This window comes from Salinicola salarius (assembly GCF_002179555.1).
Taxonomy (GTDB): domain Bacteria; phylum Pseudomonadota; class Gammaproteobacteria; order Pseudomonadales; family Halomonadaceae; genus Salinicola; species Salinicola salarius_A.
On the sequence record NZ_NHOU01000009.1, the window covers coordinates 1 to 115,343 of the forward strand.

Annotated in this window: 102 protein-coding genes (1 of these 102 running past the window's edge); 74 read left to right on the top strand and 28 right to left on the bottom strand. The window is 63.4% G+C overall.

What is annotated here, in order from left to right:
- The first annotated feature begins 149 nt into the window (after nt 1-149).
- From CCD76_RS09000 to CCD76_RS09040, 9 genes are all read left to right on the top strand, one after another.
- Nucleotides 150-929, top strand: a complete 780-nt coding sequence (locus tag CCD76_RS09000; protein ID WP_087719190.1) for a FadR/GntR family transcriptional regulator — start codon at nt 150-152, stop codon at nt 927-929.
- A gap of 22 nt (nt 930-951) precedes the next feature.
- Nucleotides 952-1,971 (top strand): TRAP transporter substrate-binding protein, encoded by a 1,020-nt coding sequence (locus CCD76_RS09005; protein ID WP_087719191.1) that lies wholly within the window; start codon nt 952-954, stop codon nt 1,969-1,971.
- Between the two features lie 76 nt (nt 1,972-2,047).
- Nucleotides 2,048-2,674 (top strand): TRAP transporter small permease subunit, encoded by a 627-nt coding sequence (locus CCD76_RS09010; protein WP_087719192.1) that lies wholly within the window; start codon nt 2,048-2,050, stop codon nt 2,672-2,674.
- A complete protein-coding gene (locus tag CCD76_RS09015) occupies nt 2,674-3,978 on the top strand; it encodes a TRAP transporter large permease (protein WP_087719193.1) in 1,305 nt (434 codons plus the stop codon). Before CCD76_RS09010 ends, CCD76_RS09015 begins: the two co-directional genes overlap by 1 nt.
- Nucleotides 3,979-4,144: 166 nt before the next feature.
- Nucleotides 4,145-5,293, top strand: a complete 1,149-nt coding sequence (gene dgoD, locus CCD76_RS09020; RefSeq protein WP_087719194.1) for a galactonate dehydratase — start codon at nt 4,145-4,147, stop codon at nt 5,291-5,293.
- 66 nt (nt 5,294-5,359) lie between these two features.
- Entirely contained in the window at nt 5,360-6,046 is a 687-nt protein-coding gene (locus CCD76_RS09025) for a 2-dehydro-3-deoxy-6-phosphogalactonate aldolase (RefSeq protein ID WP_087719195.1), read from the top strand.
- The gene (locus CCD76_RS09030) at nt 6,043-7,065 is read left to right on the top strand and encodes a 2-dehydro-3-deoxygalactonokinase (RefSeq protein ID WP_087719196.1); all 1,023 of its coding nucleotides are present in this window, start codon (nt 6,043-6,045) and stop codon (nt 7,063-7,065) included. The genes CCD76_RS09025 and CCD76_RS09030 overlap by 4 nt, the downstream gene beginning before the upstream one ends.
- Before the next feature lie 204 nt (nt 7,066-7,269).
- Nucleotides 7,270-8,139 carry an HAD-IIB family hydrolase gene (locus CCD76_RS09035; RefSeq protein WP_087719197.1) on the top strand — a complete coding sequence of 290 codons (870 nt, stop codon included), beginning with the start codon at nt 7,270-7,272 and terminating at the stop codon, nt 8,137-8,139.
- Between the two features lie 63 nt (nt 8,140-8,202).
- Entirely contained in the window at nt 8,203-9,423 is a 1,221-nt protein-coding gene (locus CCD76_RS09040; protein WP_071232538.1) for a glycosyl transferase, read from the top strand.
- Nucleotides 9,424-9,534: 111 nt separating this feature from the next.
- Here CCD76_RS09040 and CCD76_RS09045 read toward each other — a convergent pair whose 3' ends face one another.
- Complete coding sequence (locus CCD76_RS09045; protein WP_087719198.1) at nt 9,535-11,400, bottom strand: sugar phosphorylase; 1,866 nt, start codon at nt 11,398-11,400, stop codon at nt 9,535-9,537.
- Nucleotides 11,401-11,643: 243 nt separating this feature from the next.
- On the opposite strand from CCD76_RS09045, the gene nrdR reads away from it, so the two are divergent.
- The 11 genes from nrdR to CCD76_RS09100 all read left to right on the top strand — a co-directional run bounded on the left by nrdR (nt 11,644) and on the right by CCD76_RS09100 (nt 22,597).
- A complete protein-coding gene (nrdR, locus tag CCD76_RS09050) occupies nt 11,644-12,132 on the top strand; it encodes a transcriptional regulator NrdR (RefSeq protein WP_087719199.1) in 489 nt (162 codons plus the stop codon).
- Between the two features lie 167 nt (nt 12,133-12,299).
- Complete coding sequence (gene ribD, locus CCD76_RS09055) at nt 12,300-13,424, top strand: bifunctional diaminohydroxyphosphoribosylaminopyrimidine deaminase/5-amino-6-(5-phosphoribosylamino)uracil reductase RibD (RefSeq protein WP_256961237.1); 1,125 nt, start codon at nt 12,300-12,302, stop codon at nt 13,422-13,424.
- Nucleotides 13,425-13,581: 157 nt separating this feature from the next.
- Nucleotides 13,582-14,715 carry a bifunctional 3,4-dihydroxy-2-butanone-4-phosphate synthase/GTP cyclohydrolase II gene (gene ribBA / locus CCD76_RS09060; protein WP_087719201.1) on the top strand — a complete coding sequence of 378 codons (1,134 nt, stop codon included), beginning with the start codon at nt 13,582-13,584 and terminating at the stop codon, nt 14,713-14,715.
- Nucleotides 14,716-14,901: 186 nt separating this feature from the next.
- Nucleotides 14,902-15,384, top strand: a complete 483-nt coding sequence (gene ribH, locus CCD76_RS09065; protein WP_087719202.1) for a 6,7-dimethyl-8-ribityllumazine synthase — start codon at nt 14,902-14,904, stop codon at nt 15,382-15,384.
- Nucleotides 15,381-15,881, top strand: coding sequence for a transcription antitermination factor NusB (gene nusB / locus CCD76_RS09070; RefSeq protein WP_071232542.1), 501 nt, complete (start codon nt 15,381-15,383; stop codon nt 15,879-15,881). The genes ribH and nusB overlap by 4 nt, the downstream gene beginning before the upstream one ends.
- A gap of 1 nt (nt 15,882) precedes the next feature.
- Nucleotides 15,883-16,854 (top strand): thiamine-phosphate kinase, encoded by a 972-nt coding sequence (thiL, locus tag CCD76_RS09075; protein WP_087719203.1) that lies wholly within the window; start codon nt 15,883-15,885, stop codon nt 16,852-16,854.
- Entirely contained in the window at nt 16,851-17,324 is a 474-nt protein-coding gene (locus CCD76_RS09080; RefSeq protein ID WP_071232544.1) for a phosphatidylglycerophosphatase A family protein, read from the top strand. Before thiL ends, CCD76_RS09080 begins: the two co-directional genes overlap by 4 nt.
- Nucleotides 17,325-17,565: 241 nt before the next feature.
- Entirely contained in the window at nt 17,566-18,891 is a 1,326-nt protein-coding gene (locus tag CCD76_RS09085; RefSeq protein WP_087719204.1) for a DUF945 family protein, read from the top strand.
- A 142-nt stretch (nt 18,892-19,033) separates the two neighbouring features.
- Complete coding sequence (gene lon, locus CCD76_RS09090) at nt 19,034-21,505, top strand: endopeptidase La (protein ID WP_087719205.1); 2,472 nt, start codon at nt 19,034-19,036, stop codon at nt 21,503-21,505.
- Nucleotides 21,506-21,660: 155 nt separating this feature from the next.
- Complete coding sequence (locus tag CCD76_RS09095) at nt 21,661-21,876, top strand: hypothetical protein (protein ID WP_087719206.1); 216 nt, start codon at nt 21,661-21,663, stop codon at nt 21,874-21,876.
- 103 nt (nt 21,877-21,979) lie between these two features.
- Nucleotides 21,980-22,597, top strand: coding sequence for a LysE family translocator (locus tag CCD76_RS09100; RefSeq protein ID WP_087719207.1), 618 nt, complete (start codon nt 21,980-21,982; stop codon nt 22,595-22,597).
- A gap of 61 nt (nt 22,598-22,658) precedes the next feature.
- On the opposite strand, the gene CCD76_RS09105 is transcribed toward CCD76_RS09100, so the two are convergent.
- Both CCD76_RS09105 and CCD76_RS09110 read right to left on the bottom strand, forming a co-directional pair.
- Nucleotides 22,659-23,582 (bottom strand): DMT family transporter, encoded by a 924-nt coding sequence (locus CCD76_RS09105; protein WP_087719208.1) that lies wholly within the window; start codon nt 23,580-23,582, stop codon nt 22,659-22,661.
- 181 nt (nt 23,583-23,763) lie between these two features.
- Nucleotides 23,764-24,531 carry an SDR family NAD(P)-dependent oxidoreductase gene (locus CCD76_RS09110; protein WP_087719209.1) on the bottom strand — a complete coding sequence of 256 codons (768 nt, stop codon included), beginning with the start codon at nt 24,529-24,531 and terminating at the stop codon, nt 23,764-23,766.
- Nucleotides 24,532-24,979: 448 nt separating this feature from the next.
- Here CCD76_RS09110 and CCD76_RS09115 point away from each other — a divergent pair, with 448 nt between their 5' ends.
- Both CCD76_RS09115 and CCD76_RS09120 read left to right on the top strand, forming a co-directional pair.
- Nucleotides 24,980-26,239 carry an acyltransferase family protein gene (locus CCD76_RS09115; RefSeq protein WP_179208889.1) on the top strand — a complete coding sequence of 420 codons (1,260 nt, stop codon included), beginning with the start codon at nt 24,980-24,982 and terminating at the stop codon, nt 26,237-26,239.
- A gap of 181 nt (nt 26,240-26,420) precedes the next feature.
- Nucleotides 26,421-27,470, top strand: coding sequence for an oxidoreductase (locus CCD76_RS09120; protein ID WP_087719211.1), 1,050 nt, complete (start codon nt 26,421-26,423; stop codon nt 27,468-27,470).
- 65 nt (nt 27,471-27,535) lie between these two features.
- Here the strand turns inward: CCD76_RS09120 and CCD76_RS09125 are convergent, their stop codons facing one another.
- A complete protein-coding gene (locus tag CCD76_RS09125) occupies nt 27,536-28,822 on the bottom strand; it encodes a UxaA family hydrolase (protein ID WP_087719212.1) in 1,287 nt (428 codons plus the stop codon).
- 214 nt (nt 28,823-29,036) lie between these two features.
- On the opposite strand from CCD76_RS09125, the gene CCD76_RS09130 reads away from it, so the two are divergent.
- On the top strand, nt 29,037-29,987 hold the full coding sequence (locus CCD76_RS09130) for a LysR family transcriptional regulator (protein ID WP_087719213.1): 951 nt from the start codon (nt 29,037-29,039) through the stop codon (nt 29,985-29,987).
- Nucleotides 29,988-30,095: 108 nt separating this feature from the next.
- Complete coding sequence (locus CCD76_RS09135) at nt 30,096-30,461, top strand: hypothetical protein (RefSeq protein WP_087719214.1); 366 nt, start codon at nt 30,096-30,098, stop codon at nt 30,459-30,461.
- A gap of 141 nt (nt 30,462-30,602) precedes the next feature.
- Here the strand turns inward: CCD76_RS09135 and nudE are convergent, their stop codons facing one another.
- A complete protein-coding gene (nudE, locus tag CCD76_RS09140) occupies nt 30,603-31,196 on the bottom strand; it encodes an ADP compounds hydrolase NudE (RefSeq protein WP_087719215.1) in 594 nt (197 codons plus the stop codon).
- Nucleotides 31,197-31,334: 138 nt separating this feature from the next.
- Between nudE and CCD76_RS09145 the strand changes: the two genes are divergently transcribed.
- The 8 genes from CCD76_RS09145 (at nt 31,335) to rsd (ending at nt 40,808) form a co-directional block, all read left to right on the top strand.
- Entirely contained in the window at nt 31,335-31,994 is a 660-nt protein-coding gene (locus CCD76_RS09145; protein ID WP_087719305.1) for an HAD-IA family hydrolase, read from the top strand.
- A 47-nt stretch (nt 31,995-32,041) separates the two neighbouring features.
- Nucleotides 32,042-32,434: an RNA-binding S4 domain-containing protein gene (locus CCD76_RS09150; protein ID WP_087719216.1), complete on the top strand. Its 393-nt coding sequence runs from the start codon at nt 32,042-32,044 to the stop codon at nt 32,432-32,434.
- Between the two features lie 100 nt (nt 32,435-32,534).
- Entirely contained in the window at nt 32,535-33,407 is an 873-nt protein-coding gene (gene hslO, locus CCD76_RS09155) for an Hsp33 family molecular chaperone HslO (RefSeq protein ID WP_087719217.1), read from the top strand.
- 186 nt (nt 33,408-33,593) lie between these two features.
- A complete protein-coding gene (locus tag CCD76_RS09160) occupies nt 33,594-35,177 on the top strand; it encodes a phosphoenolpyruvate carboxykinase (RefSeq protein WP_087719218.1) in 1,584 nt (527 codons plus the stop codon).
- 212 nt (nt 35,178-35,389) lie between these two features.
- Nucleotides 35,390-37,774, top strand: coding sequence for a Tex family protein (locus CCD76_RS09165; protein ID WP_087719306.1), 2,385 nt, complete (start codon nt 35,390-35,392; stop codon nt 37,772-37,774).
- Between the two features lie 213 nt (nt 37,775-37,987).
- On the top strand, nt 37,988-39,556 hold the full coding sequence (gene gshA, locus CCD76_RS09170; RefSeq protein ID WP_218777010.1) for a glutamate--cysteine ligase: 1,569 nt from the start codon (nt 37,988-37,990) through the stop codon (nt 39,554-39,556).
- Between the two features lie 118 nt (nt 39,557-39,674).
- Nucleotides 39,675-40,229, top strand: a complete 555-nt coding sequence (locus CCD76_RS09175) for a disulfide bond formation protein B (RefSeq protein WP_071232561.1) — start codon at nt 39,675-39,677, stop codon at nt 40,227-40,229.
- A 66-nt stretch (nt 40,230-40,295) separates the two neighbouring features.
- Nucleotides 40,296-40,808, top strand: coding sequence for a sigma D regulator (gene rsd, locus CCD76_RS09180; RefSeq protein ID WP_087719219.1), 513 nt, complete (start codon nt 40,296-40,298; stop codon nt 40,806-40,808).
- A gap of 165 nt (nt 40,809-40,973) precedes the next feature.
- Here rsd and CCD76_RS09185 read toward each other — a convergent pair whose 3' ends face one another.
- Nucleotides 40,974-41,630, bottom strand: coding sequence for an HAD family hydrolase (locus CCD76_RS09185; protein ID WP_087719220.1), 657 nt, complete (start codon nt 41,628-41,630; stop codon nt 40,974-40,976).
- A gap of 293 nt (nt 41,631-41,923) precedes the next feature.
- Here CCD76_RS09185 and CCD76_RS09190 point away from each other — a divergent pair, with 293 nt between their 5' ends.
- Together CCD76_RS09190 and ptsP are read left to right on the top strand one after the other, a co-directional pair.
- On the top strand, nt 41,924-42,424 hold the full coding sequence (locus CCD76_RS09190; protein ID WP_087719308.1) for an RNA pyrophosphohydrolase: 501 nt from the start codon (nt 41,924-41,926) through the stop codon (nt 42,422-42,424).
- Nucleotides 42,425-42,570: 146 nt separating this feature from the next.
- Nucleotides 42,571-44,832 carry a phosphoenolpyruvate--protein phosphotransferase gene (ptsP, locus tag CCD76_RS09195; protein WP_087719221.1) on the top strand — a complete coding sequence of 754 codons (2,262 nt, stop codon included), beginning with the start codon at nt 42,571-42,573 and terminating at the stop codon, nt 44,830-44,832.
- On the opposite strand, the gene CCD76_RS09200 is transcribed toward ptsP, so the two are convergent.
- On the bottom strand, nt 44,823-45,596 hold the full coding sequence (locus tag CCD76_RS09200) for an NRDE family protein (RefSeq protein WP_087719222.1): 774 nt from the start codon (nt 45,594-45,596) through the stop codon (nt 44,823-44,825). The two genes, ptsP and CCD76_RS09200, sit on opposite strands and share 10 nt — an antisense overlap.
- Nucleotides 45,597-45,860: 264 nt before the next feature.
- Between CCD76_RS09200 and CCD76_RS09205 the strand changes: the two genes are divergently transcribed.
- The 10 genes from CCD76_RS09205 (at nt 45,861) to CCD76_RS09250 (ending at nt 56,101) form a co-directional block, all read left to right on the top strand.
- Nucleotides 45,861-46,652, top strand: coding sequence for a sulfite exporter TauE/SafE family protein (locus tag CCD76_RS09205; protein ID WP_087719223.1), 792 nt, complete (start codon nt 45,861-45,863; stop codon nt 46,650-46,652).
- Between the two features lie 203 nt (nt 46,653-46,855).
- The gene (gene lgt, locus CCD76_RS09210; protein WP_087719224.1) at nt 46,856-47,662 is read left to right on the top strand and encodes a prolipoprotein diacylglyceryl transferase; all 807 of its coding nucleotides are present in this window, start codon (nt 46,856-46,858) and stop codon (nt 47,660-47,662) included.
- A gap of 113 nt (nt 47,663-47,775) precedes the next feature.
- On the top strand, nt 47,776-48,570 hold the full coding sequence (locus CCD76_RS09215) for a thymidylate synthase (protein WP_087719225.1): 795 nt from the start codon (nt 47,776-47,778) through the stop codon (nt 48,568-48,570).
- Nucleotides 48,567-49,109: a dihydrofolate reductase gene (locus tag CCD76_RS09220; protein ID WP_087719226.1), complete on the top strand. Its 543-nt coding sequence runs from the start codon at nt 48,567-48,569 to the stop codon at nt 49,107-49,109. Before CCD76_RS09215 ends, CCD76_RS09220 begins: the two co-directional genes overlap by 4 nt.
- A gap of 122 nt (nt 49,110-49,231) precedes the next feature.
- Nucleotides 49,232-50,155: a ProQ/FINO family protein gene (locus CCD76_RS09225; protein ID WP_256961231.1), complete on the top strand. Its 924-nt coding sequence runs from the start codon at nt 49,232-49,234 to the stop codon at nt 50,153-50,155.
- Between the two features lie 427 nt (nt 50,156-50,582).
- Nucleotides 50,583-51,653 (top strand): porin, encoded by a 1,071-nt coding sequence (locus tag CCD76_RS09230; protein ID WP_444875468.1) that lies wholly within the window; start codon nt 50,583-50,585, stop codon nt 51,651-51,653.
- 427 nt (nt 51,654-52,080) lie between these two features.
- Complete coding sequence (locus tag CCD76_RS09235) at nt 52,081-53,193, top strand: extracellular solute-binding protein (protein ID WP_087719228.1); 1,113 nt, start codon at nt 52,081-52,083, stop codon at nt 53,191-53,193.
- 93 nt (nt 53,194-53,286) lie between these two features.
- The gene (locus tag CCD76_RS09240) at nt 53,287-54,420 is read left to right on the top strand and encodes an ABC transporter ATP-binding protein (RefSeq protein ID WP_087719229.1); all 1,134 of its coding nucleotides are present in this window, start codon (nt 53,287-53,289) and stop codon (nt 54,418-54,420) included.
- Nucleotides 54,401-55,288 (top strand): ABC transporter permease, encoded by an 888-nt coding sequence (locus CCD76_RS09245; RefSeq protein WP_087719230.1) that lies wholly within the window; start codon nt 54,401-54,403, stop codon nt 55,286-55,288. Before CCD76_RS09240 ends, CCD76_RS09245 begins: the two co-directional genes overlap by 20 nt.
- 12 nt (nt 55,289-55,300) lie before the next feature.
- Nucleotides 55,301-56,101: an ABC transporter permease gene (locus CCD76_RS09250; RefSeq protein ID WP_087719231.1), complete on the top strand. Its 801-nt coding sequence runs from the start codon at nt 55,301-55,303 to the stop codon at nt 56,099-56,101.
- A 25-nt stretch (nt 56,102-56,126) separates the two neighbouring features.
- On the opposite strand, the gene plsB is transcribed toward CCD76_RS09250, so the two are convergent.
- Nucleotides 56,127-58,547, bottom strand: a complete 2,421-nt coding sequence (gene plsB / locus CCD76_RS09255) for a glycerol-3-phosphate 1-O-acyltransferase PlsB (RefSeq protein WP_256961232.1) — start codon at nt 58,545-58,547, stop codon at nt 56,127-56,129.
- A 176-nt stretch (nt 58,548-58,723) separates the two neighbouring features.
- Between plsB and CCD76_RS09260 the strand changes: the two genes are divergently transcribed.
- Nucleotides 58,724-59,851 (top strand): phospholipase D-like domain-containing protein, encoded by a 1,128-nt coding sequence (locus CCD76_RS09260; RefSeq protein ID WP_087719310.1) that lies wholly within the window; start codon nt 58,724-58,726, stop codon nt 59,849-59,851.
- Between the two features lie 27 nt (nt 59,852-59,878).
- Here the strand turns inward: CCD76_RS09260 and CCD76_RS09265 are convergent, their stop codons facing one another.
- Nucleotides 59,879-60,556 (bottom strand): YecA/YgfB family protein, encoded by a 678-nt coding sequence (locus tag CCD76_RS09265; RefSeq protein WP_087719233.1) that lies wholly within the window; start codon nt 60,554-60,556, stop codon nt 59,879-59,881.
- Between the two features lie 103 nt (nt 60,557-60,659).
- Here CCD76_RS09265 and CCD76_RS09270 point away from each other — a divergent pair, with 103 nt between their 5' ends.
- The 3 genes from CCD76_RS09270 (at nt 60,660) to CCD76_RS09280 (ending at nt 64,636) form a co-directional block, all read left to right on the top strand.
- Nucleotides 60,660-61,292, top strand: coding sequence for a SprT family zinc-dependent metalloprotease (locus CCD76_RS09270; RefSeq protein WP_306298800.1), 633 nt, complete (start codon nt 60,660-60,662; stop codon nt 61,290-61,292).
- A gap of 337 nt (nt 61,293-61,629) precedes the next feature.
- Nucleotides 61,630-63,582 (top strand): acetate--CoA ligase, encoded by a 1,953-nt coding sequence (gene acs, locus CCD76_RS09275; protein WP_087719234.1) that lies wholly within the window; start codon nt 61,630-61,632, stop codon nt 63,580-63,582.
- Between the two features lie 388 nt (nt 63,583-63,970).
- Complete coding sequence (locus CCD76_RS09280; protein ID WP_087719235.1) at nt 63,971-64,636, top strand: response regulator; 666 nt, start codon at nt 63,971-63,973, stop codon at nt 64,634-64,636.
- Between the two features lie 172 nt (nt 64,637-64,808).
- Here CCD76_RS09280 and CCD76_RS09285 read toward each other — a convergent pair whose 3' ends face one another.
- Both CCD76_RS09285 and CCD76_RS09290 read right to left on the bottom strand, forming a co-directional pair.
- Nucleotides 64,809-65,447 (bottom strand): hypothetical protein, encoded by a 639-nt coding sequence (locus CCD76_RS09285; protein WP_087719236.1) that lies wholly within the window; start codon nt 65,445-65,447, stop codon nt 64,809-64,811.
- A gap of 91 nt (nt 65,448-65,538) precedes the next feature.
- Nucleotides 65,539-66,003 (bottom strand): GlcG/HbpS family heme-binding protein, encoded by a 465-nt coding sequence (locus CCD76_RS09290; RefSeq protein WP_087719237.1) that lies wholly within the window; start codon nt 66,001-66,003, stop codon nt 65,539-65,541.
- Between the two features lie 101 nt (nt 66,004-66,104).
- Between CCD76_RS09290 and CCD76_RS09295 the strand changes: the two genes are divergently transcribed.
- From CCD76_RS09295 to CCD76_RS09320, 6 genes are all read left to right on the top strand, one after another.
- Nucleotides 66,105-66,788: a GntR family transcriptional regulator gene (locus CCD76_RS09295; RefSeq protein WP_087719238.1), complete on the top strand. Its 684-nt coding sequence runs from the start codon at nt 66,105-66,107 to the stop codon at nt 66,786-66,788.
- A gap of 369 nt (nt 66,789-67,157) precedes the next feature.
- Nucleotides 67,158-68,138 (top strand): TRAP transporter substrate-binding protein, encoded by a 981-nt coding sequence (locus tag CCD76_RS09300; protein WP_087719239.1) that lies wholly within the window; start codon nt 67,158-67,160, stop codon nt 68,136-68,138.
- Nucleotides 68,139-68,198: 60 nt separating this feature from the next.
- Nucleotides 68,199-68,762, top strand: coding sequence for a TRAP transporter small permease (locus CCD76_RS09305; RefSeq protein ID WP_256961233.1), 564 nt, complete (start codon nt 68,199-68,201; stop codon nt 68,760-68,762).
- A complete protein-coding gene (locus CCD76_RS09310; protein WP_179208890.1) occupies nt 68,759-70,045 on the top strand; it encodes a TRAP transporter large permease in 1,287 nt (428 codons plus the stop codon). The genes CCD76_RS09305 and CCD76_RS09310 overlap by 4 nt, the downstream gene beginning before the upstream one ends.
- 42 nt (nt 70,046-70,087) lie before the next feature.
- Nucleotides 70,088-70,876, top strand: a complete 789-nt coding sequence (locus CCD76_RS09315; protein ID WP_087719240.1) for an enoyl-CoA hydratase/isomerase family protein — start codon at nt 70,088-70,090, stop codon at nt 70,874-70,876.
- A gap of 176 nt (nt 70,877-71,052) precedes the next feature.
- Entirely contained in the window at nt 71,053-72,240 is a 1,188-nt protein-coding gene (locus CCD76_RS09320; RefSeq protein ID WP_087719241.1) for a CaiB/BaiF CoA transferase family protein, read from the top strand.
- A 39-nt stretch (nt 72,241-72,279) separates the two neighbouring features.
- On the opposite strand, the gene CCD76_RS09325 is transcribed toward CCD76_RS09320, so the two are convergent.
- On the bottom strand, nt 72,280-73,227 hold the full coding sequence (locus CCD76_RS09325; RefSeq protein ID WP_087719242.1) for a LysR substrate-binding domain-containing protein: 948 nt from the start codon (nt 73,225-73,227) through the stop codon (nt 72,280-72,282).
- 141 nt (nt 73,228-73,368) lie between these two features.
- On the opposite strand from CCD76_RS09325, the gene CCD76_RS09330 reads away from it, so the two are divergent.
- Nucleotides 73,369-74,748 (top strand): L-serine ammonia-lyase, encoded by a 1,380-nt coding sequence (locus tag CCD76_RS09330; protein ID WP_087719243.1) that lies wholly within the window; start codon nt 73,369-73,371, stop codon nt 74,746-74,748.
- A 149-nt stretch (nt 74,749-74,897) separates the two neighbouring features.
- The gene (locus tag CCD76_RS09335) at nt 74,898-75,632 is read left to right on the top strand and encodes a Crp/Fnr family transcriptional regulator (protein WP_087719244.1); all 735 of its coding nucleotides are present in this window, start codon (nt 74,898-74,900) and stop codon (nt 75,630-75,632) included.
- A gap of 46 nt (nt 75,633-75,678) precedes the next feature.
- Here the strand turns inward: CCD76_RS09335 and CCD76_RS09340 are convergent, their stop codons facing one another.
- Complete coding sequence (locus CCD76_RS09340) at nt 75,679-76,644, bottom strand: LysR family transcriptional regulator (RefSeq protein ID WP_087719245.1); 966 nt, start codon at nt 76,642-76,644, stop codon at nt 75,679-75,681.
- A gap of 179 nt (nt 76,645-76,823) precedes the next feature.
- On the opposite strand from CCD76_RS09340, the gene CCD76_RS09345 reads away from it, so the two are divergent.
- The 3 genes from CCD76_RS09345 (at nt 76,824) to CCD76_RS09355 (ending at nt 80,101) form a co-directional block, all read left to right on the top strand.
- Complete coding sequence (locus CCD76_RS09345) at nt 76,824-77,933, top strand: S-(hydroxymethyl)glutathione dehydrogenase/class III alcohol dehydrogenase (RefSeq protein WP_071232589.1); 1,110 nt, start codon at nt 76,824-76,826, stop codon at nt 77,931-77,933.
- Nucleotides 77,934-78,076: 143 nt separating this feature from the next.
- Nucleotides 78,077-78,934 carry an S-formylglutathione hydrolase gene (fghA, locus tag CCD76_RS09350; RefSeq protein WP_087719246.1) on the top strand — a complete coding sequence of 286 codons (858 nt, stop codon included), beginning with the start codon at nt 78,077-78,079 and terminating at the stop codon, nt 78,932-78,934.
- 225 nt (nt 78,935-79,159) lie between these two features.
- Entirely contained in the window at nt 79,160-80,101 is a 942-nt protein-coding gene (locus CCD76_RS09355; RefSeq protein WP_087719247.1) for an ABC transporter substrate-binding protein, read from the top strand.
- A gap of 48 nt (nt 80,102-80,149) precedes the next feature.
- Here CCD76_RS09355 and CCD76_RS09360 read toward each other — a convergent pair whose 3' ends face one another.
- Nucleotides 80,150-80,974 (bottom strand): alpha/beta hydrolase fold domain-containing protein, encoded by an 825-nt coding sequence (locus CCD76_RS09360; RefSeq protein ID WP_087719248.1) that lies wholly within the window; start codon nt 80,972-80,974, stop codon nt 80,150-80,152.
- Between the two features lie 140 nt (nt 80,975-81,114).
- Between CCD76_RS09360 and mtgA the strand changes: the two genes are divergently transcribed.
- A complete protein-coding gene (mtgA, locus tag CCD76_RS09365; protein ID WP_087719249.1) occupies nt 81,115-81,822 on the top strand; it encodes a monofunctional biosynthetic peptidoglycan transglycosylase in 708 nt (235 codons plus the stop codon).
- 10 nt (nt 81,823-81,832) lie between these two features.
- On the opposite strand, the gene CCD76_RS09370 is transcribed toward mtgA, so the two are convergent.
- Nucleotides 81,833-82,531: a GntR family transcriptional regulator gene (locus CCD76_RS09370; RefSeq protein ID WP_087719250.1), complete on the bottom strand. Its 699-nt coding sequence runs from the start codon at nt 82,529-82,531 to the stop codon at nt 81,833-81,835.
- A 221-nt stretch (nt 82,532-82,752) separates the two neighbouring features.
- On the opposite strand from CCD76_RS09370, the gene CCD76_RS09375 reads away from it, so the two are divergent.
- From CCD76_RS09375 to CCD76_RS09390, 4 genes are all read left to right on the top strand, one after another.
- On the top strand, nt 82,753-84,024 hold the full coding sequence (locus tag CCD76_RS09375) for a pyridoxal-phosphate-dependent aminotransferase family protein (protein ID WP_087719251.1): 1,272 nt from the start codon (nt 82,753-82,755) through the stop codon (nt 84,022-84,024).
- Between the two features lie 12 nt (nt 84,025-84,036).
- Nucleotides 84,037-87,066 carry an FAD-binding and (Fe-S)-binding domain-containing protein gene (locus CCD76_RS09380; RefSeq protein ID WP_087719252.1) on the top strand — a complete coding sequence of 1,010 codons (3,030 nt, stop codon included), beginning with the start codon at nt 84,037-84,039 and terminating at the stop codon, nt 87,064-87,066.
- A 265-nt stretch (nt 87,067-87,331) separates the two neighbouring features.
- The gene (locus tag CCD76_RS09385; protein ID WP_087719253.1) at nt 87,332-88,891 is read left to right on the top strand and encodes a sodium:solute symporter family transporter; all 1,560 of its coding nucleotides are present in this window, start codon (nt 87,332-87,334) and stop codon (nt 88,889-88,891) included.
- A 77-nt stretch (nt 88,892-88,968) separates the two neighbouring features.
- On the top strand, nt 88,969-89,901 hold the full coding sequence (locus tag CCD76_RS09390) for a Gfo/Idh/MocA family protein (RefSeq protein WP_087719254.1): 933 nt from the start codon (nt 88,969-88,971) through the stop codon (nt 89,899-89,901).
- A 203-nt stretch (nt 89,902-90,104) separates the two neighbouring features.
- On the opposite strand, the gene CCD76_RS09395 is transcribed toward CCD76_RS09390, so the two are convergent.
- The 4 genes from CCD76_RS09395 to CCD76_RS09410 all read right to left on the bottom strand — a co-directional run bounded on the left by CCD76_RS09395 (nt 90,105) and on the right by CCD76_RS09410 (nt 94,185).
- Complete coding sequence (locus CCD76_RS09395) at nt 90,105-91,406, bottom strand: TRAP transporter large permease (RefSeq protein ID WP_087719255.1); 1,302 nt, start codon at nt 91,404-91,406, stop codon at nt 90,105-90,107.
- Nucleotides 91,407-91,463: 57 nt separating this feature from the next.
- Nucleotides 91,464-92,045, bottom strand: a complete 582-nt coding sequence (locus CCD76_RS09400) for a TRAP transporter small permease (protein WP_087719256.1) — start codon at nt 92,043-92,045, stop codon at nt 91,464-91,466.
- An 84-nt stretch (nt 92,046-92,129) separates the two neighbouring features.
- Complete coding sequence (locus CCD76_RS09405; RefSeq protein WP_087719257.1) at nt 92,130-93,128, bottom strand: TRAP transporter substrate-binding protein; 999 nt, start codon at nt 93,126-93,128, stop codon at nt 92,130-92,132.
- Nucleotides 93,129-93,240: 112 nt separating this feature from the next.
- Nucleotides 93,241-94,185: a LysR family transcriptional regulator gene (locus CCD76_RS09410; protein WP_087719258.1), complete on the bottom strand. Its 945-nt coding sequence runs from the start codon at nt 94,183-94,185 to the stop codon at nt 93,241-93,243.
- A 308-nt stretch (nt 94,186-94,493) separates the two neighbouring features.
- Between CCD76_RS09410 and CCD76_RS09415 the strand changes: the two genes are divergently transcribed.
- The 3 genes from CCD76_RS09415 to CCD76_RS09425 are packed head-to-tail and all read left to right on the top strand — an operon-like array spanning nt 94,494 to nt 96,963.
- Nucleotides 94,494-95,246: a 5-oxoprolinase subunit PxpA gene (locus CCD76_RS09415; RefSeq protein WP_087719259.1), complete on the top strand. Its 753-nt coding sequence runs from the start codon at nt 94,494-94,496 to the stop codon at nt 95,244-95,246.
- Complete coding sequence (pxpB, locus tag CCD76_RS09420) at nt 95,243-95,956, top strand: 5-oxoprolinase subunit PxpB (protein WP_087719260.1); 714 nt, start codon at nt 95,243-95,245, stop codon at nt 95,954-95,956. Before CCD76_RS09415 ends, pxpB begins: the two co-directional genes overlap by 4 nt.
- Entirely contained in the window at nt 95,956-96,963 is a 1,008-nt protein-coding gene (locus tag CCD76_RS09425; RefSeq protein WP_087719261.1) for a 5-oxoprolinase subunit C family protein, read from the top strand. The genes pxpB and CCD76_RS09425 overlap by 1 nt, the downstream gene beginning before the upstream one ends.
- A gap of 33 nt (nt 96,964-96,996) precedes the next feature.
- On the opposite strand, the gene CCD76_RS09430 is transcribed toward CCD76_RS09425, so the two are convergent.
- The gene (locus CCD76_RS09430; protein ID WP_256961234.1) at nt 96,997-97,470 is read right to left on the bottom strand and encodes a DUF4174 domain-containing protein; all 474 of its coding nucleotides are present in this window, start codon (nt 97,468-97,470) and stop codon (nt 96,997-96,999) included.
- Nucleotides 97,471-97,688: 218 nt separating this feature from the next.
- Between CCD76_RS09430 and CCD76_RS09435 the strand changes: the two genes are divergently transcribed.
- From CCD76_RS09435 to CCD76_RS09445, 3 genes are all read left to right on the top strand, one after another.
- Nucleotides 97,689-98,606: a MurR/RpiR family transcriptional regulator gene (locus CCD76_RS09435; RefSeq protein ID WP_087719262.1), complete on the top strand. Its 918-nt coding sequence runs from the start codon at nt 97,689-97,691 to the stop codon at nt 98,604-98,606.
- Between the two features lie 59 nt (nt 98,607-98,665).
- Nucleotides 98,666-99,961, top strand: a complete 1,296-nt coding sequence (locus CCD76_RS09440) for a pyridoxal phosphate-dependent aminotransferase (RefSeq protein WP_179208891.1) — start codon at nt 98,666-98,668, stop codon at nt 99,959-99,961.
- 140 nt (nt 99,962-100,101) lie between these two features.
- Nucleotides 100,102-100,491 carry a DUF4168 domain-containing protein gene (locus CCD76_RS09445; protein WP_087719264.1) on the top strand — a complete coding sequence of 130 codons (390 nt, stop codon included), beginning with the start codon at nt 100,102-100,104 and terminating at the stop codon, nt 100,489-100,491.
- Between the two features lie 118 nt (nt 100,492-100,609).
- Here the strand turns inward: CCD76_RS09445 and CCD76_RS09450 are convergent, their stop codons facing one another.
- The 3 genes from CCD76_RS09450 to CCD76_RS09460 form a co-directional block, all read right to left on the bottom strand.
- Nucleotides 100,610-101,143, bottom strand: coding sequence for a hypothetical protein (locus tag CCD76_RS09450; protein ID WP_087719265.1), 534 nt, complete (start codon nt 101,141-101,143; stop codon nt 100,610-100,612).
- A gap of 165 nt (nt 101,144-101,308) precedes the next feature.
- Nucleotides 101,309-102,184, bottom strand: a complete 876-nt coding sequence (locus CCD76_RS09455) for an AEC family transporter (protein ID WP_087719266.1) — start codon at nt 102,182-102,184, stop codon at nt 101,309-101,311.
- 134 nt (nt 102,185-102,318) lie between these two features.
- Nucleotides 102,319-103,338 carry a zinc-dependent alcohol dehydrogenase family protein gene (locus CCD76_RS09460; protein WP_087719267.1) on the bottom strand — a complete coding sequence of 340 codons (1,020 nt, stop codon included), beginning with the start codon at nt 103,336-103,338 and terminating at the stop codon, nt 102,319-102,321.
- A 179-nt stretch (nt 103,339-103,517) separates the two neighbouring features.
- Here CCD76_RS09460 and CCD76_RS09465 point away from each other — a divergent pair, with 179 nt between their 5' ends.
- Both CCD76_RS09465 and CCD76_RS09470 read left to right on the top strand, forming a co-directional pair.
- Complete coding sequence (locus CCD76_RS09465) at nt 103,518-104,429, top strand: LysR family transcriptional regulator (RefSeq protein WP_087719268.1); 912 nt, start codon at nt 103,518-103,520, stop codon at nt 104,427-104,429.
- 248 nt (nt 104,430-104,677) lie between these two features.
- A complete protein-coding gene (locus CCD76_RS09470) occupies nt 104,678-106,354 on the top strand; it encodes a multidrug ABC transporter permease/ATP-binding protein (RefSeq protein WP_087719269.1) in 1,677 nt (558 codons plus the stop codon).
- A gap of 25 nt (nt 106,355-106,379) precedes the next feature.
- On the opposite strand, the gene CCD76_RS09475 is transcribed toward CCD76_RS09470, so the two are convergent.
- Both CCD76_RS09475 and CCD76_RS20585 read right to left on the bottom strand, forming a co-directional pair.
- On the bottom strand, nt 106,380-107,768 hold the full coding sequence (locus CCD76_RS09475) for a calcium-binding protein (protein ID WP_087719270.1): 1,389 nt from the start codon (nt 107,766-107,768) through the stop codon (nt 106,380-106,382).
- A gap of 170 nt (nt 107,769-107,938) precedes the next feature.
- Entirely contained in the window at nt 107,939-110,599 is a 2,661-nt protein-coding gene (locus CCD76_RS20585) for a cellulose binding domain-containing protein (protein ID WP_087719271.1), read from the bottom strand.
- Between the two features lie 506 nt (nt 110,600-111,105).
- Between CCD76_RS20585 and CCD76_RS09485 the strand changes: the two genes are divergently transcribed.
- Both CCD76_RS09485 and CCD76_RS09490 read left to right on the top strand, forming a co-directional pair.
- Nucleotides 111,106-112,104: a 4-hydroxyproline epimerase gene (locus CCD76_RS09485; RefSeq protein WP_087719272.1), complete on the top strand. Its 999-nt coding sequence runs from the start codon at nt 111,106-111,108 to the stop codon at nt 112,102-112,104.
- A 186-nt stretch (nt 112,105-112,290) separates the two neighbouring features.
- Complete coding sequence (locus CCD76_RS09490) at nt 112,291-113,175, top strand: glycine betaine ABC transporter substrate-binding protein (RefSeq protein ID WP_087719273.1); 885 nt, start codon at nt 112,291-112,293, stop codon at nt 113,173-113,175.
- A 91-nt stretch (nt 113,176-113,266) separates the two neighbouring features.
- Here the strand turns inward: CCD76_RS09490 and purU are convergent, their stop codons facing one another.
- From purU to CCD76_RS09505, 3 genes are all read right to left on the bottom strand, one after another.
- A complete protein-coding gene (gene purU / locus CCD76_RS09495; protein ID WP_087719274.1) occupies nt 113,267-114,127 on the bottom strand; it encodes a formyltetrahydrofolate deformylase in 861 nt (286 codons plus the stop codon).
- Between the two features lie 70 nt (nt 114,128-114,197).
- A complete protein-coding gene (locus CCD76_RS09500) occupies nt 114,198-114,833 on the bottom strand; it encodes a sarcosine oxidase subunit gamma (protein WP_087719275.1) in 636 nt (211 codons plus the stop codon).
- Nucleotides 114,826-115,343, bottom strand: the final stretch of a protein-coding gene (locus CCD76_RS09505) for a sarcosine oxidase subunit alpha family protein (protein ID WP_087719276.1). The gene runs 2,527 nt beyond the window's last position; the window shows 518 of its 3,045 coding nt (coding positions 2,528-3,045); the start codon falls outside the window, past its right edge — the gene reads right to left on this strand; the stop codon is at nt 114,826-114,828. The genes CCD76_RS09500 and CCD76_RS09505 overlap by 8 nt, the downstream gene beginning before the upstream one ends.

A 115,343-nucleotide genomic window follows, 5' to 3' on the forward strand; every position in this document is an offset into this window, starting at 1 on the left:
TGGATCAGGCAGCGTGACCTGAATAGTTACTATCCTTTTTGTTTGGCGGCTTGTTTGCCGACCAAAGTCTAAAGGCAAGTCGACGGCGTTTGGTTGATCCTATGTCGGACATAACCTGTACCTAGTCCTACAAGGAAGCGCGGGATCCCATGAGTCATGCCACGGCCGCCACGAGTCGTAGTCAGCGACCGGACATCGCCGAAGCCCTCGCCGAGGCCGTTTTCAGCGGCCATTACGCGATCGGCGAGACGATCCCGCGGGAGATCGATCTCTGCGAGCGCTTCGGTGTCAGCCGAAGCACCGTGCGCAGCGCCCTGCAGAAGCTGGTCAACGTCGGCTTGCTGGTGCGGGTTTCCGGGCAGGGCACACGGGTGCGCGAGCTTTCGGCTTGGCATCTGCTCGATCCTCAGGTCAGCGCCTGGATGGCGCGCTACGCCCAGCCCAACCCGCGGCTGCAGCGGGAAGTCTTCGCCTTTCGCGTGGCCGTCGAGCCTTTCGTGGCGGCGCTGGCGGCGACCCATGCCTCGGCTGCGGACCTGCTCGCTATCGAGACCGCCTACGAAGGCATGATCCGTGCCCTCGAACAGGCCGATCTGCGCTGGCAGGGCCAGAGCCACGACGACTACGACGTGGCCTTCCACGAAGCGATCTTCGCGGCCTCCCACAACCTCATCTGGGCACAGATCAGTCATGTGCTCAGACCCGCCATCGCCCTGATCGTCGAGCGCTCCAATCACAGTGCCGATGAACTCAACGACAGCATGGCGCGCCATTTCCGGATGATGGAGGCGATTCGCCTGCGTCAGCCGGAAGCCGCCGAGCAGGCGGCGCTCTCGGTGCTGGAACGTACCGGCCGGGATCTGGGAATGGAGGACATCTTGCAACGATCGCCTTCGATCACGCTGTCCCCAACGACATTCGAGCGATAACAAACGCTACTGGAGACTCACAATGACTTTACGCATGCCACTTCAAGGGTTGGCCATCGCTGCGCTTGGCGCGTTCGCGCTCAATGCCCAGGCTGCCGACTATGAATGGACCTTTCAGACGTCCGAGACCGCCGGCGAGCCGCAGTTCGAGATCAAGAAGGAGTGGGCCGAGAACGTCGAGAAGATGTCGAACGGGCGTATCGCCATCGAGATCCTGCCGGTCAATGCCGTGGTGCAGGCCAACCAGACTTTGCAGGCGGTGAGTTCCGGCATTCTGCAGGGGCACCTGACCGATCCCAGCTACTTCTCGGGCCAGGATCCGGCCTTCGGCATGATCGGCAACCTGGTTGGTGCCTGGAGCGATCCGTACCAGTTCCTCGACTACATGAAGTATCACGGCGGCGAGCAGATCTACAACGAACTGGTCGAGCCCTATGGCGTTCACCTGATCGGTGCCGCGGCGACCGGGCTGGAGTCCTTCCCGAGCTCGCGTCCGATCGAGAAGGTCGAAGACCTGAAGGGCCTCAAGGTGCGCGCGCCGGAAGGCATGGTCTACAACATCTTCGAGAAGGCGGGGGCGACGCCGGTCAACCTGCCGGGCTCCGAAGTGTATACCTCGCTGGAAAAAGGGGTAATCGACGCGGCGGACTACACGGTATTCGCGACCAACTACGCCCAGGGCCTGTACGAGTTCGCCAACTATCCCAACTATCCGGGCTTCCACTCGCTGCCGATGGTCGCCGTTTCGCTCAACAAGCAGATCTGGGATGGCCTGCCGGACGATCTCAAGTCGATTCTGGAAGTCTCGGTCGATCAGATGGCCTACGAAATGGTCGCCAAGCTGAAGACGCTGGATCTCGAGGCCGTGAGCGAAGCGCGCAAGGATCCCAATATCCACCTCGTCGACATGTCCAACGAAGAGCGTGCCAAGTTCCGTCACATCGCTCAGGAAGAGTGGAAGGACTGGGCCGGCCGCAACGACATCACCCAGGAATTCTACGACTCGGTCGTGGGCTACCTGCAAGACAACAACCTGATGTAACGACGCCTGTGGCCGACATCGCCGCTCCGGTCCGTCCGGGGCGGCGATGTTCGGTTGGAATTCGAGGGAACCCACGATGACACAACCGACCCGCAAGGGAGACGAGGCCGCAATGCCGGCGTCGTCGGAGGAAGCGCAGAAACAGGCGCTGGAAGAGGAAGGCAACGACGAGATCCGTACGCCGCTGGACCGCTGGGTGCGTCGGGGCGGCCGTTATGCCGCCTGGCTGGTCTTCATCGCCATGGCGATCAGCGTGTTCGAGGTGATCATGCGTTACGGCTTCGATTCGCCGACCTCCTGGGTGCATGAATCCGTAGTGATGCTGGTGGCGCTGACCTTTGCGGTCGGTGGTCCCGTCGCGATGGCGAGCAATCGCCACATTCGCGTTCGCGTGCTCTACGACATCGCCGGCCCGCGCCTGAAGCGCGCCCTGGATGTCTTCAATGATCTGGTCACGCTGGGCTTCTGCCTCGGCATGAGCTATGCCGCCTTCACCATGAGCTGGACGGCGACCCATGGCCCCATGGGGGACTGGCGTCTGGAGCGTTCGGGAACCTCGTGGAACCCGCCGTTCCCGGCACTGGTGAAGACGGTGATTCTGGCGGCGCTGGTGCTGATGACGCTGCAGGCGCTGTGGCATCTCTACCAGAGCGTGACCGGGCGACGCCCGGCGGCGAATCATGACCGCGGGGAGAACGTCTGATGGATATCGCAACGGGAACCTGGCTGCTGGTCGGGGCCATCTTTGCGCTCCTGATCACCGGTCTGCCGCTGGCGTTCGTCACCGGCCTGGTGGCGCTCGGCTTCACGTTCGGCTGGTTCGGGCCGATGGCGCTGCCGCTGGTCACCAGTCGTGTCTACAGCTTCATCACCGAGTATTCGCTGGTCGCGGTGCCCATGTTCGTGCTGATGGCGTCGCTGTTGGATCGATCCGGCATCGCCAGGGATCTGTTCAATGCCATGCGGGTCTTTGCCGGGCGTCTGCCTGGCGGCGTGGCGATCCAGACCGTGGTCGTGGCGTTCTTCCTCGCGGCGCTGTCGGGGATCATCGGCGGCGAGATCGTGCTGCTGGGGATTCTGGCGCTGCCGCAGATGCTGCGCCTGGGCTACGACAAGCATCTTTCCATCGGTGTGGTCTGTGCCGGCGGCTCGCTGGGCACGATGATGCCGCCGTCGATCGTGCTGATCATCTACGGCCTGATCGCCAGCCAGTCGATCGCGGATCTGTTCACTGCAGCCATCACCCCGGCGCTGGTGCTGATGGGCAGCTACATTCTCTACGTGCTGCTGCGGTGCCTGAAGAACCCGAAGCTGGGACCGCCGCTGACCGCGGAGGAGCGGGAGAACAACGAGATCAAGACCAAAGGGCAGGCGCTCAAGGCGATCCTGGTGCCCGGACTGATCGCGTTTCTGGTGCTGGGCACGATCTACGGCGGTGTCGCCTCGGTCACCGAAGCGGCGGCCATGGGGGTCTTCGGCGTGTTCGTGGCGATCATCCTGCGTGGCGAGTTCTCGATCAAGACGCTGCATGCCAGCCTGAACCAGACCCTGAGCACCTGCGGCATGATCATCTGGATCGGCATCGGGGCTGCTGCGCTGGTGGGGGTCTACAACCTGATGGGCGGCAATCGCTTCATCTCGCAGATGATCATGGGGCTGGATGTCGCGCCGATCGTGATCATGCTGGTGATGATGCTGATCCTGCTGGTGCTGGGGATGTTCCTCGACTGGATAGGCGTCGCGATGCTGACGCTGCCGATCTTCGTGCCGATCGTGACGCAGCTTGGCTACGACCCGATTTGGTTCGGCATTCTGTTCGCGGTGAACATGCAGGTGTCGTTCCTGACGCCACCGTTCGGGCCGGCTGCGTTCTACCTCAAGGGTGTGGCGCCACCCTCGATCAGCCTGAAGGATATCTTCGTTTCCCTGCTGCCGTTCATCGCCATTCAGCTCTGCGTGCTGGCGCTGCTGCTGGCATGGCCGGATCTGGCGCTGTGGCTGGTGTGAGACGTCGCCGAATGAGCCCGGCCAGTGGCCGGGCTACGCTCGCGACGCTGGCGGATCGGGAGTACGCTCGGGGCAACGCCGAGCGTGTCAACGTTTCGAACTCGTATGAGTCGAAGGATTCATGAGTCGGCGCATTGTCGCGCCGATTGGATAGACAGGGTGACCCATGAAAATTACGCAACTCAAGACCTGGCAGGTGCCGCCGCGCTGGCTGTTTCTCAAGATCGAGACCGACGAGGGCTGTTACGGCTGGGGCGAGCCCGTGGTCGAGGGGCGTGCCGCTACCGTTGAGGCGGCGGTGCATGAGCTGTCCGATTATCTGATCGGACAGGATCCGCGCCGCATCGAGCATCTGTGGAACATTATGTACCGCGCCGGTTTCTACCGTGGCGGCCCGATTCTGATGAGCGCCATCGCCGGCATCGACCAGGCGCTGTGGGATCTCAAGGGGCGCGATCTGGGTGTGCCGGTCCACCAGCTGCTGGGTGGCGCCTGTCGCGACAAGATGCGCATGTACGCCTGGACGGGCGGCGACAAGCCGAGCGATGTCGGCGCCGGCGCCAAGGCGCTGGTCGACAAGGGCTTCACCGCCTTCAAGATGAACGGCACCGCCGAGATGGCGATCGTCGATTCCCACGCCAAGGTGGACGAAGCCGTGGCCCGTGTCGCCGAGGCACGTGATGCGGTAGGGCCGGACGTGGGCATCGGCATCGATTTCCACGGCCGCGTGCATCGGCCCATGGCCAAGGCATTGCTGCGCGAGCTGGAGCCGTATCATCCGATGTTCGTTGAAGAGCCGGTGCTGCCGGAACACCTGCCGAGTCTCAAGCATATCGCCGGCGGCCTGGGGTATCCCATCGCCACGGGGGAGCGGCTGCACACCCGCTACCAGTTCCGCGACCTGCTCGTCGAGGGCATGGTGGACATCGTCCAGCCCGATCTTTCTCACTGCGGCGGGATCAGCGAAGGGATGAAGATCGCCACGCTGGCCTCCTGCTTCGACGTGGCGCTGGCGCCGCACTGCCCGCTGGGGCCGTTGACCCTGGCCGCCTCGCTGCACGTGGATGCGGTCAATCACAACGCCTTCATCCAGGAGCAGAGCATGGGCATCCACTACAATCGGGACAACGACGTGCTCGATTACCTGGTGGACAAGAATGCCCTGGCGATCGAGGACGGTTACTGCTCGATCCCGCAGGGGCCGGGGCTGGGCGTCGAGATCGACGAGGCCTTCGTCGAGGAGCGTTCCAAGGTCGGCCATCGCTGGAGGAATCCGGTGTGGACGCATGAGGATGGTTCGATAGCAGAGTGGTAATTTCTGGCGCTCTGCGAGCTGCGCTCGATCACGCGACTTTAGACCGGCCGAAACGAGGAGAGAGAAATGAACGAGACGCGTAAGTTTGCACTCGAAACGGCGCTGCGCGAGCGGCCGCTGGTGGCCATCCTGCGCGGGATCACGCCGGAGGAGATCGATGCGGTGTTCGATGCGCTGGTGGCGTCGGGCTTCAAGCTGATCGAGATTCCGCTCAATTCGCCGCGGGCGTGGGACAGCATCGCTGCCGTGGCCAAGCGCTGCCCGGACGACGTGGTGATCGGCGCCGGCACGGTGCTGGATCCGGTTCATGCCGAGCGGCTGGCATCGCTCGAGGCGCCGCTGCTGATCACGCCCAACACCGACCCGGAGGTGATCCGGGCCGGCGTCGAGCACGGCCTGGCGCCGATGATCGGCTGCATGACGCCGAGCGAGGCGCTGGCGGCGGCGAAGGCGGGGGCGACGGCGCTCAAGCTGTTCCCGGCGGCGGATCTGGGGACGGGCTATTTCAAGTCCATCAACGCGATCCTGCCCAAGGGCTTGCCGGTGCTGGCGGTCGGCGGTATCGACAAGAGCAACATGAGCGAGTGGCATGCCCATGGCGTGGCCGGCTTCGGCTTCGGCAGCAATCTCTACAAGCCGGGGCGCAGCGCCGACGAGGTGGGACGGATTGCGGCTGAACTGGTCGAAGAGTGGCAGCGGCTGAGCGAGGTTGCCCACTATGCCGAGCAGCAGGAACGCGAGGCCGATGCATGAGCGGCGAGATCCCTGATCGTCTGATCGTCATCGACTGGGGCACCAGCAATTTCCGGGCGTTTCTGGTCGATACGGCCAGCGGCGAGGTGCTGGACAGCCGGCGTTCGGCCTCCGGCCTGCGCGCGCTGAGCCAGAGCGAGTTTCCGCATTACTGCGCCTCGCAGACCGACGACTGGCGGCAGGGCGGCGGCGCGGCTTCGGGCGCTGAAGGTGCGGCTTCGGGCGCTGAAGGTGCGGCTTCGGGCGCTGAGGGCGCGGCTTCGGGCGCTGAGGGCGCGGCTTCGGGCGCTGAAACAGTCCCGATCTATCTGGCCGGGATGGTGGGCTCGGCGCGGGGCTGGTTCGAGGCGCCGCAACTGGAACTGCCGGCCACGGCCGCCGACCTGGCGGACAACGTGGTCGCCGCGCCCGGGCTCGATAATGTCTGGATCGTGCCGGGCGTCAAGCAGGTGACGCCAGAGCACGTCGACGTGATGCGCGGCGAAGAGGTCCAGGCGTTCGGCGCGCTGGCGCTTGCGGGTATCGACAGCGGGGACTGCTGCCTGCCGGGCACCCACAGCAAGTGGGCGCGGCTCGACGGCGGCCGGATGACCGAGTTCACCACGGTGATGACCGGCGAGCTCTACCATGCCGTGCGCTTCCATACCTTGCCGGGGGAGCCGGCCCGCGACGAGGCGCCGTTCGACGAGTCGGCGTTCCGGCTGGGCGTTTCCCGGGCGGGTTGTCCCGGCGGCGTGATGCATGCGCTGTTCGAGGCGCGCAGCCGGCATCTCTATGCCGGGCTCGAAGCGGGGCAGGTGGGCAGCTTCCTCTCCGGCGTGCTGATCGGGGAAGAGGTACACGCCATGCGACAGGCTCGCCCGGGGCTCGATACCGTGCGGCTGGTCGGCGCCGATTCGCTGCGCGAGAGCTATACCCTCGCGCTGGAAGCGGCCGGCATCCGTGTCGAGGCAGTCGACAGCGACCGGGCCACGCTGGCCGGGGTCATGGCAGTGGCTGCACGCCACGCCGGACGATAACGGCGCGCCCGTACGCGACAGCGCACCGCGATGGTGCATAGCTGCGCGTTCCGGCACCACGAAAGCGATGACGACGGCCCGGGATATTCACGAATATCCCGGGCCGTCGTGTTTGGCATGATCCGTGCTACCTTCACCTATACGTCTGCTGACAAGCAGCCGATCGCGTACGACATGACGAGGTGAAGCGATGCGGGTGATGCCATGACACAGCCGGCCCTGAACAAACCGCCCCTGCTGGTGTTTACCGATCTCGATGGGTCGCTGCTGGATCACGACACCTACGACTGGCAGCCGGCCTCGGCCTGGCTCTCGCGCCTGGAGCAGCAGGCGATTCCGGTCATTCCCACCACCAGCAAGACGCGCGCCGAACTGTTGGCGCTACGCCAGGAGCTGGGGCTCGAACATACGCCTTTCATCGCCGAGAACGGTGCCGTCATCGGGCTCCCGCCTTCCTGGCAGCACGCGCGGCTGGATCGCGATCCTGCCTCGCCGGATGGCCTGGTGGTCAAGACGCCGAGCATGGACGTCGACTATATCCGACGGCGCCTGGACGTGGTCCGTGAACGCCACGGCCTGAATTTTCGGCGCATGGGCGAGATGGATCTGGCCGAGGTGCAGGCGCTGACCGGGCTCAGCGCCGCCGGCGCCGAACAGGCGATGACGCGAGAAGGCAGCGAGCCGCTGGTGTGGGAAGACGACGACGCCAAACTGCAGGCATTGCACGAGACACTGCGTGTCGACGGCCTGCGCCTGACCCGCGGCGGGCGCTTCTGGCACGTGATGGGCGCGGTCGACAAGGGGCAGGCGTCGGACTGGCTGGTGGCGCGCTTCGAGGCGTTGCGCGGCTATCGCCCGCGGACGATCGGTCTGGGGGATGGCCCCAACGATCTGGCGCTGCTGGCAGCCACCGACATGGCGGTCGTCATCGCCGCCAGTCACGGCCAACCGATGCCGCTGGAAGGCTCGCAGATCTATCGGACCAAGGCCCAGGGGCCAACGGGCTGGTCGGAAGGTGTCTCTCATTGGCTAACCCGGGAGCTGGGGTGGGCCGACAACGATCCCGACGATTGATGGATAATCCCGATAACCGGCGTCAAGGACTGACGCCAGCCGACAACAGGATGAGGGTGTCTCATGAGTGATTTCTATCAGAACGGTATCGTTACCAATTTCCACAACCTCACCCGCCGCTCGGTGGAGGCACTGGAAACCGATCTCAAGCAGTTCTCGCGCAGCCGGCCGATGGGGTTGATCCTGCCGTCGCTGTATTCGGAGCTGGAAGGGCCGGCGCTTTCGCATATCGTCGACGAGCTGTGCAAGGTGCCTTATCTCAGCGAGATCGTCATCGGGCTGGATCGCGCCGATCGCGAGCAGTTCTTGAAGGCACGCGAGTTCTTCTCGCGCCTGCCGCAGCATCACCGCATCCTGTGGAACGATGGCCCGCGTCTCCAGGCGCTGCAGCAGGAGCTGGCCGGGGAAAACCTGGCGCCGCTGGAGCCGGGCAAGGGCTGCAATGTGTGGTATTGCTCCGGTTACGTGCGCGCTTCCGGCAAGACCGAGGCGGTGGCGCTGCATGACTGCGATATCGTCACCTATGATCGCGGCCTGCTGGCGCGGCTGATCTATCCGGTGGCGAACCCGCGATTCCACTACGAGTTCTGCAAGGGCTACTACTCACGGATCGCCTCCGGCAAGCTCAACGGTCGTGTGGCGCGGCTGATGGTCACGCCGCTGATCCGGGCGTTCAAGATGATCTACGGGCCGCTGCCTTACCTGGACTATCTCGACAGCTTCCGTTATCCGATCTCCGGTGAGTTCTCGATGCGGGCCGACGTGCTCGATGGCATTCGCATTCCCAGCGACTGGGGGCTGGAGATCGGCGTGCTTTCCGAGGTGCACCGCAACTTCTCGACCAAGCGGCTGTGTCAGGTCGATATCGCCGATGCCTACGACCACAAGCATCAGCCGGTATCGGAAGACGATCCGTCGGGTGGTCTGAACCGCATGAGCATGGATATCGCCAAGGCAATGTATCGCAAGCTGGCGACGCTTGGCGTGGAGATGAGCGTCGAGAGCTTCCGTACCGTCAAGGCGACCTACTATCGCGTGGCGCTGGATCTGATCGAAGCCTACGATCACGATGCGGCGATGAACGGGCTCAAGCTCGACCGCCACAGCGAGGAGGCGGCGGTGGAGCTGTTCGCCGACAACATCATGCAGGCCGGCGCCGCGTTCTTCGAATCACCCCGCGACAAGCCGTTCATCCCCAGCTGGAACCGGGTGCAGGCCGCCATTCCCGACCTGCAGGATCGTCTCTATGAGGCGGTGGAGCTGGATAACAGCGGCGATGTGTAGACGCCGCTCCCGCCGACCGGACGGCAGCCGATGCGGGCGGTGCAATCGTTTCGATTCATCGCCCGCGTCGGGGCCGTTGCCGTTTCCTTCACGACCGCGCCCCGATGCGCGTCAGGGCTGCACCAGCCACAGGCTACGGTAGGGGCGCAGGATGTCGCGTTCTTCCGGATGCGGGCTCCAGCGCTTGCCGTCCTTGAGCACGTCGTACCAGTCCCCTTCGTCGAGTTCGCCGATCTCCAGCGGCTGGCGGGTATCGCTGATGTTGTAGATCGCCAGCAGACGCCGACCGTTGGGCAGCGGGCCGCGCTCGATGGCGAAGATGCCGGGCGGGGTGTCGAGCACGCGCTGGGCAGCTTCGGGGTGAAAACAGGGCTCGTTGGCGCGGATGTTGAGCCGGCGCTTGAGCGAGGTGAACGCCTCGCGGGTCGGCGTGCTGCGGCTGTCGATGAGTTCGTCCAGCTCTTCCTTGGGCCAGCGGCGGCGATTGATCGAACGCAGCTTGCCGCTGCGCTCGACGCCGCCGTGGTCGTTGAGCGTCGCGGTCAGGCTGTGGAAGTAGACGCCGGGAATGCCCTGCAGCGCCAGCATCAGGTTCTGGCTGCACAGGAAGCGCTCGACCTGCCAGGCATCGGCGCCTCGGCGGGTGCCCTTCATGGCGTCGTAGTAGGTGATGTTGATCTCGTAGGGCGAGTCGCTGCCGTCCGGGTTGGTCTTCATGCTGACGTAACCGCCGAAGCGGTGCATTAGCTCGAGCATGATATCCAGCTCGTGCTGCGGCAGCAGCCCCTCGAGCGCTCTGACCCCGATGCCGTCGTGGCTGGCGGTGAAGTTGAAGTAGGTGCAGCCCGGCGGCAGCGTCGGCAGGCTCCGCGCCCAGTCGCTCAGGGTCGTGGCGTCGCCGCTGGTCAGGGTATGCACGAGCAGGGGCGGCAGCGTGAACTGGTAGATCATGTGCGCTTCGTCGGGCATCGGGCGCTTGTCTTCGAGGCGGTCGGGGCCCTGTCGTTCGAGGCCCTGTCGTTCGAGGCCCTGTCGTTCGAGACCCGGCCGTTCGGGACCCGGCCGTTCGAGACCCAGCCTTTCAAGACCAAAGTAGCTCATGTTTTCGTGGTGCGGCACGTTGGTCTCGGTGATCAGCAGCGTGCCCGGCGCCATGAAATCCAGAATCGCCCGCAGCAGCCGCACGATGGCGTGGGTCTGGGGCAGGTGGACGCAGTTGGTGCCGACCTGCTTCCACAGGTACGTGACCGCGTCGAGACGGATGATGCGCGCGCCCTGCTGGACGTAATAGAGCAGGATGCCGACGAACTCGAGCAGCACGTCCGGGTTGGCGAAGTTGAGGTCGATCTGGTCCTCGGAGAAGGTCGCCCATAGGTAGCGGGTGCCGCGTCGCGTCGAGACCGGCACCAGCAGCGGCGAGTTGCGCGGCCGCGTGACCATGGAGAGATCCGTTTCCGGGTCCATCTCGATGAAGTAGTCGCGCCCCGGCTGCGTGCCGGAGAGATAGTCGGTGAACCACAGCGAGTCGCGGGAGACATGGTTGATGACCAGATCGACCATCAGATCGACCCGAGACGCCAGCCGACGGATATCCTGCCAGTCGCCGAGGCTGGGGTTCACTTCGCGATAGTGGATCACCGAGAAGCCGTCGTCGCTGCTCCAGGGAAAGAACGGCAGGATGTGCAGGCCGCTGAACGTGCCGTTGAGGCGCGTGGCGAGAAAGTCGTCCAGCACTTCCAGCGGCGGCCGCTCGCCGTCGATGATGGTATCGCCGTAAGTGATCAGAATCTGGTCGCGCTCGCTCCATGTCGGCCTTGGCAGCGTATCCAGTGCACTGCGCTGGTGCATCAGCAACGTCATCAGGCGGCGCATGATTTCGTCGCGACGGGGGCCGTATACCTCTTCCAGGCGCGCGTTGGCACGTTCGATGAAAGCTTCTTCGGAAAGCGCGGGGTAGTTCGCGGCACGGCTGGGCATGGGGCGGGGTTCCTGATTTCAGCGGTTGGCGTACGCAACATGCGTATCAAGGTGTTGTTGTGGCGGACTGTCACGATATCCTTGCAGAAGACGGGCCAACATGAAAACCGCTGCCGTTTTTCGGCGCGTTTCCGCTATGTTGCCCAAACCGTTACACTCTCTGCTTCATTTAATCGCTTTTTCTCGTTCACTTAACAATAGCGGCGATTCCCAAATCGCCCACGCTGACAGGTAGACCCGACGATGCATTGCCCTTTTTGTGGTGCGCACGATACCAAGGTGACCGACTCCCGCCTGGTGGCCGAGGGCGATCAAGTGCGTCGTCGCCGTCAGTGTGCCGGTTGCGGGGAGCGCTTCACGACCTACGAGACCGCCGAACTGGTGATGCCGCGGGTGGTCAAGTCCGACGGCTCCCGGGAAAGCTTCGACGAGCAGAAGATGCGTGCCGGCATGGCGCTGGCACTGGAGAAGCGTCCGGTCAGCGTGGAGTCCTTCGAGGCGGCTGTCGAGCGAATTCGCCAGCGGCTGCGGGCACGCGGCGATCGAGAAGTCGAAGCGCGTGCCGTGGGGGAAGAGGTGATGGAAGCCCTACAGCGTCTCGATCATGTGGCCTACATTCGTTTTGCCTCGGTCTATCGCCGTTTTCAGGATCTCGACGAGTTTCGTGCCGAGATCGATCGGCTTTCCCAGGAGCCGACAGTGTCTTCGGAGGACAACGGCGACCCTCGCTGAGCCGGCGCCCTTGTTGTCGTTGTCAGACTCCCCGTCTTTTCGAGCGAGCCGCCATGTCCTTTTCCCATTCCGAATCTCTGTCCCATTCCGAACCTCTGTCCCGTTCCGAGCCTCTGTCCCTGTCCCCGGACGCCTCCCGCGCCGAGCCTACGACGCCGGCGGCCTGGATGGCGCGGGCGATTCAGCTTGCCTGGCACGGACAATATACCTGTGATCCCAATCCGCGAGTCGGCTGCGTGCTGGTCAAGGAGGGCCGCATCGTCGGGGAAGGGTTTCACGCGCGCGCCGGCGAGGCGCATGCCGAGGTCAACGCGCTGCGCATGGCCGGCGAGGTGGCCCGTGGCGCGACGGCGTACGTCACCCTCGAGCCCTGCTCGCATACCGGGCGCACCGGCCCTTGCAGCCAGGCGTTGATCGATGCTGGCGTGGCGAAGGTGGTCGCGGCGATGGAGGATCCCAACCCGCAGGTCTCCGGGCGAGGCTTCGCGATGCTGCGCGAAGCGGGCATCGAGGTCGAGGTCGGGCTGCTCGAGGAGGACGCGCGACGACTCAACCCCGGCTTCATTCGCCGCATGCGTGACGGGCTGCCGCGGGTCACGCTGAAGATGGCGATGAGCCTCGACGGCCGCACGGCAATGGCCAACGGCGAATCCCAGTGGATCACCGGGCCGGCCGCGCGGCAGCAGGTGCAGCGTCTGCGCGCCGCGTCCAGCGCGGTGCTGTCCGGGGTGGAGTCGATCATCTTCGACGACTCCCGGCTGACGGTGCGTGCCGGGCAACTGGGGCTGGATGATGCCGAGGCGATTGCGCGGCGCCAGCCGTTGCGGGTGATTCTCGATAGCCAGCTGCGGCTGCCGCTGGCGGCGGCCTGCCTGAGCGAGCCGGGGCGGACGCTGGTCTTCACGATCCAGCCGGAGATGACCGAGCGACGGCGCAAGCTCGAAGCGGCCGGCGCCGAGGTGGTCTTGATGCCGGCCAATGCCGAGGGGCGCGTCGAGTTCGCGGGCGTGCTGCGCTATCTGGCCACGCGGGAAGCATGCAACGAGGTGCTCGTCGAAACCGGCGCCACCCTGGCCGGAGCCTTGCTGGAGGCGGACTGCGTCGACCGGCTCGAACTGTTCATGGCGCCGACGCTGCTGGGCAGCGAGGCGCGGCCGCTCTTCGCCCTGCCGGGGCTGATGTCGATGAGCCAGCAGCGGCGGCTGGAGATCGACGACATCCGCGCGGTGGGCGAGGATTGGCATATTTCGGCACGACCTGTCAGGGCGTCCGATCAAGGCGGGGTGAGGTGAGCGGGCAGGCCGCGCACAGTGAAAGGGCAGGGACGTGTCGCCGTCATCCGACAGTAGCGTCCGTGTCTCGCGACAGGTAGGCTGTGCCGCATCGAGCCTCTCTGGCCTCGTTGGACGGTGGTTTCAGCAGATGGCGGTTTCCGTGGATGAATCAGCAATGACGACAACGCAATCGAACCAGCTGGCCAGTATCGAGGTCCTGGTCGAAGAGATTCGGCAAGGCAGGATGGTCATCCTCATGGATGACGAGGACCGCGAGAACGAAGGCGACATCATCATGGCGGCCGAGTGCGTCGAGGCCGACCATATCAATTTCATGGCGCGTCACGCTCGCGGCCTGATCTGCCAGCCGATGTCGAAGGCGCGCTGCCAGCAGCTGAAGCTGCCGCTGATGGTCAGCGACAACGGCTCCGGCTACGGCACCAAGTTCACCGTCTCGATCGAGGCGGCCACCGGCGTCACCACGGGAATCTCCGCGGCGGATCGTGCGCTCACCGTGCGTGCCGCGGCGGCGCGGGGCGCGCGGCCGGAGGATATCGTCCAGCCCGGTCATATCTTCCCGCTGATGGCGGAGCCGGGTGGCGTCCTGCGTCGCGCCGGTCACACCGAGGCGGCCTGCGACCTGGCCGCCATGGCCGGCTTCGAGGCCACCGGCGTGATCTGCGAGATCATGAACGAGGACGGCAGTATGGCGCGCCGGCCGGAGCTCGAACGCTTCGCCGCCGAGCATGACATCAAGATCGGTACCATCGCCGATTTGATCCACTATCGCATGCTCAACGAGCGTACCGTCGAGGCGGTCGAGCAGACGCCGGTGCAGACCGCGTTCGGCGACATGACCCTGCATGTCTTCCACGACACCATTCAGGATCGGCACCATCTGGCGCTGGTGAAGGGCGAGCCCGAACACGCCACGCCGACGACGGTGCGCGTGCACGGCGGCGACACGCTGCGTGACCTGCTCGCGCTGTGTCGTGCGGACAGCCACTGGACGGCTCACACCGCGCTGGCCGAGATCGGTCGGGCGGAGGCGGGCGTCTTCGTGTTGCTCGACGAGGCGCGCCCCCAGGGGGATTTCAGGCAGCAGCTCGATGTGCTGCTGGGGCATCGCCCGGCGCCGCGTTCCAGTGCCGCCGACGGATCGGGGAATTTTCTGTCGATCGGCACCGGGGCGCAGATCCTGCGCCAGCTCGGCGTCGGCAAGATGCGTCTGTTGAGTTCGCCGTGGCGTTTCTCGGCCCTCTCCGGTTTCGATCTGGAAGTGGTCGAGCTGGTCAGCGGCGACGCCTGAGCGGGATTCGAACCCCAGCTGCCGCGAGCCGGAACCGTCGCGAGCGTGGTATGGCCGCGCGGCCATGGTAAGATGGCCGGCTTCGCGCGCCGAGCGCCAGGCTCTGGCGCGGCCAATCAGACTGTTTTTTTCGCGTCCAGATTCGTATTCGTGACGACTCTGGCGCAGTGTATCCGGAACCCGATAATGCAACCGATCGCTCAACTGGAAGGTCAGTTCACCGATGTCGATGGCCGTTATGCCATCGTCGTGGGCCGTTTCAATCATCACGTCGTCGATAGCCTCGTGGAAGGCGCCATCGATAGCCTGATGCGCCACGGCGTCAGCGAGGAGAACATCGAGCTGATTCATGTCCCCGGCGCCTGGGAACTGCCGTTGGCGGTCAAGCGCGTGCTGCAGGTGTCCCGACCCGACGCGGTCGTCGCGCTGGGTGCGGTCATTCGTGGCGGTACGCCGCACTTCGAATACGTGGCGGGCAACTGCAATTCCTCGCTGAGCAGCCTGCAGCTGGAGTTCGCGACCCCCATCGCCAACGGGGTGCTGACGGTCAATTCGATCGATCAGGCCATCGAGCGCGCCGGCACCAAGGCGGGCAACAAGGGCACCGAGGCGGCCATGGCGGCCATGGAAATGGTATCTCTATTCAAGCGACTGGGAGGCGAGGCATGAGTTCACCGTCACGACAGCCGACGCCGGCTCAGGAGTCGCGTCGCGCCGCCCGCGAACTGGCGGTCCAGGGGCTCTACCAGTGGCAGATGACCGGCAAGTCGGTCACTGCCGTCGAGGCCGAGTTCCGCTCGCAGATCGCCGATGACGATCTCGAGGATCACGAAAACTGGCACAAGGTGATGGAGATCGCCGACAAGGCGCTGTTCCATGATCTGCTGCACAACACGGCCAACCATCGCGCCGAGCTGGACGCCACCATTGCGCCGCTGCTCGACCGGCGCCTGGAAGACCTGGATCGCATCGAGCTGGCGATCCTGCGTCTCGGGACCTACGAATTGTCGCGCCGGCCCGAAGTACCCTATCGTGCCGTCATCAACGAGGGGGTCGAGCTGGCCAAGATATTCGGCGCGACCGATGGTCACAAATACGTCAACGGCATCCTCGACAAGCTCGCCTCGCGGCTGCGGGGTGCCGAGGTCGCTGCTCGCCGTCGTTGACATGACTCGCGCTTCGTTGAGCGAATTCGAGCTGATCGCTCGCTATCTGTCGCGCCCGGCGGCGGCCGAGCGGAGCGATGTCGTCGTCGGCAACGGCGACGACTGTGCGGTGCTTGCGCCCACCTCGGGGCATCAGCTCGCGATCAGCGTCGATACGTCCGTCGTCGATGTCCATTTCCCCCATGACGCGCCGCCGGCGGCCATTGGCCACCGTGCGCTGGCCGTCGCCTTGAGCGATCTCGCGGCGATGGGGGCCAGGGCGCGCTGGTGCTGCATGGCGCTGACGCTGCCGGCGGCCGACCCCGAGTGGCTCGAGGCGTTCGCCGAGGGCTTCCGTGAACTGGCCGCCCGCAGCGGCTGCGAGCTGGTCGGCGGCGACGTGACCCGCGGCGCGCTGACGATCGGGGTGACGGTGCATGGCGAGCTGCCGGCCGGCCAGGCGTTACGACGCAGCGGGGCGCGGGCGGGGGATCTGGTCGCGGTAACCGGCTATCCGGGGCGGGCGATCACGGGGCTGACGCGCTGGCAGCAGGGCGAACGCGAGGCGGGGCATCCGCTGCTCGAGGCCTATCTTCGCCCCGAACCGCGCCTGGCGGCGGGAGAAGCGCTGAGAGGGCTGGCCAGTAGCGCGATCGATGTTTCCGATGGCCTGCTGGCGGATCTGCAGCACGTGCTCGTGGCCTCCGGCGTGGGGGCGCGTCTCGATCTCGAGTCGTTGCCGCTGGCGACACCGCTGCGCGCGACGCTCGAACTGGACGAGATCCGGGGGCGGGTACTCAACGGCGGTGACGACTATGAACTGCTGGTGACGCTGGCGGAGTCGGATCTTGCCGAAGCCCAGCGCCGCCTGGCTCCGCTACATCTGCCGCTGACGCCGATCGGGCGGATCATCGAGGGCGAAGGCATTCAGGGCATTCCTCCGCGTTACCTCGAGCGCAGCGGGTGGGACCACTTTCCGGAGACCACCTCATGAACCGGGCGCCCACGAGTGTATGGCGTCGGCCGACGCATTTCCTGGCATTCGGGCTGGGCAGTGGTGCCGTGCCGTTCGCGCCGGGGACCTTCGGTACCCTGGCCGCGATCCCGTTCTACTGGCTGCTGTCGGGGCTGCCGCTGACGATCTACATGGGACTGCTGGGCGTGGCGACGCTGGTCGGCATCTGGCTCTGCGAGACGACCTCCCGTGATCTCGGCGTCCACGACCATTCCGGTATCGTCTGGGATGAATTCGTCGGCTACTGGCTGACCATGGCGGCAGTGCCGTTCTCCTGGGAGGCCGCGCTGTGGGGCTTCGTGGTATTCCGCGTCTTCGACATCCTCAAGCCCTGGCCGATTCGCTGGGTCGACCGCCGGGTCGCCGGGGGCATCGGCATCATGTTCGACGATATCCTCGCCGGGGTGTACGCCTGGAGCACGATGCATCTGTGGTTCTGGCTGCATTGAGCCACGAGCCACGAGCCACGAGCCACGAGCCACGAGCCACGAGCGGCGATAACCGTGGATCCGTCAGCCTCCTACTTTTACTGTCAGGAGCCCGTTCACGATCGTGCGAGCTAGGATCAAACTAGGCGAAAACGACTGAGGACACGGAGTTTACATAGACGTAAATGAGTATTCCGAAGTCGTTTTTAACAACGTTTGGCCGACGCGCAGCAGATTGTGAACAGGCTCTCAGGAGTAACGCATGCGTAAATGGATGATCGCGGGAGCGGTCGTGATCGTGTTGGTCGGGGGCGGCTATCTGGGAGCCCAGGCTTATTCGAGCCAGCGTTTCGACGACGAGATCGCAAAGCTGGTCTCGCGACTGGATGCCGGCCCCGATTGGCGGGTCACGCGCGATGATGTCGACAGCGGCTGGTTTCATTCCAGCGGCCGCATCGAAGCGCGTTACATGGCGGTGGCCCAGAATGCCGACCCGGTCGTCGTCGAGGTGCCGTATCAGGCGGGGCACGGCCTGCTCGAGACGACGCTGAACGGTGAAGCGCAGGTGCGGGGCAGTGACGGCGAGACGCTGTTCGGCGATGTGCTCGCAAGCCCTGGCCCGATGACCTGGACCGGACGTTTCCTGACCCGCGAGCAGAAGCTGGAAGCGCACTTCACGCTGCCGGGCTTCTCGCAGACCGTCAGCGTGCCGACGCAGGACGCGGCTGGAGAGATCACCGCGGCCCGAGACATGCAGCTGGATTTCGCCGGGCTGACGCTCGATCTCGAGCAGGTCGACGGCAAGGTCACCGTTCAGGGAGACGCGCCGCGGCTGCGAATGGCCGATGACCAGACCGATATCCTGATCGAAGGGAGCACGCTGTCCGGCACGTTCGAGGGCAACGACCAGGCCTTCCACCAGGCGATGTCGCTGACCGTTCCGACGACCACGGTCACGCCCGCTGACAGCCCGAGCGTGGTCTCCAAGGATGTCCGCTACGCCGTGGAAGCCAATCTCGGCGCCGAGCAACTGGTGATGCAGCTGCAAGCGAACGTGGGCGACACCCGGGTGCAGGACCAGTCGATCTTCGACGGTGGCGTCGCGCTGACGCTGGATCATGTCGATGGGGACGCCTATCGGTCGCTGGTGGCAGCGCTGGACGAGCATCTGGCCGACATTCAGGCCGCCATCGATAGCGAGGACGACGCCAGGCTCCAGACGGCGCTGCAGCCGCTTCGATCGTCGATCCAGGCGCTGCTGGCAGGTTCGCCGCATCTTTCGCTGGATAGCCTGACCGCCAATAGTGCGGTGCTGGGCATGAAGATGCGCGGCAGTGGCGAGCTCGGCGTCGACGGCGCGGGCATCGAAGGCTGGAATCTCGATACGATGGCGGCCGATACGCTTCAGCGCGAAGTCGTTCGGCGGCTGGAAGGGCGGCTGACCCTGGAGGGTGCGCCGGCGCTATTGATGATGTTCCTGGGCCTGCCGTTGACCAGCGACCCTCTGCAGCTCGAACTGACGGATGGCGTGCTCGACATCAATGGCCAGCAGATACCGCTGGTGCCGCTGCTGGTCGATCCGGGCTGATATCCGAAGGTCCGGCCGTGCCAGGCTCTCGCGCCTGGCACGGTTTTCTGAGCCAATCTCCCCTCGTCGACTTGAACTCCCGTCCCGGCGCCCGCATCCCTAGGTCATTCGGCCAGGACTGGCCACAGACTCAGGGTGAATAATGAGCGATCATAATCGGGATTCCACGGACACTTTCGAGACTATTCAGAACTTATCCGAGACCAGTCAGAACTCATCCGAGACCAGCCAGGATTCGTCCGGCCACGATCACACGTCGTCCCACTCGGCCAGCGGCGCCGTCGTTCCCTCCGGTGATTACCTGCCGGAGCGGATTTACCTTCTCCCCATTCACAATCGTCCGTTCTTCCCGGCCCAGGTGCAGCCGCTGATCATTCAGCGCCAGCGCTGGGAAGAGACCATGAAACGGGTCGCCAACACGCCGCACCACATGGTGGGGGTGGCATTCGTCGGTGATGTCGGGGTCGAGGAACTCAACCCGGGCAGCTTCCCTGAGATCGGTACGGCGGTGAAGGTTCACCGCGCCCAGAACGAAGAGCAGCAGATCCAGTTCATCGCCCAGGGCATGCGCCGCTTCCGCATCCAGCGCTGGCTGTCGAAGACCCCGCCGTATCTGGTCGAGGTCTCCTATCCGCGCGAGCCGGTCGATGCCGAGGCCGAGGAAGCCCGTGCCTATGCGATGTCGCTGATCAATGGCATCAAGGAGCTGCTGCCGATCAACCCGCTCTACGGCGAGGAACTGAAGAGCTACCTCAACCGCTTCAGCCCCCACGAGCCAGGCCCGCTGACCGATTTCGCCGCCGCCATTACCTCGGCCAAGGGTCGCGAGCTGCAGAGCGTGCTCGAGACGCTGCCGATCATGGATCGCATGCAGAAGGTACTGCCGCTGCTGCGCAAGGAGATCGAGGTCGCGCAGCTGCAGAACCAGATCAGCGAGCAGGTCAACTCGCAGATGCAGGAGCGCCAGCGCGAGTTCTTCCTGCGCGAGCAGCTCAAGGTGATCCAGAAAGAGCTGGGCATCTCCAAGGACGATCGCGAGAGCGATGTCGATACCTTCCGTGATCGGCTCGAGAACCTGCAGGTGCCGGAGCGGGTTCAGGAGCGTATCGACGACGAGCTGGGCAAACTGTCGGTGCTGGAAACCGGCTCGCCGGAGTACGGCACCACGCGCAACTATCTCGACTGGCTCACTTCGCTGCCCTGGGGCATCACCTCGGAGGACCAGCTCGATCTCAAGCGCGCCCGCGGCGTGCTGGACCGTGACCACGACGGCCTCACCGACGTCAAGGAGCGCATCATCGAGTTCCTGGCCGAAGGGTCGTTCAAGGGCGATGTCGGCGGCTCCATCGTGCTGCTGGTCGGCCCGCCCGGCGTGGGCAAGACTTCCGTCGGACGTTCGATCGCCGATGCCCTGGGGCGCAAGTTCTACCGCTTCTCGGTGGGCGGCATGCGCGACGAGGCCGAGATCAAGGGCCACCGCCGCACCTACATCGGTGCCATGCCCGGCAAGCTGGTGCAGGCGCTCAAGGAGGTCGAGGTCGAGAACCCGGTGATCATGCTCGACGAGATCGACAAGATGGGGCAGTCGTTCCAGGGTGATCCCGCCTCGGCGCTGCTCGAGGTGCTGGACCCGGAGCAGAACGTCGACTTTCTCGATCATTATCTCGACGTGCGCCTGGATCTCTCCAAGGTGCTGTTCGTGTGTACGGCCAACCAGCTCGATACCATTCCCGGGCCGCTGCTCGACCGCATGGAGCAGATCCGGCTTTCGGGCTATATCGCCGAAGAGAAGATGGCGATCGCCAAGCATCACCTGTGGCCGAAGCTGCTGGAGCGCGACCGCATTCCCAAGAAGCGCATCAACCTGACCGACGCTGCGCTCAGGCAGGTGATCGAAGGCTATGCCCGGGAAGCCGGCGTGCGCCAGCTGGAGAAGCAGCTCCACCGGATCGTGCGCAAGGCGGCGGTCAAGATGCTCGAGCAGAATCAGGAGACGGTCAAGGTCTCGGTCAACAACCTGGAGGAGTTCCTCGGCGCGCCACTGTTCCGCAAGGAGAAGGTGCTCAAGGGCGTGGGCGTGGTCACCGGCCTGGCCTGGACGGCGATGGGCGGCGCCACCTTGCCCATCGAGGCGACCAAGGTCCACGCATTGACCCGCGGCTTCAAGCTCACCGGCAAGCTGGGCGAGGTGATGCAGGAGTCCGCCAATATTGCCTACAGCTACACGCTGGGTCATCTGGGCGAGTACGGGGCCGATGCGGACTTCTTCAACGAGGCTTTCGTCCATCTCCACGTGCCGGAGGGGGCGACGCCGAAGGACGGCCCCTCGGCGGGCGTCACCATGACCACGGCGCTGATGTCGCTTGCCCGGAACCAGAGTATCGATCGGCCGCTGGCGATGACCGGCGAGCTGACGCTGACCGGCCAGGTGCTGCCGGTGGGCGGTATTCGCGAGAAGGTGATCGCCGCGCGCCGCAGCGATATCTTCGAGCTGATCCTGCCGGAGGCCAACAAGCGCGACTACGACGAGCTGCCCGACTATCTCAAGACAGGGATGACCGTGCACTTCGCCAAGGTCTATCCGGATGTGGCCAAGGTCGTGTTCGGCCGCTGAGAGCCTGTTTACAATCTGCTGCGCGTCGGCCAAACGTTGTTGAGTTGGAGCTCGGCGGAGACAACGGCCGGAGGCTGGCTTCGTGTTACGCTGATCGACGAGGCCGGCGTGACGGTCGGCATGGCATCGACCTGCATGAAAACAAGGAGCAAGGTGTGTCCCAGAACGAGAAGAAACAGCGGTCGTGCTACAGGATCGCGGCGATCTGGGGGCTGCTGGCGATGGTGTTGCTGAGCGCTTGCAGCTATCACCCGGCGCGGATCGATCCGGAACCGCCGGTCGTCATCGGCGATGGCGATGGCGATCACGGCCATGGTCACGGCGACGGTGACTTCTGCCCGCCGGGTCAGGCCAAGAAGGGCAACTGCTGAGCCTTCCGGTTCGCGAAAACGACCCCGAGCGGCAGCGCACTTGCGCTGCCGCTTTTTCGAGGTGGACAATCGACGCTCGTCGACCTCGGACCCGTGAACCCTCATGACATTCGAAAGTGCCGTTACCTATCTTCTGGCGATCTTCCTGTTCGCCATCACGCCCGGCCCGGGCGTGTTCGCCCTGATCGCCACCGGTATGAATGCCGGCTTCCGCCGCTGCCTCTCGCTGGCGGTGGGCATGACGCTGAGTGACGTGCTCTACCTGCTGCTCGCCACCTTCGGCCTGGCGACCCTCGCCGAGCATTGGGGAGAAGTCTTCGGCGTGATCCGGGTTCTGGGCGCGCTCTATCTGTTCTATCTCGGCTGGAAGCTGTGGACGAGCCCGACGCAGGATGACGAGATGCCAGCGACCGGCGCCAGCGGCGGGTCGCTTGCCGGCATGATGCAGGGCTTTCTGATCTCCGCATCCAATCCCAAGGTGATCCTGTTCTACATCGCGTTCCTGCCGACCTTCGTCGATCTGGATCGGCTCGGTGGTTCTTCGCTGACGCTATTGGTAGCGCTGACCGTCGTTGGCCTGATGGGCGGGCTCTGCCTGGTCGCGGCCGGCGCGGCACGGGCACGGCGGATCTTTCGTTCCTCCCGCGCCCAGCGGCGCCTCAATCGGGGTGCCGGGTCGCTGATGATCGGCGCCGGGGCGCTGCTGATCGCCAAGAGTTGAATGCCAGGAGTGGATAACCGGGAGCTGATCGTCAGGCGCCGAATGGTCGCCGTCGCCGGAATCACGCTTGCCGGTTGCGGGGCTTGCGGCTGACCAGGGCGACGCCGGCGGCGGCGATGGCCATGCCAAGCCACGAGATCGGTGGCATGGGCTCGTCGATCAGCCACCAGGAGAACAGCGCGGCGCAGGGCGGCACCAGATAGAAGAGTGCCGATACCCGCGAAGCTTCGCCCCGCCGGATCATCGCCAGCAGCAGCGAGATGGCGATCAGGGAATTGCCGATGACCAGGTAGGCCAGCGACCCGACGAGCGCGCCATCCCAGTCGAGCGTGAAGTGGCCGAACAGCAGGATCAGCGGCAGTGTCGTGACCAGCCCGGTGGCGTATTGGATCAGGTTGGCGCTGACCGGGTGCAGCGGCTGGCCGTAGCGCTTCTCGTAGAGTGTCGCGCCGCTCATCCCGAGCAGGGCGGCGATGGTCAGCAGCAGGCCGCTGAGCGTGACGCCTTCCACCGTCGAACGACCGAGAATCACCACCACGGCGCCGACGAAACCCAGCCCGAAGCCGAGCCAGCGCCGCGTGCCGATGGTTTCTCCCACCATTGCCGGCGCGGCGAGGGCGACCAGGATCGGCTGTAGCGAGACGACCAGCGCCACGACGCCGGCGGAGCTGCCGAGAGCGAAGGCACTGTAGCAGCAACCGAAGTAGACGGTCTGGATCAGGAACCCGACCACGGCCTGATGGCCCCAGGCGCTCGGCCGGGTCGGCATCGGCGGGCGCAGCCACAGCCAGATCGGCAGCATGATCGCCAGCACGAGCACGAATCGCAAACCCAGAAACAGCAACGGGTCCACGTGCTGGGTGCCGATCTTCGCGACCGGGAACCCCAGCGACCACAACAGCAGAAACAGGCCGGGGGCGGCGGTCAACCACAGAGGTGGCCGCTCGCGCTCGGTCGTCGCGGCGGCGGGAGAAACGTCAGACATGTCGATCTCATTGTTGTGATTATGAAGATAGCCGTGATTGTAGAGATGGCTGTGGTTCTGGAAATGACTGTGGTTGTGGAGATGGCGCCCGGTAGCAGGCGTGACCCGTCTTCGAGAGTGCCCCGACCGGCGGGATATTGCCAGCGACGTCGGGGCTTGCCGGCTTGTCGTCGGCCGTCGGTCAGTCCCGATCTACCGAGAGCCCGGCCCACGACTGGCACACGGGCATGAGCTCGAGCCGGTTGATGTTGAGGTGCGGCGGCAGCGTCGCGGCCAGAAAGACCTGTTCGGCGACGTCTTCCGGCTGGATCGGCTCCACGCCGCCATAGAGCTTGTCGTGGGCGCTCTGGTCGCCTTTCATCCGTACCAGCGTGAACTCGGTTTCCGACATCCCGGGCGCGATGTCGGTGACGCGAACGCCGGTGCCTTTGAGGTCGCAGCGCAGGTTGTAGGAGAACTGGTTGACGAATGCCTTGGACGCGCCGTAGACGTGGCTGCCCGGATAGGGCCATAGCGCGGCGGTGGAACTGATGTTGATGATGGCCGCGCCGCGGCCGACCTCGATCAGCGTCGGCAGCAGCGTGCGCGTCACGTTGACCAGGCCGGTGATGTTGGTGTCGATGACGGTCTGCCAGTCCTCCAGATCGGCTTCCTGGGCCGGGCCGGCACCCAGGGCCAGCCCGGCGTTGTTCACCAGCACCTTGACGGCCTTGAACGCCGGCGGCAGTTCCTCGACCACTTGGGCGACGCCGTCGCGCTCGCGAACGTCCAGCGTGGCGACATGAACCGGGACCTTGTCTTCCAGCTGCTGCTTGACCGCTTCCAGGCGTTCCTGCCGGCGGCCGGTCAGCACCAGGGCCCAGCCCGCCTCGGCAAAGCGATGGGCGCAGGCACGCCCGAACCCTGAGGTGGCACCGGTAATGAAAGCGACGGGGGGATTGTGACTCATGCTGGCTCCTGATCCGGGATAGGTGAGAAGCGCCGACGCCGAGCGAAGAGAAAGAGATGATGTCTGGCCGACGGTCGGGTCGGTTCGCGTTTTCAGACAGAGCTTAGCGCATCTGTGTCGAAAGTTGTCAGGTCGAGTCGCGGGAAACCTGTCGTCGTCTGGCGACAAGGCTCAATGATTTGTGTAAAACCCCGTGATTGACGACACAGTCAGATGATTTCCGTTGCCGTTTGGTTACGCTTTGGCGACGATAGCGGGGCATTCCCCGATGACCGTGGTTCGACCGATCCCCGGTACCGCTTTTCCGCTGATTCCTCGCTATCGACTCGACTGGCTGGCTGCTCCATCGGCGCTCGCCGCGATATCAATCGTTCCAGGTTGCCTCTTGGGTCTTATTGGGCGGCTCGGGACGTCAGACGCAATCCGGCGTTGTGAAGGAGGTGGCTTCGTGTCCACGATCAAGCGGCAACGATATTACGGGCTGGAGTGGCTTCGCTTCCTGATGGCGCTGTGGATGGTCGCCTATCACTTCGGCGGTATCTACAGCGAAATGCCCGACATGGTGAGAAGTTTCGTCGGCATGGGTTTCTTCGCCACCAGCACGTTCTTCATGCTGTCCGGCTTCCTGCTCGCCCACGTGGCGCTGGACCATGCGGGAGAGATGAAGATGCACGGCCCGGCCTTCGTTGCCAAGCGGCTGTGCAATCTCTACCCGATTCATGTGCTGACGATGCTGCTGTCGATCGGGCTGCTGTTGCTGCAGTACCCCATTCGTCCGGAAGGGGTTTACGTCTACTTCAACTCGCACCCCTATTACCCGCTGAGCGATGAAGCGCGAGCCGCGTTTTCGGATCGTCTTTCCTGGCCGAGTGCGTTGGGCCATATCGCGCTGCAGCTGACGCTGCTGCAGGCCTGGGAGCCGCGCTTCCTGTGGCTGAACGGCGCGTCCTGGTCAATCTCGGCGTTACTCTTCTTCTATGCCTGCTTCCCGTGGCTGGCGCCCAGACTGATGCGGGTTCAGCGCTATGGGCTGGTGCTGCTGGGCGTCTGGGGGCTCTACGCCCTGGGGCCGCTCGTGGCGACGCTGGCCGGCTCGTTCGACTATGTGACGGTGGGCGTTCTCCACCGCAACCCGCTGTTTCGATTGCCGGAGTTTCTGGCCGGTATCCTGCTCTATCGCGCCTGGCAGTCGGAACGCGTGAGCGAGACCTTCCGACGCTTTCGCTATCCGCTGCTCACGCTCGGTTTGTGCGGAGTGCCGATCGGGGCGTGGTTGCTCAAGCTGGATGGCCTGCACCTGTATTACTTGACTCACAATGGCCTGTTGCTGCCATTTCAGGCTTTGGTGCTGCTCAGCGTTTGTGCGTTCGCTGCGCCGAGCAGCGCGATGGTACGGGTCTGGGCGCAGCGGTTGGGAGAGTCGGCACTGTGCATCTTCGCATTGCATACGCCGCTGATCGGCCCGATGGCGAGAGGAACGCGCTGGCTGCTGCAGCGATGGCACGAAAGCTGGATCGCCGATAGCAGCAATGTGGCGCTCAAGTTCGCGATTCCGCTGTGGACGATGGCGTTTCATCTGGCGCTGATCGTCGTCCTGGCGCTTCTGATGCAGCGCTTCGTGGTGGCACCGATACGCCACTGGCTGGAGGCGAGATTGCCCACGGCGTGGCAGCAGCGCCGGTCACCGCTGGTGCCGGTCAGGGCTTGAGGTTCGGCCTTGTGCCGCTGCCATGACCGTGCCGGGCGGTGTGGGTAGCGTTGAATTCTGCGTCTCGAAGGCTTTTTTCGAGGTGAATCATTGCGATCCCGCATGGGATATCCTAGACGGAAGTGCGTTTCGCCGGTTTTTCCAGCGAAGCGATCAGGAATTCATCTCTAAGGGACGCAGCATGAAGGGACTCATCCGTGTGGGGCTGGTCGGCTACGGCATGGCCAGCAAACGGTTCCACGCGCCTTTGATCACCGCGCAGGACGGGCTTTCACTGGTCGCCGTGGCGAGCCGGGACGCCGACAAGGTCCATGCCGACTGGCCGAGCGTGCCGGTGGAGTCGACGCCGCTGGCGCTGTTCGCTCGCGACGATATCGATCTGGTCGTCATTCCCACGCCGAATGCGACGCACTACTCGCTGGTCAGCGAGGCGCTGGCTGCAGGCAAACACGTCGTCGTCGACAAGCCGTTTACCGTGACGCTGGATGAAGCCCGCAAGCTGTGCGATCAGGCCGCCAAGGCCAAGCGCTTGCTGTCGGTATTTCACAACCGGCGCTGGGACTCTGACTTCCTGACCGTGCGCAATCTCATCGATAGCCAGTCGCTGGGCCGAATCGTGCATTTCGAGTCGCATTTCGATCGCTTCCGCCCGGATGTCGCGCAGCGCTGGCGCGAGGATCCCGCGCCCGGCGCCGGCGCCTGGTTCGATCTCGGCTCCCATCTGCTCGACCAGGCCTTGGTCCTGTTCGGCACGCCGGAGGCGATCTCGCTCGATCTGGCCTGTCAGCGCGAGGGGGCAAAGGTCGACGACTACTTCCATGCCGTCCTCCGTTATCGGGAATGTCGCGTGATACTGCATGGCGGCACGCTGGTGTCGGCGCCCGGGGCTCGCTTCACCGTTCATGGCACGCGGGCCAGCTACGTCAAGCATGGCCTCGACCCGCAGGAGGACATGCTCAAGCGCGGCGACCGCTTGCCATCGCCGCACTGGGGAGAGGACTGGCGCCACGGCATGATGACGATCGGCCAGGTGCGTGAGGGCATTCAGCCGGAACTGCACGAGGTGCCGACCCTGCCCGGGAACTATCTGGCCTACTACGCTGGCGTTCGCGACGCCATTCGCAGCGGTTCGCCGCTGCCGGTGACGGCGGAGGCTGCGCTGGAGGTGATGCGGGTGCTGGAGGCCGGCATCCAGAGTGCCGAGTCGGGGCAGTTCGTTAGCCTGGCCTGACGTACGTCGAACCCGTTGCGGCGTATCCGAAACGACCCGAGCCAGCAGGTGCTGGCTCGGGTCGCTTACTTTCGACGGTCGATGATCTGACTCTCAGGTAATGACGCCGATCTGCCAGGGCACGAACTCCTGTTGGCCGTAGCCGTGACGTTCGCGCCCAGCGACTTCTCGAGAATCGTGGTCAGGCCGCCGGCCTTGTTGCCCGCAGACGGGTTGTTGTCGAGCGAAGCGCCGCGAACCCGGCAGAACTCCTCCCACCAGTGGATGCGCTCGATCAGCTTGTGGGCGACGGCGGGGGTGACCGCCCGGCGCGTCAGCAGGTGTTCGGCGCCGTAGACTTCCGGCGTCTCGGCCAGTACGGCGCTCCCGCCGTGGGCGATCAAGCGGTCCACGGCGGCGCCCAGGGCAGGGTTGGCGGTGATGCCGGAGTAGCCGTCGGAGCCACCGCACTGCAGCGCGACTCGCAGATGCTCGACCGAGCAGGGTGTCCGTGCGACCTGGTTGGCTTCGTTCAGCAGTTGCTCGATATGGCGGATGCCCTCGGCGATCGCCTTGGTGGTGCCGCCGATCTGCTGGATAGTGAAGGGGTGCAGCCTGGGGCCGGGCTTCAGCCCCTGGGACTCGATCAGCGCGTCGATCTGATTGGTCTCGCAGCCGAGGCCGATGACCAGCACGGCAGCGAAGTTGACGTGGCGCGCGTAGCCGGCGAGCGTACGCCGCAGCATCTCCAGCGCTTCGCCATCCGCGGCCACCGCGCAGCCTACGCCGTGAGTCAGTGCGACCACGCCATCCACGTTGGGGTAGGGCGCCATCGCCTCGGGATGAACGTCGCGCCGGAAATGATCGGCGATGGCGTGAGCGACCGTGGCGGAACAGTTGACCGAGGTGAGAATGCCGATGTAATTGCGCGTGGCGACACGGCCATCCGCTCGTTGAATCCCCATGAAGGTGGCGGCGGGAGAGATCCGCTCGACGGGCGTGACCTCGCTGCCGATGGCATAGTCCTTCGAATAGTCCTTGGAATAGCCCTTCGAATAGCCCTTCACATCGCCCTGTTCCTGACCGGCGCCTTCCAGGTCGCCGATGCCGAGATTGTGGACGTGGACATGATCGCCGGGCGAGATGGGACGGATGGCGCGACCGATGATCTGGCCGTAGCGGCGAACCATGTCTCCGCTGTCCAGGGCTCGGATGGCGATCTTGTGGGCGGCGGGCACGGCGGTTGTCAGGACGATGCCCGGCAGGACTTCGGTACCTTCGGGCAGCGGCGTACGCGCGATGACGACATCATCGCGTTCGTGCAGGCGGATGATCGAGGCGGGGGCCTCGGTGGTGTGTTCGATCAGTGCCATGAGTTGGCTCCTCGGGCGGCTTGTGCCACTTTGGTCTATGCGGCTTCGGGTCAAAGCCTTTTTTAATCAGTTGTTTATTATGATTCTGGTGGTAGCCACACCCTATCCGGTCACGGTGTGCCCCACCACTGAGAGTTGCTGATCGAGTGATAACGGCCGTGCATTCGCCCAAAGTCTCAATTATGGATCGCGTCGCAAGCGAGAGGAGTCGTCGATGCCCCCGACGCTGGAAACCCTGATGTCGCGTCTGCGCTTGCGCCAGTTGCGCTTGCTGATGGCGCTCGACGAGTGCGGGTCGATTCACAAGGCCGCCGAGCAGGTGGCGATTTCCCAGCCCGGCGCGACACGGGCGCTGAACGAGATCGAGTCGACGCTGGGCGCGCCACTATTCCTGCGTAGCGCGCGGGGGCTGGAGGCCAACGATCTGGGGCGCTGCGTGGTGCGCTACGCGAGGCTGATCCAGACCGACGTGGCGCATCTGCGCGAGGAGATGATCGGTATCCAGCAGGGCTTCGGCGGGCATCTGGCGGTGGGGGGAACGATGGGCGCCATCGCGGCGATCGTCGAGGCCATCGTCAAGGTTCGCGCCGAGCAGCCTTCGCTGTCGTTGCAGGTGATCGAGGATACCAGCGAGGGGCTGCTGCGCCTGCTCGACGAGGGGCGGATCGATGTCGCCCTGTGTCGTTCCAACTTCGGGCGGCGCCCGGGCGATTACCATTGCCACGGGCACTTTCCCGAACCGCTCTGGGTGGTCGCCAACCCCGCGCATCCGCTGGTGAAGGTCGACGAGCCCGATTTCACCACCCTGGCCAGGCAGGCGTGGATCGTCTATCCCGTCAGCATGCCGAGGATGCTGGAGCAGGAGTTCGTCGCCGCGGGCCTCTCGCAGCCGGTACAGTCGATCGAGATCTCGTCTACCTACGCCATCCTGGCCATGCTGGAACGGGACGACGGGGTGCTGGCGCTGTTGCCGGAACGTATCGCGCGGGAGCAGGTGGCGCGGGGTCATGTGGCGCGGGTGAACTATCTTTTCAGGACGCGCAATCCTGCTTTCGAGCTGCTCTGGCGGCGTGATCGAGAGCTGTCGCCGGCAGCTCGACGCTTTATCGAATGTTACGACAGCGTAGGAAAAGCGGCCGCTGAAATTTGCCAAGTGCCGAGTTAGTGTCTAGGTTTTGTATAGATTGCTCAGGCAAGCTCTCGTGACACGGGCAGCATTGGCAACGGTTGCCGGGATCGTGTTGCGAGCCAAGATGAATTATGGAGGATTCACATGAAAAAGCTTAACGCAGCCATTTTCGCTACGCTGATCGCTCTGCCCGCCGCGGGTGCTTTTGCTCAGGAGCAGGCACCAAGCGTCAGCCCGGAGACGGGTTCGGCCAATACTCAGTCCGGTGGATCCGCTCCTACCAAGGCTCAAGGTGGGAGCATGTCGGGCGAAACCCATGGGTCGCTACCGTCCGAGAACAGTATCCCGGACCAGAACAATGCCCAGACGGGCTCTGCCAACACCCAGCCGGGCAGCCTGAAGGCCCAAGGTGGCTCTGCACAGGATGAATCCGCAGCCCGTGGCCCGATGAAGGACGATATGGAAGGTAATCATGGCGTCGACTCTGCCCAGGATGTGGATCCCGAGTGATCGTCTGTTCGCTTCGCGATAGAAGCGTTCGAAACTAGTATTACTGTTCGACCCTCGTCCCGCTCAGCGGGGCGGGGGTCGTTTTCTTGTCATGTGTCGAGAGGCGGGAGAGAGGGACCGCCCGCGGCTGCGGCGATGTCTTCACCACCAGCTATCGGACTCGCGCTCGCTGCGCAGCTTCTCTCGCGCGATGAAGAGTGCTGCGATGGCGCGTCCTTCGTGGAAATCGTCGCGAGCCAGCAAGCCGGTTATGTCGTCGATGGCGTGCGTTTCGACGATCAATGGTTCGGGCTCGTCCCCCTCCAGCCGCCTTTCGTAGAGATCGCTGGCCAGCATCACCTGCATGCGGTGATTCATGTAGTTGGGCGCCAGCGACAGCTCCACCAGCGGCTCGATGCGGTTGGCGCCGAAGCCGCACTCTTCCATGAGTTCCCGATTGGCGGCCGTGATGATGTCCTCGCCCGGGTCGACCAATCCCTTGGGCAGGGTGAGCATATATTCATCGAAGCCCGCTGCGTATTCGCGGATCAGCAGTACATGATCGGGGTCCGGCATCGCCACCACCATCACCGCACCGCGTCCCTTGCCTTTCAAACGTTCGAATGTTCGCTGCTCGCCATTGGCGAAGCGCAAATCGAGTGATTCGATCGCAAACAGTTCGCTCTGGGCCATATGGCGCCGCTCGAGAATCGTCGGCTTGGTCAAGGGTAACGAGGAAGAGTCTGTCGGCGCCATGGGGCCTCCGTGCATCGGGCGGGTTGCACTGGGTACAATAATCGATGCTTGCTCGTGGGGGAAACGCCCATGCCGCCCGTGCGGCAATGGAAGCACCGCACGGGAAGTTTCTTTTTACCGATTGCCGAGACGCCGCCGATGCTCGATTGGAACGCCATCGATACCGTTTTCCTGGATATGGACGGTACGTTGCTCGATCTTCACTTCGATAGCCATTTCTGGCTGGAGCACCTGCCGCGTCGCTACGTCGAGCTGCATCGTCTCGACGACTCGCATCGCACCGCGCTGGAGACTCGAATTCTCGAGTCCCGCGGAACGCTGGACTGGTACAGCCTGGCGCACTGGAGTCGCGAACTGTCGCTGGATATCGTCGCGCTCAAACGCGAGGTTGCGCACCTGATCGGCTGGCGCGCCGACGCGCTGGCATTCATGGAGTGGCTCAAGGCCGCGCCGGTGGACGTCGTGCTGGCGACCAACGCCGACCGCGAGAGTCTCGGGCTCAAGCTGCCGTTGACGGGCCTGGACCGCTATGTCGACCGTATCGTCTCTTCCGCGGACGTGGGGGCGCCCAAGGAGCAGCCAGCGTTCTGGGACGCGATGCAGGCCTTGCATCCGTTCGACCCCGCACGCAGCCTGTTCGTCGATGACAATACCGACGTGCTGGCGTGCGCCCGGGATTACGGCATTCGTTACCTGCTGGGCATCCATCAGCCCGACAGCCGCAAGCCCGGTAGTGCGCATCCGGCATTCACCGTCGTCGATCGCTTCGCGTCACTGCTGCCCGAAACGCCGGCTTGAAGCGATGGCCAGCGACCCCCATCTACGCAGGTCGAGGTGACAGATCCATGAGTGAAACGGTTCGTATCGATAAATGGTTGTGGGCGGCGCGATTCTTCAAGACGCGCCAGCTGGCCAAGAAAGCGATCGAGGGCGGCAAGGTCCGCTACAACGGCAATCGCGTCAAGACCAGCAGGAATGTCGAGGTCGGGGCGCTGATCGAGGTGCCGCAAGGCTGGGACAACGCGACCGTCGAGGTCCTGGCGCTGTCCGATCAGCGCCGCGGCGCGCCCGAGGCGCAGCAACTCTATGCCGAAACTCCCGACAGCATCGACCGTCGAGCCCGGGAAGCGCATCAGCGAAAGCTGGCCAATCAAGTGATGCAGCCGCCGATCAAGCGACCGGACAAGCGCCAGCGCCGCGATATCCACCGCTTCCAGCGTCAGCACACCGACGACTGAACGTCTGGCGCGCTGGCGCCGTGAACTGCCTGCCAACCCCTATCTGCCATTGCCGGGCAATCCTCTGCGATTCGTCCGGCGTCCGACGAGATCATGATTCATGAACGATGAAATCCAGCGTTTTCTATTCGACGATACCAACGTGCGTGGCGAGATCGTGCAACTGGAGTCCGCCTACCGGGAAGTGCTCGAGCGCCAGGACTACCCCGAGCCGATCCGCTACCAGCTGGGAGAGCTGTTGAGCGCCGTGGCCCTGCTGACCGAGACGGTCAAGCTCGATGGCACGGTCAGCCTGGAGATCCGGGGCAAGCAGGGCGTCGACGTGCTGATGGCCGAATCCAATCCGGGCGGCCAGCTGCGGGCCATCGCCCGCTACGACGAGAATCAGGTATTCGCCGACAACGCCACGCTGCGACAGCTGGTCGGCGACGGCCAGATCGTGATTACCCTCGATCCTGCCGAGGGCAATCGCTATCAGGGCATCGTGGCGCTGGAACACGATCACCTGGCGAGCTGCCTGGAAGCCTACTTCGCGCAGTCGGAGCAGCTGGCGACGCGCCTGTGGCTGAGCGCCGACGGCCAGCGCAGCGCCGGTCTGCTGCTGCAGCAGCTGCCGGACGATGCCTCCAACAAGGATCCTGATGCCTGGGAGCGTGTCGTTCATCTGGCCTCCACGATCACCGACGACGAAATGCTGACGTTGCCGGCCCAGGACGTGCTGTATCGGCTGTTCCATGAAGAAACCACGCGGGTCTTCGCGCCCAAGGCGCTGACGTTCGGCTGCACCTGCTCGCGGGAGCGCATCGCCAACGCCTTGCATACCTTCGGGGCCGATGAGCTGCGCAGCATTCTGGACGAGCAGAAGGCGATCGATACGCAGTGCCATTTTTGTCATACCCGGTACCATTTTAGTGCGGCAGAAATCGAGGCGATCATCGACTCGCCCCAGGCGCCATCGCCGACGTTGCACTGAGCTGGGCGCTCGACGACGTCAGGCGCCTTGATCGGAGCGGAATCGGCCCCGGGCGTCCGGCGTTTGCGCGCCGGGCGCTTTTTGCCATAATGACGATCCTTTTTCGCCCGCCAGGCGTCGCAGCGGCGGGCTTTCGACGCTGTGAAACGACACGAAAACAGAGGCCTCAGCGCCCAGGACCGGATAATGACCACCTCTCAAGCCTCGTTCCAGGCTGCCAATGATTCCCGCCCCGCGAAAGCGCACACCAATTTGACCACGGCCGAGCTGGTCGAATATGCCCTCGCAAGAGGAGAAGGCTTGCTGGCCGCCAATGGTGCATTGGTGGTGGAGACGGGGGAGCGCACTGGCCGGTCCACCCTGGACCGCTTCATCGTCGACGAGCCCTCCACCTCGGATCTGATCGACTGGGGGCAGGTCAACCGCCCGATCGGACCGGGCGTGTTCGATGCGCTGTGGGAGCGGGTCGAGGACTACCTGGCGGGTGGCGATACCTTCGTCTCCGAGCTGCATGTCGGCGCCGATCCGGAGTACTACCTGCCGATTCGTGTCATCACGCAGAAGGCCTGGCACAACCTCTACGGGCGCAACCTTTTCGTGCGCCCGGAGAACTGGAACCCCAAGGACAAGAGCGAGTGGACGGTGCTGAGCGCCCCCGACTTCGTCTGCGATCCTCAGCGTGACGGCACGCGTTCCGAAAGCACGGTGATGATCAATTTCGCGCGCCGCCGGGTGCTGCTGGCCGGCATGCGTTACGCGGGCGAGATGAAGAAGGCGATGTTCTCGGTGCAGAACTTCCTGTTGCCGGAGAAGGACGTGCTGCCGATGCACTGCAGTGCCAACGTCGGCGAGGACGGGGAAACCACGCTGTTCTTCGGGCTGTCCGGCACCGGCAAGACGACGTTATCGGCGGATCCGGAGCGCTATCTCATCGGCGACGACGAGCATGGCTGGGGTGAAGGCACCGTCTTCAACTTCGAAGGTGGCTGCTATGCCAAGACCATCGATCTGTCGCGCAAGAACGAGCCGATCATCTGGGACGCCATCCGTTTCGGCACCGTGCTGGAAAACGTGGTGCTGACAGAGGATCGGGTGCCCGACTATGCCGACGACAGCCTGACCCAGAACGGGCGTGCCGGTTATCCGCTGGAATTCGTCGAGAAACGCGTCGAGGAAAACCGCGCCGGCGAGCCGAGCGCGATCATCTTCCTGACTTGCGACATGAGCGGCGTGCTGCCGCCGGTCTCGCTGCTCTCCAAGGAAGCGGCGGCCTATCACTTCCTGTCCGGCTACACGGCCAAGGTCGGTTCGACCGAGATGGGCTCCACCAGCGGCCTCGAGGCGACGTTCTCGACCTGCTTCGGCGCACCGTTCTTCCCGCGCCCGGCGCATGAATATGCCGACCTGCTGATCAAGCGCATCGAGGCCTTCGAGTCTCGTGTCTACCTGGTCAATACCGGCTGGAGTGGCGGGGCCTACGGCCAGGGCGGCAGCCGCTTCAGCATTCCGACGACGCGCGCCATCATTCGCGCCATCCAGGAAGGCGACCTGAAGGACATCGAGACCCGGCATATCGAAGGGCTCAATCTCGACGTGCCGCTGGCGGTGGACGGGGTCGATGCCAAGCTGCTCGACCCGCGTGATGCCTGGAGCGACCAGGAGGCCTATCGCGAACAGATGAATGCGCTGGTGGCCAAGTTCATCGCCAATTTCACCAAGTTCGACGATGTCGATGCCGCGATCGTCGCGGCCGGCCCGCAGACGCTCTGACGTCTGTAGATACGATACTCTGGCGCCTGTAGACACGCCGGCGCCTGTCCGAGACGGGTTCGTCGAGCTGCCTGCCGCGAGTCGTGCGGTATCTGACGGGGATGGCCATCGGCCATCCCCGTCTGGTTTGTGCGACTTCGATACCGCCGGAGTGTGAGCCTCCCGCGCCGGTGTGCTAACGTGGCGCGATCCTACCTATCGTGATGGTTTTCATGTCCAAGACTCAAACCGCAATCATTGCGTTGATCGCCGATGAGCTCGGCGTTCGCTCCAATCAGGTCAATGCCGCCGTCGAACTGCTGGATGGCGGTGCCACTGTCCCGTTCATCTCCCGTTACCGCAAGGAGGTCACCGGCGGTCTCGACGATGGCCAGCTGCGCGCACTCGAAGAGCGCTTGCGCTATCTGCGCGAAATGGAAGAGCGTCGCGAGGCGATCCTGCAGGCGATCGACGAGCAGGGGCAGATGACCGATGCGCTGCGCGCCGAGCTCGAGGCAGCCACCACCAAGCAGCGGCTGGAAGATCTCTATCTGCCCTATCGCAAGAAGCGTCGGACCAAGGCGCAGATCGCCCGGGAGGCGGGGCTGGAACCGCTGGCGGACCGGCTGCTGGCCGATCCCGGCCTCGATCCGGACGGTGAAGCGGCGGCGTTCATCGATAGTGCCACCGGCGAGAGCCATGGCATCGAGGATGCCAGGAGCGCGCTGGACGGGGCCAAGCAGATCCTGATGGAGCGCTTCAGCGAAGAGGCCGAACTGGTCGGCCGGCTGCGCGAGCGATTGTGGGAAGAGGGGCAGCTTCGCGCCCGGGTGGTCAAGGGCAAGGAGACGGAAGGCGCCAAGTTCTCCGACTACTTCGAGCATGACGAAAACCTCGCCAGGACACCGTCGCATCGGGCGCTGGCGATGTTCCGCGGACGCAAGGAGGGCGTGCTGTCGCTCTCGCTGACGATGGCGGGAGAAGACGAGGCGCCGATTCATCCCGCCGAAGTGGCGATCGCGCGCCACGTCGGCATCGATCTCGGCGCCGAGCAGCCCGCTTCGCGCTGGTTGAAGGAGGTGGTTCGCTGGAGCTGGCGAGTCAAGCTCTACACCCACCTCGAAACCGAATTGATGGGACGGCTGCGGGAGCGGGCCGAGCAGGAGGCGATCGATGTATTCGCCGCCAACCTCAAGGACCTGCTGCTGGCGGCGCCGGCCGGACCGCGCACCACGCTGGGGCTCGATCCCGGTCAGCGCACCGGGTGCAAGGTCGCGGTGGTCGATGCCACCGGCCGCTTCCTCGAGCAGGCGGTCATCTACCCGCATGCGCCGCAGAAGCGCTGGGACGAGGCGCTGGCGACGCTGGCCGATCTGGTCGAGCGCCACGAGGTGTCGCTGGTCGCGATCGGCAACGGCACGGCCAGCCGGGAGACCGACAAGCTCGCCGCCGAGCTGGTCAAGCGCGTGGCGCCGCGCCAGGTTGCCAAGGTCATGGTCAGCGAGGCCGGCGCCTCGGTCTATTCCGCGTCGGAGCTGGCGGCACGGGAGTTCCCCGATCTCGATGTCTCGATTCGTGGCGCGGTCTCGATTGCCCGGCGCCTGCAGGATCCGCAGGCCGAGCTGGTCAAGATCGATCCCAAGTCGATCGGCGTCGGCCAGTATCAGCACGATGTTTCCCAGGTCAATCTGTCCCGCAGTCTCGAGGCGGTGATCGAAGATTGCGTCAATGCCGTGGGCGTGGATCTCAACACCGCCTCCGGCGCGCTGCTTTCGCGGGTTTCGGGGCTGAGCAAGATGCTCGCCGACAACATCGTCGCGCGGCGCGACCGGGAAGGGCCGTTTCGTACCCGCCAGGAGCTGCTGAGCGTCGACCGGCTGGGGCCCAAGACCTTCGAGCAGTGCGCCGGGTTCCTGCGCATCATGGGCGGTGACAATCCGCTCGACGCCAGTGCCGTGCACCCGGAAGCCTATCCGCTGGTGGCGCGCATCGCCGAGCGCAACGGTCGCGAGCTGGGCGGCCTGATCGGCGACAGTCGCTATCTCAAGTCGCTCAAGCCCTCGGACTATCTACAAGATGCACTAGCAGTCGATGACGCGTTCGGGGTGCCGACGGTGATCGATATCCTGGCGGAACTCGACAAGCCAGGCCGCGACCCGCGTCCCGAATTCAAGGCGGCGACGTTCCGCGAAGGGGTCGAGAAGATCAGCGATCTCGAACCCGACATGCTGCTGGAAGGGGTCGTCACCAACGTGACTCACTTCGGGGCGTTCGTCGATATCGGCGTGCATCAGGATGGATTGGTGCACATTTCCGCGCTGGCCGACAAGTTCGTCGACGATCCGCGCCAGGTGGTGAAGGCCGGCGACATCGTCAAGGTCAAGGTGATGGAGGTCGACGTGGCGCGCCAGCGCATCGGCTTGACGATGCGACTCGGTGACACGGCCAGCGAGAAGACGTCTCCGGGAGAGCGTCGCGCCGGTGGCGGCAAGTCTCGCCGTGGTGACGCAGGGCGAGGGCGGCAGTCTCGTCAGGGCGGCGGCGATCGTCAATCCGCGCAGCCCGGCGGTGCGATGGCGGAGGCGCTGCTCAAGGCGCAGCAGCGCGGCTCGCGCTGAAACGGCAGCAGACTCTGGCGATCCGGTAAAAAGTCGTTAGCCTTGAAAGCGCTATCGCCGGCTCCATAATGAGGTTTTGCTCGAGGCGGACCGAAACGGGAGCGATCTCCTTTCGGCATCGTCAACGCACGGACAAACGGGGGAGCGGCGCTCCTCCAACGAGATAAGGTGTTGAGCGTGTCTGATCAACTCGCCACGAACGTCGGCCACTTGATGGCGCCGGCCCAGAAGGGATTGCTTGGTCGTCTACGGCGGGGCATCGAAAAGGAAGGTCTGCGAGTCGACGCGGAGGGTTCCATCGTCCAGACCGCTCATCCGCACGGGCTCGGCTCCAAGCTGACCCATCCGCATATCACGACCGATTATTCTGAGGCTCTGCTCGAGTACATCACTCCGGTCTATTGCCGTCCCGCCGATGCGCTCTCGTTTCTGGGCGACCTGGTGCGTTTCACCTATCGCCAGTTCGACGGCGAGTGGATCTGGCCGGCCAGCATGCCGGCGCGACTCCAGGGTAACGACAGCATTCCGATCGCCGACTACGGCACTTCCAACGTCGGCACGATGAAGCATGTGTACCGCAAGGGGCTGGACGCGCGCTACGGCCGCATCATGCAGTCGATCGCCGGTATCCACTACAACGTGTCGCTGCCGGACGATATCTGGCCGCTGCTGCAGAAACTGGAAGGCCGCCAGGACGAGTCGCTGCAGGGCTACCGTTCGACCCGCTACTTCGATCTGATCCGCAACTTCCGGCGCAACAGCTGGCTGTTGCTCTATCTGTTCGGCGCCTCGCCGGCGCTGGACCGGAGCTTCCTGGGCGAGGGCGGCGACGATCGCAGCGACAAGCTCCAGCCGCTGGGCGAGAGAACGCTCTACGCACCCTACGCGACCAGCCTGCGCATGTCGGATCTCGGCTACCAGAACAAGGTGCAGGAGCAGTTGAAGATCTGTTTCAACTCGCTTTCCAACTACGTGGGCACGCTGCGCCACGCCATCTCCGCCGAATGGCCGGACTACCGCCGGATCGGCGTGGAGGTCGACGGTGACTGGCGCCAGCTGAACGCCAACATCCTGCAGATCGAAAACGAGTACTACAGCGACATTCGCCCCAAGCGCGTGGCACGGCACGACGAGACGCCGACCCAGGCCCTGGAAGCGCGTGGCGTCGAGTATATCGAGGTACGCTGCCTCGACCTGAACCCGTTTCTGCCGCTGGGGATCGACGAGCCGCAGATGCGCTTTCTGGATACCTTCCTGCTCTGGTGCCTGCTTTCCGAGAGCCCCTGGATTCCGGACGAGGAGTGCGACCGCCTGGACGACAATCGTCGTCTGGTGGTCGAGCGGGGGCGCGATCCGAACCTGGAACTGCAGATCGGCGATCGTCGCGTGCCGCTGCGCACCCGCGGGCACGAGATCATCGATGGCATGCGCAGGGTCGCCGAGCTGCTGGACGCCATCGAGGGAGATGATCTCCATGTCGCCGCGATCAATGCCATCGCTTTGCGTCTGGACGATCCGGAACTGACGCCCTCGGCACAGATGCTGCGCGCCATGCAGGCACACGGGGGCGAGTGGGCGGATCTGATTGCCGATCTCGCCAAGGCGCAAGCGGAGCAGTGGCGTTCGACGCCGATGGATGAATCCCGCGCCGAGCTGTTTTCCCAACTGGTCGAAACCTCGCATCAGCAGCAGCACGATATCGAGGCCGAGGATCAGGTTTCCTTCGCGCAGTTCATCGCCGATTATTTCCAGCGGGCGAGGGAACCCCGTTCGGCAGCGTGAGTCAGTGAACCCGTAAATCGCGAATTCATGACGTTCGACGAAGGTCCTCGAAACCGGCTGTCGTCGAGGTTGGAAAACCGCCGGTGCGATTGCGTTCCGGCATGCAGTGGGAAGGAACATGCAAATCAAGCGTTGGATAGCGCAGGCAAGCGTTCGTCAGTGGTGCGTGCTGGGCCTGTTGATGTGCTGCTTCATGATGGCCGTTGCCCTTTACCTGCAGTATGGCGTCGGTCTCGAACCCTGCCCGCTGTGCATCTTTCAGCGCGTCGCCGTGATATCCGCGGGTATCGTCTTCCTGATCGGTGCGATCCATAATCCCGGACGACGCGGTGGCTTCGTCTATGCCGGGCTCTCTCTGCTCGCCGTGCTTGGCGGAATTGGTGTGGCAGGGCGGCATGTCTGGCTGCAGACCCTGCCGCCGGACAGCGTGCCCAGTTGCGGGCCTGGCCTGGATTACATGATGGACATGTTGCCGCTGTGGGACGTCATGTCCCGGGTGCTGCATGGTTCCGGCGAGTGCGCGGCGGTCGAGGGGGCCCTGTGGGGCGTGACGTTGCCGCAGTGGACATTGGCCGGATTCGTCGTCCTGGGCATCATTCCGGTGATGATGATCGTATCTCGAGTGCGCTACAGTGGTAAGACGGTTCGCGAGCCGGCGGGGCAGGCGTCCTGAAGCAGGATGCCATGTCTCCTGGAAAACACGCGATGAGGGAGAGAGGCGACGAGGGAGAGGCTGATCATGCTGGAAGATTGCAAAACCGCTCAGGAGCGCTGGGGTGGCGTTCATGCCTTGATCGATCGATGGCTGGAACAGCGCTATGACATGCTCGTGACGCTGGTCGACCTGCGTGAATTCTGCGATGCCGATCTCTCGGCGGTGTCCAAGACGCGCATCGATACCTTCAGTGAAGCCTTGATGGATTACATCAGCGCCGGGCATTTCGAGATCTACCCGCAATTGCGAGAAGAGGCTAAAGCCTTCGAGGATCGCGAGGCGCTGGCGGTGGCCGACAAGCTGCTGGCGCGGGTCGATGCCTCGACGCAGCTGGTACTCGATTTCGATAATGAATACGCCACGCCGTCGCGCTGTCAGCGCTACACCGACCGTCTCCCCGGCTGGCTGGAGAAGCTCGGCGGAAGCATGACGGAGCGATTCGATCTTGAGGATCAGCTGATCAGCCGCCTGCATGCGGCGCACACGCCTGTCGACGTAGCCAAGGCGTCGGATGCCCAATCCGTACGGACGGATTGACCTCCGCCCCAAGTCGATCGTCTTGCCGCTATCGAACAGTAAGCCCCGGTCTAACAGTAAGCCCCGGCCTTGGTCGGGGCTTCTCGGTTTACGCCTTGCCTATAACTTGTCTGCATCATGTCTAGGCCTTTCCGCCGAACCACCGGCTCAGGATGGCGCCGATGGCTATCTCAGCGAAAGCACGCGCCAGTTTCGCTCGTTGGCCAGCGCTCTGAGCGCGTCGTCCGGGTCGACCGCCACGGGCGTGGCCACTTCCTCGAGCAGGTAGCGATCGTTGATCGAATCGCTGTAGAACCAGGCGTCGTCCAGCGTCAGGGCGGGTTGATCTTCCAGCCATTGCCGGATCCGCGTGACCTTGCCTTCGCGGTAGCTGGGAACCCCTTCGACGCGACCGGTATAGCGCCCGTTCTCGCGCTCTGGCTCGATGGCGATGAGATCGTCGACCCCCAGACGCTGGGCGATAGGGCCCGTGATGAAGCGGTTGGTGGCGGTGACGATCAGCAGAAAATCCCCGCGCTGACGATGCCAGGCCAGCAGCTCTTCGCCCTGGGGCAGGATGTGGGGTTCGATCTTGCAGGCCATGAACTGTTGATGCCAGGCGTTGAGTTGCTCTTCGCTATGCTCGCTCAACGGTTTCAGCGCCATCGACAGATACGCCATGATGTCCAGCTGGCCGGCTTGATAGTCCCGCAGGTATTGATCGTTGGCGCGACGATAGGCGTCGCCATCCACGGCGCCTTGCTCCACCAGAAATTCGCCCCAGGCATGGTCGCTGTCACAGCTCAGCAGGGTGTTGTCGAGATCGAAGATGGCCAGGCTCAAGGTTGGCTCCCGTTTGCGTACCGCATGTTTTGTGGATCAAGTTGTCGATCAGGAATCTTGTCGCTCGGAGGCATGAGCCCGAGCGCTCGGCAGTATCGCAAACTCCCGCGGATTTGCCCACGCCGGTCGCGCTCGGCTGTCGGCACCGGTCGATCAAGTCTTCGTCACCAACGGTGACAGGATAAGAATCCTTCTTTTCAAGGTTTTATGGCGGGTTGGCTTAAGGCGTATTGATGCCCTTTCTCGCTTTGTGGAAGAATGATGTCAACGACGATTGAGCTAAGGTGAACGCTGTGATAGACGCCGATGGCTTTCGGCCGAACGTTGGTATCATCATTGCCAACTGTGACGGCCAGCTGCTTTGGGCGCGTCGGGCGGGTCAGGAAGCGTGGCAATTTCCGCAGGGAGGTATCAAGGCTTGCGAAACACCGCATCAGGCACTCTTCCGGGAGCTCGAGGAGGAGATCGGGTTGACCTCGAGGGATGTGGATGTGGTGGCTTGTACGCGAGGATGGCTGCGTTACCGTCTCCCCCGACGCATGGTCCGAACGCACTCGAAACCAATCTGTATTGGCCAGAAACAGAAGTGGTTTTTACTGAAAATTCGCTGTCACGACAGTCGGGTTTGTGTCGATAGCACGCCCAAACCGGAATTCGATGGCTGGCGATGGGTAAGTTACTGGTATCCTCTGGGCCAGGTCGTCTCGTTCAAGCGCGAGGTTTACCGGCGCGCGCTACGGGAGCTGGCGCCTGAGTTTCATCGACTGTCACTGGAGGAAATGGCCAGGCTTTAGGGCAAGGCCGCCAACAGATCCATGGGTGCCCGGCGTGCCCCTGATACGGCTTTCGAGGCGCCTGCTTTCGAAGCTCTTATCAGGGGGCCGGCAATGCCCGTCCCGATGCCACGACGAGGAACACCTCGCCCACAAGAAAAAGGCTCATGCTCGATACCCTTCGCCGCATCGTTCAGGAAGTCAACGGCGCCCGTAGCCTGGATGCCGCGCTGGCCACCATGGTGCGCCGCATCCGCAAGGCGATGCGCACCGATGTCTGTTCCATCTATCTGTTCGACCGCGAGCGCGATCGTCTGGTGCTGATGGACACCATCGGTTTGCGAACCCAGGCCGTGGGTATCGTGACGTTGCGTCTGGGCGAAGGCCTTGTCGGCCTGGTCGGTCAGCGGGAGGAGCCGCTGAATCTCGAGGATGCGCCGGGTCATCCGCAGTTTCGTTATTTTGCCGAGACCGGGGAGGAGCGCTTTTCGAGCTTCCTCGGCGTGCCCATCATCCACCAGCGCCGAATGCTGGGGGTGCTGGTGGTTCAGCAGCAGGAAAAACGCCGCTTCGACGAAGGTGACGAGGCCTTTCTGGTCACTATGGCGGCGCAGCTGGCCGGTGTGCTGGCCCACGCGCTGGTGTCGGGCACGCTCAACCGCCCCACGGAGCCTGACGGGCAGGCGATGTTTTCCGGCGTGGCGGCATCGCCGGGGATGGCGATCGGCGAGATCGTGGTGATCGCGCCGCCGGCGGACCTGGACAGCGTTCCCGATCTGATACCCACCGATCCGGATGCCGAGGTGGTGCGCCTGCATGCGGCGCTCGCCCACGTTCGCGAGGATATTCGCAAGGCGGGCGCGCGTCTTGCCAGCCGTATCTCCACCCAGGAACTGGCGCTTTTCGATGTCTACCAGCAGATGCTGGGCGATGCCGCGCTGGGCAACGAGGTCGAAAAGCGGATTCGCGAAGGGCAGTGGGCACCGGGGGCGCTTGCCGATGTGGTGCGCCGCCATACCCAATACCTGGAGCGCGTCGACGACGGCTATCTCCGCGAGCGCGCAACGGATATTCGCGATCTGGGCCGCCGAGTGCTGGCGCACCTCCAGGAAGGCAACGAGATGACGCCTTCTACGTACCCGGACAATACCATCCTGGTGGGTGACGAGATCAGTGCGGCAACGCTGGGCGAACTGCCCAGGGGGCGTCTGGCCGCGCTGGTGTCGATCCGGGGTTCCAGCAACTCGCATGTCGCGATCCTGGCGCGGGCCATGGGTATCCCGACGGTGCTGGGCATGGTCGATCTGCCGTTGCCTCGGATCAACGGGGCCAAGGCGATTCTCGACGGCCACCGGGGGCGCTTGTTCGTGCGCCCCGAGCCTCAGCTGGCCAAGCGCTACGAGCGCTTGATCAAGGAGGAACGGGCGCTGGCGGAAGTGCTGGAGCACGAACAGCATCTGCCCAGCGAAACCTCCGATGGTCACCGGATGCCGCTGATGGTCAATACCGGGTTGGCGGTCGATATGGTGGCGCAGCTCAAGCCGCGTGTCAGCGGTGTCGGCCTCTATCGCACGGAAGTGCCGTTCATGATGAACGAGCGCTTCCCCAGCGAGCAGGAGCAGACGCGGCTCTATCACGAGCAGCTTTCCAGCTTCGCGCCCCTGCCGGTGGTGATGCGTACGCTCGACATCGGCGGTGACAAGGATCTGCCTTACTTCCCCATCAACGAAGCCAACCCGTTCCTCGGCTGGCGGGGGATTCGCGTTACCCTCGATCATCCCGAAGTGCTGATGGTCCAGATGCGGGCCATGCTGATGGCCTCCCGCGAGCTGGACAACCTGCGTATCCTGTTGCCGATGATCACCAGCGTGGACGAGGTCGATACCGCGCTGCGCCTGCTGGCGCGTGCCCGGCAGGAGCTCGCCGAGGACGGCATCGAGGTGGCATCGCCCAAGGTGGGCGTGATGATCGAGGTGCCGGCGACGCTCTACCAGCTTTCGGCGCTGGCGGAGCGCGTCGACTTCTTCTCGGTGGGAAGCAACGACCTGACCCAGTACCTGCTGGCGGTCGATCGCAACAATGCGCGTGTCGCCAGTCTCTACGACGCCTGTCATCCGGCGGTGCTCAACGCGTTGGCACGGCTCGCGGAGGAGAGCCAGCGGCTCGGGGTTCCGGCTTCGGTCTGCGGCGAGCTGGCGGGCGATCCCTCCGGCGCGCTGCTGCTGATGGGCATGGGCTTCGATGCGCTGTCGATGAACGCGCCCAGCCTGCCCCGAGTGCGGGCGGCGATTCGCCGCGTCAGTATCGGGGATGCCCGATCGCTGGTGGCGGAGACGCTCTCCCTGCCCACCACGGCGGTGGTCAGAGCGCACCTGCGCCAGCGGATGACGGACTGGCAGATAGGGCACCTGCTGCCGCCTCAGGATTGATCCGGCGCGCTCGCCGCCAAGCGTGTCATCTGGCCCATCGGCTCGCCGCCGGGGCCGAATCGCCGCTCTTCCAGTGTCGTGTCTTCGGCGGTGACCGTGACCAGGGTCGTCGCCCGCGTCCCGTACGCCTGCCCCTCGATGAACGGCGGCGACAGAAAGCGCTCCCGGTCCCGGTCGATACCGGTATCCGGCAGTTCGTCGTCCGGTGCCGGGCAAACGTCACGCATGGCCGACCACATCCCGATTCGCCAGTCCGACGCGCCCAGCGACCGCCGCAAGGCGTCGCGGGCACGGACGAGCTTGGGCCAGGGCGTATCCAGCGTGGCGTTGGAGAGCCCGTGCAGGCCGGGCACCACCCGTTGCCAGCGGGTCCCGTGACGGCTGTGATGAAACGTCCAGAGCCGATCCTCCGCCATGACCAGCAGGTTGAAACCGGCGTAAGGTTCGGCGCCGCCTTCGGCCAGGCTGCTCAGCCATTCCGTCAGGTCATCGGTCTCCAGCGCCTGGCGGACGAGCTGGCCGCGACTGGGGGCGTCGGGGAGCACCGGTGCCAGACCGTCCCGAACGTTGGTCAGTGCGGCCACGCGGGAGTGCGTCGCCGCGAGCCAGGTACCGCCGCCCAGCAAGTCGCGACCGCCGATCAGTTCGGCGTCCGGCCAACTGTGCAGCGGCTCGGCCGGTCTGGCATGGAACTCGTCGCGGTTGGCGGCAAGGCGCAGCTTGACTGCAGATTCGGGTTGCCAATCGAACACGATCAGGCACATGAGCTGCCTCCTGACAGGCAAGAGAAGAGCCGGTGAGAGGGCGCTGCCATGACACGACCCCGACGGCAGCGTAACATGAGCACGCTAGCGACTCGCGCCCAACACCGCCGGTGGCTTGACGCCGAGGCGGCGACACTCGCGCCCCAGCCAACCGATGCCTCGCTCTCTACAGGATCGCTTCATGTCAGTCTTCCTCAATCCGAACGTTGTCCCGACGCTGGGCGATGTTTCGTCGTTTTCATCCGATTTTGCAAGGGGCGTCCGATGCTGACCGCCATCGCGATCTATCTGCTGGTCGGCGCCGCTGCCGGTCTGATGGCCGGCGTGTTCGGCATCGGCGGCGGCATCGTCATCGTTCCCGCGCTGGTCTTCACCTTTCTGGCGCAAGGTTTCGATCCTGCCGTGGTCGCGCATCTGGCGGTCGGAACGTCGCTGGCGACGATCGTGGTGACCGGGGCGTCCTCGGCCTGGGGCCACTGGCGCCGCGGTAGCGTGCGCCAGGACTGGCTGCGGCTGATGATCCCGGGGCTCATCGTCGGCGGTATTGTCGGCGTACTGCTGGCGTCGGCCCTGCCCGGGCATGCGTTGACACGCCTGTTTGGCGTTTTCGCGGTGCTGATGGCACTGAAGATGCTGTTGACGCGCCCGCCGGCAACCCGGGGCCGGGTGCCGCGCCGCTGGCCGATGACGCTGGCCGGGACGGTGATCGGCGGCGTCTCGACCTTGTTCGGCGTCGGCGGCGGCGTCATGTCGGTGCCCTGGTTGTCGCGCTTCACCAGCCGCATGACGGAAGCAGTGGGAACCTCCTCGGCGATCGGCCTGCCGATCGCGCTGATCGGCACCTTGACCAACATCGTCGTGGGGTGGGGCGTGATGACGCTACCCGCGGGGGCGACGGGCTACGTGATGTGGCCGGCGTTTCTCGGCCTGATGGTGACCAGCGTGCCAATGGCCCGGGTCGGGGTCAAAGTCGCTCATGCATTGCCTGCCAGGACGCTGCGACGTATCTTTGCCCTCCTGCTGATCGTGGTAGGGATCAAGCTGATGATCGGCTAAGGAAACACTGCATAAATGTCTGCGCAGGTGAATCGGCTTCGTTGCGCGGTGCTGGAGCGCCAGCCCGGTCGGAATCCTCACATATAACCCATATGCTCCGGTTCCTGCGCTCCGTGCGCCTTGCGACGGAGTGCCGCCCACTTCATCCTGCTCGCCGATTTATTCAGCGTTCCCCCTAACTCTTTCGTAGCCAAGGAGAAAGCATGCTGGCTTACCCCGAGATCGACCCGGTGGCCATTTCGTTGGGCCCGCTCAAGGTGCACTGGTACGGACTGATGTACGTCATCGGCTTCGTGGGGGCCTGGTGGCTTGGGCGCCGACGCGCCGACCGCCTGGGGCTCAAGCCGGACGATATCGGCGACATGCTGTTCTACGGGGCGCTGGGAGTCGTGCTCGGCGGTCGTATCGGCTATGCCTTGTTCTACGGCCTGGACCGCTTGCTGGAAAACCCGCTGTGGATATTCCAGGTCTGGGACGGCGGCATGAGCTTCCACGGCGGCCTGCTGGGGGTGCTGGTGGCGGCGCTGCTGTTCGCGCGCAAGCACGGCCTGGCGTTTTTCCAGCTGACGGATTTCATCGCGCCGCTGGTGCCGATCGGACTGGGTGCCGGACGCATCGGCAATTTCATCAACCATGAACTGCCAGGCCGCGTGACCGACGTTCCCTGGGCGCTGGTCTTCCCGGGCATGGGCGGGCAGGGGCGTCATCCCTCTTCGTTGTACCAATTCTTCCTCGAAGGTGTCGTGCTGTTCGGGGTGCTCTGGATCGTCTCGCTGACGCCGCGCCGGCGCGGCTTCGTCTCGGGGCTCTTCCTGATCTGCTACGGCGCGTTTCGATTCCTGTCCGAATTCTTTCGTCGTCCGGATCCGCAACTGGGCTTCATCGCCTTCGATTGGCTGACCATGGGGCAGCTATTGTCGTTGCCGATGATTCTTGCCGGTATCGCACTGATCGTCTGGTCGCGGCACAATGGGGTCGACGACGCGCGCGAGGATCGAACTGCCCGCTGAGCGGGGCGCGCCGAGCGAGCGAATGCTCCGATCTCCAGCCGTTTCGAATTTGATAAAGTGTTTCGACAGGCTCATCTCCCGCGATGGGCCTGTCACCGTAAAGGAGCGTGCCCATGCGGCCCTATCTCGACTTGATGCAGCGCGTGCTCGACAGCGGCGTTGAAAAAGCCGATCGCACCGGTGTCGGCACGCTTAGCGTGTTCGGCCACCAGATGCGTTTCGATCTGCGCGAGGGCTTCCCGCTGGTGACCACCAAGAAGCTCCACTTGCGCTCGATCATCCATGAGCTGCTCTGGTTCCTGCGGGGCGATACCAATATCGCCTACCTGCACGAGCACAACGTCACCATCTGGGACGAGTGGGCGGATGCCGATGGCGATCTTGGGCCAGTCTACGGTTACCAGTGGCGCAGCTGGCCCGCGCCCGATGGCGAGCATATCGATCAGATCGCCAAGGTGGTCGAGCAGATACGCCGTAACCCGGACTCTCGCCGCCACATCGTCTCGGCCTGGAACCCTGCCCTGGTCGACGAGATGGCGTTGCCGCCCTGTCACGCGCTGTTCCAGTTCTATGTCGCCAACGGCGAGCTATCGTGCCAGCTCTATCAGCGCAGCGCGGACATCTTCCTGGGCGTGCCGTTCAATATCGCCAGCTATGCGCTGCTGACCCACATGGTCGCCCAGGTCTGCGGGCTGAAGCCCGGCGAATTCGTGCATACGCTGGGGGATGCCCATCTCTATCTCAATCATCTCGATCAGGCCCGGTTGCAGCTCTCCCGCGAGCCATTGCCGCTGCCGAGGTTGAAGCTCAATCCGGCGGTCGATGATCTGTTCGACTTCCGCTTCGAGGACATCGCGATCGAGGGCTACGAGTCTCACCCATCCATCAAGGCCCCGATCGCCGTATGAACGATGTGAAATCACTGAAGCTGGAAACACCGGTGGCGATGATCGCGGCGATGTCGCGCAATCGCGTCATCGGCGTGGACAACCGCCTGCCCTGGTATTTGCCCGAAGACCTGAAGCGCTTCAAGTCCCTCACGCTGGGCAAGCCGCTGGTGATGGGGCGCAAGACGTTCGAGTCGATCGGCCGTGCGCTGCCGGGACGGCTCAATATCGTGATAACGCGCGATTCTCACTACCAGCGCGAGGGCATTCGGGTGTGTCACTCGCTGGACGAGGCGCTGCAACTCGCCGATCATCAGGCGTTGATCGACGGCGCGGATGAAATCATGGTGATGGGCGGAGGCGAGATCTACCGGCAGGCGCTGGCGGTTGCCGACAGGCTCCACCTCACCGAGGTGGATGTCGAGGTGGAGGGCGATGCCTTCTTCCCGGACGTCGAGCGTGACCAGTGGGAGGAAGTGGAGCGCATCCCCATGGTGTCGGAGCCGGATCGGCCGAATTATGCTTTCGTCCAATATCGCCGCACGCCTGGGTCTGGCTGAGTCGCCAAAGAAGCCATGCGCCCAAGAGAAATCATGCGCTCGAGCGGGATGGAGTGCCTGTCGTCAGGATGAGCGACGGCGTGTCCCGATGTTGACTGAGAGGACTTGAGAGGAGTTGTGCCGTGTTGACGGATCGAACACAGGCGCTCCTGGCTGCCATCGAGCACCAGGTCGAAGCGGGTCAAGCTGCTTTGGAAGCCGAGAAAGAGCGGTGCCGGGCCCTGGAGGCCGAAAACCGGGCGCTCAAGGAGCGATTGCTTGCCCTGGCGGAACTGGATCCCATGGTGGTCAAGGGACGGGATCATAACGAAGAACCGGATGGCGGAACCCGGACGCGTGGGCTGGGGAACCTGGCATTCCGGCGACCTCGGCCGAAAGAGGGCGAGGCCGCCACCCGCCCGAATCCGGGGCAACCGGTCTCTCCGCTGCAGCGCCTGACTTCGGCGCCGCCACTTGATAGTTCACCTTCCGAGACAGCGCAGCAAGAAGGGGGGCAGGTCGCGGAAGCCGTGGAGACCACTCGCGCTGAGCCTCCGGTTGACGACGCCGCCTCGCTCTCGCCCGATACGCATTTACCCACTTCACCGGATGACCCGGCGCTGGCCGGGGCAGGTCCCGAGCAGCCGCAGGATTCGCTGGCGTTTGGTGCCGAACACGAAGCGCCTTCTCCACATGCATTGCTTGCCCAGTGGTACAAGCGTTATCCCAAGACGTTCTTCAAGGGCCATACGCGGCCGCTGAAAACCGGTATCCATCTCGATCTGTGCGAGGTGGAGCCTTGGCCCGAGAAGCTGGTTCGTCGCGCCCTGGCCTGCTACGTGCATCTGCCGCGCTATCTGAAATCGGTGCGAGAGGGGGCGCGGCGTGTCGACATGGCGGGGGAGGATTGCGAGCTCGTCACGGTCGACGAGGCCAAGCACGCCAAGCGACAGCTGGAAGCCTTGCAGAAGAAACAGAAAGCGCGTGAAACGCAGCAGCGGTCGGAAAAGCTGGATCGCAAGATCGGGGCGCTACTGGCCAAGCACGGGCAACGCCCGCAGGAGTGAACCGGGAGAAGGGTGGAGTCCGGCAAACAGACCGTGTAACGAGCCGTTGAACTTTAGTCTTGATGCGACGTTGAGTCGTACGATGTCCTCCCGTTTTTACTTGCCTGGCCGTGGGGTGTCATGGGATTGTCATCGCCCGAGGCTAGGCTTCGAGCGCCCGGTATTACCGACCGACCCCTGGCATGGGATGGAAATCGGGAGTTCACGCAGGGAACGAAAACAGTGTTTTTTTCTTGTTGCGTTCCTTTAAAGCCCGGTATATGGTTTCCGGGCGAGCATTGGACAATAACAAGGCTTCCAAGTTCCACAGCCGTCATTCGTTCGCGTGACGAAGCTGGTTGAAGGTGCCGAAGCCGACTGCATCTGCAGACACGATCGAACAGTAAGCTAGTTAAAGACGCTCTTAGCGACTGCTATTGCTGGTGCCCTGGGCGCCTCCGCTGCTGCCCAGGCAGCGACTGTCTACAACCAGGACGGCACGCAGCTCGACATCTACGGCAATATCCAGATGGCCTACTACAGCACCAAAGACGGTGACGGCCATTCTGAAGACGAGCTGACCGACAACGGCTCCACTGTCGGTTTCTCCGGCCAGCACATCATCAACCCGGGTCTGACCGGCTACTTCAAGGCCGAGTTCGAGCACAATGCCGATGAAGAGAAAATCAACGGCGGCATCAACTCCGGTGACCAGGCTTACCTGGGTCTGAAAGGCAACTTCGGTGACTTCCGTGTCGGTTCCTGGGATACGCTGATCGACGACTGGGTCCAGGATCCGATCGCCAATAACGAATCCTTCGACACATCTGATTCCACTACTGCTCTGATGGGCGGCAATGACATCAACGATGACCGCGAAGGCGACAAGCTGCAGTACATGTCTCCGGTGCTGGGCGGGTTCCAGTTCGCCGTTGGTAGCCAGTTCAAGGGTGACGCGCAGAGCACCTTCGACGGCGCGGCCTATGATTCCGAATATGAAGTCGATCGCGACAACAATGCCTCCTTCTTCGGCGGTGTGAAGTATGCCGTCGGCGCCTTCTCCGTGGCAGCTGTCTACGACAACTTGGGTACCTACGAAGGCACCATCGAGTCTGCGGATGCTGACGCGGGCGTCGGCGTGGGTGACAGCTTCGATCCGGGCGATGCGTATGGCCTGACCGCGCAGTACACCATCGACACGCTGCGCCTGGCCGCCAAGGCCGAGCGTCTGGATGGCGACGATGACGACAGCGACGTCGACTTCTACGCGCTGGGTGCACGCTGGGGCTACGGCTACGGCGATCTGTACGGCTCCTACCAGTATGTTGATGCCGAAAGCGACTCCGGTTATGCCACCACGTATGGCGATGGCGACGGCGACCAGTCCTTCAACGAAGTCGTGGCTGGTGTCACCTACAACATCTCTCCGGCCATGTACACCTTCGTCGAGGGTGTGGTTCGTGACCGTGAAGACGACCAGGGTGATGGCGTTTCCTTCGGTGCTGTCTACAGCTTCTAAGCTGAATCCGATTCGAGTGGCTGTTTGAGCCACTCTATCGAACGAAGCCGGCCTCAGGGCCGGCTTTTTCGTGGGTGAAAGATTGTCCGTTGACGTTTCGGCACTTGCCGTCGCGGCTCGGCCGCTTTTTAATCGGTTCTTGCCCCTTGCCCCTTGCCCCTTGCCCCTTGCCCCTTGCCCCTTGCCCCTTGCCCCTTGCCCCTTGCCCCTTGCCCCTTGCCCCTTGCCTCTCCGTTCTGGACCTTCGTTCAGATGTCTTTTCCATGACAGGCTGGTAATCTCTTTTTGAGCGGACGTTCAATAACCACGAAATGCCAATACGAAACGTCACGCTGTCGTAACAGGTCTGTCGTATAACAATGTTTTCCGCTAGCCGGTATTTTTGCGAACCCGGGCGGCGGTTCGACAAACAACAGGAGACCTTTCGATGACCCTCTCCCGTCGTCGTTTCTTGCAGGGGGCTGCGGCTGCCGGTGCCGCCGCTTCGGTACCTTTCTATATCAATCGCGCTTTTGCCCAGAATCAGACGCTGCGCATTTACGCCTGGGCGGGTTATTTCACCGACGAAATGCTCGCGGATTTCACCGCCAAGACCGGCATCAAGGCGACCTTCACGCCCTATGGCACCAATGACGAACTGATGAATTCGTTGCGGGCCACCGATGGTTCCGGGTTCGATGTGATCATGCCTACCGTGGACCGTGTGCCTGGCTACCTGGATTATCAGTTGATCCAGCCTCTGGATACGTCGCGTATTCGCTGGGATGGCTGCCTGGATACCGCGATGACGGGCTCGGAAGTCGGCGGCGTGGTCGATGGAAAGCGCTATTTTGCGCCGTCGGACTGGGGCACCGAGGCCATCGCCTACAACACCCGATACACGGATATCGACCGATCCCGATTGAGCTATGGCGATCTGTGGAACCCGGAAATCGGCCCCGGCGTGACCGTGCGGGCGCACTCCGCACTGGTCGGCATCGGCCTGTGGCTGGAAGGGCAGGGCAAGCTGCCACGGCCGTTGCTCGATTCGTTCAAGACCGAAGAGGCGATGCGCGCCAATTTCGATGTCATCCTGGGCGAAGCGCTCAAGCACAAGGACATGGTCATCCAGTTCTGGTCGACCGAGAACGAAGCGCAGGGTGCCTTCCGTACCAACGGCGCGCTGATCGGCCAGACGTGGGACAGCACCGCCTTCCGGCTGCAGAGCGAAGGCGAACCCATCGCGTATGGCGCGCCGAAGGAAGGCGCCATGGCGTGGATGGAAGGCTTCGTGATTCCCCAGAATGCGCAGAATGTCGACGCGGTCTACGAGTTGATCAACTGGTACTACACCCCGGAAGCGGGAGCGATGTTCGTCAAGTCGACCGGCTACAACTCCACTGCCGTCGGCGCCGAGGAGTTGCTGCCCGAGGCGACCCGCCAGTTCTTCAGGGATTCCTACACCCAGCAGGACCTGGACAACCTCTGGTGGTGGCCGGTGCAGGACCCGTGGTACGTCGCGTTGCGTAACGAGTATCAGGATCGTTATCTGTCGGCGTAAGCCTCTCTCGCCACGATTCCCCGTGTGAGACGACACGGGGAATCGTCGAGATACCATGGAATTACGGTAACGATATCATTCCAAGAGGACGTCATGGACGGTCGCGTATCCCTGCGCCAGGTCGCCATGCGATTTGGCGATTTCACGGCGATTCAGCCGACTTCGCTGGAGATCGAGTCGGGCGAGTTCTTCAGCTTTCTCGGCCCCTCCGGCTGCGGCAAGACCACGTTGCTGAACATGATCAGCGGGTTTCTCACGCCCAGCGAAGGCAGCGTCGCCATCGGCGGCACGGATATGACCCGGGTGCCGGTCAATCGCCGCCCGACGGCGATGATCTTCCAGAATCTGGCGCTCTTTCCGCTGATGAGCGTTTACCAGAACATCGAGTTCGGCCTGGAGGTGCGGGGCATCGACCGTCAGGCGCGTCGCCGGCGAGCGGATGAACTGCTCGAGCTGGTGGCGTTGGGCGGCAGCGGAGACAAGCCGGTCGCCGATCTTTCCGGTGGCCAGAAGCAGCGAATCGCGATCGCTCGGGCCCTGGCCGTCGAGCCCAGGGTGTTGCTGCTGGACGAGCCGCTGTCGGCGCTGGATCTCAAGCTGCGCCAGCATATGCGCACCGAGCTCAAGGCGATTCAGCGCAAGACCGGCATCACCTTCATCTACATCACGCACGATCAGGGCGAGGCGTTGACCATGTCCGATCGGGTCGCCGTGATGTCGGAAGGGCGCATCCAGCAGGTCGCCGACCCGATGACGCTGTATCGCCAGCCGAAGACCGACTTCGTGGCGAATTTCGTGGGTGAGAACAACCGGTTCCCGGGCCGTGTCGTGGCCCGGGAGGGCGGAATGGCGACCCTGGATGTCGGGCTGCCGGCACCGTTGACAGGCCACGCCATGGACCCGGTCGAACCGGGAGACGAGGCGACGCTCTATGTCCGTCCCGAGCAGTGGCGCGTGGGGCCCGCCGACGATCGGCGCCTGCCGCTCGGCGGGGTGATCCGGACCGAGCACTTCGAAGGGGCGTGGCTGACGCTGGAAATCGCGCTGGAGCAGGGGCCGATGATCCGGGCCCATCTGCCGCACGCAGCGGCAGGGGAACTCGAAGGCCAGTTCGCCGTCGGTAGCGCTTGCCGGCTGGACTATGCGCCGAATCAGGCGGTGGTGCTGGCGGGTGCCGAAGCGGGTCAGCCGAGCGAGGAGGCCATCGATGTGGCAGCAACTGCGTAATCGCTTCGGCGTTCCGTTGACCATGGCCATCGTGGCGCTGCTGGGGATCTGGCTGATCGTGATGGTGCTGTTGCCGCAATGGCAGATGATCGACTACTCGTTTCATCCCTCGCTGCTGCCGGCCGAACGCGGCGGCGAGAAGGATGTCTGGTCGCTGACCAACTACGCCACCTTCTTCAACAACGACATCCACCTCGCGATCTTCTTCAAGACGATCTGGTCGAGCGTTCTCGTCACCGTGCTGACGCTGATCGTCAGCTACCCGCTGGCCTATTATCTCGCCAAGGTCGCGACACCGGGGCAGGCGGCCCTGTGTCTGCTTTTGTTGATCATCCCGTTCTGGATCAACGAGATTCTTCGCACTTTCGCCTGGTACATCATCTTCGCCTTTCGCGGCCCGCTCAACGAGCTGCTGTTCGCGCTGGGCCTGATCGACCGGCCGATCCGCTTTCTGAATGGCGATATCGGCGTGCTGGTGGGCATGGTCTATGCCTACATCCTGTTCATGGTCTTTCCCCTCTATAACGCCATCGAAAGCCTGGATTCCAACCAGATTCGCGCCGCGCGGGATCTGGGCGCAGGCTGGGGCCGCACCCATCGGCGTATCGTGATTCCCCATGCCAAGCCGGGCATCGCCACGGGCTGCATCATGACGTTCATGCTGGCGGCCGGCAGTTATGCGGTACCGGCGCTGCTGGGTTCGCCGGGCAGCCGCTGGTTCACGCAGATCATCTACAACTGGTTCTTCGAAGGCGGGGACTGGAATCAGGGAGCCGCCTATGCCTTCCTGCTGCTGGTGCTGTGTATCGTCTTCGTCACCGTCATCATGCGGATTTTCAAGGTCGGGCTCGGCGACATTGCCAAATAGGGAAAGCGCTTCATGAGTTCATCGCGATTCTTCTCCTGGGCGCTCAAGGCCTATCTGCTGGTTTTCTTCGTCTACCTGTTCCTGCCGCTGGTGATCATGGCGGCGGCGACGTTCAATGAAAGCCGCTTCCCGACCGTCACGCCCTGGACCGGCACCACGCTGCAGTGGTTTTCGGCGCTGTGGGCCGATGGCGGGATGTGGAGCTCGCTGGCCAACAGCCTGCTGGTGGCCGTCGGCGTGCTGTGCCTGGCGCTGCCCATCGGCGTGGCGAGCGCGCTGTTCCTGACCACGGTCGAGGGACGCGGCAAGTCCTTCATCTACGCGCTGATCCTGTCGCCGCTGCTGACGCCGGGGGTGATCATCGGCATCTCGACGCTGATCTTCTGGCGGAACTGGGGCGTGAACGGGGGAATCGTCTTGACGATCATCGCCCAGAGCGCCTTTATCGCCGCCTACGTCATGCTGATGGTGGCGGCTCGGCTCCAGCGCTTCGATCGCACGCTGGAACGCGCGGCCCTGGATCTCGGCGCCAGCCAGTGGCAGATGTTCCGCCGGATCCTGCTGCCGTATCTCAAGCCGGCCATTCTGTCGGCGGCGGTGCTCGCGTTCCTGCAATCGCTGGAGAACTACAACACCACGCTGTTCGTCGCCGGCTACGACACGACGCTGACGATCTATATCGCCTCCAAGGTTCGCACGGGACTGACACCGGCGGTGAACGCGTTGGCGCTGCTGATGATCCTCTTCACGGTGGGGATGGCGGTGATCTACGAACTCAAGCGCCGGCGCGAGGCCGCGCGGCGCCTGGTCTGACAGGCCGTCGAAGGAGAAGCGAGGCCTACTGGCGCGTCAACCGCACCAGGCGGTGGCGCAGCTCCGGGTCGAACAGCGCCCGGCTGCGCCGCTGCAGGCGCGGCAGCGATTCTTCGTAGAACAGATGCTCGTTCTCGACGCGTAGCCAGCCTTGCTGTTCGAGCGTGTCCAGCAATCCGCTGAACAGCCGCTTGTCGAAGAACTCCGGGGCGTTGAGTCCGGCCAGCAGGGTCAGGCGCTCGGCCAGTTGGCGGCTATGTTCTTCCAGCACTTCCCGGGTCAGCTCGCCACTGGGATAGCGCAGCAGCGATGCCAGCAGCAGATAGGCGCGCTCCAGCGTGGGCTGCACCGGTTGCCCCAGCAGTCGCAGGTGTTCGCTGGATTCGAGATGCCCGGGCTGCCGGCGCCAGCCGTTGTCGGTGGCTTGCAGCAGGCCTTCTTCCGTCAATACGGCGAGGGTATCCGCCAGGCGCTGTCGTGGATCGTCCGGTGGCGCGAAATAGAGCTCCTGCGCCAGCAGCGGCCAGGCCGGCGTCAGCAGCGCATCGAGGTCGTCGAGCGAGAAGGCGGCGTTGTTGCGAAAGGCGAATGCCACCAGCCCGAGATGCATGAACAGATGGAGTACGTTGTTGCGGTACCAGGTCAGCAACGTCGCCTGCTCCGGGCGCGCGGTAATCAGTTCGCCGAGCGCCTGGGGCTGACGCGTGACGAAGCCCAGATTCACGGCGTGATCGATCCACTCCGCCGGTTCTCCCGTCGGCAGCCGGCAGCGCCGACTGCCGGGCAGATGTTTCTGGAGCCTGACCAACAGGCCGATGTGGTGTGCCAGCAGATCGGATTCGATGGTGTGATGCGGCGTCGCCAGCAGCGTCATCGCTACCAGCGAGACGGCATTCAGGCTGGCGGCGTCGTTGATTCGGCGAGCCAGCGTTTCCCCCAGCAGCGGAACGGCCCGGTTCAGCCACGCCGGGCGTGTCGAAGCGGGCTCGCCTTGCCAGTCCGGCACCGTATCGTTCAGGAAGCTGGCCAGCGATAGTGGCTCACCCACGCTGACGGTGACGCGGCCGTGAGGCTCGCGGAGATGCTTGAGCACGCGCAGCAGATCCAGCGGAGACTCCTTCTTCTTCCTGCCGCCGCGGAGCTCGTGTAGATAGCTGCCGCTCTCCAGCACGCGTTCGTAGCCGACGTAGACCGGCACGAAGGCGACATCCCGGATCGCGTCCCGCGCGAACGAGCGCAGCGTCATCGCCAGCATGCCGGGGCGGGGCGATAGCATCCGTCCGGTCCGAGAGCGCCCGCCTTCGATGAAGTATTCCACCGGGTGGCCTCTCGCGATCAGACGATGCAGGTACTCGTTGAAGACGGTGGCGTAGAGGCGGTTGTCCTTGAAGCTGCGGCGCATGAAAAACGCGCCGCCACGTCGCATCAGCGCGCCGATCACCGGCATGTCGAGATTGCGTCCCGCGGCGATGTGCGGCGGCATCAGGCCTTCCCGGTAGAGCACGTAGGAGAGCAGCAGGTAGTCGATGTGACTGCGATGGCAGGGGACGTAGATCAGCGTGCGCTCGCCGGCGATCGCCTTGACCGCGTCCAGCCCGTGTACATCGACGCCGTCATAGAGACGGTTCCACAGCCGTTTGAGCATTTCATAGAAGAAGCGCAGCACCGGGTACGACATGTTGGAGGCGATTTCGCGGGCGTAACGCTCGGCGCGCCGGCGCTCGCGTGCCGGTGTGCTGCGATTGGTTTCGGCAGCCTCGAGCACGGCCTGACGAACCGGTTGGCTATCGACCACGCCACGCACCAGCGTGCGATGATGCGAGATGTCCGGCCCCAGCACTCGAGCGCGAATGCGGCGGAAGTGAACGCGCAGCACCCGGGCAACCTTGCGCTGGGTCAAGGTGACGGCGGGATCGTCGATCAGCGGCCGCAGCCGGATCGGCTCGCCGAAGTGCGCCTCCAGATGGCGGCCGTTGACGATTACCGAGAGCAGCCGGCGCAGACGCCCGCTCCAGGCCCAGTCATCCGCGGCCAGCATCTTCCAGAAGCCGAAGTCCTTGCCCGGGGCGCGGCTCCAGAACACGCTGACCGGCACCAACTGCGCGTCCAGCTCGGGGTCGGCCTCGAGCGCGTCCAGCAGCTGCTGCAGGTGTGCCGAATGCTGGCCCCGGATCTTGCCGCGACTGCCCCGCAGGCGCGGCAGGGCGAAGCAGGCCGGCAGCCCGCCGTGACCGAAGGGATGCCATTCGCCGGCGTCGGGGAGGTCGAGATCGCGGCTCAGGCGTTCGACGGCGAGCTCGTCGGTCATCGAGGGGCGAGCGATGACATAGAATGTCGGCAGCGTGGAATCGAGCCGAAAGGGCTCCGGCTCGACGAGGCGAAAGGCCAGCCAGCGATCGAGCACGCGACCGACCAGACGGTGCCACAGTCGTTGAAGTTCAGTCACGGTCGTTGATGTCCCATAGTCGTTGAAGCCCCAGGAGCGCTGGCATCCAGGCAATTTTCCCTGCAAATTCCCGAGTATAGCGACAAGCCCAGCCGACAGCGATGACCCGGAACGGTCGCTTTCCTTGGCGCCGCAAACGTGCGTCAATCGGGAGCGACCAAGGAGGCAGGTAGTTAATGCAAGCGACATGGAAGGACGGTAACCGTTTCGAGCTGTTGCCGGAGGGCAAGCGTTTCTGGCCTGCCATGAGAGAGGCCATCGAAGGCGCCCGGCACTATTTGTGGATCGAGCTCTATCTGATGGAGTCGGGCTCGCTGGCCGAGCATTTCATCGACGCGCTGACGTCGGCGGCAGCGCGTGGGGTCGAGGTCAAGCTGATGCTCGATGGCGTCGGCAGCATGGGGCTGTCGCATGGCGATCGGCGGCGACTGCGGGACGGCGGCGTCGAGCTGCGGTTCTTCAACCCGCTGGCGGTGACGCGGCTGGGCGGCAACCTGATGCGCGATCATCGCAAGCTCGTCGTCGTCGATGGCGTCACGGCCTTTACCGGCGGCTTTGGCATCGTCGACGAGTTCGTCGATGCCTGGTACGAGGTCGCGGTGCGTATCCAGGGGCCGGTGGTCGAGGACTGGATGCAGCTGTTCGCCCACGTCTGGGATTCGCCGCTGACGCGCGGTAATGGCACACGAACGCGTCTGACGCGATCGCTTCATGGGTCATCGGTGCCGGCACCCTTTGCCGACGGCATGCGGGGTCGGGCCATCTGGGGGCGGGGACATCGCTATCAGGCTATTCGTCTCTCGCTGCAGGGGCGCATCGGCACGGCTCGCCGCAGGCTCTGGCTGTGTACGCCCTACTTCGTGCCGACGCTCAGCCTGCGCCGGGCGTTGGCTCGCGCCGCCCGCCGCGGCATCGACGTGCGCCTGTTGCTGGCCGGTGGCGGGCACCATGACCACCCCGGCGTGCGCTACGCCGGGCAGCGATTTTATCGCCGGCTGCTCAAGGCGGGGGTCAGGATCTACGAATTCCAGCCCAATTTCATTCATGCCAAGTTCAGCGTCGTCGACGACTGGGTATCGCTGGGGTCGTGCAACTTCGATCACTGGAGCCTGCAGTGGAATCTCGAAGCCAACCAGGAGGTCGATGACGCCGAATTCGCGGCCGAAGTCGCCCGGCTGTTCGAACGCAACTTCGCCGCCAGCGAGCATATCGATGCCGAAAGCTGGGCCCGGCGCTCGTGGGGGCAGCGGGCGAGAGAGTGGCTGTTCGGCACGCTCAACGCCTGGGTGACACGGCTCAAGTAGCGGCGGGATCCGGCGCTGATTCAGACCCTAGCGCTTGCGGCCACGCTTGCGCCCACCGGATGTTCTGGCGGCGCTCTTTCCTTTGCCCTTGGGCGGCTCCGGCGGCACCCGGAAATGCAGGTAGAGATCCAGCGTCAACTCCGGAAGCTGGCCCGCCAGGGCGGCAAACTGTGCGTCCTCGGTGACCATCTCCGCGATCTCCGGCTCGTCGTCGAACAGGCCGGACAGCGCCATGAATGGCAGCAGCAGGGCGGCCACATGCGATTCATCCTGGGAGAACCAGGCCGCCTCGTCGAGAAAGACGCCTTGCATGAATCCGGCGCACCAGTCCTCGATGGCGGCGGCCATCTCTCCCGCTTCATCCAGCTCGGCATCGAAGGGCAACTCGACCCAGTGGCCGCGCTCCAGGATGCTGGCGGCGTTGGCCTTGAGCGCTTCCAGCAGGCCGAGAATCTCGTCGCGCTCGGCGGTATCGTCGAAAGGAGGCTCTCCCTCGAAAAGCTCGGCGATCCACTGCTCTGGGGAGATATCCCGAGGCGAGACGGCAAGCGCCACCAGATAGCCGTGGGCGCTGATGACATCCGGCGCCTCTTCGCCGAGACGTTCGGCGTTCAGGTAGTCGTCGAGGCGCGCCAGCGCGTCGTCATTCAGCGGCGGTTGGCTCTCGACGGCATCGTCCGGTCGTTCAGACGAGAGTTCAGGCATGAGGGCGCTCCGGATCAGGCGAAGATAATGAATGTGTGGCCGATACGAACCTCTGATCGATACGAACGTGCGGCCGATACGAACGTGTGACCAACGGAAATGCATGGCAAAGGGTCAGCGGGCTGGACGCCCGTTCGTGTCGTCGGCATTCTATCATCCCATGATCGATCTGCGTTCTTCCCCCGTTTCCCCCGCCCTCGGCGAAAGTGACGCCCAGGCGCTGGAGGCGCTCGACAAGTCGTCGCTGGAAAGCCAGCTGCTGCTGCGGGCCGATGCTGCCTGGCGGCTCGCCTGTGAAGTGCACCCGGCATTACCCCGGCCCAAAATCTGGTTCGATCTGCGGGGCCGAAGCGCCGGACAGGCGCATTACCAGCGTGGCGGGCTGCGTTTCAATCGGACGCTGCTGCACGAAAACCGGCAGGCTTTCATGGACGAGATCGTACCCCACGAGATGGCGCACTGGCTGGTCTTTCATCTGGAGGAAGGGCTGAATGTCCGGCCCCACGGGCGCGAGTGGCAGACGGTGATGCGAAAGCTCTATGGTCTGAAGCCGGTCGTCACGCATCGTTTCGACATCGCCCGTGCCAGCCCTTCGCCATATCTCTATCGCTGCCGCTGCGAGACGCTGCACCGATTCACCGGGCGGCGCCATTCCCAGGCCTCGAAGGGGACTCGGTATCGCTGCCGTCACTGTCGAGCGACGCTGACCTTTGCCTATCGGGAGTCGCCGGCATAGCGCTGGCGGCGTTCCAGCGAGCTCCCTTTTCTCCATTTCTTTTTCTCTTTCCCACTCGAACCTCACCAGGGCTGTCGACGTTTCAGCGCGAGCCGCGGCCGTGCGTGAAGCGTCGACGGGCCTCGCTTTTCGGCGACCCTGTCGTCGTCGGATCGAGCCTGATTGGCACGATTGCGACAGGCGAACGACACTGGTTGATACGAAGGTCTAATAGGGGGTGCCCGGTGCCGCCGTTATATGCTGACCCACTCGAGCGTCGATGGTCTATCGCATTGAGCCAGTTGGGCTTTCGCCGTCGAACGGGTACGAACATAGTCATCAACAGGGAGACTGGAGCATGAGCGAACAGCAGCGCGTATATCCTGTCGATAAGCGCTTGGCAGCCGATGCCTGGATCGATCGCGATCGTTACGAGACGCTCTATCGCCAGTCTGTCGAAGATCCCGAAGGCTTCTGGCGCGAGCAGGCCGAAAGCCTGAGCTGGAGCAGGAAACCGGCTACCATCAAGAACACTTCGTTCGCTTCGAACAATGTCGATATCCGCTGGTTCGAGGATGGCGAACTCAACGTCGCCCACAACTGTCTGGACCGCCATCTGGAAACCCGGGGCGATCAGCCCGCCATCATCTGGGAAGGCGACGATCCCGCCGATCACAAGACCATCACCTACCGCGAGCTGCATCAGCGCGTCTCGCAGCTCGCCAACGGCCTCAAGTCCCTGGGGGTCGGCAAGGGCGACACGGTCACGCTCTACATGCCGATGGTGCCGGAAGCGGCCATGGCGATGCTGGCATGTGCGCGCATCGGTGCGGTGCATTCGGTGGTGTTCGGCGGCTTCTCGCCGGATGCCCTGGCGGGGCGTATCGTCGATTCCCGATCCCGCGTCGTCATCACGGCCGACGAGTCGGTACGTGGCGGCAAGCAGGTGCCGCTCAAGGACAACGTCGATGCGGCGCTGACCCGGGAGGGCACCGACGTGGTCGAGTCCGTGCTGGTGGTCAAGCGCACCGGTGGCGACATCGAGTGGCATGAAGGCCGGGATCGCTGGTTCGATGAGGTCGTCGACCCGCAGTCCACCGATTGCCCCGCCGAGACGATGAACGCCGAAGATCCGCTGTTCATTCTGTATACCTCCGGGTCGACGGGGACACCGAAAGGGCTGAAGCACACCTCCGGCGGCTATCTGCTCTATGCTGCGCTGACCCATCGCCTGGTCTTCGATTATCACGATGGCGAAGTCTACTGGTGTGCCGCCGATGTAGGCTGGATTACCGGGCACAGCTATATCGTCTACGGGCCGCTGGCCAACGGCGCCACCACGCTGATGTTCGAAGGCGTGCCGACCTACCCCAGCCATGGCCGCATGGGGCAGGTCGTCGACAAGCACAACGTCTCGATTCTCTATACCTCGCCGACGGCCATCCGCTCGCTGATGGCGCATGGCGAGCACATCATGGACGACAGCACGCGCAGCTCGTTGCGCGTTCTCGGCTCGGTGGGGGAGCCGATCAACCCGGAGGCGTGGGATTGGTTCTACCGCGTCGTCGGCAATTCCCGCTGCCCGATCGTGGATACCTGGTGGCAGACGGAAACCGGCGGACACATGATCACGCCGCTCCCCGGCGCCACCGATCTCAAGCCGGGCTGCGCCACCAAGCCGTTCTTCGGCGTTCAACCGGCGCTGCTGGACAACGATGGCAAGCGACTGGAAGGCGCGACCGAGGGGAATCTTGTCATCCTCGACTCCTGGCCAGGGCAGGCGCGCTCGATCTGGAACAATCACGAGCGCTTCGTTCAGACCTACTTTTCCACCTACGAAGGGGTCTACTTCACCGGAGATGGCTGTCGTCGCGATGCCGATGGGGATTACTGGATCACCGGGCGTATCGATGATGTGCTGAATGTGTCCGGACACCGGATGGGAACGGCGGAGATTGAGTCGTCCCTGGTCGCTCATCAATCCGTGGCCGAAGCGGCTGTCGTCGGCTATCCGCATGATATAAAAGGTCAGGGGATTTATGTCTATGTCACGCTCAACGATGACGTCGAACCCAGCGAGGAGTTGAAGCAGGAACTCAAGCAGTGGGTGCGCAAGGATATCGGCCCGATCGCCACGCCTGATGTGATCCAATGGGCGCCGGGACTCCCGAAAACTCGCTCCGGCAAGATCATGCGCCGTATCCTGCGCAAGATTGCTGCCAATGAATGCGATGGGCTAGGTGATACCTCGACACTCGCCGATCCTGGCGTCGTGGAGGATCTGATCGAAAATCGCCATGTGCGCTCCTGATTCGTCATTTCGAGTTTTGAAATGGGCTTTTGGGTCAATCATCATGGTGACGGCTATATAACTAGTTAATTTGAGTGACCGCTACTCATATCGACTGATGATTGTCGTTCGATCGTCTTGAAAGAGGCTTTCCTCCCGGTACTTTTCGTGCCACTCCAAAGGGAGGGAAGCACGCCAGCTTTCCGAGACGATCGAACTTTTTTTATGTATTTGCGGCGTATTTACCCTTTGGTTATCCCTGGATTTTTTTCCCAATGATTTGATACTTGGGATTCCACGAGTGCATGGGGTAACATGCCGTTAATCAATAGTTGAACCATCTTTGTCTAGGTGGCGATAGTGGACCGACTATCTCGCCACATATCTCGACAGCGCCGGAGGAGAATCAATGGCTTTTGCCCAGAAATTCATCGTTGCCGATGACCACCCACTCTTCCGGGCGGCGCTCAATCAGGCATTGCGACAGGTGTCGCCGCAAGCAGAAATCGTCGAGGCGGACACCATGGAGGCGACGACGGAAGTCGTCACTCGACACCCCGATGCCGATTTGATCCTGCTCGATCTGCACATGCCTGGCGCTCACGGTTTCTCGGGGCTTATCCAGCTTCGCGGACAGATGCCGGATATTCCGGTGACGGTGGTATCCGGTAGTGAAGAGGTGGACGTGGTCCGCCGTGCCATCGATTACGGCGCTTCGGGTTTCATTCCCAAGTCTGCTTCTCTCGACACCATCGCCGAAGCGATCGGTGAAGTGCTCAAGGGTGAAGTCTGGTTGCCGCCTTATCTGGCGGATGCCATGGGCGAGGGCAGTCCGGAGGATGCCCGTTTCGCGGAAGCGATCGCCTCATTGACGCCACAGCAATTTCGCGTACTCAACATGTTGACGGAAGGGCTTCTCAACAAGCAGATCGCCTATGAACTCAATGTGTCGGAAGCCACCATCAAAGCTCACGTGACGGCCATACTACGCAAGCTAGGGGTTCACTCGCGTACGCAGGCCGTCATCGCTGCTCAGAAGTTGGAGATCGAACCGCCCAAGGTGACCAACGACTGATCGTTTCGGATATCCGGGTGTCGGTAGCCGCCGTTTCTCATTGTAGAATCGGCGGCTTTCTCGTTTCAGCGAGACTGAACTCGACAAGGGAGCAGGAGGGCCTTGAAGATAGTCGCAGCAGCAAGGCTACTGTCTTGTGCTACGTGGCGGTCTTAAGAGACATGGTAGAAGGTTAAGTCGGGGTAGAGGGCTTTTCGTTGCGAAGTCGCCTGGCCAAAAGCAGCAGCTCCACGCTAGCGAAAAACAGCAGGCTGTAGCCGGCCAGTTCCGTGATCTCTTCCGCTGCGTCCTTGACGATTCGCAGGTAGTGTTCGCCCATCAGGGCTTGCCACAATTCACTGCGCCCGTAGAGGCGCGAGAACACGTAGGTCGTGAGAAAGCCGCCCGCGAACAGTCCGAATCCCAGGCTGTTGGCAATCAGCGAGAACTCTTCGAGAAAGCCGCGCCGTGCGCGTATCACCAGCGTCAGGGTCGGTAGTGCCAGGAGTACCGCCAGGCATTGCCAGGCGCCATCGAAGACGTAGGCATCCAGCCATTGGTCGTTCTCCCGCACGAAGGATATCGCGAAAAATGCGGCCATCAGCAGGCTGACGCTGCGCAGGACTCTGTAACGCAGACGAATGACCAGCATCAGAACCGTACAAAGCAGCAGCAGCGCAGCCTGGGTGAGTTCCGTCAGCGAAGTCTCGCTGAAATCGGGGGCGCCCGCATGTCTGGCGTCCACCGTCATCACTATCTGCATGAGCCCGGCCAGGATCAGGACGTAGATGCCGGCCCTCAAGGCGATTGCGCGAAAGGAGAGAGTAGGCATGATAGATTCCTGCACAGCAATTGATAGCTGGCTAAGATTATCAGCCTTAATGTTCTTAAGAAGCGCTGTTCCGTAAAAATTTAAGCTTTTCTTAATTTTCTGGCGCGAGACCGGCCCGCAGGCTGGCTGCCTCTATTCCTGCCATGGCAGCCCGTTCGTCATTGTCGGAACTGTCTCCGCTGACACCGACGGCACCGATGACTCGCTCCTGCTCGTCGAGAATCAGCACGCCGCCGGCCACGGGGACGAATTCGCCCTGGGACGCCGAGGCGACTGCCGACAGGAACGACGGTCGTGCCTGATTCCGTTCACCGATCGTGCCGCTGGACAGACCGTAGCCCAAGGCGGCCTTGGCTTTGCCATGCGAGACGGCCAACCGTAAAGTGGCGCAGCCATCGGCTCTGTCGCAGCTTATCGGGTGCCCACTGGTATCCATGACCGTCACGGTGATGGGGTTCATCGCCTGCGCTGCCGCATAGGCTAGAGCGGCCTCGACAATGGTGCGGGCTTGCTTCAGTGACAAAGTCTGGTGGGTGAGATAGACGTTACGAGCCATTGTGATCTCCATTCTCTATTCTGTATTCATAATTCATTTTTAGTGGCGTCATCCATGCGCCATTGGGAGAATGGAAACATCGAACCTGTTCTGAGTGCCCCATGATCAAGATTCAGCAAAACACCCTGTACGGCGAGGCAGCCGCCCGCATCCGGGACATGATCAACGATGGAACCCTGCTTCCCGGTACCCGGATTCCGGAAAAACAACTATGCGAGCAGTTCGGGGTTTCTCGAACGCCGCTTCGCGAAGCGCTCAAGGTACTGGCGTCCGAGGGGATGGTCGAACTCCTGCCCAACCGGGGAGCGCGTGTCGTGCGGTTGACGCGCCAGATGCTGGAGGAGACCTACAGCGTGATGGGCGCGCTGGAAGGGCTGTCCGGCGAGCTGGCGTGTCGCTATATTACCGAAGAGGAGGTCGCCGACATCCAGGCGCTGCACTATCAGATGATGGCGCACTACAAGCGCAAGGAGATTCGGCCTTACTTCGAACTCAACCACCGCATTCACGATGCCATCATGCTGGCAGCCCGCAACGAGGTACTGCGGGAGACCCACAGCAGCTTGAACTACCGCATTCAGCGGGTGCGCTATTCCAGCATGATCGATGAGTACTGGGACCAGGCCGTGGCCGATCATGAAGCCATGATCGAATGCCTGCTGGCCCGGGACGGAGAGCGACTCGGTAGCATACTGCGAGAGCATCTGCGCCATAAGTTGGTCGTGGCGGCCGCGAGCGGGGTGATCGATGATGACCCGGGCGTCGCCCGGAGCCGTAGTTCGTAAGACCGAGCTGGGACAGAACGACACCCTTTTAATCTGGTGGCGGAAGGGGATTGCATCCCGCTTTCCGCTTTCCGCTTTCCGCTTTCCGCTTTCCGCTTTCCGCTTTCCGCTTTCCGCTCGGAATTTCTCCTGTTTCTGCCTCCTGCTGCGCCGTTCTGAGCGTTGCGGGATTTTCCCGGTTTCAACTTTCCGTCAATAGACAAATGTCGGGTTGGGCAATAATGAATTATGAATTCATAATTCGCTGGCAAGATCTCCAAGGTGCTCGCACTGCGGGGTATCGACCGGGGGGCGTCGCGGGATCCTCGTTGACCATCTCCGATCCATCGTTCAGGCGAGCCAATATAAAAAGACAGAAGGACGCCAGTGATGAAAAGTCTCAAAGCAGGCCTGTTGGCGCTCGCGCTAATGGCCGGTGCCAGCCACGCCAATGCCCAGGAAGTTCAGGTCAAGTTCGCGCACGTCGGCGAGCCGGATTCGCTGTTCGCCGATGTGTCCCAGGAATTCGCCAAACGCGCCAACGAAAAGCTGGCGGGTGAAGCCAAGGTGGTCGTCTACGGCTCGAGCCAGTTGGGGGGCGACTCGGAGCTGCTGAAGAAGCTCAAGCTGGGCACGGTCGATCTGGCGCTACCCTCGACCGTCATGAGTAGCGTCGCGCCCCAGTTCGCGCTGTTCGAGATGCCTTACCTCATCGCGGATCGTGACCATATGGCCAAGGTGCGCGACGAAGTCGTGAGACCTCAGCTCTATCCCGTCGCCGCAAGCCGGGGCTATCACATCATCGGCGTGTGGGAGAACGGCTTCCGCCAGATCACCAACAACGTCCATCCGATCAATACGCCTGCCGATCTTTCCGGGATCAAGCTGCGGGTGCCGCAGGGCGTCTGGCGTGTCGAGATGTTCAAGAGCTACGGCGCGAACCCTTCGCCCATGGCGCTCTCCGAGGTGTTCGTTGCCCTGCAGACAGGGGCGATGGATGGCCAGGAGAACCCGCTGGTCCAGACCTACGCCTCGCGTCTGCAGGAGGTGCAGGAATATCTCTCGCTGTCGGATCACATCTACACCCCGGCCTTCGTGACGGCAGGCATGAGCTGGAACCGACTGCCCGAGCACGTGCGCGAGGTGCTCCAGCAGACGGCCATGGAGATGGAGTCCTACGCGCTGGAGCAGGGCGCGAAGCTCGACGAGGAGACGCTGGTCAAGATGCGTGACGCCGGTCTGCAGATCAACAAGGTCGATCGTCAGGCTTTCATCGATGCCTCCCAGCCGGTCTACGACAAGTTCATCAAGGACGTCGACGGTGGCCAGGAGATGCTCGACAAGGTGCGTGAACTGCAACCCGCCAGTTAACCCGCGCGTCCGGTCGTGCCGAGTCACGGCGCGACCGGGCCGTGGACGAAGGAGCCGCCTGTGAAAACTCTGAATACGCTGCGCGATGGCTTCAGCCGACTGCTCGAGATCATCGTGGTCGTCAACATGCTGGTGCTGGCGGGGATCGTGATCGTCGGCTTCCTCTCGCGCCTGGTGGGGTCGCCCTTTACCTGGTACGACGAGGCGGCCTCGATCAGCCTGGCCTGGCTGACCTACTACGGTGCTGCCCTGGCTGCCGCCAAGGGGGCACACATCGCCTGTCCCAGTATCGTCAATGCGTTTCCGCCGAGCGTGCGTCTGCCGATCGCGCTGCTGGGCGAGGCCGTGGCGATCGCTTTCTTCGTCCTGCTGACGGTGACCGGCTGGCAAGTCGTCCAGATTCTTGCCGGGTCGACCATGATCAGCCTGACCACCGTCTCGCTGCAATTCACGCAGTCGGCGCTGCCGATTGCCTCGGTGCTGTTCATCATCGCCGAGTTGCTGCGGTTGCCGGAGGTGATTCGGCAGGCGAGGGGAGACGGCTTCGTCGACCACGAGCTCGAGGAGGTAGGTCTCGGCTCGAACATGGCCAGTCAGTCCGATGCAGGGAGTGCGACACGATGATTCTGGCGCTGATGTTCGTAGGACTATTGCTGTTGATCGTGCTCAACGTACCGATCGCCATCGCGCTGGGCCTGGTCGGCGCCGTCGCCGTCTACTCCAGCTACGGCGTCTATGCGTTGCCCAATATCGGCCTGACCATGTTCGAGGGCGCGACCAACTTTCCGCTGATCGCCATCCCGTTGTTCATTCTGGCCGGGGCGATCATGAACGCCTCTAGCATTTCGCGGCGTCTGATCGACTTCGCCGCTTCGCTGGTCGGCTTCGTCAAGGGCGGCCTGGCGATGGTGACCATCGGCTCATCGATCTTCTTCGCCGAGATCTCTGGCTCTGCCGTGGCCGGCGTCTCCGCGCTGGGCAGCCTGCTGATTCCCGCGATGAAGAACCGCGGCTACTCGAAGGAGTTCGCTGCGGCGATCTCTTCGTCCGCTGCCAGCCTGGCGATCATCCTGCCGCCATCGATCCCGATGATCCTGTACGCGGTCATGTCGGGAGAGTCGGTGGTCAAGATGTTCGTCGCGGGCATCTTCCCGGGTCTGCTGGGCGCCCTGGGCCTGGCCGTGGTCTGCTACTTCCTGGCACGCAAGCACAACTTTCCTTCCGAAGGGCGTTTTCAGGCCAGCCGAGTCTGGAAGTCGTTCAAGGAGGCGATCTGGGCGCTGATGATTCCGGTGATCATTCTCGGCGGCATCTTCGGCGGCATCGTCACCGCCACCGAAGGCGCGGCGCTGGCCGTCGTGGTCGCGATCTTCATCAGCGCCGTGATCTACCGCGAGTTCTCGCTCAAGACGCTGTGGAAATCCTGCCTGGATGCCGGCATCCAGACCGCGGTGGTGATGCTGCTGGTCGCCAGCTCCGCGCTGGTGGGGCTCTATCTCACCGAGTCCCAATTGCCGCAGCAACTGGCCAATTCGATCAGCGGGCTGACCGACAACAAGTACGTCATTCTGGCGCTGCTCAATGTCATCTTCCTGATCCTGGGGGTGTTCCTGCACTCGGCGGCGGCAATCATCCTGGTGGTGCCGATCGTGCTGCCGTTGATCATCAGTGTGGGGATCGATCCTCTACATTTCGGCCTGATCGTCACGCTCAACCTGGCCATCGGCCAGCAGACGCCGCCCGTGGCGAGCGTGTTGATCGCCTCGTGCTCGATCGCCAAGGCAGACATCTGGCGTACGACGCGAACCAACCTCTGGTTCCTGGGGGTGCTGTTCGTCGTGCTGCTGTTCAACACCTACGTGCCCGACTTCGCGCTACTGCTCGTGAATCTGATCTACGGCACCTGATACCGGAAACCGGCCAGGCATCGACCCAGGAGAACCGACACCATGACCCAGGATGACGAAATTCGCTGCTACCAGCGTGGCGCTATCGGCTGGATCCGCTTCAATCGCCCCGAGGCTCGCAATGCCATGACCTGGCACATGTACGAGTCCATGATCCGGGCCTGCCAGCAATTCGACGAGGATGAAACGGTCGCGCTGATCGCCTTTCGCGGCGAGGGCGGCGAAGCGTTCGTCGCGGGCACCGATATCAAGCAGTTCGTCGATTTCCGCGAGCGCGGCGACGGCATCGACTATGAACGCCGGATCGATGCCGTGATCGGCGGGATCGAGCGATTGGAGACGCCGACGGTCGCGCTGATCGACGGCTACTGCGTCGGTGGGGGCGCTGCCATCGCGATGGCCTGCGACTTCCGATACGCCAACGCCAATTTCAAGTTCGGCATCCCCATCGCCAGGACGCTGGGTAACTGCATGTCGATCACCAATGTCGCGCGGCTGGTCGATCTGATCGGGATCGCGCGCACCAAGCGCGTGCTGATGCTGGCGAAGATGATCGGGGCGGAGGAGGCGCTGTCCGTCGGCCTGATCGACGAGATCGTCGACAGCGAAGCCCTCGACGAGACAGCGGCGAAGCTCGCCGAGAAGCTGGCCGGGCATGCGCCGCTGACGATGCGCGCGGCCAAGGCCTGCATCAACCGCATTCTGGATCGGCGCCGCCCCGGCCATGATGCTGCCGATGACCTGATCGCGCTGTGCTACACCAGCGAAGATTTCCAGGGCGCCGTCAGGCGATTCGTCGACAAGACCCCGTACACCTGGCAGGGCCGCTAGGGTCTGTTGACGTTTCAGCGCGGCCGTGCATGAAACGTCAACAGACCCTAGCCGCCAACCGGCGCCGTCTCGCTCCCACCGGTGACTGGCGTGGACTCGCTGTCGAGTCCACGACGGGAGCGCGCGTCGATCATTCGCTCTATTCGCCGTTTCGAAGACTGGCAAGGAGAATCGCCATGTTACCGCTGGAAGGCATGAAGGTACTCGATATCTCGCAGATCATGGCCGGGCCATACTGCACCATGGTGCTGGGAGACATGGGTGCAGACGTGATCAAGGTCGAGAAGACCCAGGGCGGCGACGACAGTCGTCAGATGGGGCCGTACGTCAACGACGAGTCCACCTGCTTCGCGCAGATCAACCGCAACAAGCGCAGCATCTCGCTCAATCTCAAGGAGCCCGACGGGCTGGCGCTCTTCTATGAATTGGCGCGGGAAGCGGATGTGGTGGTCGAGAACTACCGGCCCGGCGTTACCCAGTCGTTGAAGATCGACTACGAGACGCTCAAGGGCATCAATCCCGGCCTGGTCTACTGCTCGATCTCCGGCTACGGCCAGACGGGGCCGTATCGGCGCAAAGGCGGGTTCGATCTGGTCGCCCAGGGCATGACCGGCTTGATGTCGATGACCGGCGAGCCCGGCCGGCGGCCGTTGAAGACCGGCGTGGCGGTCTACGATATCGGCGCGGGAATCACCGCGATCTACTCGATACTGGCGGCCTACATTCACAAGCAGAAGACGGGGGAAGGCCAACTGGTGGATGTGGCTATCGCCGAGTGCGGTCTACCCTGGTTCACCTGGGAAGCGGCGGCCTATTTCGCCGAAGGGCGCGTCCCGCAGCCGACCGGGTGGCGGCACCGGGTCTCCGCGCCTTACCAGGCGGTCAAGGTTCGCGACGGCTACATGATGCTGGGATGCGCCAACCAGCGCACCTGGGAGCGGTTCTGCAACGACGTGCTGCAACGGCCTGATCTGACCGCCGATCCCCGATTCATCACCAATAGCGACCGGGGAAAGAACGTCGATGCGCTGGAGGCGCTGCTGGAAGAGTTGATGTGCACGGCAGACCGCCAGCACTGGCTGGCGCTGTGCGACGAAGCCGGCGTGCCGGCGGGGCCGATCAACGACTTCGCCCAGGCGATGGACGATCCGCACTACCGGGAGCGGGGCATGGTTCAGGAGCTGGATCACCCGGTGATCGGGCGCATGCAGACCATCGGCTTCGCCAGCAAGCTATCCCAGACGCCGTCTCAGATTCGCCGGCCGGCGCCGGTCTTCGCCCAGCATACCGACGAGGTGCTGGCGACGCTGGGCGTCGAGGGCGAGCGTCTGGCGGCGCTGCGCGAGCGCGGCGTCGTACGCTAGACACGTTCAGAAAGGCCTGGGTTTGGCTCGAAGCCTGACTCATTCGGTGGAATCGGCGAGCGGGGCGGTCTCCACGGATCGCCGCGCTTCCTCCTCCAACCAGTCGTGCACCGCTCGTACGCGGCGGTCGTCCAGAGCCCCCTGCTGATAGACCAGGCCGTAGCGCTTGCCGGTCGCCACCGAGCCGGCGAATGGCGCGATCAGGCGGCCGCTGGCCAGCTCGTCGCCGATCAGCGTCCGGCGAGCGATCGCCACGCCCATGCCGGCGATTGCGGCCTCCACCGTCAACTGGTTGCGGTTGAAGGTGTAGCCTCGGCGCACGTTGACCTGTTCACCGCCAATCGCCCGTAGATAGTGCTCCCACTCCGCATAATCGTGGCTGCCGCGCCAGGCCGTGACATCGTGCAGCAGCGGATAGTAGCCCAGCGCCTCGGGGGTGGTGAGCGGCGGGCGACGCCTGAGCAGCTGCGGCGAGCAGACGGCGAAGATCTTCTCGTCGATCAACGGCGTGGTCTGGAGACCCGGATAGTGACCGTCGTTGAGATCGATGGCCAGATCGTAGCCGCCGTCGAGCAGCGACAGATTGCTGTCTTCCGCCGTGACGTGCAGTTCGATATCGGGGAAGCGGGCCTGCAGCCGCGGCAGTCTCGGCATCAGCCACTTGGCCAGAAACGACGGCAGGCAGCGTAGCCTGAGCACGCCGCTCATGACCCCACCGCGCAGGCGATCGACCTCCAGCCCGACGGCATCGTAAGCCTGGGCGACGACCCGGGCCAGCCGTTCCCCTTCTTCCGTCAACGCCAGCTGGCGCGGCAGACGCCTGAACAGACGAAACCCGAGCCGCTCTTCCAGCTGCTTGATCTGCTGGCTGACCGCGCCGGTGGTGACATGAAGCTCCTCTGCTGCCCGGGTGAACGACAGGAGGCGGGCGCTGACGGCGAAGACTTTCAGCCAGGCATGGGTCTGAGCATTGAGTGACTGGATCATGGTTTAGCAAGGCTATAGGTATTGGCAGTTTTTATCGATTGTTTCCGGTTTAACCGGCGGCCAGACTGAAGTCAAACTACATCATGCGCCAGTTCCAGGAACGACGGATTCTGGCGCCCGAGCGACATCAGAGGTAGCCACATGACATTCAGCGTGTTCGATCTGTTCAAGATTGGCATCGGGCCTTCCAGTTCGCATACGGTCGGACCGATGCAGGCTGCCCATGATTTCGTCGCGGCCCTGCACGACCGCGAGCTGCTGCACGCGGTGACGCGGGTATCGGTCACGCTCTACGGCTCGCTATCGGCCACCGGCAAGGGGCACAACACCGATAGCGCGGTGATAGGGGGGCTCATGGGGGAGCGCCCGTTGACCGTCGATCCCGACGACCTGGCGCTCAAGCTGGCAGCAATGGCGCGGGACGGAGAGCTGAAGCTGGCTGGCGTGCACGCGGTGGCATTCGATGCGACGCGGGACATCGAATGGTGCGACGAGGTTCTCGATTACCACACCAACGCCTTGCGCCTGGTCGCCTCCGACGATCACGGAGTCATCTACGACAACACGTATTACTCGGTCGGCGGCGGCTTCGTCGTCGATGCCGAGCAGGCGGCGCAGAGCGATGCCGTCACCTCCACGGTGAAGGTGCCATACCCGTTCAAGAATGCCGTCGAGCTGCTCGATATTTGCCGTCGTGAGGGGCTTTCCATCAGTGACGTGATGCTGGCCAACGAGCAGGTCTGGCGCAGCGAGTCGGACATTCGCGACGGGCTCTGGCAGATCTGGCTGGCGATGAAGGCGTGTGTCGATAGCGGGCTGGATCAGCAGGGCGTGCTGCCCGGCGGACTGAACGTGAGGCGTCGCGCCCCGGCGCTGCATCGGCGGCTGATGGCGCTGGACAACGAGAAGAGCCTGATCGCCAGTACCTTCTCGGCGATGGACTGGGTCAACCTGTTCGCGCTGGCGGTCAACGAGGAGAACGCCGCCGGCCGCCGGATGGTTACCGCGCCGACTAACGGGGCCGCGGGGATCGTGCCCGCCGTACTGCACTACTACATGAAATTCCAGCCGGATGCCTGCGAGCGGGATGTCGTGCGTTTCCTTCTGACCGCCGGCGCGATCGGCATTCTGTGCAAGACCAACGCCTCGATCTCCGGTGCGGAAGTGGGCTGTCAAGGCGAGGTCGGCTCGGCCTGCGCGATGGCCGCCGCCGGACTGGCGGAGTTGATGGGAGGCGCCCCGGCCCAGGTCGAGAACGCCGCCGAAATCGGGCTCGAACACAACCTGGGGCTGACCTGCGATCCCATCGCTGGCCTGGTCCAGGTACCCTGTATCGAACGCAACGCGATTGCGGCAGTCAAGGCCATCAACGCCGCGCAGATGGCGCTCTGTGGCGACGGCGAGCATTTCGTCTCTCTCGACAAGGTCATTCGAACCATGCGCGAAACCGGGCGCGACATGCAGGACAAATACAAGGAGACCTCCCGCGGCGGACTGGCGGTGAACATCATCGAATGTTGAGTATTCAACCTTGAAAATAGCGGTAGCGTCCCGATTCTTGTGCTTAAGTCGTGAACCCTGACGCGGGATAACGACAATCCTGGCTGGCTATGCCAATATCGATTTCCGTAATCTGGCGATCGCTAAAAGCATGAACAAGGGCAAGGGTAATGAGCCAAGACAGTTGTATCGTCCGTCATTTCAGACATTACGGTGAGCTTTCCAAAAACGATGAAGCGTTGTTGGTCGAGCTCGAGCAGAGCCCGACCGAGGTCAAGGCCGACGAGATTCTGTGGCAGGAGGGAGATCCGGCGCGCGAGTTCTGTACGCTCAGCAAGGGATGGGCCTACTCCTTTCGCCACATGGAAGATGGTTCTCGGCAGATTCTCGAGATCTATCTGCCCGGCGATATCATCGGACTGCGGGAATTTGCCTTCAAGGAGCGCCTGACCGGCGTCGCCATGCTCGAGGACGGCGTCGTGTGTCATTTTCCCCATCGGCGCCTGATCAACGTCTTCCGCGAATCGCTGATGCTGTCGACCATCTTCTTTGCCATTTCGTCGCATCAGCAGGCCCTGTTGACCGAGCGTCTCGTCAACCTCGCCCGACGCAGCGCGCGTCAGCGTCTGGCACACCTGATCTACGAAATGTACGTGCGCCTGGACCGCACCAAGGCACGCCAGGGCAACAGCATTCGTCTACCGCTGTCCCAACAGCATCTCGGCGATGCGCTGGGGCTGTCGTCGGTACACGTGAGCCGGACGCTGACCGCCTTCCGCGAGGAAGGGCTATTGCTGCGCTCGCGCCAGCGCATCGAGCTGCCCGACCCCGAGGCGCTGGCACGGGAGGCCGAATTCGGCGACGCCTATCTCAACGATGGCATCGATCACTTCTTCAATCATTGATTCAACTTTGCTTGCCGCTGAACTGCTTTGCCCCTGATCTCATTCTCTAGCGCCGGGTCTCTGGTGCTGGTGTTTCGGGCGATGGCGGCTCAGCGGCCTTGACGTCCGGTATCGGCGAATCGCGGCCGTCTGCGGCAATCGCCTCGGGCAGTCTCGCCGACAGAAAATCGACCAGCAGACGAATCTTGGAAGAGAGCTGGCGGTGGCGCGGGAAGACCGCCCAGACGGCAGTATCGGTAAACTGGTAGCGATCGAGCACGGCCATCAGCCTGCCTTGCTGGATCGCCGTCTCGACATAGTAATCCGGCAACTGGGCCAGCCCGATCCCCTTGCAGGCCGCATCCAGTAGCGCCGGCCCGGAATTGCCGCGCCAATTCCCCGACACCCGGATCTCTCGGCGTTGGCCGTCGACCCGGAACAGCCAGCTATCCCGCGATCCGACCAGGCAGTTGTGATGGGCGAGCTCGGAAAGACTGTGCGGTGTCGGTCGTCGCTGGAAGTAGTCGGGCGCGCCGACGACGTACTCGCGGCGCTGGCAGAGGCGTCTGGCCAGCAGGCTCGAATCCTTGAGCACGCCCATGCGGATGGCGACATCGAAGCCTTCGTCGATCAGCTCGACCGTACGGTTGGTGAAGTGCAGGCGTACATCGAGTTGCGGATAGCAACAGTGGAAGTCGTTGACCAGCGGCGCGATGAAGCGCTCCCCGAACGTGGTGGCGCAACTGATGGCGAGCCGCCCCTGGGGCTGGGACTGAAGTTCGTTGAGTGCGGCCTCGGCTTCCTTGAAGCCGTCCAGCAGCGAGCGGCAGTGTTCGTAATACACGGCGCCGCCATCGGTCAGCCGAATCTGGCGCGTGGTCCGGTAAAGCAGCGGCGTTCCCAGCTCCTGCTCGAGTTGGCTCACCAGTCGGCTCACATGGGAGTTGGAGACCTTCAGCGACTGGGCGGCGCGCGAGAACGTGCCCAGCCGCACCACGGCAACGAATGCCTCGATACCCTCCCAGCGTGACATGCCGACTTCTCCCTCCGCGCTGCAGACCCATTATTGTTGCATGGCAACAATCATCTGCGAAATGCCTGGTTTATTGCCTGGCGGCGTGCGCCTAGACTGAGACCATGAGAGTCGCCATGGCGCCGGCCGGCTGTCGAGCGACCCATCGAAGTTCCTCAAGCTCATAGTGGAGACCTGATATGAAATCGCGTGCCGCAGTCGCCTGGGAAGCAGGCAAGCCGCTCTCGCTGGAAGAGATCGATGTGCAGGGCCCCAAGGCGGGCGAAGTCATGGTCCGCATCGTTGCCACCAGCGTCTGTCACACCGATGCCTATACGCTCTCCGGTAAGGATCCCGAGGGTCTGTTTCCGTCGGTGCTGGGCCATGAAGGCGCCGGTATCGTCGAAGAGGTGGGCGAGGGCGTCACCGGCCTGAAACCCGGCGATCACGTCATCCCGCTCTATACCGCCGAGTGCGGCAAGTGCAAGTTCTGTCTCTCGGGCAAGACCAACCTGTGCGGCGCCGTCCGCGCGACCCAGGGCAAGGGCCTGATGCCGGATGGCACCACGCGCTTCTCCAAGAATGGCACCTCGCTGCACCATTACATGGGCACGTCGACCTTCTCCGAGTACACCGTGCTGCCGGAAGTCTCGCTGGCCAAGGTGTCGAAGGAAGCGCCGCTGGACAAGATCTGTCTGCTGGGCTGCGGTGTCACCACCGGTATCGGTGCCGTTCTCAACACCGCCAAGGTCGAGCCGGGCGCGACCGTTGCCGTGTTCGGGCTGGGTGCCATCGGCCTGGCGGTAATCCAGGGCGCGCAGATGGCCAAGGCCTCGCGCATCATCGCGATCGACGTGAACCCGGACAAGTTCGAGCTGGCGCGCCAGTTCGGGGCGACCGAATTCGTCAACCCCAAGGATTACAGCGATCCGATCCAGCAGGTGATTGTCGATCTCACTGACGGTGGTGTCGACTATTCGTTCGAGTGCATCGGCAACGTCAACGTGATGCGTTCGGCACTGGAGTGCTGCCACAAGGGCTGGGGCGAATCGATCATCATCGGGGTCGCCGGTGCCGGTGAAGAGATCTCTACGCGCCCGTTCCAACTGGTGACCGGCCGCGTCTGGAAGGGTTCTGCCTTCGGTGGCGTCAAGGGCCGCACCGAGCTGCCGGGTTACGTCCAACGCTACATGGACGGCGAGATCAAGATCGACGAGTTCGTGACCCACGACATGCCGTTCGATCGGATCAACGAAGCCTTCGAGCTGCTGCATGCGGGCAAGAGCATCCGTACCGTTCTGCATTTTTGAGCCACGAGCCACGGACTACGAGCGCAGATCAAAAGCGCAAGAGCCCGGTTTTGGGGCGCATGGAGAGTAGGCGCCGGTTCCGGGGCGCATGGAGAGTAGGCGCCGGTATCGGGGTGCATGGATAGAAAGCCAAGGAGAGCATCATGTCGATGAGCGAACAATTGGAGCTCGTCTCGGCCACCAAGAGCTTCGGTGGCTGGGTCAAGCGCTACAAGCATTACTCGCGGGCGCTGGATTGCGACATGATTTTCGCGATCTATCTGCCGCCGCAGGCCGAAGAGGGCCGGGTGCCGCTGATGTGGTGGCTCTCCGGTCTGACCTGCAACGACGAGAACTTCATGCAGAAGGCCGGCGCGCAGAGGATGGCTGCCGAGCTCGGCATCGCGATCGTGTGTCCGGATACCAGCCCGCGCGGCCTGGATCTGCCCGGCGAACACGACAGCTACGATTTCGGCTCCGGCGCCGGCTTCTATCTCAACGCGAAGCGGGAACCGTGGTCGAAGCACTACCGGATGTACGATTACGTCACCGAAGAGCTGCCCTCGGTGGTGCGGCTGCACTTCCCGGTCAATGGCCGCGAATCGATCAGCGGGCATTCGATGGGCGGCCATGGCGCGCTGGTGCTGGCGCTGCGCCAGCCGGGGCGCTATGCCGCGGTCTCGGCATTCGCGCCGATCGTCAATCCGAGCCAGGTGCCGTGGGGCCAGAAGGCGTTCGAGAACTATCTGGGCGACGATGTCGGCCTGCGCACGCAGTACGATACCTGCGAGCTCGTTGCCAAGGGGTCGTCGCGTCAGCCGCTGTTCATCGATCAGGGCGAGGCGGATAACTTCCTCGCGGAGCAGCTCAAGCCCGAGCGGCTGGAGGCGGTCTGCGAGGAGCATGACCATCCGCTGACGCTGCGCCGGCATCCCGGCTATGACCACAGTTATTTCTTCATCGCCAGCTTCATCGACGACCACCTGAGTTATCACGCCGAGCGGCTTTACGCCAAGCGGTGACGGGGCGTCAATCTCAACATCGATCGAACCCTGGCCCGCCTGGCCGATGCGCAGGCGGGCTTTTTTCTCTTTGCGCTTCGAGCGCGGTGGATGCGATGACAGCGCTTACCGGCTACCGATGACGATTGGTGCGTATTTTGCGTCGCTTCCGGTCAATTCATTGTCTCCTGAATCGGCAGAGTAGTAGAGGAGTTCCATTCGATAACAACTTCAAGGAGACGCTTCATGGGTCATTCGAACGTGAAACGCCGGGTCGTGGCTGCCGCACTGCCGCTGACGCTGCTGGCAGCCGGATCGGCGCAGGCCGATCTCGATACCGTACGCTTTGGCGTGCCGCCGTGGCCGGGGGTGACGGTGAAGTCCGAAGTCGCCTCGCAGATCCTCGAGGCGATGGGTTACCAGACCCAGCAGAGCGAGCTGGCCGTCGGCGTCATTCTTAACGGTCTGGCCAACGATGACCTGGATGTCTACCTGGGCGGCTGGTATCCGATCGAGGAGGAGATGATCGAGCCGCTGGTGGCCGACGACAAGGTCGACAAGGTAGCCAAGAACATCAGCAACGCCAATTCCGGGCTGGTGGTGCCGGAGTACGTTCACGAGGCGGGCGTGAACAGCGTGGCCGATCTCGATCGCTACAAGGATCGCTTCAACGGCGAGATTCAGGGCATCGAGGCCGGTACCGGCATCAACGATGCGATCCTCGCCGCGATCGACGAAGACGCGGCCGGGCTGGGCGACTGGCAGCTACGGGAAAGTTCGACATCTGCCATGCTGGCGTACGCCGACCAGAAGATCAGCGACAAGCAGTGGGTCACGTTCGTCGGCTGGGAACCGCACTGGATGAACGTCAGCTATGACCTCTACTATCTGGAGGATTCCGACGATAGCGGCACGGCGGATATTCTCAGCACGGTGTGGACCGTAGTGCCAGCCGATCTGAAATCGAAGGATGCCAACCTCTATCGCTTCCTTTCCCAGTATCAGGTCGATATCGATGACCAGAACGACTGGGTCTACGAGTACAGTCACGAGGAGCGCCCGGCCGACAAGGTTGCCAGCGAGTGGATTCGCGATCACTACGATACCGTTGCCCAGTGGCTGGATGGCGTCACCACCAGGGATGGCGAGCCGGCCATCGACGCGATCAAGGCGCAGCTGGGTAGCTGAACGCCTCTGGCACCCTCTGTGATTGGCACCCTCTACGACTGGCACCTTCTATGAATCGGCGCTGAGTCGCTTTTCGACCGCCTGGCAGAAGTCCTGCCAGGCGGTTTGCATTTCCGGCAGATCGCCATGTCCGTGCAGGGCGGCGTGTACCATGTCCGGCGCGCAACGATAGCCGACCGAAGCGCCATTCCGGCGCCAGGATTCGATCGCCTGCTCAAGCGGTCGCGTCAGCGGATCGCGCTCCACGGCCAGTGTCTCGATGATTCTGGCCGGAGGTACGGCGGCGTCGACATCGGGCGCGTCAGGCGCCGCCATCTGCCACAGCGACAGAATGTCCGCTCGCGACAGCAGCGGCCCGTCTTCCCCCAGCGTCTCGACGGTGGGCGTACCCACAACCGGGTAGATCAATCCGAGCAACCCTTTCCATTCGCTGGTGTGGGCGACATCGATCGCCAACCTGCCGCCGGCGCTGTCGCCGATCACTGCCACCGGGCCAACGGTTTCGACGACCGCACGACAGTCGGCCAGCGCTTCGGCATAGCTCGCTTCCGGCAGTAGCCGATAGTCGACGCTGATCACCTCCCGCCGCAGGCGTTCGGCCAGGTTCGCGGTAATGCCGTGATGGCTGTCGACCGAGCCCAGGCTCCATCCGCCGCCGTGCAGGTAGACGACATTGCCTTCGACGCAGCCGGCAGGGCGGAAGCGACGCACGTCCACCCCGCCCATGACTTCATCACGGATCTGCATGCCGGCCGGATCGGCCACGCGCCGCCGCGCATGCAGCGCCTCATACGCCCGGCGTTGTGACGGCAGCGACGAATCGCTGCCGTCGTCGGCAGGCGTGAATTCGCGGATGAAGTCTTCGATGGTCATGTCGCTTCCTCCGTGGTTGTCTGCGAGCGTGTTTGTCTATGACCGTAGTCTTGCGCTTAGTAGTCTTGTGCTTGCCGGACCCATGCCGGCAAGCCCTTGTTATACTAGGCTCCTACTCTTTCGACCAAGAGCTCTCGCTCATGCCCTCAGGTTGGCCGCGCACGTTCCTTCGTTACTTGTTGATCGCTATTGCGGCTTTCGTCGGGCTGTCGGTATTGTTCGTGCTGGTGTTCCGCTTCGTGCCGGTGTTCGGCTCCATGGTGATGGCGGAGCGCAAGGTAAGCTCCTGGTTCCAGGGCGATAACCTGACCATCGAGCAGCAGTGGGAGCCCTGGTCCCGGCTTTCCGACAACGCCAAGATGGCGGTGATGGCGGGAGAGGACCAACGCTTCCCGGACCACTGGGGCTTCGATGTGGCGCAGATCAAGCGCTCGATCACCCAATGGTCGGACGGCGGCGATCTGCGGGGCGCCAGCACGCTGACCCAGCAGACCGCCCGCAACCTCTTCCTGTGGACGGGGCGAAGCTGGATTCGCAAGGGGCTCGAGGCGTGGTTCACGCTGCTGCTCGAAGCGCTGTGGCCCAAGCAGCGCATTCTGGAGGTCTATCTCAACATCGCCGAATGGGATACCGGCGTGTTCGGGCTGGAGGCAGCGGCGCAGCACTATTTCGGCACCTCCGCGGCCAACCTCAGCGTCTCCCAGGCCAGCCACCTCGCCGCGATTCTGCCCAACCCGCGCGGCTGGAGCGCTTCCCAGCCTTCCGCTTACGTTCAGCAGCGTGCCGCCTGGATCCAGCGCCAGATGCGCAACCTCGGCGGTACCGCCTTTCTACGACGGCTGGAGTGATTCGGTCGTTCTATTCCGCGTCTTTCCAGTCCGCCAGCACGGCGTCTCGCTTTTCCAGCAGGTGACGCTCCATCAGCGCTCCCAGCCTCGCTCCGTCGCGGGCCTCCAGCGCGCTCAACATGTCGCGATGTTCCTCCACCGCCTTGCGCCACTTGGCTTCCGTCCGGTTGGACGAGAGCCGCAGGGGATGCAGGCGCCGATTGAGCGAAAGATAGGTCTGACGCAGGGCATCGTTGCGCGCCGCACGGTTGATCAGGTCGTGAATGCGCTGGTTGGCATGGTAGTAAGCCGATAGATCCTGGCGCTGCCAGTGGCCCAGCATCGTCTCGTGGGCCGCGCGGATCTCGGCCAGCTCTTCTTCGGTGACCCTGAGACACGCCAGCTCCCCGGAAAAGCGCTCCAGCGCGCTCATCAGCTCGAAGGTGTCGCAGATTTCCTGGCGTGTCATGCGGGTCACGAAAGTGCCGTAGTTGGGGGAGATCGTCACCAGCTTTTCGGCGGCCAGCACGCGCAGTGCTTCCCGCAAGGGCGTGCGCGAAACCGCCAGCCGGTCCGCCAGCTCACGTTCGTTGATACGCTCGCCGGGCCCGAGGCCACCTTCGGTAATCAGGTCGTGGAGACGCTCCACGATCTTGTCGTGCAGGGCGGCGCGCTGGATTCGCAATGGCCGCGTCTGGGTATCGAGCTCGGTGTCATCGGATGTTTGCATGCATTGAACCCTGTTCGGTCTTCTCTTCTTTCTATCGCAAGCGTTCGGCGCTGGCTACTGCGCCGTAGCGGCGGCTATTGGAAAGCGACTTCAACAACGTTTGGCGCGATGAGCTGCGACTTATGTCGAGGTTTGTCAGCGGGCGATTATCCGGCATATTGCGTAATGAATGCAAAAAACCATGTGAAGCGGCCTGTCGCTTCACTCCTGGAGATGCCGCCATGCTCAAGCTCGACCAACATCCCTCCGGCCGCCATTTTCTGCAGATCCCGGGGCCGTCCCCCGTACCGGATCGCATCCTGCGGGCAATGAGTCTGCCCACCATCGATCACCGAGGCCCGGAATTTGGCGAGTTGGGGCTCGAGGTGCTGGGAAAAATCAAGAAGATCTTCAAGACCGAACACCCGGTCATCATCTACCCGGCCTCGGGGACGGGCGCATGGGAGGCGGCGCTTTCCAATACCTTGAGCCCAGGCGACTCGGTATTGATGTTCGAGACCGGGCACTTCGCCACGCTGTGGAAGCAGATGGCGCTTCGACTCGGGCTCGAGCCGGAATTCCTGTCATTGCCGGCGTCGCAGAGCTGGCGCTACGGAGTGCAGCCGCAGCTCATCGAAGAGCGATTGCGCGAGGATCGCGAGCATCGGATCAAGGCGGTGTGCGTCGTGCATAACGAGACATCCACCGGCGTCACCAGCGATATCGCCGCCGTGCGCCGGGCCATTGATGCCGCCGGTCACCCGGCACTGTTGCTGGTCGATACCATCTCGGGGTTGGCGAGCGCTGACTATCGCCACGACGAGTGGGGTGTCGACGTCACCGTTTCCGGCTCGCAGAAGGGGTTGATGCTGCCGCCCGGAATCAGTTTCAACGCGCTGTCGCCCAAAGCGATCGAGGCCAGCCAGCGCTCGACGATGCCTAAGAGCTTCTGGGCCTGGGACGAGATTCTCACCGCCAACGCCAACGGTTACTGGCCGTACACGCCGAACACCAACCTGCTCTACGGCCTCAACGAAGCGCTGGACATGCTGCTGGAAGAGGGGCTGGAGCAGGTCTTCGCTCGCCACGAACGCTGGGCCGAAGGCGTTCGTCGTGCGGTCAACGCCTGGGGGCTGGAGATCCAGTGCCAGGAACCGGCGCTCTATTCGCCGGTATTGACGGGGGTGGTCACGCCGGAAGGGATCGATGCCGACGAGGTGCGCCGCACGATCTACGAGCGCTTCGACCTGTCGCTGGGAACGGGGCTCGGCAAGGCCAAGGGGCGGATGTTCCGCATCGGCCATCTCGGCGACTGCAACGATCTGACGCTGATCGCCACCCTCGGCGGTTGCGAAGCGGGGCTCAAGCTCTGCGGGGTCGAACTGTTCGGCAGCGGCGTGCAGGCCGCGCTGGATTTCTTCGCCGACAATCCGGCGCCCGGCACGCCGGCGGCGCGCAAACTGGCGGCGGCTGAACCGAAGGGTCACTCACAGGCCGGTGCCGTCCGCGCCTGACAGGAGATCGCCATGAGCGTGATGCCGAAAAGTCCGGTCGTGAGGCGGCCCAGACAAGCCGCCATGAGTGAGTTCGAGAGCCGGCTGCGTCGTGAGATCCAGGGCGAGGTGGCGTTCGACGCCGGATCGCGGGGACGCTATGCCACCGACGCCTCGATCTATCAGATCATGCCGCTGGGCGTGGTGGTGCCGAGAGACCAACAGGACCTGAGCATGGCGCTGGATATCGCCCGAGATATCGGCGCGCCGGTGCTGCCGCGAGGCGGTGGCACCAGTCAGTGCGGACAGACGGTCAACGAAGCGCTGGTGATCGACACCAGTCGTTGGTTGACCGGCATCGGCGAGCTCGACGTTGAGGCGCGCACCGTCACGGTCGAGCCCGGCGTGGTGCTCGACCATCTCAACGCCTGGCTCAAGCCCCACGGACTCTGGTTTCCGGTAGACGTCTCCACCTCGGCGCAGTGCACGCTCGGCGGCATGGCCGGCAACAACTCCTGCGGTTCGCGCTCGATCCGCTACGGCAACATGGTCCACAACGTGCTGGGGCTCGAGGCGACGCTGGCGGACGGGCGAGAGGCGAATTTCGGCTTTCTCGACGAGATCGGACCCGGCTCGACGCTGGCGGGCCTGGCCGATTCGGTGGCGGCCATTATCCAGCGCGAGGCGGCGGCGATCCGCGAGCACTACCCGCAGGTGCTGCGCCGGGTCGGCGGCTACAACCTGGATCTGTTCGACTGCCGCAACCCGATTCCCTACGATGCCGCAGGCCGGGCCAACTTCGCCCACCTGCTGATCGGCTCGGAAGGGACGCTGGCCTTCACCCGCAAACTCAAGCTGAAACTGTCGCCGTTGCCGGTGCACAAGGTGCTCGGGGTGGTCAATTTCCCGACCTTCTACCAGGCGATGGACATGACCCAGCATATCGTCGAGCTGGGACCCGCCGCGGTAGAGCTGGTCGACCGTACCATGATCGAACTGGCGCTGGAGAACCCGGCATTCCGACCGACGGTGGAAAAGTCGCTGATCGGACGCCCGGATGCGCTGCTGCTGGTGGAGTTCGCCGGCGAGGATCGCGACTCCCAACTGCGCCAGCTGGAAGCGCTCAAGACCCTGATGGGCGACCTGGGCCTGCCGGACAGCGTCGTCGGGCTGGAAACCGGCGCCGAACAGTCGGCACTGTGGAACGTGCGCAAGGCCGGTCTCAACATCATGATGAGCATGAAAGGCGACGGCAAACCGGTGTCGTTCATCGAGGATTGCGCCGTGCCGCTGGAGCATCTGGCGGAATATACCGAGCAGCTGACCGACGTCTTCCATCGCCACGGCACCGAGGGCACCTGGTACGCGCATGCCAGCGTCGGCACGCTCCACGTGCGGCCGATTCTCGACATGCGCCGCGGCGGGGCCGCCAAGATGCGCGCCATCGCCGAGGAAGCGTCGGAACTGGTCCGCCGCTACAAAGGGGCCTACTCGGGAGAACACGGCGACGGCATCTGTCGCGGCGAGTGGGTGGCATGGCAGTTCGGTGCCGGGCTCAACGCCGCCTTCGGCGAGATCAAGCGGCTGTTCGATCCGAACAATCGCTTCAACCCCAACAAGATCGTCGATACGCCGAAGATGGACGATGCCCGGCTGTTCCGCTTTCCCGCCGATCATCAGATCATTCCGGTGTCGACCGAACTGGACTGGTCGGCCTGGAACGTGACCCGCGACCCGCTGAGTGGCGAGCTGGGTGAACCCGGCAGTGGCGGCGATCCGGCGCACGGTCTCGCCAAGGCCGTGGAGATGTGCAACAACAACGGCTACTGCCGCAAGTTCGACGCCGGCACCATGTGCCCGAGCTATCGGATCAGTCGCGACGAGCGCCACCTGACACGGGGCCGCGCCAATACCCTGCGATTGGTGCTGTCGGGAAAGATCGGCGATCGCGGCCTTGCCAGCGACGAAGTCGCCGACACGCTGGACCTGTGCGTCTCCTGCAAGGGCTGCAAGCGCGACTGCCCGACCGGCGTCGACATGGCCAAGTTCAAGATCGAGGCGCGTGCCGCACGGATCGAGGCGCGGGGACTGGGCTGGCGCGAGAAGCTGGTATCCGAGCTGCCGCGCTATGCACCCTGGATGCGTCATGTCGGCGGTGTAGCCTCTCGGCTGGAGCGCGTGACATGGCTCGGCGGGCGCGCCAAGCGCTGGTTGGGATTTGCCGAAGCGCGCTCGTTACCGGTCTTCGGCGGGGACTACCTGCGATCAGCGCGACGCGTGATGACGGACTCGTCTCGTGCCGGCCAATCTCCCGTCGGCGAGGTGGTGCTGTTCGTCGATACCTTCAATAACTATTTCGAGGCCGATAACGCCAGTGCGGCGCGGCGGGTGCTGGAAGCCGCCGGCTATCGGGTGCATTTCAACGTTCGCGAAGGGGAGCGGCCGCTCTGCTGCGGCAGGACCTACCTGGCCGCCGGGCGTGTCGACCGCGCCCGGCAGGAAGCGCGTCGCACGCTGGATGCGCTGATGCCGTTCGTGGCACGGGGCGTGAAGATCGTCGGGCTGGAGCCCTCTTGCCTGCTCACGCTGCGTGACGAATTCCTTCATTACGGTTTTGGCGAGGAAGCCACTCGGCTGGCGGAGGCCGCCATGCTGTTCGAGGAGTTCCTGGTGACAGAGAAGCTGGCCGGACGGCTGGCGCTGGATCTGGCTCCGCTCGCCGTGTCGCGGGCCAAGGTTCACGGTCACTGCCATCAGAAAGCCTTCGATGCCTTCACGCCGGTGATGACCGTTCTGAACTGGATTCCCGAGCTTGAGGTGGAGGCGATCGTTTCCTCCTGCTGCGGCATGGCGGGCAGTTTCGGCTACGAAGCGGAGCATATCGAAGCCTCGCGGCAGATGGCGGAGCTTTCGTTACTGCCGGCAGTTCGCGAGGCCGGGGAGGACGCCTGGATCGTGGCCGACGGCACCAGTTGCCGACACCAGATCCTCGATGGCGCCGGACGAGAAGCGCTGCACGTGGCAAGAGTGCTGGAGGCGTCTTTACCCAGTAATCCGCATTAGACATTGGTCGTGTTTTTCGTATGACTTACAGGGCAAGTCATCCCCGGTGATCTGGCTATGCCAAGGCGCTCGTCGACCATGCGGCGGGCGCCTTTTGCATTCTCGAGTCATGCAACCCGCTGTCCGGAAATGGAATTTCGACCGTGTGCTGACTAACCTTTACATCGTGAACGCCTGAACGGGCGTCATCGCGACGGATGGCCATTGGTGCCATCGCGCCGCCATCGCTCGCCAAAACAACCACAGATCAAAAGCGAACGCGCTCATGGAAGATCTTCAATTCTGGGATTTTGCGGTCATCGCGGCCTATTTTCTGATCGTCACCTTCATCGGTTACAAGACCGCCCGAGGGAAGACCACCCCGGAAGAGCTGTTCCTGGCCGGGCGGACCCTGGGCCCGATGGCGATCGGCTTTTCACTGTTTGCCTCCAATATCTCCTCGGATACGCTGATCGGCTTGCCCGGCGCGGCCTATCAGCACGGCATCTCGGCGGCCAACTACGAATGGATGGCAGGCGTGGTGCTGATGTTCACGGCGATCTTCGTGCTGCCGGTGCTGATGCGGGCCAGAGTCACCACCATGCCGGAGCTGATGGAGCGGCGCTTCGACTCGCGGCTGCGCAAGTACCTTTCGGTCATCACGCTGTTTTTGTCGATCATCCTCGATACCGCCGGGACTCTCTACGCTGGCGGGTTGATCGTCACCACCTTCATTCCCGGCACCAACCTCTGGGAAGTCTGTGCGCTGCTGGCGCTGTTCACCAGCATCTATACGGCCTTCGGCGGGCTGCGTGCCGTGGTCTACACCGACGTCATGCAGGCGTGCGTGCTGATCGGCGGTTCGGCGGCGATGACCTGGATAATCTTCGGCCACTTCGACTACAGCTGGGCGAACGTCAAGGAGGCGGTGAGCCCGGAGAAACTGTCGCTGATCCGCCCGCTTGACGATCCCAGCGTGCCGTGGCTGGGGCTGCTCACCGGGGTGCCGATCGTCGGCTTCTACTACTGGTCGATGAACCAGTACGTGGTTCAGCGTCTGCTAGGCGCGCGGGACATCCAGGCGGCAGGGCGCGCTTCGGTGTTCGCAGCGGCCTTGAAGCTGCTGCCGATCTTCATCATGACCATCCCCGGCGCCATGGTGGTGCCGCTGCTGCCGGGTCTGGAACATCCCGATCAGGTCTATCCGAAGATGGTTCAGGAGTTCACGCCCACCGGCCTGACGGGTCTGATCCTGGCGGGGCTGATCGCGGCGCTGATGTCGACGCTCTCCTCGACGCTCAACTCATCGGCGACGTTGTTGACGCTCGATTTCATCAAGCCGGCCAGGCCGAATCTGACCGATGCCCAGCTGGCCAAGTGGGGGCGTGTCTGTACCTTCATCCTTGCCGCCATCGCTGCGCTCTGGGGGCCGATGATCCAGTACTTTTCCGGTCTCTGGGCCTATCTGCAGCAGGTGTTCGCCTTCGTCGCCTCGCCGCTGGTGGCGACCTTCCTGATGGGGCTGTGGGTCAAGTCGCTGGGGGCGTCGGCGGCGTTGCGCGGTCTGGCCAGCGGGCACGCGCTGAGTGCGGTGCTGTTCGTGCTGGTGGAAACCGGCGTGCTGCCGATCCACTTCACCATCATCGGCGGCATCCTGTTCGCGGCGACGGTGCTGTTCACCTGGTTCTGGATGACGCGCCTGGGTCGCCATGATCGTCCCGCCGAGAAGGATGCGCGGATCGCTGTCATCGCCAAGGAGGGATTGGAGCGGGTTCCCCGCGATGTCATGATCGGCATCGCCATCGTCTCGGTGCTCACCGCTGTCATCGTCTATCTGCTGCGTTGAGCGAGCACCGCTGAGGCTGTTTTTCACTTCAGGGCTGTCTGTCATTGCCAGGCAGCTTCTGACTCCAAGGATTCGTCATGCTGGACACTCTTCGTCTCGCGATCGTGGGCTACGGCAAGATTGCCCGCGATCAGCATCATCCGGCCATCGATAACGATGCCGGCTATCAGTTGACCGCTGTTGCCAGCCGCAACGCCTCCGTTGCCGACGTGGCGAATTTCGAAAGCCTCGAAGCGCTGCTCGCCCAGGGCCCGGAGATCGACGCGGTTTCGCTCTGCACTCCTGCCGGTGTACGTACCGCCCAGGCGCGCCTGGCGATGGCTCACGGCAAGCACGTGATGCTGGAAAAGCCGCCCGCGGCGACGCTGGCCGAAATCGAGACCCTGCGCGAGGACGCGGAGCGCCATGGCGTGACGCTGTTCGCGTCCTGGCACTCCCGCCATGCCCACGGCGTGGCGGGAGCGAAGCGCTGGCTGTCAGAGCGTCAGATTCGCCGTGTCGATATCGAGTGGAAGGAAGACGTGCGTGTCTGGCACCCGGGGCAGGCGTGGATCTGGCAGCCCGGCGGCATGGGCGTGTTCGATCCCGGCATCAATGCGCTGTCGATCGCCACCGCGATCCTGCCGACGCCGTTTCACCTGGTCGACGCCCAGTTGCAGGTGCCCGGCAACTGCCAGACGCCGATTGCCGCCTCGCTGGATTTCGTCGACGGCGAAAACGTGCCGATCCACGCCGAGTTCGATTTTCGCCAGCAGGGCACCCCGCCGACCTGGGAGATCCACGTCGATACCGACGCCGGTCGATTGACGCTGGAAGCGGGCGGCAGACGATTGCTGATCGATGGAGAACTGCTGGAAGAAGGCCCGGATGCGGAGTACGCCGGGCTCTATGAACGCTTTGCCGCGCTGATTGCGGAGGGCCGCTCGGACGTCGATATCAGCCCGTTCCGGCACGTCGCCGATGCGCTGATGCTGGGGTATCGACACACCGTCGAGGATTTCGTTGAGTAGAGGAGAGCCTCGAGCGAGCGCCGGTTTCGGGGCGCTGTAGAAAGCAGCTACGGGCTACGAAAAATGCCAGCGGCTGACGTCGCTGGCATTTTTCTTCGCTACAAGCACATGCTGATTTTCGCGGCTCGCGGCTCGCGGCTCGCGGCTCGCGGCTCGCGGCTCGCGGCTCGCGGCTCGCGGCTCGCGGCTCGCGGCTCGCGGCTTCAGCCGGTCATTGCCTGCGGCAGATACAACACGATCTCCGGGAACGCCCGCATCAGCACGATGGCGAACAGCATCAGCAGGAAGAACGGTAGCGTCGCCTTGGCGATGGTGAAGATGTTCTTGCCGGTGAGCCCCTGGATCACGAACAGGTTGAAGCCGACCGGTGGCGTGATCTGGGAGATCTCGACCACGATCACCAGGTAGATGCCGAACCAGATCGGGTCGATACCGGCGGCGTTGATCAGCGGCATGATGATCGAGGTCACCAGCAGAATCAGCGAGATCCCGTCGAGGAAGCAGCCCAGCACCAGCAGGAACAGAGTCAACATGACCAGCAGCACGTTGGGCGACAGTCCCATCGCGGCAATGGTGCTGGCAAGGTGGGTCGGCAGTTGGGTGAAGCTCATGGCCGACGACAGGAACGAGGCGCCGGCGATGATGAACGCGATCATGCACGACGTCCGCAGCCCGGCGAACATCGACTCCAGAAAGATCGACTTGTCGAAATGGCCGTTCCAGCGCGCGATCAGCATCGATAGCACCACGCCCACGGCGGCGGCTTCGGTGGGAGAGGCGACGCCGCCATAGATACTGCCGAGAATGCCGCCAATCAGCACCAGCAGCGGGATCAGGCGCCAGCTGTTTCTGACCTTGTCGAGAAAGGGCATCGGGGCTTCCGCATGACCCGCGCCGCCATGCTTGCCGGCGGTCAGCGACCAGATCACCAGATAGATCATGAACAGCGCCAGCAGCAGGAGGCCGGGGCCGATACCCGCCATGAACAGACGCGAGATCGACTGCTCGGTGACCACGCCGTAGACGATCATCATGATCGAGGGCGGGATCAAGAGGCCCAGCGTGGAGGCACTGGCCAGCGTGCCGATCGCCTGCGTCTCGCTGTAGCCGCGGCGTTCGAGTTCCGGCAGCGTCATCTTGCCGACGGTGGCGCAGGTGGCCGCGGAGGAGCCGCAGACGGCAGCGAACAGGCCGCTGCCGATGATATTGGAGTGCAACAGCCGCCCGGGAAGGCGGTTGAGCCAGGGCGACAGCGCACGGAACATGTTGTCGGCAAGCCCGGAGCGGAACAGGATCTCGCCCATCCACACGAACATCGGCAGGGCGGTCAGATCCCAGCCGTAGCTGGCACCCCAGAAGTCGGAGGCGAGAATGGGGCCGACCTCGAAGCTCGAGAAGCCGGTCAGCGCGATCCAGCCGGTGCCGAGCAGGGCGAAGGCGATCCACACGCCGCCGCCGAGCAGAATCGCCAGAGTGAAAAGCGTTGCAAGACTGAGCGTGAGCACGAGTCGGTACCTCGGTTCAGGTTGTCTCGTTAAAGACGTTGTTAGCGAGCGGCGGGGTCATTCACCACCGAAGTTGTCACTGTCGCCAAAGCCGTCGTTGTCGCCGGGGGCCACATAGCGCGAGGGCGCCGTCACCGCTTGTCGAAGTGTGGTCAGCAGGGCTTCCAGCAGTGCCAGGCAGAGCAGGGCCAGGCCGATCACCAGGACGGTCTGGGGTATCCATAGCGGGATCGCCATCAGCCCTGAGGAGACGTCACCGTAATCGAGGCTCTCCTGAACCAGGCCGATCACCTCCCAACCGAGTAGCGCGCCGAGCGCCAGCGCGATCGTCAGGCATGCCACTTCGCACCAGGCTCTGGCTGCCGCCGGCAGCCGGTCGATGACCAGCGTGACGCGAATGTGGGCGTAATGGGTGAAGGTGTAGCCAAGACTCAGGAAGGTGGCGCCGACCAGAAGATAGGAGGCGATTTCCGATACACCGCTGATCTCGTAGCCGAGGCGGCTGGCGCCGACCAGTACCAGGAACGCGTCGAGACAGCGCAGCAGCACCTGAAACGTGACCATGCCGCAGATCGCCAGCATGCACGCTGCAGCGCCCCAGGCGCCCAGCCGGTAGAGCGGGTCGAGTTTGAACGTCATCACGGAAGCTCACGGGTTGCGAGTAGTCAGTAAGGCCCATCATCGATGGGCCTGATGAACCTGAAAAGGCGCAAAGAGCCGGCGTTACTGGCCCTGCTGGGCCTGGCGCTCGCGATAGCGCTCGACCAGTTGCTTGGCCTGGTCGCCGGCACGCGACTGCCAGTCCTCGAACAGCTGCTGGCCGGCAGCCTGCAACTGCTGCTTGAGCTCGGTATTGGGCTCACTCACGGTAACGCCGCGGGACTCGAGCGTCTCGGCGCTCTGCGCGCTGTCTTCCTTGCTCAACTGCCAGCCGCGCTGCTCTGCCTTGGCAGCGGCATCGAGAACGGCCTTCTGCGTGGCGTCATCGAGGCGGTCGAACGCGCGCTTGTTGACGAAGATGATGTTCTTCGGCAGCCACAGATTGGCATCGTTGTAGTGGGACACGTAATCCCACGCGGACATCGATTTGCCGGTCGAGACGGAAGTGATCATCGCATCGACACGGCCGGTGCTGAACGCGGTGGGAATGTCGGCTTCCTCGGTCTGGGTCGGGATGCCGCCCAGGTTCTCGACGAAACGCTGTGTATTGATGTTCGGCGCGCGAACTCGCAGGCCCTCGAACTGGGCGGCATCGGTCAGCTCGAAGTCGGTATAGATACCCTGTGCCGGCCACGGCACGGCGTACAGCGGCATCAATCCTTCCTTGGCGAAGAGCTCGGTGATGATCGGCTTGGAGGCCTGCCATAGGTCGTAGGCGTCGGCGTAGCTGCCGGCCAGGCCGGGAAGGGTGTCGACTTCGTAGATCGGCGACTCGTTGGAAAGCGTGGAGAGGAAAATCTCGCCTGCCTGGACGGTGCCGCGGCGCACGGAGGGCTTGATCTCGGCGTGGCTGATCAGCGATCCGCCGCTATGGACCGTAATGGTCAACTCGCCGTCGGTCGCTTCGGTGACGTCCTCGGCGAACTGCTTGGTGTTCTGGGTGTGGAAGCTGGCGTCTCCGTAAGGAGAGGCGAGATTCCACTGGGCGGCGAGAGCCGGCGTCGCAGTGGCCAGTGAACCGGCCATGGCAATCGTCAACAGAGAGAGAGTGGGTGTGCGCATCGACAGGCCTCGAGTTGTTATTGATAGAGGTTGGTATTCAAAAGGTGCAAGACATTGAACATCTGCATTCTTCAAGTTGGCCGGCGATGGCGTCAAATCGTTAATTCTTATTCTAACTATCAGGCCAGACTTTCACTTTGCCCTGGGGCTCGTCATCGGCATGGTCGCGAGCGTAGCGGGCGGCACAGTCCTGAGCGAGCTGGGTGACACCACGGCAGAAGCTCGGATAGCTGCTGGTGCGCCAGATCGCGTTGTAGACCATCGCGGGCAACGGCACGGTTAGCTCCAGTCGCAACAGTTCGCCGCGCTGGCAGGCATCCGACACGGTGGAGACGGGCAGCGAACCGATGCCGACGCCATCGATGCTCATGCGGGCGATGGTCATCAGCGTCGAGGCGCAGTGGATCTTGGGGTCGTCGATGCCCAGCTCGGCCAGGTAGGTCACGAGCTCGCTGTAAGGGCGGGCCAGCTTGCTGAACGAGACGAACGGGAGGCGGGACATGGCGCGTGTGCCGCCATGGTGCAGGCGCTCGGCGTGCTGCGGCGCCACGAACAGCCCCATTTCGTAGGTGGTCAACGGCAGTTGCGTCACCGATAGCCCTGGCGCGACGCCATCCATGGCGAAGATCATGTCGAGGTCGTTGTCCGCCAGGCGCTGGTGCAGAAACGGCGAAATATCGACGGTCAGCTCGATGGTCAGCTGTGGATGCCGCTCGGCCAGCTGGGTCAGGAACGTGCTGAACCAGCTGTGGGCGATGGTCTCGATCACGCCGAGCCGCAGCGTACCCGAAAAATCCTCCTGGTTCTGGAACAGCTGCAGTGCCTCTTCGCGGCTGTTCAGCAGGCGTTCGGCATGGGCATAGAACTCTCGGCCGCGCAGCGTCGGCTGAACCGGTCGTGCGCTGCGATCGAGCAACGATTCGCCGACCGCGGCTTCCAGGCGAGTGATGCGATCGGAGATCGAGGGCTGGGTCAGATGCAGGCGCGCTGCTACCTTGCGAAACGAGCCCAGCCTGACGACCCAGACGAAAGCTTCGAGCTCCTTGAAATCGAACATGGCAGATTCTCTCGGTAGATTCGGGCCCTGTGCCTTCCCGTGCGGCGCATTCGAGGAGGGCTGATTTTTCGGTGCGACGGCGTCGACGTCAACTCTTCAGGGGGCGCCGGCACGCGCCACACGGGCGGAATGAAAGATTGCGCCGATACTGCGCATCGCGAAAAACGATTGGACCCTTTCGCCAGCGGTTTCTTAAAGTGCCATGAGGCTGCCCGCCGGCAGCGTGCCTATATCGACGATACGCACTGAATCGACGATACGCTCTGAATCGACGATACGCTCTGACAACAACGACACGAGGTGAAGCGATGCGCGTGCCCCTGCTCAACTGCGACATGGGTGAAAGTTTCGGCAACTGGGCACTGGGTCTCGACGACCAGGCGATGCCCTTCGTCGACTGCGCCAATATCGCCTGCGGTTTTCATGCCTCCGATCCCGATGTGATGCGCAGGACCGTGGCGATGGCGGTGGCCAATGACGTGAGGATCGGCGCGCATCCGGGCTACCCCGATCTGGTGGGATTCGGCCGCCGTTCGATGGCCTGCTCGGCGCAGGAAGTCGAGAACCTGATGCTCTACCAGATCGGAGCGCTGGAAGCGTTCTGCCGCGCCGAAGGCACCCGGGTCAGTTACGTCAAGCCGCACGGCGCGCTCTACAACGACATGGCTGCGGATCTGGATCTGCTGCGCGCGGCGATGCAGGCCGTCGTCCGTTACGACCGCGAACTGCCGCTGCTGGTGATGTCGACCGCCAATCCCGAGCCAGTGCGCGCACTCGCGGCGGAAATGGGCGTGACGCTGTGGTTCGAGACTTTCGCCGACCGTGCCTACGACGCCAACGGGCATCTGGTGTCGCGACGCCTGCCGGGGGCCGTGCATCACGATCGCGGCGCCATCGTCGATCAGGCGGTGGCCTTGGCCAAAGGAGAGCCATTGATCGCCAGCGACGGCAGCGAGCTGCGTCTGGCCGCGGATACGCTCTGCGTTCATGGCGACAACGCCGAATCCGTTGCGGCGGTCAAGGCCATTCGCGAAGCCTTTCAGCAGTTGGAAGACGCATGAGCCAGTCGCTTTCCCCTCGGCTCGAAACGGTGGGCATGGATGCGCTGATCGTCAGGCTGTTCGATGCCATCGACGAGGCGCACATGCCGTGGATCCTGGCCGCCGACAATGCCTTGCGCGAAGGCCTCGGCGAGGCGCTTATCGATCTGGTGCCGTCCTATACGACGCTGCTGGTTCATTACGACATCGAGCAGCTGTCCCAGCTTGAGGCCAGAAGGCTGATCCAGCAGGCCCTGCACGGCCTGAAGCCGGCCTCGACCGCAGCCGGGCGCGAGCACCGCATCCCGGTATGGTACGACGATAGCGTCGGCCCCGAGCTTGCCAGGATCGCCGAGCGTCTGGGTGTCGATAGCGACGAGATCGTGCGACGCCATACCAGCCGCGACTACTGCGCCTTCGCGCTGGGATTCTCTCCCGGCTATGCATTCATGGGCATGATCGAGGAAGCGCTGGCCACGCCGCGGTTGAAGACGCCGCGCCAGAAAGTGGCCGCAGGCAGCGTGGGGATCGCCGAGCGCCAGACTGCCATCTACTCCATGCGTTCGCCGGGCGGGTGGAACATTCTCGGCCGTACCGCCGTCAAGCTGTTCGACCGCGATCGAGACGAGATCAGTCTCTTTCGGCCCGGTGACCGAGTGCGCTTCGAGCCGATCAGTCGCGAAGCCTTTATCGAACAGGGCGGCGATACCACGCCGCTGGAGGAGCGCTGATGGCGACGCGGACGACCACGCAACACGTTACGACAGCTACAGCACAAAGCGGGACGCAAAAACCGACTCACCCCACGCCGGGGGCACTCGTCGTCGAACGTACGGGGCCGCTGGCCCTGGTGCAGGACGCGGGGCGGTTCGGTTGTCGCCATCTTGGCGTGACCCAGGGTGGGGCGCTGGACTGGATTTCGTTGGGATGGGCCAACTGGCTGCTGGGCAACGCGCCGGACGCCGCCGGTATCGAGATCGCCATCGGTGGTCTCGCGCTCAAGGCGGAAAGAACGCTGCGGCTGGCCATTGCGGGTGCCGATCTCGGCGCGACGCGGGACGGCGAGCCGCTGGCGGCCAACGGCAGCTTCACGCTCGAACGGGGTCAGGTTCTCGCGTTCGATCAGCCGAGGGCCGGGCTACGCGCCTATCTGGCACTGCCTGGCGGGCTCGAAGCGGCGCCCTTCATGGGCAGTCTGTCGACGGTCGCTCGGGAACAGCTGGGCGGTCTCGACGGCCGGGGCGGTGCGCTCCGGGTGGGGGACCGTCTAATGGCGGCTTCGCCGGCGCCGCAGGGAGACGAGCAGGCGCGGGAGCTGCCGTCCTCCCTACCGCCCATGCCGGCGGACGATACCGTGCTTGAGCTGGTCACCGGCGCGCAGATCGCCCACTTCGACGGCGCCAGCCTGTTTGCCGCCTTCAATCGGCCTTGGCAGGTGGATAGCCGCGCCGACCGCATGGGCGTGCGGCTGACCGGCCCGGTGCTGCGCTGCCAGTCGGGCGGGATGGTGTCGGAGGGCATTCCGCTCGGCGCCGTTCAGGTTCCGCCGGACGGGCAGCCGATCATTCTGTTGAACGATCGCCAGACCATCGGCGGCTACCCACGTCTCGGTGCGTTGTCGCCCATCGCCTGCGCGCGGCTTGGGCAGTGCGCCCCCGGCACGACGATCAGGCTTTCCCCGGTCACCCCGCATCAGGCGCGCACGCGCTATCTGCGCCAACTCGCGCTCTGGCGCTAGCTGCAAACGCTCATCCATGCGCCGGGTGGCCGATCACTTTTCGGCGGCCTGGCGCATCGGCATCCGGTCGATGGTGGCGTAGATCTCCTCCAGGTCGACGTCGCCTCGAAGCTGGACCTTCTTGCCGCCATCCTTGCCGACCAGAATCGTCGTCACGCCCTGATCGGAGCTGACGCCCAGTGCCTCCAGCAGCGCTCGGGTTTCATAGGGCGTCATCGGCTGACCGTGGCGCGTGCCGCTGTCTCCTTCGACCGTATAAAGCAGCATGTCACGGTCGGCGAACGCTTCCCGTGTCTCTTCGAGCTGTTGCCGCAAGTGGCGGTAAGCCGGCTGCCCCGCGTCCGGTGTCACCACGACCAACGGTCGAAAGTTCCATTTGTCGGTGATCAGCGGGTTGGCTGGGTTCTTTCCGCCGTCCGGGCGGGCGGCGTCGTCCGCCGCGAACACGGCATTCGTCGCAAGAAAGGCGCCTGCCATCAGCGCACCGGCCATCAACCATCGTTTCATGAGCGTCTCCAGGCGTGTCGTTTACGCGTACTCTATAACCTGTGACCCGTGTAAGGCAGAGGGGTTCAAGGCAGCGGGTTGAGTCATCGCGTTGCATCGGAATCGTTATAGCGTTGAATCGTAATCCAGGTTCGCAAATATATTTCCTGTTTTAAAAATATATTTGCTGATATCTGGGCGAAGGTATAACCTCACAAAACTGAAAAGAGGGACTGGTCATGGCCGATCACGATGGTTTCGACACGCCCCCGACATCGATGGCTGCCCTGCAGGCACTCTCGATCGCCGCGCGCCGAGGAGAATCCCGGGCGCCCAGATTGACTCCGGGTGGCCTCAAGCTGCTGGAACAGCTGCTCGCAGCCCCGGAACTGGCAGCGACGCTGAGCATTTCGGCACTGGCCCGGCAGCATGGCGTCAATGCCTCCAGTCTGACTCGCCTGGCACACGCGCTGGAGTTGACCGGGTTCAAGGCCTTCCAGGCGCTGTTTCGCGCCGATGCCGCCAACGGGGCGTTCTATTCGACCCGCGCCGAACGTTTGCTCGATCTCGGTCAGGTGCCGAGCGAGGGTGACCACCCGGTTCAGCGGCAGACGTTGTGGCAGGAGGAGATGGGCAACCTCTCGCGAACGGCCGAAGGGCTCGACGAGGCGAGGCTGGAGCAGGCCGCCCGGGCGCTGATCGATGCGCGTCGCGTGCATGTGGTCGGTCAGCGCGCCTGCTTCGCGGGGGCGCATTATCTCTCTTATTACCTGGGCTACCTGCGCAGTGACGTACGCCTGATCGACTCGCTAGGCGGCCTCAATCTCGAGGCGGTACGAGAGCTGGGGGAGGGCGATCTGGTGGTGGGCATCAGCTATCGGCCGGAGACCCGGATCAGCGTCGATTACTGCCGGCAGGCGCTGGAACAGGGGGCGCAACTGCTCGCCCTGACCAATCACGGCTCCGCCCGGCTGGCCACGATGACCGAGCTGACGCTGCTCGCGTCTTCCGAAGGCCCTTTCTTCTTCAATCCCATGAGCAGCCTGTTCGTGGTGATCGAAATGCTGTTGTCCCACATGGCCCACGAGATGGGCGGCGACGCCGTGGCGTCGATCCGCCGTCGTGAAGCCTTGATCGCCCGTTGGCAGATCGAATGATTGATCTACCGTGATACCCATGCAAACCGATACTCATGCAAACCAGGAATCCTGCCGCCATGACCGCTTGTCAGGGGCTTGCTGCCGCCCTATTGAATCGTGCCTACGCCGACGACCTCAACGCCACGCCGGCGTCCGATACCTTATTGATCAACGAACAGTCGCGACTGCTGGAATCTCGAGGCGAGCGCGTCATCAAGTTCGGCTTCGGTCAATCGCCGTTTCCGGTCTATCCACCTGCGGTGGAGGCTCTGGCCCGTCACGCCGATCAGAAAGCGTATCTCCCCGTGCAGGGATTGCCGGCGCTACGCGAGCAGGTCGCGGCTTTCCACCGCGAGATCGACGGCACGTCGTGGTCGGCCTCGCGAGTGTTGATCGGCCCCGGCAGCAAGTTGCTGCTGTTCGCCTTGATCAAGGCGCTACCGGCGGCGGAAATCCTGATCCCCGCGCCGGCTTGGGTCTCCTATGCGCCGCAGGCGCGTCTGGCAGGGCAGACCGCAGTCAAGCTGGCGGCGAGTTTCGAAACGCGCTGGCAGATCACGCCCGAACAGCTCGAGGCGCATTGCCGTGAAGGCGGCAGCCGCCCCCGATTGCTGATACTCAATGCACCCGGCAATCCCACCGGGTTATCGCCCGAGGCCGACAGCCAGCAGGCGCTGGCCGAGGTGGCGCGCCGCCATGGCGTGATCGTGCTGGCCGACGAGATCTACGGGCCGCTGGATCATGACGGATCTCATGGCGCCTTCGCACTCGACTACCCCGAGGGCACGGTGACCACCAGCGGCTTGTCGAAGTGGTGTGGCGCGGGCGGGTGGCGGCTGGGGGTGATGCACGTGCCCGAAGCGCTGGGAAACGAGATTTTCTCGCGCCTGCTGGGCATCGCCTCGGAGACCTGGTCGAGCGTTGCCAGCCCGGTTCAGGAGGCTGCCTGTGTCGCCTATCGGGTCACGCCCGAATTGACCGAATACCTCGATCGCCATCGGGCCTGGCTGAGTCTGATCGGTCACTGGTGTGGGACTCGGCTGCAGGCGGCGGGCATTCGCACTCATCTTCCCGACGGCGGCTTCTACCTGTTTCCCGATTTCGAGGCGCATCGCGAAGGGCTGGCCCGGCGGGGCATCACCACCAGTGCCGAGCTGACCGCACGGCTGCTCGCTGAGACCGGCGTGGCGTTGCTGCCGGGCAGTGCGTTCGGTTGCGATCCCGCCCAGCTCACGGTGCGTCTGGCCTATGTGGATTTCGATGGCGAGACGCTGCTGGCGCAGCAGCCGCAGCGCCATGACGATCCCATGGCGTTACCGGCGCTGAGCAAGGTCCGCGACGGTGTTCAGGCTATCGTCGAATGGTTACCATGAGCGGAGGACTGATTGGGAAATAGCGCTCAAGTTTCTTAAGGAAACATTAAATTTCCTCGAGAAACACTTCTGCGGGGAACTCTCCGCCATGAGTGGCATCCCATGACAGCACATGCATAAAATCGTACTTGGAGGTATTCATGCAAAGGATCACTGCATTTCTCGCGGCAGCAATGATGACGACCGGTCTCGCCAGCGTACCAGCCATGGCGCAGGACCAGAACGCAGCCGGCAGCGGTTCGCAGACACAGGCACCTGCCCAGAACTTTTCCGATGATCAGTTGCAGCAGTTCGCCGATGCCTCTCAGAACATCGCGATGATCTCTCAGGATTACACCGAGCAGCTGCAGAACGCCTCCGATGAAAGCGAGCAACAGGAGATTCGTCAGCAGGCCAATGACGAAATGGTGCAGGCGGTTCAGGACAGCGGCATGAGTGTCGAGCAGTTCAACTCCATCGGCCAGGCCATCCAGCAGGACCCGCAGCTGATGCAGCGCGTCAAGGGCATGGTCCAGCAGCCGCAGCAGTAATCGTATCAGGGTGCAGCGGCCTGTCAGGCCCGCACATGAAAAAACCGCCGACATCGAGTCGGCGGTTTTTTTGTGCTAGTCATCTAGCGGTTCGACGCTCCAGGGGAGCGTGATGCGATCAGTTGTTGTCGATCGCGTCGCTGGCGTCGTCAAGAAGGTCGGAGGTGGCAGCCTTGGTGTCTTCCCAGGCACTGGAAGCCCCTTGCTTGGTGTTTTCCCAGGCGTCGGCAGCCTGCGTCTTGGCCTGTTGCCACCAGTCGTTATCGTATTCGGGCTGCTGCTTCAGCGCACTTTCGTCCATGTCGAGAACGACGCGATACTCGATGTTGTCGAGGTTATCGTCGTTGTTGGTTTCGACCGTGAAGTCGCCTTTCTGGACCACGAAGTCCTTGTCGCCTATGTCGAGTACGCCACCGGCTTCGACGACCAGGGCCTGGATGCTCATGTCTTCGCCCAGCAGGATGTCGTCGACGTCGCCAATGTCTTCATTCGGTTGGCTGGACAGGAAGACGTCTGCATCCATCAGTTCATCGGCGGAATAGAGGCCTTGCGGGCCCGTATTGTCCTGCGCCAGGGCGGCCTGGGACATCATCACGCTGCCGGCTGCCAGCGTGGCCACGCCGAGTGTCTGCTTCCATGACAGGTTTTGCATCTGTGTCTCCTTGCCTTGCGGCTTCTTGGGCGTGCAGCTTTCTGTGCATGCAGCTATCTATGCACGTGACTATCTATGCATGCAACTCTCTGTAATCCATTAATTTTTAAAAGATTACACTTTGTAATGTAGTTGCTCACTGTGCTTTTGCAAGCCAGGGAGGCGCTACAGCATGAAGGCCAGTTCCAGCGGCAGGTACACGAAGGCCAGCACGGTGGAGCAGAAAACCAGACTGGCGACGTACTCCGGTTCGCGACGAGAACGTTGCGCGAACAGGTAGTTGTAGACGGCGACCGGCATGCTCATCTGGAGCGCCACGGCGCTGGCGGCCACTGGCGGCAGGCCGAACCACGCCGCGATGCCGAACGAGAGGGCCAGCGCGATGGGCACGCGGCACAGCGTGAACAGAAATCCCGAAGACAAGCTGCGGGCCTGGATGCTGGCCAGCGAGACGCCCAGGGTGATCAGCATCAGCGGGATGGTCAGGCCGGAAAGAAGGTGGACGGTATTGCCGAGCCACGCCGGCAGATGGACGCCGGACAGCAGCAGCACCAGCGAGATGGCGATGCTGTATAACGTGGGATTGCGGACCAGCATCTTCCAGGGGTTGCCGCGCGTCGCCATCATCATGCCGACGGTGAACTGGATCAGCGCATTGGCGACCCAGGCCGTCATGGCGAAGGTGAATCCTTCCTTGCCGAAGGCGTAAAGCGAAACCGGCAAACCCATGTTGCCGGCATTGGGATACATCATCGGTGAGATGATCACCTGCCAGGGTTTGCCCAGCAGCCTGGCGACGCCGAAACTCGCTACCGCCATGCCGGCGAGCACCACGAAAGTCGTGGCGAGGGTGCGCCCGAAGGTGTGAGGGTCGACCTCGGCATTGGCGAGGGAGGCCAGGACCAGTGCCGGCGTACCGATGTTGAATACCAGCTTGGTGACGAACTCGGTGGGATAGCTCAACCCCAGGCGAATCCAGCCGAACCCGATGCTCGCTCCAACCAGGACTGGTGCCATGACCGCGAACAGTTGAGCAAGCATCGAATATCCTTGAGCCCTTTAGCCTGACTGAGGGCGGTGAGAGAGAGCGACAAAAATGGAAGCCCGTATTGTCGTCAATCCATCAGGCGACTGGCAATGCGCGTTTGCCGATCACCGCCACGTGCCCCTGCCGATCAGGCCATTTCGACCACGATGCGTCCATGGTGGTTGGCGCAGGTTTCCAGATAGCGATGTGCCTCGACCATCTCCTCGAACGAGAAGCGGTAGTCGATCTGCGGCTTGATCTTGCCGGCCCGGGTCATCCGCTCGACCTCGGCAATGGCTCGATCCAGTGCTTCCCGGTTCTGGGGGATGCCCAGCTCCGGCTTGCCGCTGAAGTTGGAGAGGCAGTGCACATGGAACTGGATGTTCTTGCGGAAGGCGGCCTGAGCCGGGAACGTGGTCTGGTTGCCTCCCAACAACCCGTAGAGCACCAGGCGCCCGCGGGGTGCCATGACGTCGCCCAGCAGGTTCATCTGGGGGCCGCCCAGCGCATCGAGCACCACATCGACCCCATGGTGATCGGTCAGCTTGCCGATCCGGGTGACGAGATCCTGGGTTTCCGTGTGAATCACCGCGTCGGCGCCCAGAGACTTGAGATAGTCGATCGCTGACTCGTGCGGTGTCGCCGCGATGACCCGGGCGCCCAGCGCATGGGCGATCTGGACGGCGTAGGGGCCGCCGATATGGCAGGCGCCAGTGATTAGCACCGTTTCGCCGGGTTTGAGATCGGCGACCTCGCGGAATCCCAGCCAGCTGATCAGCGACGGAACGTAGTGAACGCTGGCTTCGGCCGGGGTCAGGCAATCCGGATAGGCAATGAGCGCCTCGGCCGGCAGCAGCACGCGCTCGGCGTGTGCCATATACTGGTTGGGGTCGAACGCGGGGATCGATGCGACGCGCTCCCCCGGCGAGAAGGCGGTCACGCCCGGGCCGATGGCAATGACCGTACCGGCCATTTCGCTACCCGTGCCGGCCGGTAGTCTGGCCTCCGTGGGCGCCATGTTGCGCCGCCACAGGATGTCGTACCAGTTGAGACCGAGCGCCTCGGTTTCGATCAGGACTTCCCCGGCTGCGGGGTGCGGGTCGTCGCGCTCAATGATTTCCAGAACGTCGGCGTCGCCGAAACGTTGAAACTGTATCGCACGTGACATCGTGCACCTCAATGATTCCAGAGCTTGCCCCGACTCTATCGGCGATGACAGGCAAACACTATGCTCGAAGATCGATAGTGGTTATAACGCTTATCGATACAGAACCCCGATGGCGGTCGCCGTCGGCGGGCTCCGGGAGCAAGGAGCGGGGGCCGCCGGCCGTCGAAGGGAGGAGATGCATGAACCGTAGTGACCTGCGCGGGGTGGATTTCAAGCTGCTGGTCGTGTTCGAGACCCTGATGCAGGAGCGCAGCGTCTCGCGGGCCGCGGAGCGACTGTTTCTGGGCCAGCCGGCCACCAGCGCCTCCCTGGCCAGGCTCAGGGATGTCTTCAACGACCCGTTGCTGGTGAGAACCGGCCGCCAGATGGTGCCGACCGCTCGCGCTGAGCAGATCTACGAACAGTTGCAGCCTGCCCTCGATGCCATCTCCAACGTGCTCAGCCGTACCAGCGATTTCGACCCCGAGACCAGCGAGGCGGTGTTTCGAATCGGGCTGAGCGACGATATCGAATTCGCCCTGCTGCCGGCGCTGCTCAAGCGGTTGCGGACCGAAGCGCCGGGCATCGTGCTGGTGGTCCGGCGGGCCGATTTTCATCTGATGCCGCAACTGCTCAATACCGGCGAAGTGACCGTTGCCGCCGGCTATGCGCGGGAGCTGCCGGCCAATGCGAAGCAGAAGATCCTGCGCCACAGCCGCGCCAAGGTACTGCGGGCGGACAGCCGCCCCGGGGCGTTGACCCTCGACGACTACTGCGAACGGCCGCATGCGCTGGTGTCGTTCGATGGCGATCTCAATGGCTATGTCGACGACCTGCTCGCCGAGAAAGGGCGCAAGCGCCGCATCGTGCTGGCCGTCCCGCAGTTCAACAGTCTGGCATCGCTGTTGCGGGATACCGACATGGTCGCCACCGTGCCGGATTACGCCGCGGACGTGCTGGCGGCACAGGGCGGGTTGCGGGTGGACGAGATGCCGCTGGAGCGTGCGCCGTCGCCGTTGAGCATGGTGTGGCAGAGCGTCTACGACAACGACCCTGCCGAGCGTTGGCTGCGCTCGCGAATTCAGATGATGTTCTCCGACGACGAAACGTGACCGGTGTGCGAAACGGCCCATCACACGCCAGCCATGGCACTTCCGGGGATCTGCCGACCTGACGCGGCTTGACTTCATCAGTGAAGATCAGAATCATTCGCGCCTGCGGTCAGCCGAGGAGATCTCGGCGCCGCGCGCCTCGTTCGACGCCTCGACTCGTCAGCTCGGCCCGCGTTGCGATGAAACGCCGCCGTCGCTGATTCGTGCAGGCCTCCCGATCGAGCCCAATCGCCGGCTACGGAATCCGAATGGAACTACTGCGCGTCGTCTTTCGTCACTATCGCTGGCCGTTCATCGGCGTCATGCTGCTCAGTCTGCTGAGCGCGGCGCTGGGGATCGGCGTCATCGCCTTCATCAACCACTACCTGATCGTCACCGACGGCACCGCGATGACCGCGTTGCTGCCTTTCATCGGGCTGGTGGCGCTGCTTCTGGCAGTCACGCTGGGATCGCAGCTGGCACTGACGACGCTGGGCCACCATTTCGTCTACCGGTTACGCGGCCGCCTGATCAAGCGCATTCTCGATACCGACATCGAACGTCTCGAGCAGCTCGGCAGCGCGCATCTGCTGTCGTGCCTTTCCAGCGACATCCGCAACGTGACCATCGCCTTCGTCCGGCTGCCGGAACTGGTGCAGGGCGTCGTCATCACGCTGGCTTCCGTCGCCTACCTGTTCTGGCTCTCGCCGCCGCTGCTGCTGATCACGGCGATCTGGATTGCCGTGACCATGCTGGTCGGCTGGTGGCTGGTATCGAAGGTTTATCACCACATTCATATTACCCGCACCACCGACAGCCGGCTCTACCAGGACTACGAGACGATCATTCACGGGCGCAAGGAGCTGGCGCTCAACCGCGACCGCGCCCGGCACCTACTGGAAGAGGTCTACGGTGACAATGCCCGCACCTATCGCGATCACATCATTCGCGCCGACACCTACCACCTGAGCGCGGGCAACTGGACCAACATCATGATGCTGGGGGCCATCGGCCTGGTGTTCTTCCTGGCCAACGGTCTGGGCTGGTCGAATACCGCCGTGGCGGCGACGTTCTCGCTGACCCTGCTGTTTCTGCGCTCGCCGCTGATCCAGGCCGTCGGTGCGACGCCGACGCTGATCACCGCGCAGGTTTCCTTCGACAGGCTGCGCGAGCTGGCGCTGGCCGAGTACCGTGAAGATTTCGATCTGGTCGAAACGCACAGCGAGTGGCAGTCGCTGGAGCTGCGCGACATCACCTATCGCTACCCGGCCAGGGCGGGGCGGGAAGGCTTTGCGCGCGTGGGTTTCGAAATAGGCCCGATCAATCTGCGCCTGGAGCGTGGCGAGCAGGTCTACCTGATCGGCGGCAACGGCAGCGGCAAGTCGACGCTGGCCAAGCTGTTGACCGGGCTCTACCGCCCGCACTCGGGCGAGATCCGTATCGATGACGAGGCCATCGACGAGGCGGGGTGGCATCGCTACCGGCAGCGTTTCTCCGCGGTCTACACCGATTTTCACCAGTTCGATCGGCTGATGGGGCCGCATGGCGGCAGCGCCGATCCCGCCCTGCTGGACAACTGGCTGCAGACGCTGCAGCTCGCCCGCAAGCTGCAGCTCGAGGACGGCCGAATCCTCGATACCGAACTCTCCCAGGGGCAGCGCAAGCGCCTCGCACTGCTGATGGCGCTGGTCGAGCAGCGTCAGATCCTGCTGCTGGACGAGTGGGCCGCGGACCAGGATCCGCAGTTCCGCCGCGCCTTCTATCGCGAGCTGATGCCGCGTTTCCGCGAACTCGGCATCACGGTCTTCGCGATCAGCCACGACGATCACTATTTCGCCCACGCCGACCGGCTACTGGAGATGCGCGATGGCCAGCTGCGCGAACTGACCGGCGACGAGCGTGAGCTGGCCAGTCGTGACGCCGTGGCCAGGATCGACACGCCCTGACGGCATGACCGGCGGGGCGGCCTGACTACAGCGACAGGCCGCCGTCGTCGAAGACGAGCTCCTGGATGCCTACCAGCGTCGCTTCGATGCCGTTGCCGTCGACGATTACCCGATCGTCGTGCCGGTCGACGACATAGTCGTCGCGGTCGCCCTCCATCCGGGCGATGTCATGGCCATCGCCACCATCGAGCCAGTCTTCTCCCCAGCCGCTGCCGGGGGCGAGAATGTCGTCGCCATCGCCGCCGAACAGCGTATCGCTGCCCGTACCGCCGAACAGCGTCACCCCGTCGTCGCTGCCGTGCACGATATCGTCTCGACGCGAGCCGACGACATCGTCGAAGGTGACCTCGTTGGTGGACATGTCGGTGGGGGCACCGAAGGATTCGCCTTCGTTGACCCACAATGTGGAGGAGATCTTGTCGTTGTCCGGGTCGCGGACCGAATGCTGGACATGAACGCGATTGTCATGATCGCGACCGCCGTGGAAATTGATGTCGCGATCGGTTCGGGTAACTTCGACATCGTTGCCCACCGAGGAGTGCCAGGAGGCGAACAGCAGGCCGTGACGCATCCCGCTATCGCTGAGATCGTCGAAGGTGCCGTCGTAGCTCTCGCGCAGTTCGAAGGCATAGCCGTTGCCGCCGGACCCCTTGTTGAAGCTGCCTTCGGCGGTCAGGGAGTCGGCATCCATGTCCAGCGATCGGGAGAACTCGAAGGCGGTCGAAGGGCCGTCGATCACGGCGACATCGTCGAGCTCGCCGTCGGTAGTGTCGGCATATTCGATGGCGTGATAGCCGGTGAGGTCGTCGAGTTCGTTGCTGAACTCGTCGTCATCGGGCTCGCCCAGTTCGAAGCCGACCGAAAATCCGCGCAGCGAGACATCATCGGCGCTGTCGATTCGGGTGACCTCGGCCTCATGATGATCGAAGTCGAAATGAACGCCGCGGTCCAGCGTGATGTAGTCGCCATCGACGTCGGTCACTTTCGCCATGCTCGTTCGCAGCGGCGAGTCCAGTTCGCGCCAGTCATGATCGTCGATCTCGTTGAGATACTCGGTGTCGTTGTCCTGCGCGATGCGGATCGTGTCGCCCGCCGTCAGCGAGTCGGCATCGTCGAGCTTGAGCACGTCCTCGCCTTCGTCGACGTCGGATTCGATCTTGCCGATCGTGTCTGCCTTCTCGCCGCTGACCAGAATGGCATTGTCGTCGTTGTCCTCCAGCGCGTCGTCGGTAAAGGTCAGTCGTGTATCGTCGCTGCCTTCGCCGACCAGAGAGACGTCTGAACGGGTAATGGTCAGGGCGTGGTCGAAGTGATATTCACCAGCCTCCAGCTTGACCGTTTCGTCGCGATTGGCCTCTTCATTGATGATCTGCTCGAGTTCCTCGGCGGTTACCTCGTTATCGACACGAATCATGTGGCTCCCTTTTGTTGATCTGGATCAATTGGCGACGGAATCCTACGCAGTTCCAGGGCACGATAGGGATACGCTCTGTAGCGCTTTGGTTTCGTATGGTGAGAAAGATTGACGCCGCATTAACGAGGAATGCGGCGCCGCCATCATCAAGCAGTAAGGAAAGTGGATGCTTAGCTCAGGATCAGGAATCCGCTGTCCATCGGGTTCAGGTTCTGCACACCAATGACCAGATCGGAGAGGCCGTCGCCGTTGATGTCGCCCTGCAGCTGGTCGTCGGCGTAGCGAAGCTGGCCGGCGTCGCCGGTAAAGCTTTCCGCCCCCAGCCACTGGAACGCCTGGCGGCCCGCCTGGGTGATGTCGGCGTCCAGCGAGGAGAGGTCGATCAGATCGTCGTCGCCGAAATCGACGATTTCATCGATCGACAGCGGCGTCGATTCCGTCGCCGCCTGCCACACGAACCGATCCTGGCCGCCGCCGCCCTCGAGCCGATCGGCGCCCAGGCTGCCCATTAGCACGTTGTCTCCGGCACTGCCGATCAGGGTGTCGTTGCCGCTGCCGCCGGTCAGCGTTTCGTCACCGGAAGCCGTGACGGTGCGATCGGTATCGACGAGCGCGCTGGCGAGACGGCTGCCATCCGGTAACGATCCCTCGTCGATCGTGACCGGCTCTCCATTCAGAAGAATGTCCCGGGGAATATCGCTGGTATCCGCGTAGGCCTTGAACGAGAAGCGCATGGACTCGCCGGCTTCGAGCGACCGGCTGGTGACGTCGACCCGGTAGTCGTCGCCCTGCCGCGAGGCGAGGCTGGCGCCATAGAACGCATGCACATCGCTCGCCAGGTTCAGCGCAACATTATCGACCTCCACGGCCGCGTCGCCGTCGTTGGTGATCGTGACACCCATGACGTACCCGCTGGACCAGCGGCTGACGACGTCGAACGAGGCGTGAAGAGAGCTGGTAGCCGCGGTATCCGTGATATCGAGGATTTCCCGGCTGGCCCAGTACGCCTCGGGAGCGACATCGGCCCTTGCATCGACCTGGCTGACCGCGCCGGTCGCCAGATCCAGCAGCTGTCCGTCGGCGAACAGGGCGCGTTCGATATCGGCGAGCGTGTCTCGCGTTCCGTTACCGGCGACGTACCATTCGCCGCTGGCGAGACGCTCGATGTCGTAGTCAGACAGCTCGCCGGTGAAGAGCGCGGTGTCGTCTCCCGTGCCGCCCTCGAGCCGGTTGCTTCCCCATCCGCCACCGCCGCCGAGAATGTCGTCGCCGCTGCCGCCGATCAGGGTGTCGTTGCCCAGAGCGCCATCGAGGTAGGCGCCGTCGTCGCTGGCGTGGATGGCATCGTCGCGGCGCGAGCCGATGACGTAGTCGAAGGTGACGAGGTTGGCATCCGCATCCGTCGGCGCGCCGAAGGTCTCGCCTTCGTTGATCCAGACCGTCGTCGACATCTTGTCGTTGCCGGCATCGCGAATCGACTGTTCGACGTGGACGCTGTTGCCGTGATCGCGGCCGCCGTGGAAGTTGATGTCGCGGTCGGTCGAGGTGACGCGTATCTCGTTGCCGACCGAGGAGTACCAGGAAGCAAACAGCACGCCGTGGCGCATGCCGCTATCCTCCAGGCCGCTGAACTGACCGTCGTAGCTCTCCCGCAGCTCGTAGGCGTAGCCGTTGCCGTCACTGCCCTTGTTGAAGCTGCCGCTGGCCGTGATCTCCTGCACATCGAGATCCAGCGAGCGGCTGAATTCGAACGCGACCGAGGGGCCATCGACGACGGCGACATCTTTCATTGCCGCGCCCACCGTGGCGTTGAACTCCACCGCGTGATAGCGGGATAGCGCCGGCAGCGTATTGCTGAAGTTGCTGCTGTCGGCCTCGCCCAGGGTAAATGCCACGGTCAGCCCTTCGAGCCGAACGTCCGTCAGCGGTTCGATCCTGTCGACTTCCGTCACCCCGGCGTCGAGGTCGAAATGCACGCCGCGATCCAGCACGATCTCGTTGCCATCGACCGCCACGACCTGGGCCATGCTGGTGCGCAGCGGTGAATCCAGCTCCCGCCACTCGCTATCGCCGATGGCGTCGAGAAACGCGACGTCATTCGATTGGGCCAGCCGGATCGTGTCGCCGACCGCGAGGCCGTGTCCTTCGCCCAGCGTGAGTCGGGTATCGCCCTGCTGAACGTCACTGGCGAGTCTGGCGACGGTCTCGCCCTCGTCTCCGCTGATACGGATGGCATTTTTCGTATCGCTTTCCAGCGCCTGCCGGGTAAATACCAGAGTGGTGTCGTCCGAACCGGCGCCCGTCAGGGTGATATCGGAGCGTTCGATGACGAGCGATTCGTCGAACAGGTAGCGCCCGGCCGCGAGATGGATCGTGGCGTCTTCCGGCGCGGCGGCGATGAGCGCATTGAGCGTGGCGGCGTCGATGCCGTCGTCCACCGTGATGGCGTTGTCGACGAACGAATAGTCATCACCCAGCAGATCGGGCGGCGTAAGCGCTTCGGTCAGCAGCCGGGCGCCTTCGGTCAGCGAGGCAGTCACGCCATTTACCGAAGGGGACAGGGGCATCACCGTGTCGTCGCCCAGTGCCTTGAGCTTGATTCGTACCGTCTCGCCGGGAACGAGCTGGCCGTCATCCTCGATCCGGTAACCGGTATCCGTCGTCTCGTAGCGGTCGGCGCCCCAGAGCGTATTCAGCTCGGCATCGAGGCCGAAATCGAGCTGGTAGCCGTCGAGCGGCTCGCGACCCTGATAGGTCAAATAGATTTCGAGCGTAAAACCCCCGTTCCATTCGCTGGACAGGCGGTAATCGATCAAAAAGGAGGCATTCATTTAGGCATCTCATGACGAGTGTCGTGTCGATGCGTCCTGCGATGACGTAGCCGTAACATCCATCGTTGCGGAGGGTGGGACCGAGCCTTCACTGGCTGCAGTCGTCGTTTCGAAGCACGAGCGAACGCTCACCGCCGGTTCGCCGTCATCTCATGGCAGACGACGAGGAATAGCGCCTGGCGGGGCGATATCGGCCAGCGAAACGCCGCCAATATGCAGCAAGTTCGAAAAAACGGATTGAATAAGAAAGCGCTAATTGAGATGGCATTTCGTCATATTAAAGCGGTCGGCGCGTCATCTCGTCGACACGCGGGTGTGCTCCGTGGTGCCGGTAGGAATCTTCACGCCCGGCGCCTTCTCCTGGCGTTGGCCCATGCTTGTCTCCTGCGCCAGCCAGCGCCCAATATTCGGTCCGCACTCCTTCAGCTTTGCGAGGGGCGGCTTGAGTTATCCATGACCCGACGGGATAGTGGTAAAGCTTTTTCATTGCCTGAAGGAGAACAGGATTGCGACATACGTTTTTCTGCGTCGATGCTCATGCCTGTGGCAATCCGGTCAGGGTCGTGGCGGGTGGGGTGCCACTCTTGCCCAGCGTGTCGATGGCCGAGCGCCGGGATATCTTCGTTCGTGACCACGACTGGATACGCAAGGCGCTGATGTTCGAACCGCGAGGCCACGATGCGATGTCCGGGGCCATGATCTATCCGTCGATTCGTGAGGATTGCGATTTCGGCGTGCTGTTCATCGAGGTGAGCGGGTGTCTGCCCATGTGCGGCGCCGGGACCATCGGCCTGGTGACCGTGGCGCTGGAAGAGGGGCTGGTGACACCCCGCGAACCCGGCAAGCTGGCGATCGAAGTGCCGGCCGGCAAGGTCGATGTGGAATACCGCATGAAGGAAGGGCGCGTGGAATCCGTCCGCCTCTTCAATGTCCCCAGCTTCCTGCAGGCTGCCGATGTCGAGGTGGAAGTCCCCGGTCTCGGCTTGCTGACCGTGGATATCGCCTATGGCGGCAATTTCTATGCTGTGGTCGAGCCCCAGGCCAACTGGCCGGGGCTGAAAGGCGCGTCGGCCTCCGAGATCGTGACGGCCAGCCAGGCGTTGCGCAGCGCGGTTTCTGCGGTCTGCGACCCCGTGCATCCCGAAAACGACAGCATTCGCGGGGTGCATCACGCGATCTGGTGCGACGAGGGCGACCCTCAGCGTTCGGATGGCCGAAGTGCGGTCTTCTACGGCGACAAGGCGATCGATCGCTCGCCGGGCGGTACCGGCACGTCGGCCCGAATGGCGCAGTTGCATGGAAAGGGGCGGCTGAAGGTCGACGAGCGTTATCGCAATGAAAGTCTCATCGGCACGATCTATCAGGGCATGGTCGAATCCGAGGTCGATATCGGCCCCTACCGCGGGATCAAGCCCAGTGTCGCCGGGTGGGCCAACATCATTGGCCACAACACCCTTTATGTTGACGATCGCGATCCACTGGCTCATGGTTTTCAGCTGGTATGACGGTCATCGACCAGGCAACAAGGCGTTCCTCGCGCCTTCGGAGGTTTCTGGCGATGGCATGTGGATCGTGAAGAAAATTTGTCATGATCCGCGGCGATTGAGATAGTGGAAAGAACACGCGCTTCCGGCATTGGTACCTCCAGGTGGGTGGAAGCGTTACTGACAATAACGTGCAGGGGATTGATAATGGATTTTCTGAAATCGAAACTTCTCATCGGTAGCGCTTCCCTGGTGATGGCTGCCGGCGCGGTCGCCGCAAGCGGCAGCGCTCAAGCCCAGGACAAGGGCACGGTCAATCTGGCCTACGTGGAATGGTCCGACGCGGTGGCATCCACGAACGTGATGCGCGTCGTGCTGGAAAAAGCCGGGTACGACGTCAACCTGACTTCGCTGTCCGCCGCCGCCATGTGGCAGGGGCTGTCGACGGGAGATGCCGATGCCATCACCACCGCCTGGCTTCCCACCACCCACGAGGACTACTTCGCCCGAGTGAAGGATCAGGTGGAAAATCTTGGCGCGAATCTGGAAGGGACCAAGCTGGGGCTGGTCGTTCCCGAGTATTCCGAAATGAGCAGTATCGAGGATATCAACGATCACGCGGACGATCTGGAAGGGCGTATCACCGGCATCGATCCGGGTGCCGGCATCATGAGCCTGACCGAGGATGTCATCGACCAGTACGGTCTCGATGTGGAGCTGCAGAGCGGCAGCGGCGCGACGATGACTTCGGCCCTCGATACGGCAATCGACAACCAGGAAGATATCGTGATTACCGGCTGGACACCGCACTGGATGTTCGCCCGTTGGGACCTGAAATATCTGGACGATCCCAAGAATATCTTTGGCGGTAGCGAGGAGATCGATACGGTCGTGCGCAAGGGGCTGAAAGAGGACATGCCCGAGGCGTATGCCATTCTGGACAACTTCTCCTGGACGCCGGAAGAACTCGGCGAGGTGATGCTGCTGAATCAGAAAGACGACGCCGATCCGTACGAAAGTGCCAAGCAGTGGGTCGAGGATAACCCGGATATCGTCAGCGAATGGATGCCGGAATCAGCCAGCGCTGAATGAACCTCGACAGGCAGTGATATTCAACAAGTCGCCATCGAAAGATGGCGACTTGTTTTTTTGAGCGATCGGCGGGCTGTCTTCGAAGAGGAGGCTACTTGCTGAGAATGACGGTCTTTTGGGCATGCAGGAAGACGCGCTTTTCGGTGTGATACTGAATTGCGCGCGCCAGGGTCAGACACTCGATGTCTCGGCCCTTATTGACGAGGTCTTCCGGAAAGTAGGCGTGATCCACCGATTCGACACCCTGGGCGATGATCGGACCTTCGTCGAGATCGTTATTGATGTAGTGCGCCGTAGCGCCGACCAGCTTTACCCCTTTTTCATACGCCTGGTGATAGGGCCGGGCACCTTTGAAACCGGGGAGAAGCGAGTGATGGATATTGATGGCGCGTCCATTCAGAGCGTCACAGAGCTGCGGTGAGAGTACCTGCATGTAACGGGCGAGAACGATCAGGTCAGCATCCGTGTCATCGATCACCGCTCGAATCTGCGCTTCCTGTGTCGCCTTGGTCTTGGGGGTGACTGGCAGGTAGTGGTACGGAATGTCGTGCCACCTGGCGAGCGGTTCCAGGTCCGGGTGGTTGGACACGATGGCCTTGACGTCGAGGGCCAACTGGCCGGTCCGATAGCGATAGAGCAGGTCGTTGAGGCAGTGATCCGCCTTGGAAACGAGGATGACGGTCTTCATTCGCTCGGCACTGGAACTGAGCTCGAACGTCATGTCGAACTCTTTCGCTCTCGTCGCAAAGGATTCCGTAAAGCGGTCCTTGTCGAACGTCAGCGTCTTGTCCGGCTGGAAGGCCACGCGGATGAAGAAGCGCTCGGCTGGTGCGTCGTTGAACGAGCTGATTTCATTGACGTAACAGCGCGATTCTTTCAGGAAACGCGTCACGACATCGATGGTGCCCAGGCGGCTGGGGCACTGGGCGGTGAGGATCCAGTCGTTGCTCATTGATTTGTTATTCCCGGTGACATGATTCCTGGGTGAAGGAAGGCCGATTCCACATCGGCCTTCTGTCTCGTCAACGCTCGACCGAGACACCGAATTCCGCGGCGGCATCGAGGAGCCATCGGTAGAGGTAGTCGGCAAAACTGCGGCGCACGATGAGTTCCCAGCAGTCTGCCTTCGGTTGACGCAAGGTGACTGAGGTCTTGGCGAAGATCGTGGTGACGCCCTTGCCGACCGGGAATGCCGACGGGTGAACGTCGTAGGGCGTCGACTTCTTCAGCGTCTCGCGTGCCTTGGGGCCGCTCAGCGTGATGACGGTCTGGCCGCCGCTGACGTTGACGAGGCTGAAGTGTGCTTGCCCCAGTGCATGGCGAAGCGCCTTCTCCAGCGCGAACTCTTCGCCGCCGGGGACCACGATCAGCCATTCGTCCGGTGATAGCCACTGGATCGAACGCTCGCCCGTTGAATCCAGGGTCAGGGTATTGGGCCGCGCCGGCAGGTTGATGCCGAGCACCTCGCGCACGGCCTCATCCAGGACGATGGCGCCGCCGCGCAGGATCAGGTGGCCCATGAAGGCGGATTCCCGCAGCGTCACCCCGGCTTGCGTGTCCGCGTCGGGCACCGGACCGCGCTGGAGCGACCAGGCGAGGGGCGACTCTGCGCCGGTCTGATCGTTCGGCCGGCAGTCGAATTCACGAATCTCAGACATTCTGACGTTCTCCTTTGGGATCGATAAACACCGGACTGACGATTTCCGCTTCATGCACGACGCCATCCTTCATCGGCAGATAGACCGTCTGTCCCAGACGATCGCGACCGCCCTTGATGACGGCGAGGGCAAACCCGTGGCCAAGATTGGGGCTGTAGTAGCTGGAGGTGACGTGACCGACCATGGTCATCGGGATGCTCTGCTCGGGATCGAAGACGATCTGCGCGCCTTCCTCCAGCACGACCTCGGGATCCCTGGGCTTGAGGCCGACGAACTGCTTGCGGTCGGTTCGCGCCGTGTCAGGCCGGGTCAACGCGCGTTTGCCGATCCAGGCGAACGGCTTGTCGTAGCCCACCGCCCACTGCATGCCCAGATCTTCGGGCGTGACCGAGCCATCGGTATCCTGACCGGCGATGATCAGGCCTTTCTCGGCGCGCAGCACGTGCATGGTTTCGGTGCCGTAGGGGGTCAGCCCGTACTTCTCGCCTTTCTCGAACAGGGTCTTCCAGA

Coding starts and splice junctions, on each gene's coding strand:
- nusB (WP_071232542.1), top strand. CDS start 15,381: ATGAGTTCACCGTCACGACAGCCGACGCCGGCTCAGGAGTCGCGTCGC.
- gshA (WP_218777010.1), top strand. CDS start 37,988: ATGGCGCCGGCCCAGAAGGGATTGCTTGGTCGTCTACGGCGGGGCATC.
- CCD76_RS20585 (WP_087719271.1), bottom strand. CDS start 110,599: ATGAATGCCTCCTTTTTGATCGATTACCGCCTGTCCAGCGAATGGAAC.
- CCD76_RS09150 (WP_087719216.1), top strand. CDS start 32,042: ATGAGTGAAACGGTTCGTATCGATAAATGGTTGTGGGCGGCGCGATTC.
- acs (WP_087719234.1), top strand. CDS start 61,630: ATGAGCGAACAGCAGCGCGTATATCCTGTCGATAAGCGCTTGGCAGCC.
- CCD76_RS09200 (WP_087719222.1), bottom strand. CDS start 45,596: ATGTGCCTGATCGTGTTCGATTGGCAACCCGAATCTGCAGTCAAGCTG.
- ribBA (WP_087719201.1), top strand. CDS start 13,582: ATGACGACAACGCAATCGAACCAGCTGGCCAGTATCGAGGTCCTGGTC.
- CCD76_RS09215 (WP_087719225.1), top strand. CDS start 47,776: ATGCGGCCCTATCTCGACTTGATGCAGCGCGTGCTCGACAGCGGCGTT.
- CCD76_RS09310 (WP_179208890.1), top strand. CDS start 68,759: ATGATTCTGGCGCTGATGTTCGTAGGACTATTGCTGTTGATCGTGCTC.
- mtgA (WP_087719249.1), top strand. CDS start 81,115: ATGCCCTCAGGTTGGCCGCGCACGTTCCTTCGTTACTTGTTGATCGCT.
- pxpB (WP_087719260.1), top strand. CDS start 95,243: ATGAGCCAGTCGCTTTCCCCTCGGCTCGAAACGGTGGGCATGGATGCG.
- CCD76_RS09270 (WP_306298800.1), top strand. CDS start 60,660: ATGGCAAAGGGTCAGCGGGCTGGACGCCCGTTCGTGTCGTCGGCATTC.
- CCD76_RS09455 (WP_087719266.1), bottom strand. CDS start 102,184: ATGCTTGCTCAACTGTTCGCGGTCATGGCACCAGTCCTGGTTGGAGCG.
- CCD76_RS09015 (WP_087719193.1), top strand. CDS start 2,674: ATGGATATCGCAACGGGAACCTGGCTGCTGGTCGGGGCCATCTTTGCG.
- CCD76_RS09080 (WP_071232544.1), top strand. CDS start 16,851: ATGAACCGGGCGCCCACGAGTGTATGGCGTCGGCCGACGCATTTCCTG.
- dgoD (WP_087719194.1), top strand. CDS start 4,145: ATGAAAATTACGCAACTCAAGACCTGGCAGGTGCCGCCGCGCTGGCTG.
- CCD76_RS09450 (WP_087719265.1), bottom strand. CDS start 101,143: ATGCAAAACCTGTCATGGAAGCAGACACTCGGCGTGGCCACGCTGGCA.
- CCD76_RS09430 (WP_256961234.1), bottom strand. CDS start 97,470: ATGAAACGATGGTTGATGGCCGGTGCGCTGATGGCAGGCGCCTTTCTT.
- CCD76_RS09325 (WP_087719242.1), bottom strand. CDS start 73,227: ATGATCCAGTCACTCAATGCTCAGACCCATGCCTGGCTGAAAGTCTTC.
- CCD76_RS09030 (WP_087719196.1), top strand. CDS start 6,043: ATGAGCGGCGAGATCCCTGATCGTCTGATCGTCATCGACTGGGGCACC.
- ribD (WP_256961237.1), top strand. CDS start 12,300: ATGGCGCGGGCGATTCAGCTTGCCTGGCACGGACAATATACCTGTGAT.
- CCD76_RS09145 (WP_087719305.1), top strand. CDS start 31,335: ATGCTCGATTGGAACGCCATCGATACCGTTTTCCTGGATATGGACGGT.
- CCD76_RS09435 (WP_087719262.1), top strand. CDS start 97,689: ATGGCCGATCACGATGGTTTCGACACGCCCCCGACATCGATGGCTGCC.
- CCD76_RS09290 (WP_087719237.1), bottom strand. CDS start 66,003: ATGGCTCGTAACGTCTATCTCACCCACCAGACTTTGTCACTGAAGCAA.
- CCD76_RS09415 (WP_087719259.1), top strand. CDS start 94,494: ATGCGCGTGCCCCTGCTCAACTGCGACATGGGTGAAAGTTTCGGCAAC.
- CCD76_RS09285 (WP_087719236.1), bottom strand. CDS start 65,447: ATGCCTACTCTCTCCTTTCGCGCAATCGCCTTGAGGGCCGGCATCTAC.
- CCD76_RS09465 (WP_087719268.1), top strand. CDS start 103,518: ATGAACCGTAGTGACCTGCGCGGGGTGGATTTCAAGCTGCTGGTCGTG.
- CCD76_RS09405 (WP_087719257.1), bottom strand. CDS start 93,128: ATGCGCACACCCACTCTCTCTCTGTTGACGATTGCCATGGCCGGTTCA.
- nudE (WP_087719215.1), bottom strand. CDS start 31,196: ATGGCGCCGACAGACTCTTCCTCGTTACCCTTGACCAAGCCGACGATT.
- CCD76_RS09010 (WP_087719192.1), top strand. CDS start 2,048: ATGACACAACCGACCCGCAAGGGAGACGAGGCCGCAATGCCGGCGTCG.
- CCD76_RS09380 (WP_087719252.1), top strand. CDS start 84,037: ATGAGCGTGATGCCGAAAAGTCCGGTCGTGAGGCGGCCCAGACAAGCC.
- lon (WP_087719205.1), top strand. CDS start 19,034: ATGAGCGATCATAATCGGGATTCCACGGACACTTTCGAGACTATTCAG.
- ptsP (WP_087719221.1), top strand. CDS start 42,571: ATGCTCGATACCCTTCGCCGCATCGTTCAGGAAGTCAACGGCGCCCGT.
- CCD76_RS09205 (WP_087719223.1), top strand. CDS start 45,861: ATGCTGACCGCCATCGCGATCTATCTGCTGGTCGGCGCCGCTGCCGGT.
- CCD76_RS09265 (WP_087719233.1), bottom strand. CDS start 60,556: ATGCCTGAACTCTCGTCTGAACGACCGGACGATGCCGTCGAGAGCCAA.
- CCD76_RS09390 (WP_087719254.1), top strand. CDS start 88,969: ATGCTGGACACTCTTCGTCTCGCGATCGTGGGCTACGGCAAGATTGCC.
- CCD76_RS09165 (WP_087719306.1), top strand. CDS start 35,390: ATGTCCAAGACTCAAACCGCAATCATTGCGTTGATCGCCGATGAGCTC.
- CCD76_RS09085 (WP_087719204.1), top strand. CDS start 17,566: ATGCGTAAATGGATGATCGCGGGAGCGGTCGTGATCGTGTTGGTCGGG.
- fghA (WP_087719246.1), top strand. CDS start 78,077: ATGTCGATGAGCGAACAATTGGAGCTCGTCTCGGCCACCAAGAGCTTC.
- CCD76_RS09335 (WP_087719244.1), top strand. CDS start 74,898: ATGAGCCAAGACAGTTGTATCGTCCGTCATTTCAGACATTACGGTGAG.
- nrdR (WP_087719199.1), top strand. CDS start 11,644: ATGCATTGCCCTTTTTGTGGTGCGCACGATACCAAGGTGACCGACTCC.
- CCD76_RS09220 (WP_087719226.1), top strand. CDS start 48,567: ATGAACGATGTGAAATCACTGAAGCTGGAAACACCGGTGGCGATGATC.
- CCD76_RS09360 (WP_087719248.1), bottom strand. CDS start 80,974: ATGACCATCGAAGACTTCATCCGCGAATTCACGCCTGCCGACGACGGC.
- CCD76_RS09100 (WP_087719207.1), top strand. CDS start 21,980: ATGACATTCGAAAGTGCCGTTACCTATCTTCTGGCGATCTTCCTGTTC.
- CCD76_RS09110 (WP_087719209.1), bottom strand. CDS start 24,531: ATGAGTCACAATCCCCCCGTCGCTTTCATTACCGGTGCCACCTCAGGG.
- CCD76_RS09105 (WP_087719208.1), bottom strand. CDS start 23,582: ATGTCTGACGTTTCTCCCGCCGCCGCGACGACCGAGCGCGAGCGGCCA.
- CCD76_RS09355 (WP_087719247.1), top strand. CDS start 79,160: ATGGGTCATTCGAACGTGAAACGCCGGGTCGTGGCTGCCGCACTGCCG.
- CCD76_RS09370 (WP_087719250.1), bottom strand. CDS start 82,531: ATGCAAACATCCGATGACACCGAGCTCGATACCCAGACGCGGCCATTG.
- CCD76_RS09130 (WP_087719213.1), top strand. CDS start 29,037: ATGCCCCCGACGCTGGAAACCCTGATGTCGCGTCTGCGCTTGCGCCAG.
- CCD76_RS09315 (WP_087719240.1), top strand. CDS start 70,088: ATGACCCAGGATGACGAAATTCGCTGCTACCAGCGTGGCGCTATCGGC.
- CCD76_RS09045 (WP_087719198.1), bottom strand. CDS start 11,400: ATGCCCAGCCGTGCCGCGAACTACCCCGCGCTTTCCGAAGAAGCTTTC.
- CCD76_RS09385 (WP_087719253.1), top strand. CDS start 87,332: ATGGAAGATCTTCAATTCTGGGATTTTGCGGTCATCGCGGCCTATTTT.
- CCD76_RS09490 (WP_087719273.1), top strand. CDS start 112,291: ATGGATTTTCTGAAATCGAAACTTCTCATCGGTAGCGCTTCCCTGGTG.
- CCD76_RS09245 (WP_087719230.1), top strand. CDS start 54,401: ATGTGGCAGCAACTGCGTAATCGCTTCGGCGTTCCGTTGACCATGGCC.
- CCD76_RS09400 (WP_087719256.1), bottom strand. CDS start 92,045: ATGACGTTCAAACTCGACCCGCTCTACCGGCTGGGCGCCTGGGGCGCT.
- CCD76_RS09125 (WP_087719212.1), bottom strand. CDS start 28,822: ATGGCACTGATCGAACACACCACCGAGGCCCCCGCCTCGATCATCCGC.
- ribH (WP_087719202.1), top strand. CDS start 14,902: ATGCAACCGATCGCTCAACTGGAAGGTCAGTTCACCGATGTCGATGGC.
- CCD76_RS09500 (WP_087719275.1), bottom strand. CDS start 114,833: ATGTCTGAGATTCGTGAATTCGACTGCCGGCCGAACGATCAGACCGGC.
- CCD76_RS09475 (WP_087719270.1), bottom strand. CDS start 107,768: ATGATTCGTGTCGATAACGAGGTAACCGCCGAGGAACTCGAGCAGATC.
- CCD76_RS09425 (WP_087719261.1), top strand. CDS start 95,956: ATGGCGACGCGGACGACCACGCAACACGTTACGACAGCTACAGCACAA.
- thiL (WP_087719203.1), top strand. CDS start 15,883: ATGACTCGCGCTTCGTTGAGCGAATTCGAGCTGATCGCTCGCTATCTG.
- CCD76_RS09040 (WP_071232538.1), top strand. CDS start 8,203: ATGAGTGATTTCTATCAGAACGGTATCGTTACCAATTTCCACAACCTC.
- CCD76_RS09460 (WP_087719267.1), bottom strand. CDS start 103,338: ATGTCACGTGCGATACAGTTTCAACGTTTCGGCGACGCCGACGTTCTG.
- CCD76_RS09135 (WP_087719214.1), top strand. CDS start 30,096: ATGAAAAAGCTTAACGCAGCCATTTTCGCTACGCTGATCGCTCTGCCC.
- CCD76_RS09240 (WP_087719229.1), top strand. CDS start 53,287: ATGGACGGTCGCGTATCCCTGCGCCAGGTCGCCATGCGATTTGGCGAT.
- CCD76_RS09345 (WP_071232589.1), top strand. CDS start 76,824: ATGAAATCGCGTGCCGCAGTCGCCTGGGAAGCAGGCAAGCCGCTCTCG.
- lgt (WP_087719224.1), top strand. CDS start 46,856: ATGCTGGCTTACCCCGAGATCGACCCGGTGGCCATTTCGTTGGGCCCG.
- CCD76_RS09035 (WP_087719197.1), top strand. CDS start 7,270: ATGACACAGCCGGCCCTGAACAAACCGCCCCTGCTGGTGTTTACCGAT.
- CCD76_RS09000 (WP_087719190.1), top strand. CDS start 150: ATGAGTCATGCCACGGCCGCCACGAGTCGTAGTCAGCGACCGGACATC.
- CCD76_RS09470 (WP_087719269.1), top strand. CDS start 104,678: ATGGAACTACTGCGCGTCGTCTTTCGTCACTATCGCTGGCCGTTCATC.
- rsd (WP_087719219.1), top strand. CDS start 40,296: ATGCTGGAAGATTGCAAAACCGCTCAGGAGCGCTGGGGTGGCGTTCAT.
- CCD76_RS09330 (WP_087719243.1), top strand. CDS start 73,369: ATGACATTCAGCGTGTTCGATCTGTTCAAGATTGGCATCGGGCCTTCC.
- purU (WP_087719274.1), bottom strand. CDS start 114,127: ATGAGCAACGACTGGATCCTCACCGCCCAGTGCCCCAGCCGCCTGGGC.
- CCD76_RS09410 (WP_087719258.1), bottom strand. CDS start 94,185: ATGTTCGATTTCAAGGAGCTCGAAGCTTTCGTCTGGGTCGTCAGGCTG.
- CCD76_RS09120 (WP_087719211.1), top strand. CDS start 26,421: ATGAAGGGACTCATCCGTGTGGGGCTGGTCGGCTACGGCATGGCCAGC.
- hslO (WP_087719217.1), top strand. CDS start 32,535: ATGAACGATGAAATCCAGCGTTTTCTATTCGACGATACCAACGTGCGT.
- CCD76_RS09340 (WP_087719245.1), bottom strand. CDS start 76,644: ATGTCACGCTGGGAGGGTATCGAGGCATTCGTTGCCGTGGTGCGGCTG.
- CCD76_RS09005 (WP_087719191.1), top strand. CDS start 952: ATGACTTTACGCATGCCACTTCAAGGGTTGGCCATCGCTGCGCTTGGC.
- CCD76_RS09300 (WP_087719239.1), top strand. CDS start 67,158: ATGAAAAGTCTCAAAGCAGGCCTGTTGGCGCTCGCGCTAATGGCCGGT.
- CCD76_RS09235 (WP_087719228.1), top strand. CDS start 52,081: ATGACCCTCTCCCGTCGTCGTTTCTTGCAGGGGGCTGCGGCTGCCGGT.
- CCD76_RS09280 (WP_087719235.1), top strand. CDS start 63,971: ATGGCTTTTGCCCAGAAATTCATCGTTGCCGATGACCACCCACTCTTC.
- CCD76_RS09160 (WP_087719218.1), top strand. CDS start 33,594: ATGACCACCTCTCAAGCCTCGTTCCAGGCTGCCAATGATTCCCGCCCC.
- CCD76_RS09260 (WP_087719310.1), top strand. CDS start 58,724: ATGCAAGCGACATGGAAGGACGGTAACCGTTTCGAGCTGTTGCCGGAG.
- CCD76_RS09175 (WP_071232561.1), top strand. CDS start 39,675: ATGCAAATCAAGCGTTGGATAGCGCAGGCAAGCGTTCGTCAGTGGTGC.
- CCD76_RS09320 (WP_087719241.1), top strand. CDS start 71,053: ATGTTACCGCTGGAAGGCATGAAGGTACTCGATATCTCGCAGATCATG.
- CCD76_RS09445 (WP_087719264.1), top strand. CDS start 100,102: ATGCAAAGGATCACTGCATTTCTCGCGGCAGCAATGATGACGACCGGT.
- CCD76_RS09250 (WP_087719231.1), top strand. CDS start 55,301: ATGAGTTCATCGCGATTCTTCTCCTGGGCGCTCAAGGCCTATCTGCTG.
- CCD76_RS09295 (WP_087719238.1), top strand. CDS start 66,105: ATGATCAAGATTCAGCAAAACACCCTGTACGGCGAGGCAGCCGCCCGC.
- CCD76_RS09440 (WP_179208891.1), top strand. CDS start 98,666: ATGACCGCTTGTCAGGGGCTTGCTGCCGCCCTATTGAATCGTGCCTAC.
- CCD76_RS09375 (WP_087719251.1), top strand. CDS start 82,753: ATGCTCAAGCTCGACCAACATCCCTCCGGCCGCCATTTTCTGCAGATC.
- CCD76_RS09025 (WP_087719195.1), top strand. CDS start 5,360: ATGAACGAGACGCGTAAGTTTGCACTCGAAACGGCGCTGCGCGAGCGG.